The following is a 115,343-nucleotide window of genomic DNA, read 5'->3' on the forward strand; positions in this document are numbered from 1 at the left end:
TCATCTAAGAGCCTTATTCTTCGTATCATTCAAAGTGCTACTTTCATGGGCAATTTGATTTTACTACTTCGCTATTTTTTAATCTAAAAGTGTCAACACACCCTAAAAACATAGAAATAATTTCAACATAGTAAAATGCAGCTTCACGTTCTTTTATCAAACTTTAAATATCCTAATCCCGAGTATGTTCAAGATAAAAAAATACACATTTAAATTTGAAAAATATCACAGATACAACCCACTCAAAGCTTGACCAAACCTAGATCGTTTAGAGATACTGCACTATCTTTACCTATTTAAAAAACTAAAATGAAATCGCATGACCCAATGCAAATAAAACGCATAAATTCAAAAATCTGGATCGTTGTTGCAGTGATTGTTATTGTTTTAGTGGTGATTTTCTTTGCATGGAAATCTTCAAATAAAAAACAAGTTTCTTCACAAAATGTAGATACACCCTCGTCGAATACCAAACCCTCTCTCACCGTTACAGTGGTACAGCCTGAGCTTCAAAATTGGAAACAAAACTTTACCGCCAATGGAAATATTGCTGCTTGGCAAGAAGTCGTCATCGGTAGTGAACTGTCTGGACAGCGCATAACCAAAGTCAATGTCAATGTTGGTGATTCAGTTCAACGTGGGCAAGTACTTGCTGAAATCAATAGCGAAAGTATTCGTGCTGAACTAGCTACAGCAAAAGCCAATTATGCTGAAGCAAAAGCCGTACTTGCAGATGCAATTCTCAATAATCAACGTATCCAACAACTTAAAAATACTGGCGCAATCTCTCAACAGGAAGCTACTCAATATCTGACTTCACGGAATACAGCTCAAGCTCGTCTGGATGCTGCGAAGGCACAAATTGATAGCAATCAACTCCGCTTAACACAAACCCAAGTCATTGCTCCTGATCACGGCGTAATTTCTGCACGTACTGCGACTGTGGGTTCTTTAGCACAAACTGGTCAAGAGTTGTTTCGCTTAATTCGTGATAATCGTTTGGAATGGCGCGCTGAAGTTACCTCCACTGATTTATATAAACTAGCGAAAGGTATGACAGCCCAAATTACTTCGCCTGATCCTTCTCGATCTGCTGTTCAAGGGACAGTAAGAATGATTGCACCAGTGATCGACCCACAAACACGCTATGGTTTGGTTTATGTCGATATTCCAACCACTGATGCAGTTCGTATGGGCATGTTTGTTAAGGGCGAATTTGATTTAGGTCAAAAACCCGCTTTAACTGTACCACAAACCGCAGTCTTGTTACGTGATGGTTTCTCTTATGTATTCATAGTGAATAAAGATAATCGTGTCTCTCAACAAAAAGTCAGCATTGGTAGACGTTTGAATGATCGAGTAGAAATTCTTGATTTACCTGCCAATACTCGAATTGTAGCCTCAGGAACAGGTTTCTTGGCAGATGGGGATTTGGTCAAACTGGGTCAAACCATTCCAGATACCCCGTTAACAAAACAACTTGTGGCTCCACAGGAGAAATAATATGAATTTCTCCGCTTGGTCAATTAAAAATCCAATTCCTGGCATTTTACTTTTCATTATGCTCGGATTGGCGGGTTTAATGTGTTTTCATTGGATGAAAATACAACAATTCCCTGATATTGAGTTGCCGATGGTCACTGTTACGGCGGCTCTACCCGGCGCTGCCCCACCTCAACTTGAAACAGAAGTAGCACGTAAAATTGAAAATTCAATTGCTACTCTACAAGGGCTTAAAAATCAATATACCAATATTCAAGATGGTGTGGTGGTTATTACTGCCGAGTTTCAGCTAGAAAAACCGTTGCAAGAAGCTGTCGATGATGTCCGCAATGCCGTTTCGCAAGTGCGTTCAGACTTACCAGCGGATTTACGTGACCCCATTGTCAGCAAAATCAATTTATCTGGCTCACCGATCCTGACCTACACCATTCAATCTCCTCGAATGGATGAAGAAACACTATCTTGGTTTGTCGATTACGATATTGCCCGTGCCATGTTAAAAGTCAAAGGGGTTGGCGCTGTTTCTCGGGTTGGAGGGGTTACTCGTCAAGTCGAAGTTGAACTCGACCCTGAAAAACTTTTAGCACTTAACGCGACAGCAACAGACATTACCCGTCAATTAAGACTGATTCAGCAAGAAGCTTCAGGTGGTCAAACCAAAATCGGAGGCAGTGAACAGTCCATCCGTACCATTGCAACCGTTAAAACTGCTGCTGAAATTGGTACTATGGATATCGCACTGAGCGATGGCAGACATATCCGTCTTGATCAGGTTGCTACTGTACGTGATGGCATTGCTGAACGACGTTCTGCAGCTTTATTAAATGGTCACCCTGTTATTGGATTCGAAATTACACGGAGTAAAGGTGCAAGCGAGGTTGAGGTTGAAACAGGCGTCAAAGTAGCATTGGATCAATTAAAAAAAGCTCATCCAGATATCAAAATCACCGAAGCATTTAACTTTGTAAATCCTGTGGTCGATAACTATAAAGGCTCGATGTCGCTCTTGTATGAGGGTGCAATTCTCGCCATTTTAGTGGTCTGGCTGTTTTTACGGGATTGGCGAGCAACCATCATTGCCGCAACAGCACTGCCCTTATCGATCTTACCTGCTTTGATCGGGATGTACTATCTCGGTTTCACCTTAAATACTGTCACGCTTTTAGCAATGTCATTGGTCGTCGGTATTTTGGTCGATGATGCTATTGTTGAAATTGAAAATATCATCCGGCATCTCAGGATGGGTAAAACACCCTATGAAGCTGCAATGGAGGCAGCAGATGAAATTGGTTTAGCCGTCATTGCCACAACATTTACTCTGATTGCAGTATTTTTACCGACAGCATTTATGAGTGGTATTGCAGGTAAATTCTTTGTTCAATTTGGTTGGACTGCTTCATTAGCAATTTTTGCCTCACTTTTAGTGGCGCGCTTGCTCACACCAATGATGTCAGCGTATATTCTCAAACCGTGGATCGGTAAAATAGAAACGCCACAGGTACAAGAAAATCAAATACAACATCCCAATGATCATGGGGATCTTGAGTTAGCACATGATCGTGCAAAAGATGGTCGTGTCATGCGAGCGTATATGCGAATGGTCACATGGTGTTTAAACCACCGTTGGATCACATTGGGCAGCGCTATTTTATTTTTTGTCGGCTCAATTATGCTGATTCCACTCTTACCAACGGGTTTTGTGCCACCGCCAGATACTGGACAAACCCAAGTACGAGTAGAGTTACCACCTGGCTCTCAGTTTCCTGATAGTTTGAAAGCAGCTGAATATGCACGCAATTTAATCAAAGATCATCCTGAAATTAAAAGTGTATACACCACAATTGGTGGTGGATCTTCAGGAACCGATCCATTTGCTGGTGGCGCTTCCAGTGAACCGAGAAAAGCCACCTTAACCATTCAAGTCACCGACCGCTCAGACCGCTCTGTCAGCTTACAAAAAATTGAAAATGATATACGCCAACGCTTGGCACCACTTCCAGGCGCACGTATTCAAGTCGGTATTGCAGGTAATAACAGTCAATATCAAATTGCACTTTCAGGGGATGATCCTGATGTTCTCATCAGCACAGCACGTCAAGTCGAACGTGAGATTCGCACCATACCTAATATTGGCAGTATTACGTCAAGTGCTGCATTAGTTCGTCCAGAATTAGTGATTCGTCCTGATTTTGCAAAAGCTGCTGATTTAGGCATCACCACTCAAAATATTGCTGAAACTGTTCGTATTGCCACTGCGGGTGATTTTGATCAGAACTTGGCAAAATTAAATCTGTCACAACGGCAAATTCCCATTGTGATCAAACTGCCTTTATCTGCACGCCAAGATCAAGACTTGATTAAGCGCTTGATGATTACAGGCAGTAAAGGTCCTGTGATGTTAGGTACGATTGCTCAGGTTAATATTGAAAGTGGTCCTTCACAAATCGACCGCTTTAATCGATTGCGCAATATCAATTTTAATATCGAACTCAATGATCAACCTTTAGGTGATGTTGCCAATGCAGTAGATCAACTTCCAACCATTAAAAACTTGCCACCTTCAGTAAAGCGTACCAACCTTGGTGATGCGGATGTGATGCAACAGCTATTTGAGAGCTTTGGTCTCGCCATGTTGACGGGTGTACTCTGTATCTACGTGGTGTTGGTATTATTGTTTAAAGACTTCTTACAACCCATCACCATTTTGGTTGCTTTACCTTTATCTCTGGGGGGTGCATTTGTATTGCTGCTTTTGGCAAAGAGCAGTTTTTCCATGCCAAGTCTGATCGGCTTGATTATGTTGATGGGTATTGCCAGTAAGAACTCAATCTTGTTGGTGGATTATGCCATTATCGCACGGAGTGAACGACAATATTCCCGTATCAATGCACTGCTCGATGCCTGTCATAAACGTGCGCGACCTATTATTATGACGACTTTAGCAATGGGTGCAGGAATGTTGCCAATTGCATTGGGTATTGGTACTGATCCAAGCTTTAGAGCGCCAATGGCAATTTCTGTGATTGGGGGGCTGATCACCAGTACTTTCCTCTCCTTACTGGTTATTCCTGTGGTATATACCTTTATTGATGACATTCACAATATATTGTTTAGACGCAATAAAACCACTAAACCATCAGAAGCTCCACTTTCACAGTGAAGGCTAAATATTAGGAAAAACGGGTAAATCAAAAAATAATGCCGATCTAAAGCAAAATTTAGATCGGCATTTCAATCAGCTAAACAACAACATCCCAGCAAATACGGCAAAACTTAACCCCGACAAATAATATATCGCTTTTATTTTCGATTGAAACCAATCCAACGCCTTTTTTTGGCTCATCAGATGAATCAACCATAAATTCCAAAATAATACGACACAGACCATCCATAAACTCACCAAGCATAATTGCCATGTTGTATAGGGTCGATAGATCACTAAAATGATTGTGCCGTAAAATAGAATATTTTTAGGATTTAAAACACTGGAGTGAATGCCATAAAACAATGATTTTAGTTTTTTAGGGACTTTCTGCACACTACTACTTACTTGAGTATCATGAGTAAAATCAGCATGCCATGCATATGTAAAGCAGCGATAGGATAAATAGCTTAAATAAATTATCCCACCCCATTTCACCACATCTAAAATAGCATGATGAAGTTGTCCCAGTATAAACAGTGAAATAAACACAAAGCCGATCACCATGATATTACCAACGACAATACCAAGACATACACATTTTGCCGCGTGTCGCCCTTCTCTAAATAATGTGGTTAAAATCAGAAAAAAATCAGGTCCGGGAGAAAGTAAAGCAATAAAATGTGTGACTGCAACAATTAAAAACAGGTCCATTAGCCGATTCCAAAAAATATTTAAATCAGCTTAGATATTTTTGGACCCGCTAATCTTGTAAAAAATTGCGCAATTATGCACTCAAAAATTGGGTCTGAAACTGTTTAGGTGTTATACCTGTATGGGATTTAAAAACATGGTGAAAATGGCTTTGATCGTTAAAGCCCAAGGCATGCGCAGTCTGAACGATTGTTTGACCCGACTTTAAAAGATGTCTGGCAGTATTTATTTTCTGATTAAGTTGGTAAGCATGTGGTGTAAGACCAAAATTATTTTTAAATAAGCGAATAATCGCATAACGGCTGATTCCCACCGCTTGACTTAATTCATCCAAAGAAAGAATGTGCTGACTTCGTTCAATTAAAGCAATCATTCTACTCAAATACTTTTGAAAATAATCGGATTGCTTTAAAAGATCCAACTCAAAATGTGACAGTAAAATTTCAGACAAGACTTCAACTAACTTTTGTTGCTTGAATGAAATGGATGAAGATGAATCAAACAATACCTCATTGAGTTGAGTGAACGACTGATAGGCATCTGAATGATGGATAATCTGAGGTTTTAATACCGGAACATGCTGAGGATAAAGTTGCTCAATATCCTCAACCAATTCTGAAAAGAGTTGAACAACCCAATGTGCATCCAAATGCATCATTTGATAACTCCAAACCTCATTTTCCAGTGGGTTACAGGAGTGCTCAATTTCTGCAGGAATAATGACCAAGCTACCTGCTTGTATTTGTTGATCCTGAGCAAAGTAACTGCTAAATCGACTGATACCACAATCCACAGCACCAATTGAAAATGTCGGATGACTATGGGATTTATAACAAATTCGACTCTGACATGCCCTACGTGTTTCAACATAGGGCATTTGTGGATCACTCCAAAATTCAACAGTTGTATCTGAGTACATCATCTTAGCAATTTGACTGAGATACACATGTATGATTATTCAGCCAAGGCTTTTTCAATGTCTTGCTCAATATCTTCAGGTTTGGTTGTAGGCGCGTAACGGTTGATCACTTCTCCTTTTTTGTTGATCAAGAATTTCGTAAAATTCCATTTAATGCCATTCCCCAAAATACCTTTACTGTTATTGGTTAAATAACGGAAAATCACATGTGCTTCTGGTCCTTTGACATTGACTTTGGCAAACATAGGAAATGAAACACCGTAGTTACGCTGGCAGTAGCTGCCAATTTGTTCATTGGTACCCGGATCTTGTCCACCAAATTGGTTGCAAGGAAACCCTAGAACCTCAAGTCCTTGATCTTTATATTTTTCATAAAGTTTTTCTAATCCTGCAAACTGTGGAGTGAAACCACATTTACTCGCAGTATTGACAATCAATAAAACTTTTCCTTGGTAATCTGAAAAAGATTTATTTTCACCCTCTAACAACTCAGCCTCGAACTGATAAATGTTGGTCATGGATACGTTTCCTCGTCGCCTTTTTCTTGTGATTTTAGTTCTAAAGAAGCGGAATTCACGCAATAGCGTAAGCCCGTCGGTTGTGGTCCATCTTCAAACACATGTCCCAAATGTGCGTCGCAATGATGGCATATAATTTCGACACGATCCATCCCATGAGAGTGATCATCTTGTTCTTCTATAACACTATTATTAATCGGTTTAAAAAAACTCGGCCATCCGCAACCACTGTCATATTTGGTGTCAGAGGTGAATAATTCTGTACCACAGCATCGACAAACATAGGTTCCATGCTGTTTAGTATTCCAATATTTACCTGTAAAAGGAGCCTCTGTGCCCTTTTGTCGGGTAATTTTAAATTCCTCTGGTGATAACTCTCTTTGCCATTCTCGGTCTGTTTTATTGAGTTTTCCCATCATTAAACTCCTTTAAATCTTTGACATTCAATGTCATGCTTCAGTACTTCCATATTTACGCTAGAGCTTGGAAAATTTCTAGCTAAATTTCAACATAGATTGTGATATTTCAGTAATCTATATTTTTAACTCAAAATAATTGGATAAGATTATGTCCGTTTTAGGTAACACAACCCCACGCGAAATCAAAAAATCGTCAAAGTTAGAGCATGTTTGCTACGACATTCGTGGACCAGTGTTACGAGCGGCCAATGAGATGGAAGAAGCTGGTCATAAAATTATTAAGCTCAATATTGGGAATCCCGCCCCGTTTGGCTTTGAAGCCCCTCAAGAAATTATCAATGATGTGGCTTTGAATTTACCGAATGCAGTCGGCTATACAGATTCCAAAGGTATTTTCCCGGCACGTAAGGCAATTTGTCAGTATTACCAGCAAAAAGGAATTTTGGATTTACATGTTAAAGATGTGTATATCGGAAATGGCGTATCTGAACTGATTGTTATGGCAATGCAAGGCTTATTGGATGATGGCGACGAAATGCTGGTTCCTATGCCTGATTATCCATTATGGACTGCTGCGGTAAATCTTTCGGGCGGTACTGCGATTCATTATAAGTGTGATGATCAAAACTATTGGTACCCAGACATTGCCGACATGGAAAGTAAAATCACACCAAATACTCGTGGTATTGTGGTCATTAACCCTAATAATCCAACAGGCTCGGTGTATCCACGTCATGTTTTAGAACAGATTGTTGCACTGGCTAAAAAATATGATCTGATTTTATTTGCAGACGAGATTTACGACAAAATCGTCTATGACGGTATCGAACACGTTTCTGTAGCTGCACTTGCAGGTAATCAGTTATGTATTTCTTTCAATGGTCTGTCTAAAGCATACCGTATCGCAGGTTACCGTTCAGGTTGGATGGCGATTACCGGTGATAAATCACGTGCTGCAGATTATATTGAAGGTTTAGACATGCTTGCGTCAATGCGTTTGTGTGCCAACCATCAAGCACAATATGCGATTCAAACAGCGTTAGGAGGTTATCAGTCGATTAATGACTTGATTCGTCCTGGTGGTCGTTTGTACGAACAACGTAATATCGCATGGGAAATGTTGAACGACATTCCAGGGGTATCTTGTGTTAAACCTGAAGGCGCAATGTACTGCTTCCCTAAACTTGATCCAGAAATTTATCCTATCGAAGATGATGAAAAATTCATGTTAGATTTCTTAAAAGCTGAAAAAGTTTTATTGGTACAAGGCACAGGTTTTAACTGGCCTACGCCTGATCATTTCCGCGTAGTTTTCCTGCCAGCTGAAAATGAGCTTCGTGAAGCAATGAACCGTTTAAGCCGTTTCTTGGCAAAAATGCGTTAATTTTCACCGATCCCAAGCATACCGAAAGGCATTCATTTTTGAATGCCTTTTTTACTTCTCAACCTTCAGTATGCCCTCAAACAACACTATTGACGGTATATTGCACAATATATTCATCGAATGCTGAAAAATCATCCTGATCGTGACTTTATCTCATTTTAAGAGTATGTAACTATAAATTTGAATGATTATTTAGAAACTTGCATTTTTAAATAAGTATGGGCAACACTCCAGTATTTATATAGATTTAAAACTGGCATAAAAAATGCTTAAGACCAGAACAAAGACTGAAAAGGAAGACTTATGAAAAAGACGGTTACTGCGCTTGCGCTTGCAATTGGCATGATTTTGCCCTTTAGTAGCTATGCAAAAAACAATGTCGTTGTTGTTGCAACAGGTGGAACAATCGCTGGAGCAGGTGCAAGCTCGACCAACAGTGCAACCTATACTGCGGCAAAGGTTCCTGTGGATGATTTACTCAATGCTGTTCCACAGATCCAAAACCTTGCCAATGTGACTGGTGTACAAGCTTTGCAGGTCGCTTCTGAAAGTATAACCGACAAAGAGCTGTTAACTATTGCGCGTAAAGTCAATGAATTGGTTAAAAAACCTGATGTGAATGGTGTGGTCATTACACATGGTACAGATACATTAGAAGAAACAGCTTATTTTCTTAGTCTCACAGTTCATACAGATAAGCCGATTGTCGTGGTTGGTTCTATGCGTCCACCTTCAGCACTTTCTGCTGATGGACCTTTGAACCTTTATAGTGCTGTCGCATTGGCTGCTTCAGACACTGCCAAAGGAAAAGGCGTCTTTGTGCTGATGAATGATGATATTTTTGCAGCACGCGATGTCACTAAAGCCATCAATATCCATACTGATGCATTTGCAAGCCAATGGGGTGCTTTAGGCACACTGGTTGAAGGAAAGCCATATTGGTTCAGAAATGTTGCTAAGCGTTTTAACAATAGTTCTGAATTTAATATTGAAAATATTCAAGGTGATACACTCCCACTTGTACAGATCGTTTATGGTTCTGGCAATATGCTTCCAGATGCATATTTGGCTTATGCAAAAGCTGGCGCTAAAGCAATTATTCATGCGGGAACAGGAAATGGTTCTGTTGCGAATTATATTGTGCCGACATTGAATCAACTTCAACAACAAGGCGTACAAATCATTCGTTCGTCACGTGTTCCACAAGGCTTTATCTTGCGTAATGCTGAGCAACCTGATGATAAATACGGTTGGGTTGTAGCACATGATTTAAACCCACAAAAAGCCAAACTTCTAGCAGCATTAGCGCTCACAAAAACCAAAGATCCTAAAGAAATCCAGCGTATGTTCTGGGAATATTAATGCTTTAGGGTAAACACTTGCCACATATTGAACTGTATCGATAATATGTGGCATTTTTTATGATGGTCGTTAAAAATAAATATTGAGCAAAAACCACAACATCATTTTGGTGCAAATAATGAAAATACAGCTGATAACACTCCTCATACTTTCAGGTTGTTGCCTTTCTAGCGCTTCTGCCAATGTCCCTTTTAAAAAAGTATCTGAGTGTGATAGTGATTATTTTAATGGCGATTATTGCGCTAAAGCCAATATCGCAAAATATAAAACAGCACTTAAAAACATGAAGGCTAATTTTGATAAAAAATATATTCTATTAAATACTGGAACTTCTGACTCATTAGAAATGATTGCATTAGATACCCAAACTGGTATTGCCTACCCACTCAATTATCAATTTACGGGCTGGGAAGATAACCAAGGCAATATTAAAAAGAAACCATCCTATACATTTTCCTTAAATGATCCAAAATTATGTTTGATGGGCTCGCAGTTTGATGGTGATCATCCTGGTACGCATGAAACCTATAGCAATATTCGAAACTGTTTTAGCATCAAAAAAGAACGCTCATTTACATCTTTTGATTCTACCTATACCGACAAAGTTCAATATCAATATGATGATAAAAAAAAGACATGGATTCCTTATCCAGATTAATCCGCTCTGCTGAGTAATTTAACACGCGCTATACGTTGCTTTGTCCAATTCATACAATTCGCCAAGATCAAGTATTTCTATTACAAGTTCTTGGGTTTTTTGACTCAATAGCTCCACATTATATGTTCCTAATTAAGCGTTAGTTTTGATTAGTTTGGTTTTTATCATCTTTTTATATTGTCTTTGTTCTTTTTTGATTTTGTTGTCATTTTAAATTGTCAGACAAAATAAATCGGTGATGTCCTGTAAAGCATAGAACTTGTCCTAAACTCCAATTCTGAGCCTATGTTATTCCTCCTAGGATAAAAAATGACAGAATTTTAGTGAAATACAATGAACAAAATACTCCCTAAATTTTCATTTTTGAGCAAGTTTTCCGGAAGGAGTTTACTTTTAGGACAAGCTTTGCTTGATCAAGCTGTTAAATATTCAACTTTGCCATTTTCAGCTGCCGACATCATTCACCCACGAGTGGATGATAAATTTTATTCGTGGACGCATTATGGAATTTTCTTTCCGCTATTGCCTGAACCACATCGCTACTTAAATATTATGATTTTTATTGGTACTCCAGGTGTCTTGGCTTTTGATCATGACGCAATTACCCACGGAGATCCTCGACAATCTGCTACATTCTTTTCCAGTACCGCAGCCGTAGAAGATCATTTACTCAAAGCCTATATGATTCCACAAGAAACGCATATTTCGGATTCAGATCATCTGATAACGTTAGGTGAAGAAGTCTCAATTTCTGGTCAATTGCCTTACATTCATTTGAAAGGACATTATTGTGGATTAGATTTTGAATTTGATTTAAATGTTTCCGATCATGCATCATGGTTTGTAAAATCACCAATTTATGATCATTTTAGTCTGTTAAGTCACTTTAAAGGAAAATTAGAATATCAAGGTGAATATACGCTTACTGAAGGCTTATGTACGTATGAATATGCACGTGCAGTTGGTCCTTATAATCTTTCAAAGACATTACTTGAGGAGCACAATAAAATTCCTTTAACATTCTTTACCTACCAAATCATTAATTTGGATAGTGCAACGCAATTATTGTTGACCAAAGTTGATGTGCTTGGAAAACCTGCTGCGTACACCTTACATATACGACATACTGATCGTCCTGCGGAAGTCTATACACAAGTAGAATTTAAAGTAATCGCACATGACGTTGATGATTATGTTGCACCAGACGGACATAAGATGCGTTTACCACGTTTATTTAGTTGGACAGTTCATAATGATACCCATGAACTTATATTAGATATTACCGCTGAAATTGATAGCCCTTATCGCTATGGGCATGGTCGTGGTTATGCCAGTGCCTATAATTTTGCAGGGCAATATTTAGAAACTGCGGTTGAAGGACGTGGCTATATTGAATATATTGATATGGTCGACCAGAATAGTTTTAATGATTGATCTATTAACTTTATATAACCTGAGTTCGATAAAAATCCTTGATGAAAGATGATACAGTCAAACTGCCTGATTATTCATATAAGTGATTTAGATGATTCATTTATTTTGTACTTTTTGAATCATTGATGTTGTTGCTATCGTGAGGCGACATGGATGTCGCCATGTTGAGCGGGGGTAAAGGATGTACCCCTCGCTCAACGAAAGATTTTTGTCACTTTTCATCTCTGAAAAGTGAGGCATCGCCGACGCAAAAGAATTTAAACTTTAGAAGTAAAGCATGGCAGTGCAAGCTTTAGATCATCAAACAATCTATTGATCGCTTTCATTTTATTGATCAAGAGAAATGAAACGCTATTGATGGTTGTGCTTACGGAGCTCCGCTCCTCATCCTCAAATTGGATGAAAATCCAGCAAATATCTGCATAGATTTATTATTTTTCAATGAGTTGAATATTTAATTGCATCGAACTCACGTTATATATTAAGTCTCAATGCTCAAAACAACAGCAATATTGTCACCATAAAAAAGAGGCTTCTGCCTCTTTTCATTAGATCAAATCATTCAATTTAATTAAGCAGGTTGTGTTAATTCTGTCATTGGCCACCGCGGCGTTGTGGTCACAGCTAATCCATCCTGCTGCCCCGCTTTTAGACGCTGATAACCAGCAAATGCAATCATGGCACCATTATCGGTACATAAAGCAGGTTCAGCATAATAAACTGTTGCTTTAATTTTAGCTAAGTCTAACTCTAAACGTTCTCTTAATCGTTTATTTGCACTTACGCCACCTGCGATCACTAAACTTTTTAGACCCGTTTGTTTTAGTGCTTTTACTGATTTCTTTACTAAAGTATCCACCAAAGCTTCTTGGAATGAAGCTGCAATGTCAGCATGATAGTTTTCAGTATTGGCATGTTCAGTTTCAAGTTTTTTCAGTTGTACTGAAACCGCAGTTTTTAAACCACTAAATGAAAAATCCAAGCCTTGATGCAACATAGGACGCGGAAATTCAAATGCTTCTTTACTGCCTTGTTCAGCTAATTTTGAAATATTTGGTCCGCCGGGATAAGGTAATTTCAACATTTTCGCAACTTTATCAAATGCCTCACCTGCAGCGTCGTCAATCGACTCACCTAGAATTTCATACTGACCTATTCCATGCGCAGCCATCAATTGGGTATGTCCACCTGAGACCAATAAAGCAACAAATGGAAATTTTGGAGGAGTTTCTGATAATAATGGTGCCAACATATGCCCTTCCATATGATGCACACCAATCGCAGATTTATTTAAAGCAAAAGCCAAAGTTCGACCAAACAAAGCGCCTGTCATCAATGCACCCATTAAGCCTGGTCCACGTGTATATGCTACTGCATCAATTTCAGACTTGTTAACACCACTCTGCTCAAGCAATTGATTAATCAAAGGAATTAGCTTTCTTACATGATCTCGTGAGGCTAACTCTGGAACCACACCACCATACTCTGCATGCAATTTAATTTGACTATATAGCACTTGTCCTCTTAAGCCGACTTCACTGTCATAAAGTGCCAAACCTGTTTCATCACACGAAGTTTCTAAGCCAAGAACGATCATTAAATTGCCTTTTACCTATTTCAAAATATTGCCAAAGCTATTATAGACTTGTGATATGAGATGTAAATGAGTAAAATACTGACCTTCACTTGTGATCTAGGGTAATTCGACCCTGATCTTATCCATAACTTAATGAGGATTCTTCATGCCACAAGTTAAATTGAAAGAAGGCGAACCAGTTGACGTAGCTATTCGTCGTTTCAAACGTTCATGCGAAAAAGCGGGTGTTTTAGCTGACGTTCGTAAACGTGAATTCTACGAGAAACCAACTCAAGAACGTAAACGTAAAAAAGCTGCTGCTGTTAAACGCTACCAAAAGAAATTGGCGCGTGAATCAGTACGTACAACTCGCCTTTACTAAGATTAATTTGTGATTGATTGACTCAACCTGGACAACATAATGACGACTTTAAAAAACCAAATAACTGATGTTTTGAAAGCAACAATGCGTGCTAAAGAAATGGATAAGTTAACGGTAATACGTGGTCTACAGGCAGCAATCAAGCAAATCGAAGTCGATGAGCGCATAGAGCTTGACGATAATCAAGTTCTTGCGGTCATTGAAAAGCAAATCAAACAACGTAAAGAATCGGTCAAAGCCTTTGAAGGCGCAGGCCGTGAAGATTTAGCTAGTAAAGAACAAGCCGAAATTGAAGTTTTATCTCAATTTCTACCTGAAGCTATGTCAGAGGACGAGCTTGATTCTCTCATTGCGCAAACAATCGAAGCGCAAGGTGCAACTAGCATGAAAGATATGGGTAAGGTGATGAATTCTCTACGTCCGATCATAGCCGGACGTGCCGATCCTGCACAAGTTTCTGCCAAAATTAAAGCAAAACTTGGCTAAGCCCCAGTCATTAATCTACATTTCTGTTTGATTTGGTCTATTTAATCCATTTATTTTGCAATGAAATAATACACCGTTAAATAGTCCAAACAATCATATCAAAAAGCATTTCAATTCTACATTTAATCTGATAATGACAAATGTCTCTCAAACTACCATCAACTGAATCTTTACAGATTGATATTCAAGATTTTCATTAAAAAACCGTCCTTTTCAGACAACTTTCGTGCCAGTACATTTTCAACATCAGCGTTTAAAAACAAGAAAGTTCCATTTAGAAAATAAGGTATGGATAAATAACTTTGATGCTTAAGTTATATCACCTTTTTGCTTGAATTTTGCATTTCCCCAAAACTAATCGATACAGTATTGAGCTACCCATCAATATTATGAATACCCATAACACCTTAAAACCCATTTTAAGCATTTAAACAAATAATAAATTTTTTGGTTTTACAATGCGATCAAACGTGATTGACAAAAAGCCTTTAACACCTACAAATTTGGTTCATCCAATGCCTATGCAAGGTTTTCAGGAAACTCCTCAACACAGTTAGCGTATCTTGTATTGTAGAAAATAAACCATGTGCATCAGAGGGTTGAATAATTTTTAGAGCATGTTTGATTATTTTCAATTTTAAATTGTATCATATCCATAACTCAATGTTTCCTAGATACCCTCTGATCAAGGCAAAGACTATTTCAAATCACATTGAATATTATATTTATGAAGTAACTGCATTTCAGGAGAAAACATTACTTTATCAATCACATTTTGCTTAGTCATCGACTGAACTGACAAAGGTAAATACTGGCGACTTTCATCAGTTGTTTTATACATATCATTCACATATTTCTGAACAATTGAACAAAATTGTGCTTTTTGTTGTTCATTAAATTGAGTCAATTTAGGGTCTAAACTACGCAAAAAAAACTTCATATCAGCATTATATTGAGCAGAGATACGCTCTACTTCACGAACATATTGTTCTGGCACCGCAGCAGATAAACTATATGTAAATAGTAAAACGCTTAAAAAAATTAGAATTTTCTTCATGTGAATCAAATACTTTATTATACATTCTCAGTCATTTAAGATTAACCTGTTCATAGCAGAATAGAAAGTAAATTTTCTTTAATCTGTTTATTTAAAACAAAGAATACGATTAAATTTTCATTTTTCGTTCGTCTTGCATTACTTTAAGCCTTGTTTCGATTCGCGCGCTCATTGCATTATTTTCTTTAGCAAGACGCTTGGCATGTAAAAGTGATTTAATGGCATTTTCTTCATCACCTGTCCAATACTGAGCTTCCGCTCTATTTCTTAGAACATTTACAGTACGCATCGGATTTTGTTTGTCTAAATTCGCAGCCTGTTGCAACAATTGCCAACCAATAATATCTTTATTGTTTTTACTGACAAATCGATTAACCAATTGTTCGGCTTCTTTCGGCTTATTTTGTCTTAAATACACTTCAGCCAATTTATAGCTTAATGCCCGATTTTCAGGCGTAATGCGCTGTTTTGTGATAATGGTTTGGTAAGCATCATCGATTTTGTTTCTACCCAAATAAATATTGGTTTGAATTAGGCTTACCAAAGTATGATCTGGATTGATTTGTTTAGCTAAATTAAGCTGAGATTGAGCATTGTCATAATCACCTTGGAGTAAATAAAACTCACTTAATGCCAACAAACCGGGAAAATTATTTTTTCGCGCAAAAGCCATTAACTGACGATCATTGGCTTGCCCAGAAACCACCAAAGTATACCATTTGATGATATCAAATTCTTGCTGTGAGCTATGTGTAGTGACTTTTGGAAATTGATTTGCCCTTAACCTCGCCTCACTCATCCGCTCTGTTGTTAGCGGGTGCGTAAGCCAAAAATCAGGTAAAAAACTAAGCTGACTGGTTGCTCGATGCATAATTTCAAAGAAGTCAGCCATACTTTCTGGATCATAACCCGCACCATACATAAATTGCATACCAATACGATCAGCTTCGCGCTCTTGGTTACGGCTATAACTCAGTTGTTTGTCCATGAGTGCAGCTTGTGTACCCATCATCACAGCACCGCCAACATCACCATCTGCCTTGGAAGCCAATGCAGCACCGACAATAATACCTGCGAGTGCCAATAAGCCTTGCCCTTTAAATGCTTCTTGCGAGCGACTGTAATGACGCTGGGTAACATGGGCGATTTCATGCCCCATCACACTGGCTACTTCATCGATATTGTTTGATGCTGTGACCATCCCTGTATTGAGCGCAAATAAACCACCCGGAACAGCAAAAGCATTAATTTGTGAATCCTTGATGAGCACCAAGCCGACAGGTTGTCCAAGTTGGGTCTGGCTTAGGATTCTGGAGAAAACCATCATAAACTGGTCTTCTAACCATGGGTCATGGAGTACAGGCATCTGCTGTTGAACTTGACGATAGACTTTTTCACCAATGGTTTTTTCTTTTTGTTGATCAATAAACCCTACCCCACCACCAATTTCAGGAACATCAAATTGCCCCCCATTTTGATGCTGGGTAAATGTCGCTGCTGAGCTGATTGAAATGGTCAAACATAAACATAAGCTGAGTAAGGTCTTGTTCAATAGATCGGCTCAATAATCTTTGTATTTTCAATATAACATTGAATTTAGAACAAATTTGCAATGAAGTGTTATATTGTTTTAACTTTACTTTACATCTTAATTAAAGTCTTGATTCACCAAATATCTTGGCATATGACCTGCTAACGCATCAATCAAATTTTGATAAGCCAATTCCGCCATTTTTTTACGGGTTTCTGCAGTTGCTGAACCAATATGTGGTAATGTCACCACATTTTCAAGCTGAAATAGTGGTGATTCAGCCAAAGGTTCTTTTTGATAAACATCCAATCCTGCAGCAAAAATCTGTTGATTGGTCAAAGCGTCGATCAGTGCTTGTTCATCAACCACAGATCCCCGAGAAATATTGATAAATATCGCATGCTTCTGCATAAGTTTTAGTTCAGCTGCACCGATTAGCGCTTGAGATTGCTGATTTAAATCCACTGCAGTCACTACAAAATCAGATTGCTCAAGTAAATCTTCAAGACTTTTGTACTGTGCATTGAACTGCTGAGCGACTTCTATTTTCTCACGGCGGTTATGATATAAAATATTCATATTAAAACCGTAAAAACCTCGACGGGCAATGGCGGCACCAATATGACCTAAGCCAATGATCCCTAGAGTCTTACCAAAAATGTCTTGACCAAATTGAGCTGGACTGATGGTACGTTTCCATTCACCTTGCTTGGTCCACTGGTCTAAACTTGGGACCTTTCGTGCTGCGCTCATTAATAATGTGAAAGCTAAATCTGCGGTTGTTTCTGTCAGTACATGAGGGGTATTTGCAAGCCATATTTTCTTTTGATTTAAGTAGGCAAGATCATAATTATCATAACCGACACTGACAGAAGATATAATTTTTAACTGCTCTGCCGTTGCTAAATTTGTTTCGTTCAGTAGACGACCTGCACCAATCATTGCATCAGCATCAACCACCGCAGTACGAATCTGTTGATTAATATCACCTTGTTTCGGATCTAAAACCACCACCTTAAATTGATGATTTAAACGTGACAGAATTTCTGAATCGATTTGGCTAAAAACAACAACTTTTTGTTTCATTTAGATCAAACTCCCTTCCAACACGATCATTCAATAAGTTTTCGATATTTATTTTTGCATCATTTGCCACAATCTACGCTTTAGCAGTGGTTCTTTCAGCATTTCATCTAAACTCGGCAACTCCAAAATATCCTGTTGCCCAAGATGAGTGATTTGCCCAAGACTAATTACCTTACGTTCTACGCTCAATGCATCAATAAAACCTTGAATATAAAGGTTTGCTCCTCGACCATCTTGATACTGTGGCAAGGGAAACGGCCATTTCAATTCATGAGTATGTCCGTTGACTGCACGTTGAATATTGCTCCATAAAGTCAATTGTTCAGCATTCAAGTCAGTTGTTTCAACCAATAATAGGCAATGTTCAATCGCATAGGCTTGAATTTCAAATGCAGACAACTCTAGTGCGGATTCTGTCCCAAAATGGGTATGTTGCTGAATATGTTGTGATGTTGAAACTTCTTCAGTCAGCTGTGTTTCTGGATTACGTTCAAGTAATGTGACTTCGGCAACTTGAGTCTTTTCAGCTGTTATATTCGATGGCTTTTGAGTGCGCTCAGCATCGATTTGCGTAGATAAATTTTTAGGCTCAAACGGTTGATGTATTACAGGATGTGATTGTTCAATATCTCGATATAAAGCACTTTGATAATGGCGTGTTTGTACATCGACCTTATTAATCCACAGGTCTACTCCCATCGTAGCCAAAATGCTACGTTGATGTTCTGATACAATCACATTCATTATAGATTCAATATTTTCCATACAGGCTATATTCTAGCGATGTTTGTTTTTTTTGTCGCAACAATCGACACAAAATAGCGGATAAATTAGACTTCAAGAACAGAAACACTACACGTCCAGCTAAAACACTCAATCACATCCATCCACTACAGTGAAGTGACGAGAATGCCGTATTTTGCTGTCAGGTACATCCCTTGACGGATGATGTCAGTGCCATTGGCGTGATGAACTTTTAGCTCCTGAGTAACAACATCAAATTGAAAAGCATCATAACAATCTTGATGCTGACAAAGCCAATATAAGGTATCTGCAAGATGCTCATCAACAATATAGCTTTCAGCCAAGAAATCTTTAGACATAATCAAATTGAAAGTAGGGAGTTGATCCTATTGTAACGCATATAACATAAATATAATCAATGGAGGAAATCAGAGACAGCGCATCTTTGCACGTGACAAAAAAATGTACGAATTGTTGGTACTATCGTTACACTTATTTTTTAATATCACCATACTGATTCCATAAAATCATCATATGGTGATATTTTGCTAAAGTTTAAAGAAAACTAATGATGAGCACCGCATTTACGACACTCTTTAACCACAATATTATGACCAATTTCATATTCAAAACTGTGGATACACAATAATTTTCTGATTTTTTGCAACATCATCAAACTCCTTTTAGAAATCTCACATCATTTAAAGTTTCATCCTGAAACATCACTGTCTTAGAAAGACATGTGATATGTTTATCATATTTAAAAGTCTATGCGTAATAATTTTTTATTCGCCTTTAGTCGAAGACCATTATTTTTCTGTTTAAATTTTCAAATCATGATAATTTATCTAAATCATTGTTTTATATTGCTTTAAAAAATAAAAAATAGTTTAAAAAAAGATGATTTTTAAGCTTGATTTAATCTGACTTTTATATAGGATGAAATCATAGCTTCTTCTATTTGTCTTTACTTTTAATTTAGAAAGCTTTTGAGAAAATCAAAATTTAAGCCGATCAACAAGACTATAAAGGAATTTTTCATGCAAGGACGTATGATGCAACAACCATTGTTAATCAGCAGTTTGATCGAACATGCTGCACGTTATCATGGTGATACCGCAATAATTTCTAAAAATACCGATGGTACAATCACAAAAACAGATTGGACCCATGTCACTGAAAACGCAAAACGATTTGCCAACGCACTTAAAAATCTTGGGCTTCATTCAGGAGATCGAGTGGCAACAATTGCATGGAACAATCATCGTCATCTAGAATCATGGTACGCAATTTCAGGCAGCGGATTAGTCTGCCATACCATCAACCCTCGACTTTTTCCTGAGCAACTGATTTTTATTATCAATGATGCCCAAGATAAAGTGGTGTTATTTGATAAAACCTTTCTTCCCCTTATAAAAGCTGTTAAAGCACACACGCCAAATGTTGAACACTTTGTTTATCTTGGTGCTTTTGATCAAGATGTAGCGGATGCGCTTCCTGATGCTAAATTTTATGATGTACTCATCGCGGAAAATGCGGGAGATTATGAGTGGCCAAGCTTGGAGGAAAATACTGCAAGTTCATTATGCTATACCTCTGGTACGACAGGTAATCCTAAAGGTGCGTTGTATAGCCATCGTTCAACGATTTTGCATACTTATGCAATCTCGCTACCTGATTCTTTGAATTTATCAGCCAAAGACATTATGTTACCTGTCGTACCAATGTTCCATGTCAATGCTTGGGGAACACCGTATGCAGCAGCAATGGTCGGTTGTACCTTGATTTTGCCGGGTCCTGGTTTAGATGGTGCAAGTTTGGTCCAGATGATAGATGATTATAAAGTGAGCATTGCATTGGGTGTGCCTACCATTTGGCAAGGTTTACTTGCTGCTGCAAAACAATCAGGAAGCACACTAGAAAGCCTTAAACGAAATGTTGTAGGCGGTTCAGCATGTCCTCCTGCCATGATGAAAGCTTTTAGAGATAATTATCAGTGTGAAACAATTCATGCCTGGGGAATGACAGAAATGAGCCCTCTTGGCACTGGCAATCAGCTCAAAGCCAAACACCAAAATCTAAGTGCTGAAGAGCAATTTAAAATCCGCTTGTCTCAAGGTCGCCCACCTTTTGGTGTAGATTTACGGATTACCAATGAGGAAAATGGTACTCATGAAGTTGCTCGTGATGGGCATACGACGGGCAACTTGCAAGTAAAGGGACATTGGATCATTGAATCTTATTATGGAAAATCCGAAAACGCATTGAGTGCAGATGGCTGGTTCGACACAGGAGATATTGCGACAATCAATGAGGATGGCTATCTCATCTTGAGTGACCGCGCCAAAGACTTAATCAAATCTGGAGGTGAATGGATTTCTTCGGTTGAACTTGAAAATATTGCCATGAACCATCCTGAGATTGCGATGGCTGCTGTAATTGCTGCCAATCACCCAAAATGGGATGAGCGTCCAGTAGTGATTGCGATCAAACATCAAGGTGCACAAATCTCAGAGCAAGATTTGCTTGATTATTACTCAGATAAAATCGCCAAATGGCAAATCCCAGACAAAGTGGTATTCGTAGAATCTATTCCATTAACTGGCACGGGTAAAATGTTGAAACGTGATTTACGTGAACAATATGGCGATGTGTTATTAACAGATTAACTCAAACATCATGCCGATTTAAAGCATTAACTCAACTTAAAGCAGCCCATCATCAGATGGGCTGTTTATTTTTATCGAAATTTTGAAAACTTTTTAGATCAATAAAGTTAAATGATTTGAGCGGATTGTACTTGTTTAATGTTCTTTTTTATCTTTTGATTTTCATCAATATCAAAACATAGTAGAAATGTCTCACCAGGAAAGATCACATTTTCATGTAATACTTTTGTGGTTTGTATGATTGCCTCAATATCCACTTTGCCGAAGCCTTTCTGCAGACTAAAACCTAAAATATAGCAAGGTATATGTTTAAGATGTTGCACCTGCTTTTGTACCAGCCAAACCTGTTGAATACCCGTATACTTTCTAAGTTGTTGTAATAAATCTTCTAATGCTTCTTGGGTCAATCCATGAGGCATGAAATGATCTCTGAAGCTCACCTCTTGTCGTTCGCTCATTGCCAACTGTTCAAGTGCGATACGATCAAACATAAGTTGTTGATACTTTTCAGCTTCAGCAGCTATGCCTTGCTCTTGATAAAATTGGTAAAGCATTTCATAAACTGTTACTTGATAAAACTCATTCAATTGAGCTGATCTTTCTAAAATAGCACAACCATTTTGATCTTTGCGCTCCAACAAAAGACGACCATAGATATAATTAGCCAAAGCATTTTCTAGATCTTCCTCGTATAGTTTTTTCATCAAATCAAATGCAATATCTGGTTGATGCAAAACTGTATCAGTAAGTTCTACTTGTGCAAATTTTTCATCCGTAGAGAGCGCTTCACCTTGCTCTAACTTTTCATTCAATTGTTTTAAATATTCTTTTTGTTGTTGAATATGCTGATGGTGTTGTTGCCAAACATCCAAAACGTTATTTTGCCATTGATGATCAAAAGTGGTAGTGATTTTTGCAAGCTGATCTCCCAAAAGTAAATCGGCTGTATGCCCTTTTTCAGCAAATATCAACTGTGCTGTTTGACCAATTGATTCTAAACGATCCATTAAGGATGGATGGGTATCTTCCAAATTGGTTTGTAATTTTAGAGACTGATCCAACCATTTCTTGGTTTTATGCGGTTCAGAAAATTCACTCAACTGATTAACGTATCCAAGATATGGGGAAATTGTGGGTTTGGGCATATTTTCGGCATGCTTAAAGATGGTTGGCCAAAATTCCTCGCTTAAATAACATCCTACTACATTTACCGTAGTTAAGGTCTGTGCCACAGTTTCAGCAGATGTCAATTCCACGGAAATTTTATCAGCTTCATATAGCTAAATATATAAAGTTTGCTACACTATAAAAAACCTTACTGACTGCTGTTATGCCTAAGCCATACTCCAATGATCTTCGATACAAAGCTCTAGACTACTACAAAGAATGCCAGAATAAGTCTAAAACATGTACTGTTTTTAAGATTGCAAGAACGACTTTAGATCTCTGGATTCAGCTCGAACATCTCCAAGGAAATGCGAATAGACCACATCCCGAAAAAGCAGGTCGACCCTATAAAATTAAAGACCTAAAGGCTTTCAAAATCTTTGTTGAAACAACATCATTTTCACAGGCTAAAGATCTGGTGCCATTATTTGAGCAAAGATTTGGTTATTCCGTCAGCTATGCCAATATCTTATTTGCTTTAAAAAAGCTGGGATGGAGTTATAAAAAAAGAGTTTTCTCTACAGACAAGCCTGCAAAATAGGACGAGCAGTATTCCAATGGTTCCTGCCACAATGGAAACAGCAATATGGTGAAGAGTATATTTTATACATTGATGAATCAGGTATAAATACCAATGAGGTTGCTGAATATGGTTGGTCTGAGAAAGGAAAACGTTGTCGTGCATTAAGAACAGGTGGGCATGGAAGTAGACTAAATATAATCAGTGCTGTTCGATCAAGTGCAACGTTTAAATTCATTGCTCCCCTAATTTTTAAGGGCTCATGTGATCGCAATACTTTTACTGGCTGGCTTGAATATTTACTCAAAGATCTAACAAGAGATAAAAATGGTCAGCCTCAAAAATATTTACTAATTTTAGATAATGCTTCTATTCACAAAGGTCGAAAAATTGAGGAATTGGCTCGCCAGTACAATGCTAGGCTGATGTATTTGCCTGCTTATAGTCCAGACCTCAATCCAATTGAAAAAGCTTGGTCTATACTAAAAAGAAAAGTCAGACATATTGTTAGCCAACAACAGAAAACTATTCTTGAGGCTTTAGATATTGGGTTTAATCAAATGTAGCATAGTTTATTTAACTAGCTATATTCATTTGCCCGTGCAACAGGGAAAGAAAAAGAAGCAAAATATGGCACAAACTTTTTAAAGAAGGGTCTAAAAATAATATCTATTCGACTGGCATTTTGCTCTACAAGTTGATAAAGCTGAGCCCAACGAATCCTTTGGCGATAAATCCAATTCGCTGTTTTAGCATGATTTTTAGACAAATGCCCAAACTCATGTGCGAGTACTGAAGTTAATTGCTGCACCGATAAAGATTGCATTAATGGTAAACCAATAATCAAATAATTTTCATACCATCCAAAAATCCCAAGTCGAGGTGTTTGAACGACGGCAGCATTAAAATCATCTGTAATGAGTACATGATGAAATGAAGGTGAATTTAATTTTAGACTTAAGTTATTAATGATTTTAAATAACTCAGGCGCATCTTTTTCTTGAATAGCGATCCCTTGAGGTTTTTCTACACTAATCCAAAGTGATTTCACAATGACATATAGAAATATCGCAACTGGAATAATGATCTTAATGGCAAAAGCCTTTAAGACCAAAATAGATAGACAGGCTAAAATCAATAAAATCACCAAAACCATGACACCAAATGCTATATATAAATTTCCCAGCCATGCCAGTATTTTTACTTTACGGTGATACGCTTTGGGATTTTCTCGTAATTCTTGCTCAAGCCGAGCAATCGTTTCTTGGCTGTACATTGTTATTGTCCATATATTCTTTTCATGATTAGATTCTTTTATATCAATGACCCAATTTTGTTTCAATTGATTTAATCGAAAACTCAGACATTAAATTCTAATACTTACTTGCTCTTGTAATGGCAAATATAAGTAAAAAAATTCAACACTCAAATCTTAACACGATTGAGATACTTCATTTCTCTAGACTTTAATCTCCCCTATAGGCTCTATTTATACAAAAGTTAGATTGGCATGATTGTAGTTTGTTATTTTGAAATATCATCATTATTTTGAATCCTATATACCCAATTCACATCAAGGAGTTTATGTAAACCTAGACATGATCGGAAAAATATGAAATCTTGCATCAGGACTCATATCACCTACACATTTTAAACATAAACTTTTAGCCATCCACAACAAAGCTGCTAATGTTATTTTTTATCATTTCCACTGTTAAAATAGAGAATAAAAACTGCAATGACAGATAAGCCAAACAACTCATCAGAATGCTGTATAATTAAAGGACAAAAAAAAAGAGGTGGGTAAAATGATAATCAGAAAAAGTATCTTTATAGCCGTCTCCACACTCGTTATGACTCAATATACAAATGCACAATCAGAAAAAGCAGCCAATGTTCAACTTTCAAAAATACAGCATGGAAGTAATCAATGGACCTCGCAAGTTGACTGTCAGGATGAACAAGACGCGATAAGAAATTTTCGTCATGCGAGCAGCGCAATCCGATGTTTTGATGAAAAAGGAAATAATACTGAGCAATCTATTGCGTTGGCAATTGCACGCCCATGGGAGGAAAGATACAGCAACAACAAACAAGGTACGTTAGTTACTACTGGTGAACTAAATCAAATCGCTTTGCATTATAATCGACTTGCCGATGAGCTAAATACAAGCAAATTCCACACTTATCCGTTTAGTCTAAGTAATCAATGTACAATTGCATTATACAGACTCAGGGCTTGCGCCTACAAAATCGCGGCTGCAAGAAAAGAAGGTATTGCACGAGAGACAGCCAAACCTACTCCATAAAAACCAGCATCGGCTTATCCTCCTCAATCCATAGTAAAAATACATAAAATAATCATCGCTTTGACACAGTTGATCAATTTATTCCAATAAAAAGCCCAAATATCGGATATTTGGGCTTTTAAAGTTATCAGATTAAATTTCTAAAAAATCCGAGTCCTTTTAAAACAACAGCTAAGATTAAATTAGAAACGCCAGTGGTAGAACAAGTCGATGGCTTTTTCCAATGACTGACTTGCTTCTAAGTACAAACGTTTATTCATTTGATAACGTAAAGTCAATTTATTGACTGGGGTAAATACACCAACACCATAACGAATATATAAGTCAGGTGTAATATAGCCCGTTAAACTCACTTGAGTATCATCACCTGTCCCTTGCGCATCAAAAGATAAACCACTTAGACCAAATGTTCGCCCAATCTGATTGGTAAACGCGCGCGTCCCGCCTAAGCCTAAACTGATCCCTGCTGCGGCAATGGTATTGTTCACATCAGACTTAAATCCTTCAGCATTGCTTAATCCGCTTGAACCTTCATTGATACGACCTGTAATCAACGCATTCATGGCTTCTTGGTCTGACAATCCTGCATCGTTATAAACCTGAATATTTGGACTCGAAGCTGTTCCAGTCACACGTAATCCGACTGTACTTCCCGAAATACTCTTATTGGTATCCACATCTAATGTCGGATTTGACAAAGGTCCGTTAAAACGTGCAATCGCTCGGTTTAGATCCAAACGTTGACCATAAGCTTCCACAGTCACTTTTTGACTGACGCCAATCGCACCATTGGCACGCATTGCTGTTTCCAAACCACGTTGTGAAAGATATAAACGTCCGACTAAAGGAATACGACTGTTAAAACCTTGGAAAATAACCTTATTACCCAAATTTACTGAAACATCTGCACGAATCGACCATGGCTGTGCAGCCTTAAGTAAAGCAAGCTGATTTTGTCCTTCTTTCACAATACGTACATCTGGTGAAACATTGACCACTGTCGCACTTGATTCAGGCATTGAAATAAGTGCCTGAGGGACATCAACCTTGCCTTTCACCGTTAACTTCTTACTTAATGGTAATGCATCAAGCTCCATATCCGTATCAACAATTGCAGTGATTAAAGGTGCTTGGCGAATCAATAATTTATCACCTGTCAAACGCATTTGTACATGTGGATCATTTTTCCAGTCGACACTTCCACTAATTTTACCTACACCACGACCACTGTTGAAAGCTCCATTGATTGTGGCAACATCTTGGCGAATTGAAGTATAAAGCTGAATATTGTTTAAGTTTACTGGCAGTGAAATCATACTGATTTCACCATTTTTCAAACGCATTTCGCCATCAAATAACGGCTTTGTCAGCGTTCCATTGATCTTACCTGCCAATGACAAAGTTCCATCTAATTTACGCACATCCGCAATAAATGGTTTTAATATTTTCAGTTGAACTTCATTAAAAGCAACCTCTCCACGCATCGGTTTAGCATCGACATAAGGGTTGATTACAACGCTTGCATATCCCGTTCCCACATTCGGCGCTTTCAAATCAGTACGCAATAACAAACCATCTTTGATACTTTTCGCAATAATACTTGCTTCATCATAATTCATGGATGTTGACGGATCATTTGGATCTTCTGCTGCAATACCAATTTGCCCATTGCGTGTCACCAATTTGGCATCCAATTTAGGCTGTTGCCCTTGCACCCATGATGCTTTTGCATAACCATTTAGCTTACCTGTAAGCGCTAAACCTTCTGGCATAAATGCAGCGAAGTCATTTAAGTCTAAATTTTTAGTGACAAATGAAACATTACCATGCTTCTGACTCGCACGAACTGGCTGGTCAAAACATAATTGGCTTTGTTGACTTAGCCAACAATGTTGTCCGACATACAGTTCTGATTTAGCTGAACTGAAAATAATAGGTGCATGTTGTTGTTGCAATAAATGTGCACGCACAGAGTCAAATTCACCTTTTTGCACTTGACCCAGCCAATCATTTTGGGCATTAAACCCACCCGCAAATTGCACATAGAACTTTGAATAATAGTTCCATGCTTGTAATTGTAGTAGATGAGCTTTACGTGTTCCTGAAAGTGTAATACCTGCGTGTTGAATCTCACGATTACCACTACGCAAAGTTTCCAATTGCGCAACCATTTTAGAAGGCACAGTTTCTGAAGTCGGTAACTCACCTTTTAAGCTCAATTTCTTGATGCTTAAACTGTCATTGAATCTAAAATCATCCACCGCGAGATTGGCTGTCGCACTTAAGCGAGGCTGTGCCTGTAAGTTTAAATAACCATGTGCTGTACCACGCAACCCTGGGTAAAGTTCATATAATGCAGGGGCATTCAATTTTAATCTTAAATTCTGCGCATTACCTGATGCTTGAACCTGATTGCTTGCATAAGACAAAAATAGATTATTTGCTTCAAACTGTTGAGGCATCAAACCTTTAAGGTCAGAGTTCAGCACGACTGCTAAATTACCGCGCCCTCGCAACGGTTTATTGTTAATCATCCCTGCAATATTCAATTGTTGAATATTAATTTTCTTTAAACGATCTGACCAGTTACCTTGTGTTTTGACATTGCCTGAAACTTCTCCACGAACTGATGAAACAAAGTATTGTGGTTTAAAACGGACTAAAGAAGCATTGATGTCCCAACCAATACCATTGCTGATATGCACCAAACCATTAGCTAAAATTTTTCCTGCAACACCATCATGTTGAAGTTCAGAAATTTTGATCAGCTCAGGTGTTCCTGCAACACGAATTTTGAGTAAACCACTGCCTTGCTTCATTTGCGATGCATTTAAAGCACCATCATAATTCACAGCAAAACCTTTAAATGCGCCTCCAGCTTTAGCATCATTGAAAATAATTGCAGCTGTGCTTTTACCCGTCAATTGAATGGTTTCAGCTTTAGCCTGATCAGCAATACGTCCCGTTAAGTTAATCGCATCCAAATTAATCAACTGTTGGTTTGGTTTCGCATAGCCATTGGCTTTGATTTGCCCATTTAACAAATCTACTGGTGCAGTTGCAACCACGCTCTGTGGATTAAAATCTTTTGCATTCAACAATGCATTCCACTTCAATTGACGTTTTTCAGTCGGTAATTCAACCACAGCATTTCCAGACAAGCTGCCTTTTGTTGCCATATATTCAAAGGCTGGAATATGTAAATCATTGCCTTTTAGGTCGACCTGAGCATTATATTTACCTGCTGGCAAACTACCTTTTTCATGCTGACGTACTACAGTTGCAACATGAATATTCTGTTGCCCCTCTACAAGTGCGACATTGACTTGTCCCTGTTCACTGCTCAACCAACCTACATAAGGCACAGCGCGATCAATGTTACTCCAATTTACACCCAGCAACATCGGTTCAGGTTTTTTGCCCTTTTGTTCTGCTTGATCAAGTTTAACTTTCCACGATTCGTATTTATCAAAGTCCAAATTGGCTGTTAAATGCATACCTTGCTTTAACTCACCAACTGAAGCAATTTTTGCATCCAATGAAACTGGCAGAAAATCCTGAATCGCCTGAGGTATCACTTTATCTTTTGGATTGAGTCGATCTAAACGCCCTTGTATATCCCAATGTACAACATCATGCCAGCCGACTAAACCGGTAAGGTTGACCGCCCCACCCATGAGCTGACCATTTAAGTTATTGATATTGAGCTGATTAACCAAATCAGTATGTGCCAAAGCCGTATATTGACCTTGTGGAATATTTTTACCACTAATATCTGTGTTGAGTTCGAGATTTAGACCTTTTACATCCCCTTGAAATTTAGCTAAACCATTTTTAGATAAAAGTTCTTGGTCTAGCATCAATGGCCAATGATAATCTTTAAATATCAAAGCACCATTCATAGGTACATCATGTTGCATTGGATGAATGACTGCCCACCCCGTCAACAAATCTGGGGTTTTAGTCGCAACACCGGCTTTAATAGTGGCTAATGAACCACGGGCATGGACGTAAATATCTTCAACATTTAAACTTTTTAACGAAGGTAGACGAAGAATAGCTTTGGCATTGAGTGGGTAATCCCCTTGCTTAAAATCCATGTTTCCTGTGGCATCTTTGACCGACAAATAGCCCATGTCCATTTTTGAATTTTCAAACTTCAGAGCAGTACCTGACCACAATGCATTTTCCAAATGAATATCATTGATATCTACTTTTGAGGAACTGGTCTGAAATTGCAAATGATCCACATCTGCTTTGTCTAAACGCAAAACAAATGGCAATTTGATTTCACTGAATTTAAAAGGTTCATCACTTGGCGGACTTTTGCTGATAATTCTTAAATTATTGACATCCGCATGACTCAGATGAATTTCTTTTTCTAAAATTGCGCGCCATCCCAAAGAAATATCTGCACGATCAATTTTAACATCCACAGCAGTCAAGGTAACCAAGACATTTTTAAGAATGATTCCTTGCAGCAAATTCCCACTGTCATATTGATAAGTAATGATTTTTTGACTTGCAGCAACGCGATCTAATAAAAACTTACTGCCTTTATCAGTACTGAACATTACAGCCAAAGCAGCAATTAATAAAATAATGACCAAAAGTAAAGACATCAGAATATTACGTAATAAATTACGCTTCTTCGGGGTCATTTCTTGCTTGGGTTGATCATTTTGCTGTTCATTTTGAACATCTTGATGTTCTTCATCAGCCATAATATTTCCAGTAATTCTCTTATATTTTTAGTTAATTAAAGTTGCGAACCAATAAAGAAGTGCAAACGAATTGGTTTTGCTGGATCAGATATTCCAGATGCAACATCAATTCGAATCGGACCAATTGGTGACTTCCAACGTAGACCCACACCTACGCTATATTCAGTATCATTACTAAATGACTTGTCATAAGCATTACCAAAGTCACTAAATACTGCACCACGCCAACCATCTTTAAATTGATAATTGTATTCTAACGAGCCTACAGCTAAACCTTGTCCACCTACTTTATACCCATACTCAACAGGTGATAAACTTTTATAATCAAAACCTCTAAGACTTTGATCTCCACCAGCAAAGTATCTTAAGTTATAAGGTACTTTTTCGAAGTCTTTGGCAAAAATATAGCCCACATTCAGACCACCCACAATTTGATGGTTATCATTTTCGCCAAAAGAATACAAACCTTTCCATTCAGCACTGGTAATTGCCATATCCGTATCAGAGAGTAATGACTGACTACCCAATTGGATTTTATAACTTTGTTTATAGCCACGTGTTGGATTGACACGATTATCACTGATCGTTTTGGTTGCTTCATAACCTAACAATAGTGATTCTTGCTCTTGATCAGAGCCTGGAATCAAAAATGCGTCAGGAATATTGGCTATATCGACAGGTCCATTTTGAGTGACTCGATCTAAACGATAACGCACACCCAGAATATGCTGCCACTCTTTACGTGATCCTTTAATGATGCGGTCAACCCCAGCTACAGCAGATTCAATGACCAAGTCCATGTCATTACCAATGCCATCGCGAGTTTCGCGTTCATAACCGGCAACTAAACTGAAATAATCATTTAAAGGATGTTTATAAGGAATGTTATAACGTGCATCAATTGATTGACGAATCTGTGACAGCTCCATGTTTGCATCAAAGGAATGACCTAAGTGATTGACAATGGCGCGTCTATACTGACCACGCAAACGAACGCCTGTATCTGTTCCATAACCAATACCTGTTTCCAGACTATTTAAACGATCAGCATTTAAAGTCACAATCACTGGGATTTTTTTGGTTTCGCGCGCTTTATCCTTGAGCTGATCCTCATCAGACTCTTTTTCTTTTTGCTGTGCTTGCAGCTGTTTTAAATTTGGGTTGGCTTCTTCGCCCTGAGTCCCGGCAAATTGATTTTCATTAACTACATTCTGGGTAACTTCTTTATCTGACAGATGTGCCTTATCAGCATCTGTTTGTGCTGCAAAAGTTGATTCAGCAACATGCTCCTGATCAACCAAAGCTTGTAAATCTGCTGGCAACTCCAGTGGTTTTACAATCGCATCAGGTTTAATCGCATCTACAAGCGTGTAATTAAAATATCGTGAGTTAGTGAGATTATTTGCCAGACCGTTAACACGCCAAGCAGTATAATCTGCACCATCATTCCACGGTGCTAAAGTTTTTAAGATTTTTAAATCAATCGGTAACGGTTTAGAAGGATCACTCATTCTAAACTCAACATCTTCTAATTTATAACGTTCGCCTGTTTCGTACTTTAAATTAATCTGCGCTTTATTTTGTGGTTGCTCTACTTTGACATCATGCAAACGCCAATAACTATCAAAAAATCCATTATTGGAAGCTGCATCTGCTATTCTGGTTTTGGTGGTTTCATATAAACCATGATTCAGAATATCACCTTCATCCAAGTCAGGTAATACACCAATCACTTGGAACTGAGCAAGATTTGCACCAGGACCTGTGAACTCGATGTTTTGTTCAGTAACTTTTACAGGATCATTTGGAGTAACTTTTACACCTAAATGACTCTCATCAATTTTATTAAATCTAAATTGGGCATTGTAATAACCCACAGCTTGTGCAGCCTGAACTGCAAGTGTTCGCAATTGTGGCACTGAACCATTAAAATCAGAATAAGCTTCTTGAGTAAACGTTCCGAGTTTGGCTTTTAAGTTGTTTGCCAAAACAGGAGGTGCACCTGAAACAGAGACACTGATTTTTGCAATCGGTGCGCCGTTGTCCTGTGGTCCTCGAATTTTATTGACAAGATTTCTAAAGAAACCTTTTTTAGGTTGCTCTTCCTCTGGAAGATTCGCGTTATGATCAACCAGGGTTTTCCCAGCTTCATTTTCCTGAACAGAAATTTGGTTATCTGCACGAATGGTTTGTATCAATTGATCAACATTGACTGGGGCTTGAGTGATCTCGGTTAACTCTTGTTGTGTGGCGTTACTGACTTCAACCTCAGGCGTTTTGCTCATGCCATTACGAAAATTTTGTGCTTCGGTTTTAGCCTGCTCTGCCACACTGTAAATTTCGTTTGCCATAGACTGGTCAACACTGACCGCGGGTAAATCTTCCAAGTCCTCAAATTCAATGGGTTTGAAATCATCCTGAACACCAATATTCTGCTGTTGCTGTTCAAGCATCTTTGCACTATCAAATTGTTCGGGCTGCTGTTGAGCCTGTTTTACTTTCTCATCGAGTTGATCAATTTTCTCGTTCGATAAGCCTTCTTGTCTTGCTGCCGACTCTAATTGTTCTTGATCATGTGTAATATTTACAGTACTTGAGTTTATGTTCTGACTATTCTGTGCTTGCTCTGCGTAACTCACGGGTACTGCAAAAATACTTAAAAAAACACTTGAACATATCAGTTTATTGATATGATAACGATCAAAGTGTAAATGAACACTATGTGAAAGCACAGATTTTTTAAAATTAATTTTTGCTGGCATACCACGCTCGAATGACCTAAATTTATTTGTAGAAAGATCCATGATTAAAAATCTTTCAAATACTCAAACCAATTGGTTTTACACATGATTTAAGGTAAAAACATGATACATGATTTTGAGAGATAGTTACCATTTCAACACATTTCTTATATATAACTAAATGAAGTCTTCTACAATGGAAAAAAATGAGCATATTTTAGGGACCCGACGTTTTTTACCGATGTTCCTCACCCAATTTTTTGGCGCTTTAAACGACAATGTGTATAAACAGTCCTTATTGCTCGTCATTACCTATGGATGGATTCAGCAACAATCAGCAAGTGTAAGTACCTTAAATAACCTTGCCGCACTTCTATTTATTTTACCCTATTTCATCTTTTCTGCGACAGCGGGTCAAATTGCGGATAAGTATGAACGTTCATTTTTAGTTAGAAATATTAAAATTCTTGAAATCATTATTATGCTGATTGCTTCGGCAGGTTTTTTATTGGGTAATTTGTGGATTTTACTGTTTGCTTTGTTTTTAATGGGTACTCACAGCACCTTCTTTGGTCCAATCAAATATGCGATTTTGCCTGAAATTTTAAAACCAAACGAGTTAATGTCAGGAAATGCTTTATTTCAGTCAGGAACATCCATTGCTATTTTGATCGGGATGATTTTGGGTGGCGCGGTTATATCACTCTCTCAAGGGCACATGATTTGGATTTGTCTAACCATTGTCTCAATCGCTGTAGTGGGCTATATAGCGAGCCGCTTTATTCTCAAACAATCAACCTCCAACACTGATTTAAAAATTGACTGGAATTTCTTTAGAACCAGTTTCGAAACCATTCGCTATGCAAAAAGTTTGCCTTTAATCTTTATGGTTCTTTTAGGTAATTCTTGGTATTGGTTCTACGGCGCGACCTACCTGACGCAAATTCCTCAATTGACCCAACAAAACCTGCATGGCAATGAAAACGTGGTGAGTTTACTCCTGACATTTTTCTCTGTGGGAATCGGTGTTGGTTCATTATTATGCCGCAAAATTGGTGGTACTGAAGTGAATATCAAAATGGTGCCATTGGGTGCAATTGGTTTAACTTTATTTGCAATTTACCTTGCAGGCAGTCTGGCTTTTGTTCCTGAACGTACAGGTGATTTGATTTCCGTTACAGATATGTTTAGTTCTGGTGCCCCTTACTATCACGTGATGTTGGCAGTGACTTTACTGGGGATTAGTGGGGGTTTTTATATCGTTCCCCTATATGCCATGATGCAAGCATATGCACCAAAATCACATCGAGCACGCGTTGTTGCTGCAAATAATATCTTTAATGCGATATTCATGGTTTCATCGGCGATTTTTTCTATTATCATCTTAAGTATCTTAAAAATAGATATTAAAATTCTATTTTGTATTACTGCTGTGTTAAGCGCATTGTTTAGCACATGGTTATTAATTCGTTTAAAGCCATTAATCGCAACCACTCAAGTTTCTTTGGAGGACTAATATGCGTCAATATACGGGCATTGATAAATTGATTCATTCTTTTGATCAAGCGTTAAGAAGCTTAGTTCCTGGAGCGACATCTGCACAAAGAGCCAATCCATCCACTGAGACTGAAACTCAACTCGCTGTTAGTGAAGCACGCCATGTAGCAGGTTTAATGCGGGTCAACCACAGTGGCGAAGTCTGTGCACAAGCGCTTTATCATGGACAAGCACTGACTGCAAAACTTCCCAATGTGCGTCGTGAAATGGAGTTTGCTGCCATTGAAGAACAAGACCATTTGGCATGGTGTGAAGATCGTTTAAAAGAGTTGGACAGTCATACCAGTTTACTCAATCCCGTATGGTATGGACTTTCATTTGGTATGGGGGCACTTGCTGGTATCGCGGGCGATAAATACAGTTTAGGCTTTGTGGCTGAAACTGAACGCCAAGTGAGCCTTCACTTGCAACACCATATCAGTCAACTCCCTGCTCAAGATGAACGCTCGCGTAAGATCTTGGTACAAATGAATGAAGATGAATTACATCATCGTGATACAGCATTAACTGCTGGTGGTGTAGAACTTCCAATCCCTGTTAAAATTACCATGACTGCCATTTCAAAACTGATGACCAAAACCAGTTATTATATTTAATGGCAGTATCTAAAAAAATAAGCCCTTGAATTGGGCTTATTTTTTAACTTTATTTTTGAAAATTTTAACTGTTCTAAATATTTAGCTGCTAAACAAAACCACATCTTTATTCTGATTAAATATCACTCTTGACCAAATATCAACTGGGCACTATCAGGCGCCAATTTTGCTGTTTGTACTGGTAATAAAGATGGATTTAAGGGATATTCTTTCCCATCAAATTTTAACATCACTTGCCCATGCTGATGTGTATATACAAACAGTTGCTTCCAGCCGTTGTGCATATAACTGGTCACATATACAGGTGTGTCTACCAAAGTAGTTTTGCTTAAAAACTCAAACTGCTGATTTGCTCCACCTTTAAAGACCAACATAGTACAGCCCCCAGAGCCACACCAATCCTGTCCGCTTAGAAGGACAATCGCATCCTCCACTCCATCTTGATTCAGGTCATTAAATGCAACATTAAATGTAGGCTGACCCTGAGTATAACTTTCTACTTGCTGTTTCAAGTGTATCTCACGCTGTTGCAATGATAACGAACTTGTCGATTTAGCAGGTTGCTTTTGTGGTTTTTCATGACTTGTTGTACAAGCACTTAACAAAAATGCAGCACTCATTAAAATCATAGATCGAATATTCATATGTACTCACCTTATGCGGGTAGATCAATCACAGGAAATTGATGAAGTGGATAGCTGAATCGTACATCTTGCCAAAGATCAAACATTGGGATTTTAACGTCCAAAGCCAGTGGAAGTTTTTTGGGATTAAAATGCATTGTATTTAACTCCGCTCCCCAAGCAATTAAATCAATATCCAAAGAAATATGATGAGATGGTCGGGTACGTCCTGACTCTGCTTCCATCTGTTTTAATTGACAGATCATCTGATCGACTGATAAATGGCTTTTTAATAAACAGGCAGCATTCCAATAATCTGCACCAATTCCATCACGACAAGGAATTAAATAAATTGGAGAAAAAACAGCTTCCCCCAGTTTTTTAATTTGAGTCCATGATTTTTGAAAATGATGTTGTGGTTGATTATTACTGGCTAGCGCTAGAGCGAATATCGTTTCGGTGGCGTTCAAGACGAATTCCTACAGAATTTGCTTGCGGGATAATAGCAGGCTTACGGATGGTAATCATAATCGATTCAATCGCAGGAAAGGTAGAGAAAAGCGCATTTAACACCAATTTCGCCGCATGTTCGATCAATTTTGGGGCAGCATCTTGAATCACTTTGGCTGAAATGTCACAAATCTCAGCATAATTTAACGTATGTTCAAGTTCATCAGAATTTGAAGCTTGCTCTAAACTGGTTTGAATATGCAAATCAAGCATTAAAGGCTGGATAATTTGACGTTCCCAGTTAAAACAGCCAACAACAGTATCGACTTTCAAACCTTCAATAATAATTGCATCCATGATTTTAAAATTTCTCTTATTCAATGAAAAACCCTTGCGAAAATGTATTTATCAAGACTTGTCGTCAATCTTTCAAATACTTTTCACAAGGGGCGCTTCATATTAATGCTTTAATAATGATGCTGGGTCGATATTTTGAATCATCTGCAAACGTTGGTCAGCATAGATATCTGTATAGGGTGCAAGTACTCGCATAAAACGATCAAAATACAGCATTTGCTTAAACAATAAAGCAAAATCACGTGGGAAACGTATACCATGACGCTCCCCGACAGCAACCATATCCATCATGATATCGTTAAGATCAGATGGATTTGAAGTCATGATTTGCTGAGGATCAGCAAGCAATACACCACTAAATAAACGTTCCAAATCGTCTGCTAAAACGTGAGTGTCAATTTGAGTACTGGTCATACCCATTTGCAACATATTTTCAGCCATCAGTTTGTAATCGGTCTTTTGCAATGCATCCATAAATGCCATACATGCTTGCCAAACTTCAGGTTTTAACTGCCCCACAATCCCAAAGTCGATAAAGCCAATTCGTCCATCTTCTAACAACATTAGGTTGCCTGCATGTAAATCTGCATGGAAAGATTGGCACAGCATTAAACTACCAAACCAAGTATTCATTGCTGTAATCAGTACCTGCGAAGGGTCTTTAGCAACTTTTTTGACTACTTCAAAATCTGTCAGCGGTACACCATATAAACGTTGCATTGTAAGAACACGACGAGTAGAAAATTGATGATAAACCTTAGGAGCTGTTGCAGCAGTATTTCGAGAGACATTCAAATAATTGACAAAATCATCTAAATTTTTAGCTTCTTCAATAAAATCAACTTCACGAACCATACGTGTTTTGATTTCTTCAACAATGTCAGCCAAAGAAGCAAATTTAACTTTAGGTATTGCTTTTTCCAAAACCTTGGTTGCCCAATGTAGAACGTTTAAATCAGTATAAAGAATGGTTTCTACACCAGGCTTTTGAACTTTGATTACAACATCTTCGCCAGTGACTAAACGTGCAGCATGCACTTGTGCAATGGATGCTGAAGCTAATGGCTTTTCATCAATAGAAGCAAATATTTCTGACAAATCACGCCCTGCAAACTCTTGTTGCAACACACCTTGTACATAACTAAATGGTAAATAAGGGGTCTGATCCAAACAACCTTGAAACTCTTCAACATATTCACGAGGAAATAATGAGGGTGTACTGGCAATAAATTGACCTAATTTAATATACGTTGAACCTAATGATTCAAAGGTTTCACGCATCAACTTGGCATTACTGGGCTTTTCTGTGGCATATTTAATGCCTGCTTTCGCTGCAATTACAGCCGTTTCCCCAACGCGGGCGACTGAACGCAGACCATCGAGAAAGATATTATTTTTCATAATGTCAACATTAAATTGAGTTTGTTGGAGTTTAACAAATTAATCAGTGTTTGCAGTATGGCTAAGCTGACAGTTTGTACAATCTTGATCTTTTTCAAAGGATAAAATTCGTTGTTTCATTGTTAAACCATCCCACAGCAATAATTTTTGCTTGAGCGGTGTCCTTCCCAGACCGAGGTATAAAAGTGCATGATGTGCCTGTAAACTGGCGATGACATTTGGAGTTGTCGCCAATACGCCAGAGTCCGCACAACGTAAGCTTTCATTTTGCTGCTGCCCTTTGGGAAATAGGCACTCATAACAAGCTGAATCCCCTTCAACCATAAACAGCTGACCTTGAAAACCAATTGCGGAAGCACTAATCAAAGGAGTTTGAGCATGTGTACAGGTTTGATTGACAAGATAACGTGTAGCAAAGTTATCACAACCATCAAGCACCAAGTCTTGTTGTGAGATCAGCATTTGTGCATTTTGTTGATCAAGCCGGCTGGTATAATGTTCTATTTGAATAAAGGGATTAATCTGTTGCAATCGTTTGGCTAATATTTCTGCTTTATAGAAACCAATATCTGGCTCTACATAGGCAATCTGTCTTTGTAAGTTACTTATTTCTATAATATCTGCATCAATCAGGCTAATTTTACCCACACCTGCGCGTGCCAATAGCTCAGCGGTGGTACAGCCAATCCCACCGCAGCCTACAATCAGGATATTGGCAAGCTTTAATTTTTCCTGTGCCTCTAAATCCCAACCATCTAATAAAATCTGGCGCGAATAGAGGTGCATTTCAGATTCGTTCAGTTCTAAATCCATATCCATCATGTACTAAAAATAATTCCGCTGTTCCCATCTGCAATATAACATTTTCAAGGTTTATCACGTAGAACATTGTAAAAATGAATCTGAAATAAGTGCTTGAACAATAGTATTTGCTCAATGACCTATCCAAAGTAGAAAGTTGCTAAATTATTTTATTTATCGCAAATATTTTTCAAGTATTATTTTAATATTGAAAATTTATAAATTTCATTCTACATTAGCTTAGAAAAAAATTTCACACTGAGTATGGCTATGGAACTTGACCGTTACGACAAACAAATAATAGAAATATTAACCCATGAAGATATCAACTTAAATGAATTGTCAGAACGCATTAATCTATCTGTGAGTTCAGTACACCGTCGCATCAAGCATTTGATTGAAACAGATATCATGACCAATCTAAAACGTGATATTAACTTCGAAAAATTAGGCTTTAAGCTACATGTGATTTTACAGATTTCACTCAGTAAACATGACACTGATACTTTTGCAAAATTTTTAGAAGAACTAGAAAATATTCCAGAAGTAATCAATGCCTTTTTAGTCACGGGGCAAACCGCAGATTTCTTGGTTGAAGTGATTGCTAAAGATATGGAAAACTACAGTGAAATTTTACTTAAACGTATTGGTAAAATTGATCATGTGGTCGCGCTACACTCAAGCTTTGTGATCAAAGAATATAATCGAGTATTTAACTGTACTGGCTTACTCAATCGTATTTAGTTGCTGATTCGTGTGCTGACGTTCTATAAGACAAATAAGGGATCTCTCCTTCCCTTATTTAGACAAAAATCAATTTTTTTAATTGAAATGATCTTAATTGTTGTTTGTTAATTTAAGTAGAAATGAATCAAACTGCACTTTATCAAGAAACTTTAAATCAATATTGCTACCGTCGATAAAAAAAATTTTTGCTTGATGAATGTTTCCTTGTATCGTCTCAACTTCCATAAACTTGATGTTTGCTGAATTAATGTATTTATCTCTATATTTTACAAACACTTTTTATCCTTAAGAATGAACCAATTTTACTGATCAACCGATCATTTAAAATTAATCAAAAACGAGACACAAGTCAAATATTTTTAAGTAAATGTTAAATATATAAAATAATAAGCTAAATTTATCTGCCTTTAAAAAGACAATTGATCAGTTGTTTAAACATGATGATTTACTCAGTAAAACGATATTTTAGCTATTTACTGTTCTCATTATTACCATGTCCTTGATCTTTTAAACAACTTCAAACGTGGCGAAAAGCTATTGATTTTATAGAGTGGTGATAACTCAGTTACGGCAGCATTTAACAAATAAAAACCAGCATAAAAAAACGCACTCGAGAGTACGTTTCTTTTACACAAATTAGAATTAATTTTCTAATTCAGCTAAAACTTCGTCGGTAAACTCAACATTGGTATATACGTTTTGAACATCGTCCAAATCTTCAAACATATCAATCATCTTCACGATGAGTTTTGCTTGATCCACATCAGAAATGAGTGCTTTGGTTGATGGACTCATCACCACTTCAGCATTGTCAGATTTCAAGCCTGCTGCAGTTAAAGCATCTTGTACATCACCAAACGTTTCTGGTGTAGTAATTACCAAGATTTCGTCTTCATCGACTTCGATATCTTCAGCACCTGCCTCTAAAGCAATGTCCATGATCTTGTCTTCTAAAGAAACATCTTCAAAAGTAATTTCACCACGCTTGGTAAATAAGTAAGCGACCGAACCTGCTGTACCCAAGTTACCGTTGGTTTTAGAGAAACAATGACGAACGTCTGGTACTGTACGATTGAGGTTATCAGTCATCGTTTCAACAATAACTGCTACACCACCAACACCATAACCTTCATAAGTGACTTCTTTTAAATCATCGTTATCTTCACCACCAGCACCACGCTGAATAGCACGATTAATGGTGTCACGTGTCATATTCACTGAAAGTGCTTTTTCAACAACAGCACGTAGACGAGGGTTACTTCCCACATCAGGACCGCCAAGTCTTGCTGCTGTGGTTAATTCACGAATATATTTGGTAAATACTTTACCGCGACTTGCATCTTGTTTTGCTTTACGATGCTTAATATTGGCCCACTTGGAATGACCCGCCATGCGAAATATGCTCCTGTAGATTGGCCTTATGCCATATCAAATTGCAGCAATTCTACCATAAGCACTTTTTTATGAGAAAGTGCTTATTTTTTAGTTTTGATGCAAATTAAGAGTTTTTTGGCTCAGGAATTACAATATCCAATCCTGTGTGCTCTTTATATAACCGTTTAATTTCTGCGAGATCCTGATCTAAATCATTTGGATAAATTTTTCCAAAAATTCCACCTTGCTTGGTTTTTGAGTTGGCATACATTAAAACAATCGGTACACCTGCAGCTTTGGCTATATGCCAAAAACCTGTACGAATCGGTTTACGTGCTTCTCCGCGTTCAGCACGGGTAGCTTCAGGCGCGATCACCAAATTGAATTCATCCTGACTTTGAAACAATTCAACCATCTGTGAAACAATATCTTTATTTGATTTACGGTCAACAGGAATCCCACCAATTTTTTCTAAAATTGGTTTCATGGGTCCTTTAAATAATTCTTTCTTGATTAAAGTATGAATTTTAATGTTATGAATTTGAAATATAGCAAGTGAAAGCACAGCATCCATCATAGACGTATGCTCAAAGCCAATAATCACTTGTTTTTTTTCAAGTACACTTTGATCCACGTCATAAGACCAACCCGAGAGCTTAAAGGTAAGTTTTCCCAAAAACTTTTTCATATAACATGTATGCCTTAAAAATTTGATTCGAGGATTGTCTGAGCAAAAGCAAAAAAAAACAATCACTATTACGCTTATTTTTCTACACTTGTATATTTTATCTTAGAACAATCGTCTTTTCTTAAAGCAACCAAAACATCAATGGATTTATTTATACAAATTTGAAAAGTATCAGACTTATATCCTGATCATAAGCCGATACACGACATCACAACGCAATAAATTTAAAAATGCAGTAGATTTTAAATTAATAGACCTCTTGCGAAAGTAGGTTTTTGGGTCATTTAGCTATATGCAATACCTTTATATAGTCAAACCGCCTGATTATTCATACAAGGGATTTGGATGATTCTTTTATTTTGTACTTTTGAATCATAAACAGTCTTGCTATCACGACGCGACATGGATGTCGCCATGTTGAGCGGGGGTATGAGGATGTACCCCTCGCTCAACGGAAGATTTTTGTTACTTTTCATCTCTGAAAAGTAGAGTATCGCCTACGCAAAACAATTTAAACTTTAGAGCTAAAGCATGGCAGTGCAAGCTTTATTTCATCAAACAATATATTGATCGCTTTAATTTTATTGATCAAGAGAAATGATATTCTACTGTATGAATTTTTCAACAGATTGACTATATAACAAAGATCATCACAGCTGCTCAAATTTTGACTAACGCAAGAGGTCTAATATAAACCATTGATCGACCTAAAAAATGTCAAATAAAACTGATCGCTTATAAAATATAAATCTAAAGTTTAAAAACAAACACTGTTATATCCGTGCTCATCTCCTTATTCTTCATAATACATTGTTCTACATCCTAATCGTTTTTCAAATAGAGAAATGAGTATCGATTTTAAAATAAACCATGACATATCAGCTTTTTTTTAAGAAACGCTTATATTTAATCCACTCCCCCTTTTATTTTAGTATTTTTGAATATTGCATTAACTCACTCAATTAATTATAAAATTCACCTAAAAAATAATATAACTTAAAAATTAATTTAGCGATACTAATTTGTTTTATGCTTTTTTAACACAATCAAAAAATAATTCAATTTATCAAAAAGTAAAACTACGTCATTATTTTGCAATATTTTATTTGTATAAAAAATAAACTAAAAAATATAATTTTTTTAAATAAATTTCTGATTTTCATTTAGATATAATATTAATACTTTATTTTTCATTACTTTTTAGTCTTAATTGCACTTTTAAATTTGAGTTTTTACTCTACTTGTTGATTGTTTTGTGTAATTTTAAATAACTCATTGTCAAGAAGACAATGATGATCTTTAAAGGATGAATCTAATGAAAACAAAAAAGATGTTTCAAAAAGCCATCGTTACAACTTCTCTATTGTGTCTTACAGGGGTTAGCCAAGCTGAAGATTTTAAACGCTTTTCAGTTTCTACAGGCTGGCTACATATGACGTCTATGGGAAAAGCGCAGCCATTTAGAATCAATACTTCGGTTGGTGCGAATACAAAAGCAGCGGTGGGTGTAATTTCAGGGCAAACAATTTTGGATAATGTGGATCAATCTCGTATTGATGCGATGGACCCAACACTCATCGAGTTACTTAATACGCCCAGTAGTACAGAAGGTCGATATTTATTTGATGATTTACTCGAAGTTATCATGGCTGATGACCCCACTTTGATTGATCAATTAACAGGAATTGCTGAAATCAATGGCATTGCCAATTGGACATCAAATGCAGGTTTAGAAGTTGAAGATGTTGATACACTCGGTTTGATGTTTACCTATAATGTTACAGACAATGTTGCTGTTCAGCTGATTGGCGGTGTCCCACCTAAAGTTGATTTAAAAGGCAAAGGTGCTGTTTATGCACCCTTCACCGCAACATCTCAACCTCTTCAAGGCTTGGTTGGTGATCTATACTTAAAGAACAATCTTTTGATTACAGATTTAGATCGCTATAACACTGCTGCTTCTGCCAGAGCTTGGACACCCGCAATTCAAGCACAGTATTATTTTGGAAAATCTGGTGTCAATAAATTTAGACCTTTTGTTGGCGCAGGTGTTATGTATGCCTATTTCAATGATATTAAAATCAATTCAGGAATTAAAAATGATTTGGTCAATGCGGGGCATATGATCCAAAATATTCATGATGGTCAGGCAGGTGCTTCACTTGAAGGCAAACCATCAAGTGGCAATATGAAAGTTAAGGTCGATGCTACAGATGCACTTGCACCTATCGTCACGGCTGGATTTACCTATGACTTTAAACCAAACTGGTTTGCTACGGCATCTATTTCATATGCTAAATTAGATAATACAGCGACAATCAGTGTGGTGAATACCAATAACAATGCAAAATTAATCCAAGCGAAAACTAAAATCGAGATTGATCCACTGATCTCATACGTTGGTGTTGGTTATCGTTTCTAATTTTTAACATATAAAGTAATAAAAATTGAAGTCATTTTTTATATTCGATAAAGGAATGACTTCAATTAGGATTTAAAAAATTGGACTCGAAAATGAATTTGCATTTATTCGCTAAAAACCTGTAGGTCAAACGCATTGGCTATCGTATTCATCTTCATACAGCGTAAATAAAGCAAAATTGCGCATAACAAATAATTTTTAGGTTTTATTAAAATACTTGAATAGTAAAATTAAATAGAACAACAAAAAACAAGATAATAGGTGAAATTCGGCTTAAACAAAACTATTTAAATCAATAAAACTCGACTACTTATCAAGCAAATAAAAATATTAAGAACAATCATTTTTCTAAATTTGTTGCAATTTCGTGACAATACTTTCATTATATGCAAAATTTTTAAACAGATATTGATCATTAAAAATTTTAACTATACTTAACTAAACTTTGGGAAAAAGATGAAAAAATTACTTTTAGTATCAATTTTGGGTGCTCTATCAGTAACTAGCCATGCAGCGAATACTGAAATTCAACCTTATGTGGGTGCAGGTTATACATATTTAGATAATGATGTTGATATTCACTTTTTGGGACTTAATGCTGGTGTTCAATTCAACCAATATATTGGTGCTGAAGCATTTTGGAACAAATCAGTAAATGACATCAAATTTGATGAAGACTTTGAAGAGCTAGGCGTAAGAACTGATGCAGATGTTCAATATTATGGTGTTGCTTTAACGGGTAAATATCCTTTAGAAAACAATTTTTATGCTAAAGGTATGATTGGATATACACGTGTTGATCTTGATGTAGATGCTCAATTTTTAGGTTATAAAGTATCTGAAAGTGAAGATGATTCAGGTGTGATTATTCAAGCTGGTGGCGGTTATAACTTTACCAAGAATATTGCAGCTGAATTAGCATACACATACATTAGCGCTTTTGATGGCTTTAATGGTGTGAATCTTCAATTAAAATATAACTTCTAAGTTAACAATAAGAAAGAAGGATAAATATCCTTCTTTCTTAAATCACAAAGTAAAATAAAAACGATATACATCATTCATCATACTGATCGTTTGATATGAGTTAGCGATTCAAAACACCAATAATTACTTAAATAAAATTTTTTAGGTAAATTTCGCTCAGTCAATTTATTTTATTCATCTTATAAATAATGACGAATTTAAAAGTAGCGATAGCAAGCATAATAGACATGCTGCTTCAGTATCAAATTTAAACTCGTGTTTTATAAAAAACTTAGATATTGCACAAGATTTAAAACACATCATAATTTTACTTGATCAACAATCCCCGTAATAATAAATCTAAAGCTGCTCGTGCATGTATTGATCTTTGTACATTATCTCCCCCTTCAGCAATCCAAAATGCAGCTTCTGTTAGACTGCCATAAATTAAAGAAGCAATTGCTTGTGGGTCAACGGGTTCAATCACATTCTCTTGGAGAAGTTTTTCAATGAGTTCTTGCATCGAATCAATACAGTCTTTTTGTGACTCTAATGAGCTTCCTCCTAAAACAGCGCGGGCATCACGAAGGACAATACGTTGGAATTCTGGTTCTAAAGCCATATCTAAATAACGATGACAACGTTGACTAAAACCAAGCCAAGCATTTTCAGCATGATCAGAAATAAACTGTAGCTGATGATCCATCTCACTATCAATTTGCTTCACAACCGCTGCTAATAGTCCTTTCTTATCTCCGAAATGATGATAGAGCGCTCCACGAGTAAAGCCTGCTTGAGCAGTCAGGTCATCCATTGAGGTCTCTGCATAACCCTTTTCACTAAATACTATACGTGCCATTGCAATCAAAGCTGCACGGGTTTCTTCCATTTCAGCACGGGTGCGACGAACCATAAAAAACTCCTTACATACATTTCGTATGAATATTTACATACACCTCGTATGAATGTATGCTTTATTCATACGCAGCGTATGTATTTTACAAAATCCTTGTATCTTTACAAGAAATCATTTTTAGGAAGACCGAATGATTGATGCATATCGAGAATTATTTTTAAAACCCCATACGACCACATTCACGATGGCTGGTTTAATTGCCCGTATTGCTTTGCCGATGAGCAGTATTGGAATCATCCTTATGATTTCACAGTTGTATGATAGTTATGCCCTTGCAGGTTTAGTGTCGGCTACATTTGTCCTAACTTATGCGCTTATTTCACCACAAGTATCAAGGCTTGTTGATCGCTATGGACAAAGAGATATACTTCCAATCGTAACGATCATCTGCACAGTTGGCTTTGTTATCTTAATTTATAGTGCTTGGAAGCAAACTGGCAATTGGTGCTTATTTATTGGAGCATTTTTAGCAGGTTTTATGCCAAGCATATCGGCAATGGTGAGAGCCCGTTGGACAGAACTTTATCGTGATCACCCCAGATTACAGTCGGCTTATTCCTTAGAAACAGTACTTGATGAAGTGTCATTTATTATTGGACCTCCCTTATCTGTAGGCTTATCTATCATTTTATTCCCTCAAGCCAGCTTAATCGTTGCAATCTTATTACTGATTATTGGCGTTATTATATTGGTTCTTCAACGTGCAACCGAACCCCAATTGGACGATTTAAATACCCATCTGCCGAATTCTGGGTCGATTATCCAGCTTGCAAATATACGTTTACTGACTTTACTTATGCTGAGTATGGGCGTTATTGTCGGTACAGTAGACATCGTGAGTGTCGCCTTTGCTGAAGCAGTTTCTCAACCCGCTGCTGCGAGTCTAGTCCTCTCTGCTTATGCTCTAGGATCATGTATATCGGGTCTGTGGTTTGGTGCACTTAAGCTGTCAATGCCCTTACATCGACTTTTATTATGTGGCGGTGTAGCTACAGCCATCGCAACCATTCCCTTAGCTTGGATTAACAGTATCGCTATTCTGACTTGTGTTGTATTTGTGGCTGGAATATTTTTCGCACCGACGATGATCGTGGCAATGTCACTGGTAGAACGTCTTGTCCCGAAACACCGCTTAACTGAAGCAATGACATGGTTATTGGCTGGTTTAAATATTGGTGTAGCACTAGGCGCAGCAAGTGCAGGGCAAATGCTTGATCGCTATGGTTTAGAATATGGATTCTTGATCGCCTTGGGTGCGGGTGCAATCATATTCATCCTTGCACTATTTGGAAATTATCGTTTAAGACATCATGAACAATCGTCAGCTTAAAATCATTCTTCCTTAGAGCAATAGTTAAGATAAAGCTTTTTTGCATTGAATGATGGTTTTTTTAAAGCGCTTTTAGACAGCTAACATTCCATTTTACAAAACTGGTGAACTTCAAAATCATTTAAATTGAAGTTCATTTCTCAGTATTACTATTTAAAAAATCTATAGATTCAAATATCTAAAATAAACCACGCTCAAGTTTTTCTTGGTCATTTTTTTGCTTTTAAGCAGTCTGTCTCCTGATCCAATTTAAACAGCTCATAGATCAGTTCATTTTTTTCTGGCATTGTAAAATCAATTTTAACTTTTTCTGGAGAATCAAACTGATGGTAACTTATTGTAAATTTTTTAGAATGGATTAACTCTCCCATCAGTCCACAGGATTCCTGCGGATCAGTCGCAACAAATAAAATTTGTATTGCTTTTAATCCCTCATCCGCAAAGTCTGTTGATTGCAGTTTCTGATTAATACCATTACCCATGCTGATATATATCGGCTTATTGGAATCAATAAATCGAGCAGTTTTACTTACTCCTGAATCATCAGTCAATGCGACGGAAAGAGTTAAAAAAACTGCTTTTTCAGGATAACCCAGTGCTTTCGCAAAATTACCTTCTTTTTGGTATAGCCGAATTGCCTCATGACCAGAGTCACTGTAAAGCCTCAAACTATCAATCGCTTTAAAGTTATCCGAGATAATTTGCTTCTGCCAATCATTTGCATAGCAAAAAGTTACTGCCATTGAAAGTTGGAGTAAATAAACTAATTTAACAAGTGTGGTTATTTTTGTTGGCATCATTGGTAATCCCCCCTCAAAATGATTGAAAATCTACTTCCGTAAGAGATCCATTATATTTAACTAAAAAATTATATTAAATTATTACACTCAAACTGTGTGCTATTTTTAGGATGCGAAAATAAAATATTCCAGCTTTCCTCTAACTGCATACCAATAGCCCCCTTTGTTAAGACATCATTTTTAGCAATTTTTCTAGGAGTAATTATTTCCAATTGATCATTTTTATTACAAAATATATAACTTTGCTTATATTTCTTTAAAAATACCCACCCATTTTTTTTCAAAACAAGCTCTTTATCTTTAATGAAAATATTATAATTAAAATTATTTTCATTAATAGAATAAGATACATCATCAGCACTATAAGATGAAAAACTCATTTTATCTCTTAAAACAATGCCAAAAATTAGCTCGGCTTGGCTTGAAAAATACTGATTTTTTTTTGATTGAGAAATATCATAGTCTTTTTCCTTCGGGTTAGTGCAACTTAGTAAAAAGAAACTCAATATACAAATACACAATCTATTTTTATTCATTTTATTCTCTCGATAATTTACCAGCAATAATAAACTTCAACCTCATTAATATGATCACAAAAGTTTTACTATTCACATTAAATTTGGTTTATTGAAAGTTGCTTGATATAGCTTCCTGATCACCAATGAAAGTTTTATATAATAAAATCTTTTACTCTCAATACAATTTATTTTTTATTTTCTATTTCTTTACTATAAGGATATAAATCGTCATAATCAAATCTCTTCCAATAATCTTTCCAATTAGGATCTATATTCAGTTTATTTAATTTAACAAATTCTTCGTTTTTAATTTTCTCAATGGCATCACGATTTCCTAGTTTAGCTGATTTTTGTAAAAACTCTGAAGCCATTCCGTAATCTTTTATTTTTAAAAAGCCCATAGCCTGACTATATTCAACGCCCCCTCCATCTCTCCCCATGTTTTCACTTTTTTGATACCATATTTTTGCCTTTATTAGATCTCTTTTAATGCCATACTCCTCATGGTATGCATCCCCTATTAATTTCATAGCTTTAGGATCATTTTTTAAAACAAGAGGATACAAGTTTTTGTATGCCTCTAAGTAATCTCCTGATTTAACTAAGGATACAAAATCAGTGTAAGGTTTTTCTTCTATCTTTCTATGCTTATACTGATAATCCTTAATTAAAAAAAACACTATTATTGATATAATAAATAACATAAAGATAAAAAATATCGCTCTATACTTTATATTCATTTGATCACTCACTTTTCAATTATCATTTTAGGGCTTGTACCGTCAAATAATCGTTTCAATTTAAAGAACTTAGATGTACCTGAGTCATTCATTTTATTCACTGTAATACCCCCATGTGAGATACTTCCCTCATGTAAATAAAACTCTCCTCTATTTCTTAACCTTCGGTTTATTACCCCTTCATCAAAGCACCAAGACCCACCATATTTATCGACTCTTTTCATATCATAAGTACCTGGTAACGGAGGCTCAATAACTTTAGTGTTTAAGCATCAGTTGAATAAAACGGGTATAGCCTGTTTATAATAACGGTACAAAGCTATCTGGTTCATATACATAGTGTTTTGTGTAGTCTTGTGTATTGAGTTGATTTTGTATGACTTCTAGATAATGAATCCTTGCCACCAAGACTTTTTATAAAAAATATATTTGACTATGAGTTTCTTCACAGTCAAATACCTTATAATTTTATTTTCATAAACTACAACTCTTGAAAATAATGTTCGTGCTTTAAATATGCACTACTAAATCTAGCTCTAAATTTACTATTTTTCTGTAAATTATTTTTTGGTTGCCAAAATTCTTTTTGAATTACCCAATCATAAACTGTAATATTCACAGGGTATTTAGTAAGGATACATTTTAGTTTATTTTCAAAAATATATTTTTCAGCTTCATTCTTTTGAATAAAACATCCAATAATATTTAAATTTTCACTACTTTGTATAACCCAAATATAATCATCATTCATGTCTTCACCTAATATATGGTTTCCAAACCATATGGATCACAATATTGTTCATAGCTCACCCCTAAAGTTTCTGCCTCCATAACACAAAGATATTTACTTGATAAAGAGCTATCCTTACATTGAGGAATTGTAAAAATATGCATAGCACTTTGAAAAACTCATTATATCTACAGCTTTTAAGGTTGTTCCAGTAGATTTGGGAACTTTGTAATATTGATGTTCTCGGATAAACTTTATATTTTACTTCTATTTATAATTTTGACATTTTACTCTCAATAAAATTATATTTATCCATAAATTTCCCATATATATCTACATCTGCATCAAATTTCTCTTGATTATTAGCTATATGATACAAAATAGGTTTAAGCTCAGGATATACATCTTTAATTACATTTGGTTCTTTTCTTACTCTTTCTTCAATCAAATTAAAAAAAATACTGACAGCACTTGAAGTATCATCATTTAAAGCTGTTACTTCAATATATTTTTTTAATCCTAAGATATAGTAATTAAACACTTTATCAGGCATATATTGTAATTCGAAGGCTCTCTCCATTAAAGATGAATGAAGCATTTCCATCATGTCATTAAGACTTTTATCCATATACTTATCAAAAGTATATTGTGCATCATAGTCTATGGGATCTATCTCCCCCCAATCAGAAATAGTGGGTATAATTTCAACATTCATAAATTCATTCTCCACTTTATACAATTAAAATAATTCTTTTTGCACACTTAGATACTGTCATATTACACTAAAAACAATTAATTATTAAAAATCTGTAATTTAAAAATATCTTCTAGCCATTTCATTAATTCCATAAATTACTTCACTACTTTCATCTAATCTATTTTTTTCAGCCAATTCCTTCATGTCAAAAATATCTTGTGGAGTCATTTTATTTAAAAGAATATCTAAAACCACATATTTTAAAGTTTCTTCTTCCATATTTTTTGAAAAAATTACTATAATTTCTTTTAATTTTTCGATCTGATTTTTTGTCAATTTGTCATAATCATTATAAAGATGAAACATAAAATTATATGCTCCTCTGCTAGACATTAAATCACCATCCATAAATATTTTCTCATACAAATCAAATATTTCATTAGGAAATTCTTTATCTAATAGAATAGAGTATTCAATTTCACGAACCATATTAGAAAAAAATTTACTATTATTTTCTTTCTCTTTACGAGAAAAAATTTCTTTCGTTATTTTACTTAAATCTATCATAATTTTCCTAGCACCCACATCCTTGTAAAATAGTTAAAAATATAATTTTATTCACAATGATATTCTAATCAATCTTCACAACATCAAAAATTTCAACTCAATCACAACCATCCACACCCGAATTACTATACGCATAATAAATCAGCCAATTATTAAAATTACTAATCTTAATAGCGCCACCATCTTTATCAAAATATTCCATTTTTTCTGGGTATAAAACGCCTAATTTATTATAAACACCATAACAATACACATTAAACCCTTGATAATCATATTTCTTAACCCACCCATTTTGTATTATTTTTTTCTCTACATTAATAAAATCAGACTTACTCATAGTAGACTTAGATATGACAATGTTTGACATTTCAGCACTGGATTTTACTATTCCTGGTTTATATTCATATTGATAACCATTGAAAACCAATTTAGAGAATTCCTGAATATCGACCTTATTTTTGAGTGAATTATTATTTACACAAGATACTAAAAAAAAGGATAATCCTAGTATAGAAAATAATGTTTTATACATTTCACATCCATAAATTTCCATCAACTATTATCTAAAGTTGGTTTATTTCAAAATATTTAGTTTTTTCTCAATAAGAAACATTCAAAAATAAGCACTCCTACAATATAATGTCCCTTCTCCTTATAAATAATACCTATATTCCATTGATCCAACAAGATAGATTTCATATATAATTATATATATCTTACATTAATCAAGACTTAAGCAGAAAAAATCTTTGATTTATATGACACCATATAAAATCCAAATAATTTAAAAATCTGTACCAGGAAGAGATTTAATAAAATTCACTCAAAACACAACATCTTTACAATATGATGTTCCTTCTTTTATATACTTTATGCTTACCCCCCACTTATCGAGAGAACTAGATTTCATATATAATTTTTGACCAAATTTATCATAATACTCCATTTTTCTAGGATAAATAATTGTCATTTGATTATATCGATCATAACAAAAAACATATTGATCATCAGATGTATAAACCAACTTCCATTTTTTCTGAATTTTCCTTTTTACTATTTCAAAATCAGATAAGGATAAATCAGACTTAGGAATAAAAACATTATAGTAATTCGCAAAACCTCGTTGCATGCCCTTCTTTAAATCATAATTATAGCCATTAAACAAATAAGAAACCTCTTTCTCAACGTTAATTTCATTTTTTTTTGAATTATCTTTATTTATTCCATTACATGCTTGTAAAAATAAAATTAAAAATATTAAAAAAATAAGTCTAGCCATAATTTATTACCCTATAGATTATTTAATTTTATTTTCTAATTTGATCAACAAAATCAAATAGGCTGAAATTTTCACTCTTTTCACCGTATGAAAAACTAACACCATTGGAACCAAATCCAACTCCACCCTCAATCCCAAAAGTTCCACTAGATGATAATGTACTTGAATTCAAAGGAATTGTTACGCCAACTTTTACTAATTTCCCACTAGAAACGCTTACAGCCCATCCCCCTAAGAAATTATCTGTTTGTTCAGCTATCGGATCGAACTGGTTTTTACCAACAATATGCCCTGCCATACAACTTGCTCCTCCCATCTCTTTAACAATTTTTGAAACTTGACCTAGGGTTCCACCTCCCAGCTTGTATTTGTTATTAATTGATTTCTTCCCAACATCATTCAATGATAATTTATTTTTATAAGATTGAGCCTTATTTATGCTTTTTGCAGCTTCAATAGGATCCATTGTTAGTGATGACCATATTTGTCCATTATGTAGATTTATAACTTCCGTTTTTCCTACGGCACCTATACTACTACTACATACTAAATAGTCAATAAACTGAGAATTTACAGCAGGACAAAGATGTCTATAGGCATTCTTGCCTAATACTGCTTGTGAACGAATACCGCCAGGCTGTCTTGCACTTGGAATATTGTCACAAATCACATCACGATAAAATTCATCGCCCTCCATAATACGCTTTAATTCAGCTTTTTGCTTTTGCTTTTCTATTTGTAGTTTTTGTTGCTCATAATTATTTCGATTTTGCTCATTCGATGATTTTGCCCAATCATTATATTTTTTATTTTCATCATCTATTGCTTTTCTTTGTTGCTTAATTCGCTCTAATATTTCTTGATTTCTTTGCTGATCACTTTTACTAGCCATCAAACCTAGTGGATCTACCCACTGATTTGGGTCATTTACATAAACAGAATTATTTAGACCGCCAATTAGTCCGAATGGGTCTTTACTCACATACCTTGCACTATACGGCTCGTAATAACGATAACGATTATAGTGTAAACCTGTTTCTTGATCCTTGCGCATCAGACCGAGCAATGCTCGATCTTTGCTCATGCCCTTGGAATCTTAGGTTACTTTGCTCAAGTGGATTGTCGTGTTCGGTTGTCTTAAATTCTAAAGCCGTGCCCCATGTGTCCTGTTTAATTTCCCAAATACACTCGCCTAACTCATTGCTTAAGGTTTGTGGCGTGCCCACTTGGTCACAGTGATAAAACGCAACACGTTCCAATTCAGCTTTGTTCTTTCGGGTGTCTGTTTTCCACACTGGGTCTTTATAAATCGAATAAGGTATACTTAGAACTTTTGATAGATCAAACTTAATCTAATCTATCATTATTAATCTTTTACCACACAGCTTATATTATTTTTGGCAACTGTATAATTTAAAGTTATTGAAACTTTTTTATAAAATTGATAAGTGAAATAACCTGCATTGACTCCATCTAATTCTTGTTTATCAGTGGGGAAAGTCACACCAATTGCTTGATTTTTTTTACAGTAAAGTTCACTAAAATTATTCTTATCAACCAATACCCACCCCTTTTGAGCAAGCCTCGGTTTTACCTCTTGTAAATAAGTTTTATTATCGAAAAAACCCACTCTTTCTACAAAGTAGAAAAAATCTGATGATCTAACTGATTGAGTATCATATAAGACCAAATCATAATTTGAGAAAATATATTGTATTTCCTTTAAATACTTAGCTTTATTTACATCTACTTTAGTTTCAAGTTGTTCCAAGCTTTGCCCATGTTCAAATTTTTCTTTTTTACAACCAAATAATATTATTGAGATAATTGATAATACAATAAATTTTTTCATTATAATCCCCCAAATGAACGCATTAGCCCTATTGCATAGGGTTCAGTATCTTTAGTATTACCAATATGTTTACTATGAGAAAAATCAAAGTATGTTGCACCAGGGGTTGAAATTCCGCCTCCTGGATTAACCGCAATTTTACCCCCTTTTGCTATAGGCATATCAGCACCTGCTGCCAAACCAAAAGGTCCACCGTATGATACACCAAATGATTCCCCACTCATTGCCGAATCTGTCAAAGCTGATCTATTTAATTTCGAATCCAACTGTCCTAAAGAAAAACCTAAACAACCTGCGCCAATAGTTGATTTACCAGATAATTTATCATAGCTTGCCTTAGTAAGCCCAATCCCACCATAAATGTTACCATTGTGCACATTCAACCCAACACTTCCACTGCCTACATAGTAACTGCCAGCACAAATTAAATAGTCAATTTCAATATTACATTTTCCACTTGGACACTTTGATTTCATTTCCTTATATTTCGAAGGTATTTTATACCCCCCTAATAAACCACCAGAATAAGGTTCCTTTATATTCTTAGGTAAAGGTTGATTGTAAATTTTTTGTTGCTCAGACCAATAGTCAGATACTTTTGTTACCCCCCATTTACTTTTAGCTTCTTGTGTTCGATTTTCTTGATTCTTTAAAACTGAAGCGTTATTTTTTTCTAACTTATCCTTATCACCTTGAGCCATCAACCCCATCGGATCAATCCACTGATTTGGATCACTTACATAAGCAGAATTATTTAACCCACCAAACAACCCAATCGGGTCTTTACTCACATACCTTGCACTATACGGCTCGTAATAACGATAACGGTTATAGTGTAAACCTGTTTCTTTATCGTAATATTGACCCTGAAAACGGATATTACTATGTCCAAATGGATTGTCTTGTTCGATTGCCTTAATTTCTAAAGCCGTACCCCATGTGTCCTGTTTGATTTCCCAAATACACTCGCCTAACTCGTTGCTTAAAGTTTGCGGAGTACCGACTTGATCACAGTGATAAAACGCAACACGTTCCAATTCAGCTTTGTTCTTTTGGGTATCTGTTTTCCACACTGGATCTTTATAAATCGAATAAGGGACATCTTGGAATTGACGATAATCAGGTGTTTCTATCAGTTGAATAAAACGGGTATAGCCTGTTTGTAATAACGGTACAAAGCTATCTGGTTCATAAACATAGTGTTTGGTGTAGTTTTGTTTGTTGAGTTGATTGGAGTTAGTTTTGTATGACTCCCAGATCATCAAGTCACCATCCCAACCAAATAAAGTAAGTTCTGAGCTATGTGCTGTTTTGGCGTCATTGAGGCTGTGTTTGTATAATCGACGACCAAATACATCATAACCATAGCTTGTAATTTGACCATTGTGATCGCTTTGTATCAGTCGATTGAGGTTATCCCAAGTCAGTTTTAAGGTCTGACCTGATTGACTGGTTTCAATCACATTGCCTTGCGCATCATATTTGTAGTGCTTGCCTTGATATTGGGTGATCAGGTTATTTTTGACTTGTGATGTTTGTGTCGCAATCGGGTCGATTAAGTTCCCCGCAGGATCAAAACTAAAGCTTTCAGAACTATACGGATTTTGTGCTTTAATTAAGCGCCCAATTGGGTCGTATTGATAGCTTAATTTACCTAATCGGCTGTCATCCACCTGAGTCAGTAGGTAGTTGTTATCATAGTGGTAATGTCGTTCTGCTTGATGTTTTGCTTGTTGTAATTGGAGTTGTTGTAACTGATCGAGTGTTTCGTGTTCATGTCGAATGATTTGTGAACTGAGTAAGCCCATATCATTATAGTTTTTGTTTTGCACCAAACCATTGGCAAGCAAGCGTGTGGTTTCTCGGTGTAAATCATCTCGCTGGAATGCCACCATGTCTTGTTGGTTAAAAGCAATGCCATAGATGTGTCCTGAACCATAGCTGAGATTGGCTTGGACTTGTCCATCAGGTCGAATGGTTTGGGTCAAATTGCCCAATTCATCGTATTCGTAACGTAGCACTGCGCTCAGTGCAGGCAGATTCGGGACTTTGTAGTGTTGGTGTTCTCGTACCAATTGCCCAAGTGGATTGCGATAAAAGTCAATTTGGCTTTCTGCATTGCTGGCTTTGCTCAATTGGCTATTTAAGTTGTATTCAAATTCTTCAACTTGACGATGTCGAGTTTGCAGATGGGTATAGGTTTTTGATGCAATCGCTCCACCCTGATGGTAGCTAAATTCAGTCAGAATATTCGGTTGGCGGATTTGCGATAGGAATCCATTCTCATCATAACTAAAGTGTTTTTCTTCTCCATCAAAGGCTTGTTCACGGATCAATTGCCCATAACGGTTGTAGTCAAATAAGTATTCAGCATGGTTTTGGTTGATCAGTTTTTGAATCCGACCTTGTTTGTCCCATTGGTAGCCGATTTGGTGTCTATTGGCATCAATGCGTTGTTCTAATAACCCAACTGGGTTGTATTGGTATTGGGTGATTAAGCCTTTGCTATCGATATGTTTGAGTAGACGCCCTTCTTCATCGTGTTCAAATTGTTCTTTTAATCCATCAGGATAAATGATGGTTTGCAGCTGTCCTTTGTCTTTGCCTTGAGTGCTATATAGATATTGGACTTGTTGTGCATCCGCAGCAGCTTGTGCTGTCAGTGTTCCGTCTTCATCATATTCCCAAGCACTGCTTTTTCCTGAACAGTCGGTATAGGAGATCATTTGCCCAAGGTCGTTATATTGGATTTTCTTTGAGCCACCTTTGGCATCAATAGAGGTGGATCAGGAAATTTGAACAACACTTATAAGTGATATTTTGCTCCCCAAATGATGTTATAAACATCAATATATGGAGTATTTTATGGCACGTAGACCAAGAAGAAATCATTCAAATGATTTTAAAGCTAAGGTAGCACTTGCTGCGATTAAAGCAGAAAAAACACTTGCTGAATTGAGTGCTGAATTTGATGTTCATCAAAACCAAATTATCGACTGGAAAAATCAACTGATTTCAGCTTCCTCGCAAGCTTTCGATCAATCAAAAGCTCCAACAGAACCACCCATCGATCTAAAAAAACTACATGCAAAAATCGGTGAGCAGGCATTAGAAATTGATTTTTTAGAAGGTGTGTTGAAGAAACTGGGCCGCTTCAACCACAAAAGTTAATCGATGACTCACTTCAGATTTCAGTATCTAAGCAAGCTCAGCTGCTGAAAGTCTCCCGTGGTTGTTATTACTATCGCCCAAAACCTGTGAGTGCATCAGATCTGAAGCTGATGCGGTGTATGGATGAGTTACATATGCAATACCCTTTTGCAGGTAGCCGTATGATGCGTGATTTGTTGAATCGTCAAGGACATCATATAGGACGACGTCATACACGTACTTTAATGAAGAAAATGGGCATTAATGCGTTATATTGCAAACCAAATTTAAGCCAGGCTAATCAAGCTCACCGCAAATATCCATATCTGCTCAAAGGATTGGCTATTCAGCGCAGTAATCAAGTGTGGTCTACGGATATAACGTATATCCCTATGGCAAAAGGCTTTGTTTATTTATGTGCTGTGATTGATTGGCATAGCCGCAAGGTACTTGCGCATAGAGTATCGATTAGTATGGAGGTTACATTTTGCATAGAAACATTAAATGAAGCTATTGAAAAATATGGTCGACCTGAAATATTTAATACAGACCAAGGCAGTCAGTTTACCAGTGATGCATTTATTGATGTATTGAAATCAAATGACATCCAAATCAGCATGGATGGTAAAGGTCGATGGGTTGATAATGTGATGGTTGAACGATTATGGCGGAGCGTTAAATATGAAGAGGTGTATCTCAAAGCCTACAGCAATGTTTTGGATGCGAAGAAGCAATTAAACGCATATTTTGAATTTTATAATTTGAAACGACCTCATTCGAGTCTGGACAAAATGACTCCAGATGAGTTTTACTATGACCAGCTACCACAACAAAATAAGGTAGCTTAACTAGAGCAGAGTATCACTTATAAATAAGCTTTTAGTTGTTCAAACATGTGGGACCACCTCTAATCACTTCAACCAATTGGTTGTCATTGTTATATTTATATTGGGTGGTCTGCCCTAATGGGTTAATGTCTTTGCTGATATTGCCATCTGCATCATATTCTTTCTTCCAGATATTGCCTTCAGGATCTTTGGTTTCGGTCAGGTTGCCTGCTTCATCATAGGCAAACAGGATGATGCCACCATTCGGCTGTACTATTTTTACCAATTGATCTTGGTCATTGTACACTTGTTCGGTTTCAAGCCCTGTAAAGTCAATTTGTCGGGTAATGCGTTTTTGACGATCACGGGAAATCCACTTTTCTCGACCATCGGCTAAACGGGTACGGTAGGTAAAACCATCTAAGTCGAAATAGTAATGGGTTGGTACATCATAGGCATCATAGACCGCAACTTGGCGTAGGCGTGGATGCCATTCTAAGCGGGTTTTAAAGCTGCCATCATCTGCCCACTCTGCAATCGCTTTGGCTTTGGGCGAGGTCGATTCATAACGGATGTTTTGTCCACGCCCTGTACGATCGGTATAACGGGTCAATTGATGGGCTTGGTTATATTCATAACTGCGCGTATGCCCATTTTGATCCGTGGCTTTAATCAAGTTGCCCTGTGTATCGTATTCATAGCGTGCTAAGGGTTCCGCTTGTTCATCGACAAATGCAGCAATGATTTTGGCTTGTTCGTTAAAAGCAAATTTAAGTAAATGTTTGGCACGTTTCAATTGGAAATCGATGCCCTGCAAGTAGGCAAATTGTTCGTATAATAAATAGGTCAGTACGACTTTTTCATCGGTCTGTTCATTGAATTGTTGGACCAGATGGTAATGTTTTCCAGCATTAAAACTATGAAAATGGAAGTTCCAGTCTGAACCAAAGTTGAGTAATAAATCTCCCTGTTCATAGGGTGCGACACTAAAACCTTCAAAGGGAACTTGATAGCGTTCATCGACAATCGAGGCTGGTAGTTGGTGTTTGCGCCCATTGCTGTCGATAAATAAGTAGCCCTGTGCGTTGTGTATGATCACATTGGAGAATGGCATCATCCATCGTGCACCGATCATACTGTAGTCAAACTCATTCATCTGTGAGTTATATTGTCGGCTAAAGGCAAAACCCAGTTTAGGTAAATAGAAGTCTGCGTGATTGACCCGTTCAGCACCAATCGCATAGCTGATACTGTGCTCTGTTTTGGAGCTTTGATCTTCAATCAATGTTGCACAAATCGGATCATTTAACGCATCAGGCTGTAAGGTCACAAACTCTAAAATATCACCATTGATATGCTGTTCATGTTCGCCTGTTTGGTTGAGGGGGACGCTGGCTGTGGCTTTTTTTCCCTGTGTTTGAATGGCGTTTAGGGTTTCTTGAATCAGCCAAGCTAGGCTATATCGTGTACCCGCATTGCTTTGTTGTTGGATCGCTGTAGCAAGTAATGGGGCGGCTTTTTGAACTTCCGTTTGCAAAGTTAAATGAGGCGCTGAAATCTTTGCAGTCATGTCTGCTTGTGCGGGTGCGCCCAACAAATCAATCAATGGCTGCGCCCAATTGCTAAATTGTAGGTTGGGGTCTCGCTTTTCAGCTGTTGCACCTGCTGAAGCGATGCTTGGCAATCCACCTGCCACACTGGTGGTAAAGGCTTGCAAGATTGAAGACCCCAGTGTTGTTGCACTGGACAGTAAGCCTGTGAGTTTGGCTTGTGTTTCTTGTAGGAATTTTTCTAAATCACCTGCCATCTGTGCATTTAAGTGCAACTGCATACGGCGTAAGTCAGCTTCTTTGATTTTGCCATTGGCTGGATATAAACACTCAGCCATTAACCCCAACATTGGACGTAATGCCATACGCACATGAGCTTCGGTGTTCGGTTGTAAAAATAAACCGATTAAGTTCATGCTCAACAATGCTGCTTGTTGTACACCGGCATCAGCTTGTTTGGGTTCTGCGGCAAATAGAATCAGATCTAAAACACTACCAGACAATGCAAAAATATTGGCTACTGTCGGGACATTGGCACTGGCTTTAATTTGTTCGAGACTGGTATTTCCGCATGCTTGTAGATATTTCTGAATTTGATGCGCAATAAATTTATGGTCTTCTGTATGCGTCACACTGGCTAAGTTAAATACTGCCAATTCAACTGCTGGCTTTGTATTGTTTGTGCGAGATGTTTCTGTTGTATTGGACCCTGCGGTCTGGTTTTTACTGTCTATAAATGCCATGGGCTTAACCTTAATATAATAAATTGTAATTTTGTGGGTGTTCTACATCTTTGATACTTAAAATTTTATGATCAACAAGTAAATAAAACAGACTATCTCAGCTGAGTTGCACGAATAAAAATTAAAAAACTTTCTAATTCATTATAGTGATGCAGCAGGTAAGAATAAAAAATTAATATTCACTTGCGTTCAATTAAAAATTCTTAAATAAGAATAAATTTTGTTAGTTCATAAGATATGCTTATGCTAAGACATCATATCACCATATTTTTATTATTTACATGATTTTAAACATTAAAAAACCACTTAGGATAAATACACCTAAGCGGTTGTTTTATATGGTGGGCCCGCCCAGACTTGAACTGGGGACCAACGGATTATGAGTCCGTTAACATAAAGATTAAAAATCAAAAAGATATAACTATTAAATTAATAATATCATATACTTATTTAACTTACAAAGTTTACTATTCACTCTTTTTGTTGATTAATATATATTGATTTTGCTTACTACTTGCTTACCAGACGCTTACTAGAATGAAACTAACAAAACCCACAATTGATAAAATTGATTGCTCAAACCAAACTAAACCAACTTTCTTTTGGGATGAGAAAACACCTGGATTTGGTGTTAAAGTTACACCTAAAAATAATAAAAGCTACATTTTCCAAGGTCGTATTGGTCTTCAAAACCGTCGTATCAAAATTGGTGACGTTGATATATGGAAATTAGATGATGCTCGTAAGTATGCACAAGAATTAGCGATTATGTGTCACAAAGGGATTGACCCATTGATCGAGCGTAAGAAAGCTTTAGCTGATAATAAAGAACTGCTAAAACAAGAGAAACGCAAGACGATTAAATTTAAAGATGTATGGTTGGAATATTTAAAAGCAAGACAATCTGATTGGCGACCAAGAAGTTATCAGGACCATATCGAATTATCTAGAGGTGGTTACGATTCTGAAAAAAATAGTGTTTATACCAGTCAACCCATTTTTCAACTGTTTGAGTACAAACTTTCTGAATTAACTGCAGATGTATTTTGCGATTGGCTTGATCACAATGACTTCCGTCCAACAACATCAGCTAAAGCATACAGACTTACACGAGCTTTCCTGAATTGGTGTGAGGAACACGAGGATTATGAAAACTTAGTGCCTCCAAAATCATACAACTCAAAAAAAGTTAAAGATAAAGTCCCTTCCCCAAAAGCCAAGAATGATTGTTTGATGAAACAGCATCTAAAACCATGGTTTGAAGAGGTAAATAAGTTAACTAGTAGAAAAATAGCGATTTTTTTGATATGTAGTTTAATCACTGGTTGCAGAAAAAATGAGCTGCTTTCATTAAAATGGACAGATGTCGATTTTCGTTGGAAAACAGCAAAAGTCAGAGATAAAATTGAAGATGAAGGTCGCCTAATCCCTCTAACTGCATATGTTGAAAGCTTATTATTAGAACTAAAGAAAAATTCTGATTCTAAATTCATATTTAGCAGTAAGGGCGCTGAGTGTGGCCATATTGTTAATCCTTACGATAGCTTAGAGAAAATATGTAAAAAACTAAATATTGTACTTACGCCCCATGGATTGAGAAGATCATATAGAACATTAGCTATTTGGGCTCATATCAATGAAGGATCTTTAGCACAGATATCAGGTCATAAACCAAGTGCATTAGTTGAAAGACACTATATCGTACGACCTATGGATATGCTACGAGAAACGCTACAAGAATATGAGGATTGGATTTTACAACAAGTACAAAATGGCATTAATCGAAATCCCCCCTGAAAATGTGAAACCCATTATTACACAAGTAAATTTCAACCACTTCTTCTGCAAAAGATCGCAACCGTGTCGTAGCACTTCCAGGATCTGTATAAATCACAGCTTCCGCAAGTGCCCCTAAGTCAGATAAAAGTGGAAATTTTTCTCTTAATAACTCAAATTTTTCAGATTGCATAACTACCCTTGTTAATTAGCCATTTTATCTAAATAAAAGGTGTCTACAAAATTAGTGGCTATTCAGATAACAACAGCTCAGTGAACCAGTCAAAGTTTAGATCTATCTATTTCCATCATCATTACACTTTAAAACGTAAATGCCATCGTCCACCCTTCTTCCAATCACCAGATGCCTGTAAATAAAACGCTTTATCTTGGTGAGCATTACTCACCAATTTGTAATTCACCCCACATTCCAAATTGGTACATTCAGCAATAAACGTTTGGTTTGATGGTCGAGGTTTAAAATCTGCCTGAGATAAGCAAATTGGACAGTGCGTAATATGAAGGTAATCATCATGCTGCTTTTTGATCGCTTGATAAATATGCTCAGTGTTGGATGAGATACATACTGACTCTAAAGCACTTAATTGTTGAGGACTAAGGGCATTAACCAATTGTATTTGCTCATCCTCATTCACAATATAAGTATGTAAACTAAGTTCATTTTTGACCGGTTGAGGAATTCTGCCAAGTTGTAATACTTTTGAATAGGATTGCAATATCGGTTTATAGATCCACTCCAATACAATAACAATAAATTTTTCAATGGCCTCAAAATTGAATGGATTCACCCAAACGAATCTATCGGATTGATTAGATGCTTCTTCTGTACCTAATGCAAAAATGACAAGATTTGGATGATGTTCTAATTCTTCTAAACTATGTTCATCAATCTCATTCGCTATTGGGACAATGTTTAAAACATCTCGTTGCGAACTTATTTTCCAAATTTTAAGATCGATCTCTAAGTATAATCTAAAAATTAAACTTCCTCTTCGTAATGTATAGCTAGAACTTTGATATTCTAGTTTATGAATCTGGAAACCTAAGTCAGAAAATGCTTTAAGAATAATGAGTAAACTATACTCTTCAACATAATCATGCTGAAATTTCCAAAAGCTTTCTATTTTTTCCTTAAAACTTGGTGTTTTATTTTTTTGTTCGTACAGCGTTGACCACAAACGATTTAAATGTCGATAGTGTTGATCATAATTCAATATATTGGTTTTATGGAGTTGATCCGCTACTTTACGATGTGGTGGTGGAATCTGTACATACAAACCTGAGGATTGAAGGATCTTTATCGTTGACAATAGTTGCTGATTATAAAGAATCGTTTCATCGAGTTGAGACAAAATACTTTCCGTTTCATCTGCAGTCAGATTTTCTGCCCAAATCTCACATAGCTGATTACGTAGTTTATAGTAGGTATCTGAAGAATCCCCTAAATTTAAAGCTGCTTGTAAATTAGCTTGCTGTTGTAATAAATCATTTAAACGTGATGCAACATAGAATCTTAATTTATCCAATAACTGCGCAAACACCTTATTTTCATAGATCAGCAGCTCATCATCACTCACTTTGGCCAACACTTTTTTCGGCCGAATCCCTACCAGACTACGTTGTTGCCAAGTCTCTGAATGCCCTGCCAAATAACGATGTGCATTATTTGAAATTTTTTTCGCACGGCTAACATCGACAAGTTCTTCGTCATAACGCATATCCATACGAGGATTGTAAGCAATATGATGCAAATGACCTTTTTCGATCACATCTTGAAGCATTTTCTCTAAAGGCTTTGGTTTTGTTTCAGCATTAAAAACACTGTTTGGTACAAGTGGGTTTGGTAAACTTTGGAAAGATGCTTCAAGACAGCAGGCTTTAACAAGTTCACTAATATATTTGATCGATTCAGTAATAGTCAGTGTTATATCAGGTATATACGTATGTAGTGTTTTACTTGAATTCAGTCGAATTGTACCGCCATCAGCAAACAAAAAACTGAATTTTGGTATCATTACAGATTGAATTTGCTCATCTTGCTCTAGAACATATCGTTCTGGAACTATTGCATCAAGATGCAATAGTTCCTCTGCTTGTAAAGATTGTTGCGTAAGTCGATCTATAAGTTTCATAGATTACCTTTTAAACGCTCAACATCTTGATTCAGTAACTCTAAGCTCATCACAGGCTGTTCACCAGTAAAACCTAGATCAGACCAAACGTCTTGTAAACACGAAATAATGTCTTCAATTTTCTCCGCTCGAGTATCATATCGACCTGTAACCTTACCTTTGCGGAACAGTTTAGTCGCAAAGAGATGATCAAGTGCTTCTGATATTGAGCCACCCATCTCGATATATACAGGAATAAAGCTATATGCTTGACGTTCTAAACGATTCCCCCAACTTACACTGACCGCTTTTAAAGCTTCTTCAAGCAAACTATTTTGCAATTGTACAAAGATGTTTTTCACCACAGCTTTATGCTTGTTTTGGGCCTGTTCAAAGCTCTGCATCAATGATGTAAACGAGTACTGTTCAGTATTGGCATTTGTAATATCAATTTCTTCTTCACTACGTTTAACTTCCATGACATGAGCACGATCGTAGGTTTTGTCTGCAAACTCTTTTGTCGTTTCATCATGATTGGCTGTACCAATAAACCAGACATTTTGTGGAATTTTAATGGCGCGTTTATTAACAAATAGTTCTGGTGCTTTTTCATTGGCACTATCTAATAAATTAATTTCTGCACGATCTGGCGTTTCCATTAACGATAGGAAATCTGCAAAATATTGTTCAGGTTGAGATAAATTCATTTCATCTAACAGAATAATCTGTAGTGTATCTTTAAATTTTGGCTGTTGAGCACGGTATAATGCTTGTAACGCCTCCTTGGTATAAAAACGTTTTTCAAATGCATTAAAGTGACCTAATAAATCTTCACGGTCACGCCATCCTGCCTGTACTCGAACAATCTCGCAGTATAATTTTTCCTGATCTTCACCGATAGCATTGTTAATCGCTTTCGCAAATGCTCGTGCTAAGCTGGTTTTACCTGTACCAGAAATACCTTGTAGTAGATGGAGCTTACTCATCGCTAAACCAGCAATGAATAAACGAATATCTTTTAGACTGTAATAAAATTTTTGTTTAGCAATATTCGACTGCATGATTGAAACAAATCGTTGAAGCTCTGGTACAACTTGCAGTCCTCTCGCGTCACTTCTAAAGATTTGATCCATTTCACTAAGGCTTTTAAATGGCAATTCACCTTGCTGTTTTTCGACTAAATCATCAATCTGTGTTCGTAACTGATTAATACTCGTATCCAGAACTCGCTTATGCTCTTCTAAAACTCGTTTTTCTTGTTGTAAATAATGTTTGGCCATTACACTCAGACGTGAATTATTCAGTTCACTTTCCAATTTATTATTTTTTTGACGCAAATCGAAAACTTGTGATTCTAGATCATCACATAATTCTTCAAGGCGTTCATTTTCTTCTTCCAAGCCTTCTTCAGATCGCTCGCTTAATTTGATTCTTAATTCACGGTTTTTTTCACGCAAAGTCGTCAATTCTTCTTGAATTTCAAGTACTCCTAATCCTTCAAGTTGTCTTTCCAAGTCTGCATATTGTTGTAATTTTGCGGTTAAGGCATCAATTTCATCTAAAGCTTGATTATGGCTATGTTCCAAACTTTCATGAGATGATTTTAATTTGGTGATCTGCACACTAAATTCGCGTTGAATACTATTTTTCATCGCTTCAATAGTTGCATCATATTGATTTTTATCATTTTGCAGTTTTTGTTGCGCTTGTTCGATTTCAACCTGTTTAACAACAAGCTGATGCTGTACTCGCCCTAATTCTTGCTTTTGTTGCTCTCTATCTTGAATCCATTCATTTTCTAAGGCTTCAATTTCACTTTGTTGTTGCTCAAGTATTTCCTGTCTCTGATTCACAAAACCAGCAAGTGCTGCGGCCTCTTTCAGGCGGAGATTTTCTTCACGTTCAAGCAATATTTTTTCTTTTTCTGCTATGCGTTGTGCATTAACTGATAATTTATCTAATGCCTCCGCTTGGAGCCGATCTAATTCCTCTCTCTTTTCTTCTAAAGCTTTTTGTTTTTCAATCGCAAAACCTAATTCAGCATTTGCTTTCAGTTCCCCTAACTCCACCAACTGCTCTTGTAATTTCAATTGTGCGGATTTTAGATTCGATCTTTCTAAAGCAACTTTTTTATTCTCTTCTATCAATTCAGCTTTTTTGAAATTGATTTCTTGCTCTGAAATTTTAAGTTCTTGCTCTTGTTTTTGTAGACGAATTTCTTGTGACATTAATCGCTCATCTTCATCAGCAAGTAATTTTACTTTTTCATCGTAATCGATTTTAGTTTTGTGTGTTTCATCTAAAGCAGCTTCTAATTTTTGCAAAGCACCCTGCACCTCATGACGTAAAACTTCATCACGTAACAAGGCATCCTCTTTTTCTTTATCAACAATTACACCTGTAATTTGCTGAAATAAAGGTGAAATAGTAACTTTTTCTTTCGTCTCAACTTGACTCGATGGTATGCCATTACTTTGAAAACGATTTGCTTTTTTTGATGCTTTTGCCATTTAAATATTACGCCTCAATTGCTGTATAAAATGAAATCCAATCTAAAGTAAATTCAGATAGATTTAATGCTGTTGTTATATCTACTTCTTCGCCTGAATCATGACTGCCTTGATTACGCAACTCACATATTTCTATGAGCCGTTGTAGATCTTGCTGATATTGAGTTCGAAGTGTTAATGGATGCTGTTGATGTTCTACGACACACAATAAACTTGAAACAATGAGCGGTTTTAAAGACACATTAACGTGAGGGAATTTCCCAGCAGAATATCCGTTTGCACTAAAGACATGTGATGAGTTAACGGTTTTTATTTTTTCCAAGAGATCTTCAGAAAAATATTCACCCACTTGTAACCTTAAAACTGTATTCAGTTGATCACGGTTTAACTGTTTAGGCGTTGTATTTGCATGTTTATGTTTCCAATTACATAACATATGTTTAAAGCATGCTTCTAATGCTTTTTGACATTGGTTCAAGAGATCATCAATATCGTAATAATTACCCTTTTCTTCCAAATTTTTCTTTCGCGTGAGTAGCCTATTTAAATGCTGTGACAGATTTTCAATACGTTCAGAAAATGGGAAATCTATAGAGAGTTCAAAAGAGATTTCTTCTAACAAGCGAGTTTCAAACTCCTCAATTGTCTCTTCACTATCGATATCCTGTTTTAAATATTTTTTAATTTTTTTAGCAAAACCCTGATGTTTAGTTGCTAAATCGAAATGCAAGCTTTGTATCCATTCATCATATTTAGATACATGACATGGATCTTGAAGCTTGCAAACATGCGAGGAATCTAAACTTTCATCTAAATGCGATAATATGAAAAATGCTTCAGGTTTTTGAGGATAAAACTCGAAGTTTTTAAGATTCTGTCCATCTAAATATTTACCTTTAGGATCATCATCACGTATTAAAGTTCCCCGCAAAGCCATATTATGATTTTTAATCGTTTGATTAATTTTATAAGGTGTCGGTGCTTGGGGTTCCTTGTTTTCTCTAGGCTCAACTAAAAAAACATTAATGGATTTACCTGAATCTCGGCTTCCTTGGATGTAAGTCTTAGAATTAATCTCTTGTACATCGATCAATGCAAGATCATTTGGAATTAGACGATGCCATAATTCTCCTGTAATAGCATCTTGTACTAAATAATATACTTGCAAATCTTCAGTACGCTCAATTTCATCATCTAATGTCTGCACACCCTTAGGAGTAAGCGTAATTTTTTTATCTTTTAGATCCATCTGAATTAAGCCACGAGGTTCCAATTCTGTATCTATAATTAGGTTAACAAGTTCTAGGTCTACACCAATCCAATGTGCTAGCTCTTGACGATCATGCCGACCAATATGCAAAAATTCTAAAAGAGTCTTTTGAAAGACATTAATATCTGTTGTTTTGCTGGCAACAGGTGCCCAAATTCTCCAAATCCATATTGGCAAAAAAACCATATTTTTTTCAGTATTACCTTTTGGCAAAGCATCATAATAAGATAAAAATTGGTTAGAAAATTTTGCCATGCTGACCTCTACATAATTTTAAAAGTGCAGGTAATGCAGGCACTGCTTCCTGAGTTGCAGAATGTTCAACGAGTTCCTTATCCCCTGTAACAATCAATAATGAACGTTGACGACTAAGTGCAACGTTCAAACGGTTATCTACTCGCAGAAATCCATATGCACGTGTCAGTGTTTCATCTTTTTCTCGATCATCTAAACCATCGACATTAAAATTTTTTGGTAAAGTACGCACCAATGAAACAAAAACAACATCAAACTCTTTACCTTGGAAGGCATCGACTGTTCCAATCCGTAAACGTTCGTCTCCAATATTTTTACCAGTCGAAATAATTCGATAGTTTTCAGCTATATTATTACCAACAGTTAATCCAACTTTAGAATTCTCCATCGCTTTAAAGATAGACTGAATTTGCCCACTATAAAAACTAATTACACCGACACTTAATTCAGGTTTTTCATCCAAAATTCTTTTTGCTTCGTGAGCGATCCATTCTGCTTCACTCAGACGATGCCAACTAGTGCCTAGGCGTTGTTGCTTTTGATCCTGAATACATTTGAAGCCACAAACGAGATTTTCATAACCACTAATTGCATGGACAAAATCTGTCTCTGGTCTGCCAGACTTAATCGGCGGTAATTTATGATTTTCGTAAAAATTTTTACTAATAAAATCGCCTAGAATAGGATGCATACGGAATTGGGTGTCTAGCATAATTACCCGCTGAGGCTGTTGTCTTTCTTCTTCTAAACGTTGCATATTTTCAACTAAACGCTGAAACAAACTCTGCTCTAGCATTTCACTTTGTACCGTTTTCCAATCCTCTTGTTGTGATAATTCTTTTTCAATTTTATCATCTAACATATGTGGTAATTGGCGATGGTCCCCTACCAAGATTAATCGACGTTTAGCCATTGCCATCGGAATCATTAAGTCTAAAGGTGTTGCTCTTGCTGCTTCATCAACAATCACGTTTTCAAAAACGATCTTGTTATCCAACAGTTTTAAATCTTGCATTGCATTACCAGCTGCTTGCTGACAGGTTGCCGCAAGAACAGCAGTGTAGTGAGCAATCGTTTCCTTAATATCACCTGTGGACGTCATTAAGCGATAACGGTATTTATCTAAAATCATTAAATGTGCCAATGTCTTAGATTTTTTGGCTTTATCATTAATATCGTTGAGTATGCTGTCTAATTTTAGACAGATATCTTCATCTAATAAACGCTGTAAATGCTTTGGCCTAAAATCAGGTAAACACCGATCTATTAGTTTATTTTTTAATACGGTTAATGCTGTAAAATCAATTTCTTCATTACTATTTAAATCTAAACGGATAAAATGCTCTAAAACTTTTTGTTCCTCAGCCAATAATATTGTTTGATTTTCATTTTGCTGTTGCAAAATTTGTAGAGATGCCAATACTAAACGACAACGCTTGATTCCATCATCGATAAAACTTGAGATTTTTGTTCTTAACGAATAAATGAGTGGATAAAGCTCCATCATTTTTGTTGCAACAGATATCGACTGTTTGGGTTGTTTAAATTCTTCCCACCATTGTTTTAAATCATGAGAGAGATAAATTTTGTATTTTTCAGATAGCTGATCCAAAATTATTTGTATTTCTACAATACTTTTTTGCTTCTGATCTTTATAACCAAAACGCAGTTTAAGAAGATGTTCTTCTAAAGCATGATATAAAGTGATGAAGTCATTGCTTAGAATTAACTCATTTATATCTTTTTGGATGGGTGTCGCCCATTTCTCAATTGTATCCACACCTGTAGGATCATCGTCATCATTTCTAATTTTCCCACCGACTCGTAAACCAGCAATACCCATCACATTACTGCGATCTACCACATTATCAACAGCATCATGCTGATAACTTGTAAGTAAAATGCTACGTTGAATTGATTCGTGAGATAACTCACTAATACGTTGCTGTAATGCAGTAATGACTTGGGTTTTACCAGTACCTGGTGGACCAATAATAATTGTCAAATCTGAACTGTTTAATGCTAATTCTATGGCTTCTTGTTGTTTAGTAGTCGGACGCCCGCCTTTGAAAAGTGATTTGGTTTTAGCACTTTTCCATCTCTCTTTTCGTAGCGATCTAGTAGGTGTTTCAACTTCTATACCTTGCAAGAGAGCGTGCAAACTTGGCATAGGATTACGACGACTACTAATTAAATCCAACGCTGCTTGTTGTCGCTTACGTTGAATTTCTACCGCAAAGATAGACAAGTATAAAAAGCCTCGCTTATTATCTTGATCTAACGGAGGACGTCGATCCCTTTTTTCTGAAAATTTCAGCAAAATACGGTTATTTTGTGGATCAATCTGAATAATTTCTCCACGCCAAGAGTTTTTTTCAATATCTAAACCAGTTGCTTGGACCTCTAACTGATTATCTAACCAATCAGCAATATTCAAACTTAATTGTACTTGCTCATCTTTTTTTCGATCTAATCGATCCCATTTTTTTTCAAAATCTATTAATTTTTCACGATCATCAATATAAATATACCAATAACCTGATTTATTGCCAGCTTCATAAGCATAATATTTCAAGTAGTTGATTTGATTAGCCCGATGAACTGCATCTTCCCATTGAGCATTACTATATTGCTTCCAAACCTCAATATAGTCACCATGTTGAGCGGTATGTTCTTTTAAAGCAAATTCATGGGCAAAATTATCCATTCTCTTTGCGATTGAACGGTCTTTGAATTGCAAATTACCCTGTAATGCAACTAAACGATAATTACCTCTCGGGCGTTTTTTACTAATTTTGTCTACTTGCCAATAACCATGGATTTCATTAATTTCTAATTGATAATTTTGACCGATCAATAAAATTTTACGCTCATTTTGATTCGTATAAAAAATCGAGAAAACCATAGATTTGGAATTATCAAGATCCACTACAAACTCTTCTTTAAACCAATCTATAGCAAGCTGAATATCATTCAGTGCAATTTTTCCATCATCTGCGAGTACATGAGTAATCGCTTCATCGACAGCAATATCTAGATCTAAAAAAGTATGTGCATCTGGAATAAAACCTGATAAATATAGCGTCCAGTTGTGTTTTTTGGAAAAAAACCACACTCCGCTTTGTTTAATTAATTCTTTTGCCGATGATGCCGTAATAGAATTGGTGGAGTTCAACTCTATAGGATAAATGTGATTTTCAAATTCTAAATAACACTGTTCATCTTCTAAAAACAACTGAACTTGATAGTTTTCAGGAATATCTAATTTTTCCAAACACTCAGCTTGAATCACTTGTAGCTGAGCAAGCTTAAACTCATGTAATTTCATAATACTACCAAGTGAATCGCCAAAAGAAAGAATGCATTTTTTCACTATTCATTTGTAAAGCAGAATGTGTAATGAAAAGATCTTTATTACCTTTTTGATGATTTTTTAATGTCTGCACCTTAAGCAAAGTATAAGATTTTGATCCATCTGCATTTTGTAAGATAACGTGATCATCTGGTTCAGGCATAATTTTTAAACCTTCTTCAGTTAGAACAACCCTAAACCAAGGTTTAAGCAGTTCATTGTCAAAATAACTATGAGGCTCATGGTAAATAGCTTTCTCTTGACCTAAACTTAAAAACACTTGCTCAGAAGTCGTAAACCAAGGTTGTTCCGCCATTAACGGATCCTGATCATAGCCCCAATATCTTAAGTGTATATATTCAGTTTTTCCGTGTGGGATATTACAAAATGGACAAGTTAGACGCTGATTGACGATAAAGCTACTGCGACAATCTTCTTGCTGACATGTTAGAAGTAAAGATAAAGTTCTGTTTAATTCATAATGCCACTCAACCATAGTTGGGCGTTCATGTATTTTCTCCGCTAAACGACTTGATCCAAAGCAACGTTGAAATAATTTAAATAGGCGTTTATTCAACATTTCAAATACTGGAAAACCTTGTACAGCTATTTCATTGGAATCATCATCAACATCAAAAACCCAAGGAAAGTCGCCTCTTGCAGCTCTTTCTTCTGCAATATCTGGATCTTCATCCATAACAGCAATACCATGATTAAATGGATGCGTAAGAGGTGGATCAGGAAATTTGAACAACACTTATAAGTGATATTTTGCTCCCCAAATGATGTTATAAACATCAATATATGGAGTATTTTATGGCACGTAGACCAAGAAGAAATCATTCAAATGATTTTAAAGCTAAGGTAGCACTTGCTGCGATTAAAGCAGAAAAAACACTTGCTGAATTGAGTGCTGAATTTGATGTTCATCAAAACCAAATTATCGACTGGAAAAATCAACTGATTTCAGCTTCCTCGCAAGCTTTCGATCAATCAAAAGCTCCAACAGAACCACCCATCGATCTAAAAAAACTACATGCAAAAATCGGTGAGCAGGCATTAGAAATTGATTTTTTAGAAGGTGTGTTGAAGAAACTGGGCCGCTTCAACCACAAAAGTTAATCGATGACTCACTTCAGATTTCAGTATCTAAGCAAGCTCAGCTGCTGAAAGTCTCCCGTGGTTGTTATTACTATCGCCCAAAACCTGTGAGTGCATCAGATCTGAAGCTGATGCGGTGTATGGATGAGTTACATATGCAATACCCTTTTGCAGGTAGCCGTATGATGCGTGATTTGTTGAATCGTCAAGGACATCATATAGGACGACGTCATACACGTACTTTAATGAAGAAAATGGGCATTAATGCGTTATATTGCAAACCAAATTTAAGCCAGGCTAATCAAGCTCACCGCAAATATCCATATCTGCTCAAAGGATTGGCTATTCAGCGCAGTAATCAAGTGTGGTCTACGGATATAACGTATATCCCTATGGCAAAAGGCTTTGTTTATTTATGTGCTGTGATTGATTGGCATAGCCGCAAGGTACTTGCGCATAGAGTATCGATTAGTATGGAGGTTACATTTTGCATAGAAACATTAAATGAAGCTATTGAAAAATATGGTCGACCTGAAATATTTAATACAGACCAAGGCAGTCAGTTTACCAGTGATGCATTTATTGATGTATTGAAATCAAATGACATCCAAATCAGCATGGATGGTAAAGGTCGATGGGTTGATAATGTGATGGTTGAACGATTATGGCGGAGCGTTAAATATGAAGAGGTGTATCTCAAAGCCTACAGCAATGTTTTGGATGCGAAGAAGCAATTAAACGCATATTTTGAATTTTATAATTTGAAACGACCTCATTCGAGTCTGGACAAAATGACTCCAGATGAGTTTTACTATGACCAGCTACCACAACAAAATAAGGTAGCTTAACTAGAGCAGAGTATCACTTATAAATAAGCTTTTAGTTGTTCAAACATGTGGGACCACCTCTGTATGTGTTAATAACTGCAAGGCGATAACAGCAAATGACCAAGCATCTGTTTGTGTATTTGTGCCTGTTTCATTACGAATGAGTTCAGGTGCTGCATAACCTTTAGTAAAAAAATGATGTTGATCACTCTGCTCAGCATAATGAATATTGTCAGCATCAATTAACCAGACTTGATGATGTTCAATTGAAGTTGATACAAAAATATTATTTGGTGATAAATCACCAAATGCTAAGCCTGTACCATGCAATTTCGCCAAGGTTTCCGCTAGCTCTTTTAAAATTAATAAACGACGTGCAAAACCGCCTGTATCTCTATACTTAATGATATCAAGCTGACCATCTAAGCTGTATATACGTTCTATTTGTGCGGAAAGAGGTTCTAGACCATCCATAAGCTCCATGACGTAACCCGCACGACTCTTTAAAGTTAACAAACTTAATGGCAAAGCTATTTTTAAATCTCGTAGTGGTAGACGCATCACATGTTTAAACTGTTTACATACCTCTTTTAATTGAACTTCTGGCATTACATTTGTAATTTTTACTACTAAATTCGCTTGATCTGTTTTTAAAACAGTGCCTTGACCACCTTCTCCAATTTTTTCTATTAGTGTATATGTACCTCCATGGAGGTCTTTCACGATTAATTTTTGCTTTTCATTCGTCATCTTTATTTTTTCCAAAAAACTATTCCAATACTTTTATCATCACTGTGTTGAGGTGTAGGCCAATCGTTTAACTCATGTTCTATATACTTTTTTATTCGTCTTACACTTTGCAAGGTCGCTTTTTGAATTAACATTGAAGTAAATAATTGCTCATTCAATAAATCATCACTGATTCCGTCTGTGAGTAACAGAATGCCGTGTTTCTTATTAGTTAAATGAATTTTTTTATAAGCCCAATCATCCCATTTCTTTGAATAACCCAAAGCATTGGTCTGATTGCTAAATAAATCATCGGATTTCAAACTCACTTGACCAAAACTTTCTGTTTGATAATAGATAGCACCATCCCCCAACTGAAATAGTCTTACCTCACCCTCTCCATTCCCCCATGCAAAGAGACAAGTTGTCGCTGCATCCGCTGGAAAGATATTCTTTTCCTTCAAAAGTCTTAACCAATGTAAATATATGTTCTTCGCAACTTCTTTTTCATCTAAAGAAAAATCCAACTGCTTTAAAACATCACATACTGACTGACAGGCAAGAGCTGATCCAATGTGAGACAATGGTTTAGATCCCATTCCATCACACACAGCAATACACCAGTTTTTCTTCCAAAACCGGTGTATCACAGCATCTTGATTAGATTTTTTTTCACGTAAATTGCGTGGACCAATCACAGAAACTGAACAAAGTGATAGATACACGATTAAAAATCACTTAGGTCCAATTCATCATCTGGAAGTTTCGAAAAATCTACCGTTGGAAGTTGATTAGGTGTATTACTCTGTGAACGACTACTCACGCTCATACTTACCGCTCTAAAGAAGCGATGTATTTCTTTCGCATTGTGTGCTTCAAATACTTCCGATGCTTCCAAATCATTTACAAATGCTTTTAACATATTTTTATCAGCACCCGTGCCTATCGCCATTGCCATACGCGATGCTTTTTGTGCTCTATCAGAATTTTTCAACTTATCAAAAGAGGCTTCCCAATTGTCTGTAGGAATACCATCAGAAATAAGAACAATTGTTGGTTTGTATGCACGACTAGGAATGATTTCTTTATTCTCAATCATCTCCACAGCCAACTCAAACGCCCCTCCCATAGGGGTCCCACCTGAAGCAACTAAATCATTGGTTTGATTAATTTTCCATGCAGGAGTCAAAGGAACATGCACTTCAGCTTTTGAACCACCAAAAGTAATAATAGATACATGGATTTCGGCATTTAAACGACTTTCTTGAGATAATGTACTCAGAAAATCTTTTAAAGCGGCATTAAGTGCTCCAATGTTATTATTTTCTAACATACTACCGCTGACATCAGCCAAAATAATGACTGGTAAAGGTCGTGCTGTTGCCACTGCAAATTGCTGCATTGCCATTTTAATTTCCCCCCTCTCAATTATTTAAAATTAGCTTCACACAAAGCTATTTATCATTTATTTTTTAATATTACGATATTTATCACAAAAAACATATATTTACATATATTTTTTAATCTAAACACCCTAATCTGCCCAATTATATAAACAATATTCTTCAGTGGCTTGAGCCAGCCTCCTTATCCCCTCATCAATTTTATCTGCACTGATTGACCCAAACCCTAAACGAATGAAATGTTTGTGTTTGTTATCATCTAAAAAGAAAGACTGCCCTGATTCAATGAATACCCCTAAATTTGCTGCATAATGAGACAAAACTGCAGTATCAATTTCTGCTGAGGTATCAATCCAACATGCTGAACCGCCATTCAAAGCATAAGGTTTCCATGTTGGAAGATATTGTTTTAATGCCTTATTGAGTATTTCACCCCGTTGTCGGTGTAATTGGTGCTGACGGCGTAACATGCTATGGTAATAGCCTTGATCGATAAACAAAGCAAAGACACGTTGATTGAACACATTTGGATGTCGTAACATCAGACGGCGTAAATGTCGAAGTTCTTGTATTAATTCAGGTGCGGCAACGATATATCCCAGACGTAACCCAGGTGCCAATGGCTTAGATAGACTTCCAAGATAAATGACTCGTCCATGTCGATCTAAACTTTTTAGCGCGGGGATCGTCGTATTTTGCACTAACACTTGAGCATCATATTCATCTTCAATAATAATGCTGTCGTTTTGTTCTGCTAACTGCAATAAATTTTGTCGGCGTTGTGGAGACATGGTTACTCCTGTTGGACATTGTCGCCCTGGTGTAACAAATAAATAATCACACTCATTTGCCCGAGTTAAAGTCACCCCATCATGATCAACGGCTAAAGGCACAATATGCTGTGTCTGTAGCAAAAATATATTACGTGCATCTGGATAACTAGGTTCTTCGACACCAATCACATGATTCTGCCGCATTAATAACGTCGCCAACATATATAATCCATGCTGACTCCCTACGGTTAACAAGATTTCGTTCTCTTGAGCCATGATGCCTCGCGTGGGCAAAATATGCTGACGGATTGCATTTATGAGATAAGCGTCGTCCCTCTGTTGAGTAATATCTTGTGACCATATTGAGGCATCTTTTGCAGATAAGGCACGTAATGCACATTCCCTCCAAGCTGAAGCAGGAAAGCTTTCCGCATCTGGCTGACCATAAATAAAAGGATAGGAATAATTCATCCAATCACTTGGTTTAGTTAAGTGCCTTTGTGCTGAAGGTCGTATACAAAAGCGAGCACCCCAGGTCGTCGCTTTTGATGTAGTCCGAATGGTTTTACCCTCACTACTATCAATCTGGAAATTTAAACAGACAAAATGTCCACTCCGCTGTTTAGATTCCAAAATTCGCTCAGCAACCAATTGTTGATACGCAATGGTGACCGTATTTCTACCGACACCCAGTTGTTCAGCTAAATCTCGGCTAGAAGGTACCGCCATACCTGGTTTTAAATAACCTTGTACTAAAGCAGAAAACATCATACGGCAGATTCTGCCTTGTAAATTCAAACCACTCTGTGCCGTATTAGAAAATAATGCCTGCCAAACTGTAGCTGAAATTGCTGAACTCACTAATTAATCCTTATATCTATGCATTGCTGCGATCCATTTTGATGCTTGCCTACTCAAACTGGTGCAAAGCTCATGGTTTCAGTCCATCTTTAAGCTAAAACTGGACTTACTTGATATAAAGCAAAAGGCATTCCACTACTATCAATTTAAACTATTTATTTAAAAACAACAGCTTAATAATATTAATTACTGGCTCCATCAAAACTCTAAATCTGGTACTACGCCATATTTCAGTATTTCCGTACATTCATTTCATCAGTTTATAAAACCTAATTTTGGAGCAATACAAATGCAGCAAGCACAATTAATCCAACTTCTTACCGATTTTTCAACAGCTTGGAATCAACATGATATTGAACAACTCATGGCATGCATGCATCCAGAATGTCGTTTTGAAACTGTGGCTGGAGATGATGTTTTTGGAACCAGAATTGAGGGCTTAGATGCAGTTCGTCAAGCATTTAGTAATACCTTTCAAAGTTTTCCAGATGCTCAGTGGCGTAACGGTAAACACTGGATCAGTGATAACGCTGAATTTGGTATTTCAGAAACAACCTTTACTGCGACAACTACTGATGGTGGCTGGATTGAAGCCAATATGGTTGATGTCTTTACATTTAAAGATGGAAAAATTCTCGTCAAAAATGCATTCCGTAAAAATAGACCTGTTCAAGCAATCGCGTAAGGAGTCATTCAATGAATCAATCTGTTCAACATGCAAGTTCATTTCGCGAACACTTAGAACTGCATAAATCTATACCGCCACATAGTTTTAAAAGTTACAACGCACAGTTTGACCCATTAACCTCTCCTGTCCTACAGGGAAATGAAAATTATGCGCCAACTTATTGGGTCGGCACAGCAGGTACGCCACCCGAAGATGATGGGCCATTAATGGGTGACACCGTAGCGGACATTGTCATTATTGGTGGAGGCTTCACTGGGCTATCGACAGCATTAACACTGGCTGAACAATTTGGTGCCGCACCTCTTGTGCTTGAAGCAAACCGTACAGCGTGGGGCTGTACTAGCCGTAACGGTGGGCAAGGTCAAAATGCCTCAGGTCGTCTGTACCGATCCCAATGGATTGAAAAATGGGGATTAGACACCGCCAAACGTCTTGATGCTGAAATTCGGGAAGGTTTTGATTACTTCAAAGACCTTGTGAGCGGCATTGAATGTGATGCTCAAAATGGTGGACATCTTTATATTGCTCATCGCGCAAAAAAAATGGCTTTCCTCGAAAATGAAGGCCGAGTCATGAAAGAAGTGTTTGGCTATCAAACTCGTATGTTGAGCCGTGAACAACTACATGAGGAATATGTTGCGGATCAGGAAGCTGCAGGTGCTTTGTTGGAACCCGATGGAGTTGGCGTACACCCATTAAAATTAGCTTTTGGCTATTTAAAACGTGCCCGTGCTGCTGGTGCCAAAGTACACACTTCAAGTCCGGTACTTGGATGGGAAACGCACAATGGCATCCATTATTTACGTACCCCAAATGGTATTGTCAAAGCAAAACGTGTGGCGGTTGCAACAGGTGGTTATACCCCAAATGGCTTACACCCGCATCTTTCTGGAAAAATCATGCCGATTTTATCCAACTCTATTGTGACGCGCCCTTTAACAGAAGCGGAACGTGCTGAGGCGGGCTTACACAGCACCACATTTATTACCGATACTCGAACTTTACGTCACTATTATCGCCTACTCCCTGATGGATCCATGCAATGTGGCAGTAGAAGTTCCTTAACCGGTGCAGATGCAGATAATCCAGTCCATCTCGAACGGTTAAAAGAAGGGCTTTACCGCAAATTTCCAAGTCTACGTGGCATACCTATTGCTTATTCTTGGTGGGGTTGGGTCGATGTGAGTCATGACATGATGCCTCGTATCGTACAACCCAACCCTGAGGAAAGCATTTATTACGCTATTGGTTATGGTGGTAATGGTGTGTCTTTCTCCGCGATGGCAGGACTCCGTCTCGCGGAACGAGTGATGGGAATACACCGCCCTCAATTTGAGCTTCCGATTTATCAATCCCCTTTGCCTTCACATCTGTTTCGACCATTCCGTCGACTCGGGCAAGCATTGTTATATCGCTGGTACCACTTAAGAGATGAAGTGCTTTAAGCACACATTCAGTCATCTGTAATGATTCGGTTATAAAAATATAAGAGGGAATCCATCATGTATGATTCAGATTCAAATCAAAGTTTAAAAAGTGCTTTAAAACCTCGTCATGTCCAAATGATGGCACTTGGCGGTGTTATTGGAATGGGGCTATTTGTAGGTAGTTCAGTAGTGATTCAAGCTGCAGGTCCAGCCGCAATTTTGTCCTTTCTGATTACGGGTGTGTTGATTATTTTAGTGATGCGAATGCTTGGTGAACTTGCAACCGCCTCTCCTGTATCAGGCTCCTTCTATGCATATGCACGCCATGCTTTCCAAGATTCGCCTTATTTATCTAGACTCGCAGGCTTCATGACAGGATGGATGTATTGGTATTTCTGGGTTATCGTGATTGCATTAGAAGCGATTGTCGGTGCAAAACTATTTGCTTATTGGTTACCTGATACACCACAATGGATCGTCAGTCTGGTTTTACTCGCCCTATTAACAGCAACGAACTTATTCTCAGTCAAATCCTTTGGTGAATTCGAGTTTTGGTTCTCATCTATTAAAGTTGCTGCGATTGGTCTTTTCATTTTCCTTTGCACTTTATATATGTTCGGACTTTGGCCAAACCATCAAGCTGCTGGATTTGGTGAATTGTTAAATCATGGTGGTTTTATGCCAAATGGTTGGGGACCAGTTTTATCTGGGGCTGTTGCCGCAACTGGATTTTACTTTGGTGCTGAGATCGTTACGATTGCTGCTGCAGAAACCAAAGACCCTGAAAAATCTGTTGCCAAAGCAACTCAATCTGTAATTTCACGTGTACTTATTTTCTATGTTTGCTCAATTTTATTAGTGGTATGTATCGTCCCTTGGAATAGTCCAGAAATTGCGACGCCTTATGTAAGTGCATTAAAAGTTCTTAATATTCCGTTTGTTGCAGACATTATGAATGTCGTAATTCTCGTAGCGGTGCTTAGTTGCTTAAATTCTGGTGTTTATGCTGCGAGCCGTATGTTGTTTGCGTTAACCCAAAATGGTGATGCACCTCGTAGCTTAACTAAACTTTCAAAAAATGGCGTTCCAATTCGTGCCATCCTATTCAGCACATTGTTTGGTTATCTATCAATTCTAGCTTCATACTTCTCACCAGATGCTGTTTTCCCTTTCTTGGTCGAATCTTATGGAACTGTAGCCTTATTTGTCTATATCGTGATTGCATTCTCGCAAATCCGTTTGCGTCGCCACTTAGAGCGTGTAGCACCCGAACGTTTAAAAGTTCGTATGTGGTGTTTCCCATACCTCAGTTATTTTGCAATCATCGGCATGCTTTCCATCTTTGCTGCCATGGCTTTTATTCCTAGTCTTCAAAAAGCGTTCTGGTTCGGTATCGCAAGTGCAGGCATCCTGTTCAGTATCTTCATTATTCGTGATTACATAGAGCTGATTAGATTACGTCATCAAAGTACACAACTGAGTACGCTCATCCCTGCCAAAGAAACCAAAATTTAATCCTCAAACACAATGACCTGTACCAAGTACAGGTCATCCACGTCTTTAGGAAATTACATATGCTTTTAAAAGATAAACTTGCTGCCTTCGCAGTCGTGTTCATCTGGGGTATTAACTTTTATTTTATGAAAGTTGGGGTCAGTGAGATACACCCTATGCTCCTAGGATGTTTACGCTATCTACTGGTTTTATTACCTGCCCTATTTTTCATCCGTATTCCAAGTGTCGGGTGGAAATGGTTATTACTCTATGGCTTTATTAGTAACTTTTCTCAATTTGCTTTTATGTTCAGTGCAATTGCGACAGGAATGCCTACAGGTTTAGTCGCTTTAGTTGTGCAATCCCAAGCCTTTTTTACTGTCATGATTGCAGCATTTTTTTTACGCGAACAAGCCTTTTGGAACCAGTGGCTGGCTATCGCGATTGCCTTTATGGGCTTAATGCTGATTGCCTTTGGTCAACAACATAGTCATGTTCCATTAATGGGTTTGGTATTGGTATTATGCTCAGCAATTTCATGGGCCTGCGGTAATATCGTAGTCAAAAAAATGGGGCCTGTTCACCCAATTGGTTTAGTCGTATGGGGCAATGTTCTTACCCCTTTATGGTTTTTACTTTTAGCGGTACAGAATATTGGCTGGCAAGGTGTGGTTACGGATTGGCATGCACTGACTTGGAAAGGATTCGGCGCCGCCGCATTTCTCGCCTATTTCGCCACGATTATCGGATATGGCTTATGGATCTACCTACTGACACGTTATCCTGCTGCTAAAATTAGCCCATTGTCACTTTGGGTACCTGTTATAAGTATGATTTTTGCCTCTTTATTTTTAGATGAACAATTAAATACTTTGCAGTGGCTGGGTTCTTGTATTGTTATGCTGGGTTTGATGGTGCATTTATTAGGGAAAAAAATTCAATCATACATCACTTCACGTAAACTTGTCCGAACAACATAAAATAATTAAATAAGGGGCTTAGAAAGTTAAGCATATAAAAAAGTATGGTAACTTCCTTAGGCTTTATTGCATAAATATTTTGGAAGTTACTGATTGTTAATGTGTTTATTAAATTTCAATAAAAATAAACATAATAAAATTATAGTGTTAGGTATTTGTGCAAGAAAGCCATGTAGAGCATTAAATTGAAATGATGTCTATGAATCACACAACTAGAGGGATTTAAACCATATCAGGTTGTATTAGGGATTTGAAAATAATAGACTTCTTGCGTTAGTCAAATTTTAAGCAGCCAAAAGCTATATTTTATGAGGTTTTAGCCAATTCAAAAATTAGATAAAACTATACTTTCGCAGGAGGTCTAATATTCGCCATTATGTTAAAATAGCAATTTAATGATAACTATTCAACTTATAGTTCATTACAAATAATCTGATTAATCTCAATAAAATCAATCCATTCAATTTGATCTGATAGATAGGCTTTATAGTAATCTTCAATACGACAAACAATGGGTCTATTTTCATAGATGCTACATAAATTAGTTTGCTCATTCAAATAACGACATACTGAATCACCTCTATCTAAAAATTGCGTCTGAATACTTAGATTAACCTTGCGGCAACACTTGCCGCAAGCTTTACAAGGAAACTTTATCTCTTGCTGTTTACTCATTTGATCAAGATAACTCTTGTTGAAGATTTAATAGCTGGTCTAAAATTTTACGATTAACTTGATCTTGAGCTCCAAACTCTAAACTGATTTGCTTAACATCATTAATTATTTGATTAAAAAAATCATCGATAACAGAATTGATTGCGATAGCTAAACTACTCGCAAACTGATCCGAAATTTGTAGTGCCGAATCTTCAATTTGCTCATCTCTACGTTCTCTTGCCTTTTGTTCAATTTCCTGATGACGTTTAAGTTGTTCTGTCTCGGGGTCATCACTGAATATATCATGCAAAGCTAACCCTAGCGTCAGTGCCGCCCCTGCAATAGGTACCGCCTTGCCAACTATTTGCCCAGCCCATTTTTCGATAGTTTTTTGCCCTATACCTTTCATCAAATTAGGTAAATACTGCTTCACCAAATTAAGTCCAGCAACGACATGCTCTGTCTTAATATTTTTACTCATCGATGCTGCAAATTGCCCTAATTGTTCTTTACTAATGTTAATCCCTTGATCATTCTCAGAGGCAGTATGTACATAAGTTTCTTGACTAAATGTATCAACTTGCACCTTCTTAAGATCATTAGGCAATCCATCTAGACAAAACGCAGGTATATTTGCTTGTAACTGCTCAATCTCATTCTGAATCTTTATGCTAGATGAGGTTAAACAATCATTTAATTCAGTTTCAATTAATTTAGATTTATCTAGTATCCAGTTTTCAATATTATTTTCTATATTTTCTACTTCATTATAAATCCATGATTTTATATTTACATATAATTCTTTTTTATTTCCATCAATACGTTTTATCAAAACTTGTCGAGTATCTAATTTATCTTTAAATAAACTAGCAACAAGCTGATCATATTGCTTCACAATCTCATCTTTAGATTGCGCTTCAATTCGCTTGATGTTTTCTGTTAAAAATAAATTTAAATTATTTTCTAGTCGAGTATAAATATCTTCTTGAGAAATTCCTTCAATGAATTTATCTAATTGTTTCTCAAATTCAAAATACCCACTCATCTCTACCAATTTTTCTTTATCTTTTAATTTTCCCATCAATGCCATTTGAGCATTGATTTTAATAATTGGAATATCTTTCAAAATATTTTTTAAATGGCGTTCATCGGCTAATTCTTGTAGTCTTGCACGTGTTTGGTTTTTAAGTTGAATAAAATCTGTTTCGTTAAGCTGATTTTTTTCATTAAATACCAGAAAAACCTTTTTTCTATTTTCGAAGAGATCCATTAAAGTCGCTAAGGTTTTGGCTTCTTCCACAACACCTAAAGGATTCACCACAAAAATTACCGCATCGGCCTTTTCTAGTTGCTCTTTCGTCACATTTTCATGTTCTTTCGGCGCATCAATTCCTGGGGTATCCAAAATCATATAATTTCGACATGGATATTCCGTGACTTTGTCGGTTAATGGAATATCGCCCGTGGCTGCGACTTCTTTCCCAACTAAGGCATTAATCAACGTGCTTTTTCCTGCATTATAAACCCCATACACCATAATATTGGCATCGGGTTTATTTCTCTTATCCTCAAACATATTTTGAACTGTAGCAAAACTTTGTTGCATATAAGTATGCTCAGCCACCAACACTTTGCTCTGTTCATACGTTGCAAACAATTGCTTAATTTGAATATTCATTTTGGTGTTCATTATCCATTCAATTTAGTTTCGGTTTCTAAAATCATGCTATTTAATTGCTTTTGAAAACTATTTATTTCATTTTTTAATTGTGTTACTAAATGCTCAGCACTATTTAATGCCATTTCCAGTAAGGTTTTCTGAAATTCAGTCATTTGTACTTGAATTGATTTTTGTAATCGTTCAGAAAACTGCTTTTGAATGTGTATTAAATTATCTCCAACATTTAAAGTAATCTCACGATAATTTACACTGGCATCATCACCTGTCTTCCCCCCCAACCAGCCTCCGAGAGTAGAACCAATACTTGCGCCTGTCGCAACACCCGCAGGTCCTCCTAATATTCCAATCGCCCCACCAAGTATTCCACCACCTAAAGCTCCAAGACCACCATTACGTCTACGTGTCCCAGAAGTTACACTATCTGCAACCTGTTCCGTACGTTGCTCAATTTTAAATTCCGGTAAATCCAATAAAGCATTATGCTGTATAACATTCGTTAACTGACTTCCGAATTCACTCATCACTTGTTGTAAAATCGTTTGTTGCGACGTAATCATGGCTTCATTTTGCTGCTGTGCCAAAGTATCTGCTATTTTCTTAATCGCCTGCTTCATTTGTATCGGATCATCACGATATGGAGTCAAACTTTCAAATTCAGCATCCACCTTTTGGCTCAACTGTTGCTGAATCAAACGTTTGTGTTCGTTAATTTGAATTGGAATACTTTTTTGTATTCTTTCAATTGGCTGCTGAAAATCCACAATAAGTTGCGCATAGTTTTCCAAATCACTCATAAAATCAGTTAGAAAGTTTTTAAAATTCAACATTGGGGTTCGATGTTTCAATTTCACACCATCTTCTCTCGCAATTTTCCCGAGCGCCGCAAACAACTGTCCCATGCCGCTATCAGCAAAATTATCAACCTGACCTTCGTTCTCTTGTGCATAACGCGCAGAGAAAGATAAAATTTCAATATTATTCGTTTTTCCTGCCAACTCTGGAATTTTTTCCAATGCTGAACGAACATATTTTTGTTGATCTAAACGACGTTGTCGATCTTTCATAACGATAGTAGAAATCATTTCATCTTTTTCATCATCCCAATCATGTGCAACATCATCACTTCCAGTTAAAAGTAAGATAATCTTCTTATCTGCACGATAAAGGTTTAGAATTTCATTTAAATCACTTTCTCGCCCAGGTGAATCTGATTTCATTGTGTATAAAATTAAATCAGCATGTTCCACATAATCTTTTGCCAAATCACCATTTTCTTGATTAATAGAATGCAACCCAGGTGAGTCAATCCAAGTTAATCCATCAAGACTAAAGCCCTGAATCGAGCTGGTTGCTTCAGTTGCTCCTACCCGAAATTCTTTTTTTATTTCAGCTTCTTTGGCAACATCACCACCTTTTACTTCTGTTTTTTGACCTGAAAAATAAACAGGCTGTAACTCTTTTTGAATTTCACTTTTTTGTTGCTCTGTTGGATCAGTATGCCCCCAAGCCATATAATTACCCAAAGAACTTTTACCCGACTTTACTTTGCCATACACAAAAACCAATAAAGAATCATTAAATCCTGCTCGAAAATGCACCCCTGTATCTTGTGTGGTTATTTTCTTTTGCCAATTTTGATTAGTTTCTTCGAGAATACTCCTAAATTTTCCAATTTGTTGAGATAATGGATTATTTTTAGAAATATTATGCTCAGATGCTTTTAAATAACTTGCCATATTTTGCTGAAATTGATGGCAGTAGCTTTTAAAAACTTGATCTTGTTCTTGGGAAAAATTAAATTTTTGTTGCAACTCTTTAAAAATATTTAAGAGTTCTGGGCGAGAAATTGACAAAGTCGCTGATTCCATAAAATAATCCAAACTTAATTTAAGTCAAAAAATGTGCAATTCCTTTTATTAAGGAATTACACATAAAAATTTAAGATAATGCTTTAATTACTGATGTTAATTGGTTCAATTCATCTTGAAGTAAATCTATCTGTTTCAGCGTACTTTTCATTTGTTCAGTAGGTTTAACATTAATTCCATAAATTTGCTCAAACAAAGAAATATCTTTAATAAACTGATATTTTGCAGTTTTTACCGAACTCGATTCCAGTTGTGAAAAATTAGAACCATTACTCGACAAGGTTAGATTATTGATCTTCGTTCCATGCACTGTCACCAAATTGGGTAATGAGGCAATAATCTCTTGATATGTCCGTTGGACACCGTGATCGAACTCTTGTTTAATCGATATTTTTCTTTCATTACGCTCACGTTCTTGACGTTCACGTTCAGCGGCTCGGCGACGGCGATCTTCATCATCATTATTGTTGTTTGACGGCTTATCATCTTCTGATAATGCCGCAACTACCGCAGCCCCTGCAGCAACCACTGCTGCTCCTATTAACCAAGGTAATGGCATGATTATTCTCCTAAATATTTTTGTACTGTTGAGCTTTTGTCTCAACAAATTGTTTTAAACTTTTTAAACTTCTTTGAAATGAGACAAAACCATCCATTAATAATGATCGTTGTGCCTGATGTTCCGCTTCAATCTTAGTTTTTTGTTCAGTCAATTTTTTTAACAGTAGTGCCTTCTCTTGATTTAATCGCTCTTGACGAACGACTTGCGTATTCGAGACGATACTATTAATGCATTGCTTTAAATCTTCAATATGACTATGACGAACTAAACCATCTTTATGCTTTTGTATTCCTTGTTGATAAAGTTTATTTGAAATTTGAAAGCACTGTGGTTGAAAACCTAAATATTGCTCACATTGCTCTAATACTCTTTTTTGAATTTGATCAACCTTAGATCGATCTTCCTTATCCACTTTACTCAAGATCAGAATAATATTTTTCTCTGCATATTGACCAAAAGACGTACGAACATCTTTTAAAAATTCAACCTCATTCGCTTCTAATTCACCCTGAAGCTGATGTACAAAAAGTACAATATCTGCCTTTTTAATACCTTTTAGTGCCTCTAAATTATCTGCTGTATTTGCATCTAATCCTGGTGTATCTAAGTAAATATATTGATCCCCTTCATAAGCACTGACTTCTGTGGTCTCACGAAAATCATTGGTTTTAAAAAATTCTTGTTCAATATGTTGAGTCAACATATTTAATAATGAACTTTTACCGGCATTCATCAATCCCCAAGTCACAATCACAGGCTTTTCACTTCGCAAAGATTGATTGAGAAAATCTTGACTATATTTCCTTAAATCTTGGCTTTCTTTTAATAAATATGAAGCTGACATTTTATCTCCTAATACGCTACTTATTTAAACCAATTTTTAGGGTGGATTACCCAATTTAATAATGTGACTTCTCCCACGACTTGCATGATGGTTCCACATTTTTTACATCTTGAAAAACCTAAAATCACATCACTTTTAGGTGTAAAAAATCTTTTTTACATTGAGAGCATTGCACGCTCATTGGCTTAGGCTTCCACATAATTATTTTATTCCTTACCGCTCTAAATATTCTTTCAATCCCACTTCTAACTCATTTTGTAAATGCGCTGGACTAATAATCGCCACATTTGGAATCCAAAATCGTATTAACGGTAACAACTGCATGTCATGATTAATTTTAGAAGAAACCAGCAATCCACCATCATGTAACTCTTTGACAATTTGCTGCTCGGGCAGTATCGGACGTTGCTTAAAATAAAAAGAAACCTGACTATCAATAGACAAAATTATTTCCTGCTTGTCCTGACCAAACCAAATGCTGTCATCATCTTCCAAAAGTTTTACAATATTTGTATCAGGGACAAATTGAGGGTACTCATGTGAAGAGTCCATAAGCCGAATATGGGAAATCCGGTAAGTACGCAATTGGTCTTTTCGTACTGCGGCCAAATACCAACTGCCATGATGATGGATTAGACGATAAGGCTGAACCAGCCTAGATTCCCCTTTATATACAAAACCAATTTGCCTATGTTCTTGAATCGCTTTTCCCACAATCTTAAATAACTCTTTAAACTGACTTGCATCTTCAAAAGAGTAACCTTTAGCACAATAAATCTGTTGTGCTCGACTATCTAAAAGTTCACGCAGAAAAGACATGTCCAATGATGGGTACAAATGACTAATTCCTGAGAGCTGAGCAAAATTACGTATATCTTCCGGAGCAATTTTTCCTAAATAATTTGGCTCCAAGTAATATCTTTTATTTTCAGCATCCTGCAGCAACGGCAAATAAGTATTGAGACGATCAAAATCTCTCGAAATCGTACGAGTACTTACCCCAAACTCTCCAGCGAGTTCTTTTATACTTAACTGATATCCCATATTTAATTTCGTTAAAATATTGGCCAATCTGTCAGCTAAACGCTCATGAATAGAATCATTACGTTGCATGAATTATCTCTAATTATTTAAAAGTGATATCAAAGTTACATTTAATTTATATTGTAAATATATCACATTAAAAATACAAAAAGTTACACCAATTCACAGAAAAATAAGTCCTGTTTTTCTTTAAATAGAGTTTAGTCGATCTAAATAACGCTCCAAATGCAACATGGCTAGATAGTACTTTTTCAAATCAAATTTATTTATTTTTCCAAAAAGAAAGGCTCTGAAAATACGCTTTAATGCCTTCATCTTATGCTTATTGGTAAATATATTAGGACTAATTTTCATGTAAATCTCCTTTCAAATAGCTTTTCAAGTTTGATTAATTAATGCGACGAATCAATTGAAAGATAAAGCATGAAAATGACAGGAGGTGTCATAAGTTTAAAATATTTTTAAACATCCACTTTTAGTGTTGAAATTATTAGACCTCTTGCGAAAGTATAGTTTTATCTAATTTTTGAATTGGCTAAAACCTCATAAAATATAGCTTTTGGCTGCTTAAAATTTGACTAACGCAAGAAGTCTATTATTAATCATAGGTGGTGGAAGTTGAAATCAATGTTAACTTCATCTTTATTTTGATAAAAATAAAGATGTTTAACCCATTTTTCACCCAAGTAAATTTCAGGAACTAAAGATTACTACTGTAATCTTTAGTATCCAATTCCATCTATATTACCTTTATCGCGTCACCCTATGTTAGAGGCCAACGTTATTGCTTTAGACCTAAGCCAATCTTAAAAATATTGGTTGTCATTTTCCGAAATTGTATTTCAACGACTATTTGACATGAATGATAACCAACGGCACCTAATCTTTCTAATAGCAATAACTGAAATCCATTCAGTTATTGATATTCAATTTTTTCATCAACTAGTGGCTATAGGATAACTTTTCCATAGAAGGCTTTTTCAACAATTCACTGTAAAGGCTACTTTCTAGCAATTGTTTAGCAGGTATTTTGATTTGTTCAAAAAAAGGAACTTCCGTATTTTTAATTCGGTACTCTCTTAAACCATTGTTTATTTCATTCAGATAACCACGGTAATTAAGTTGTAAATTTGAATATTGAGTATGACATTCCTCAATTAACACTTGAGAAAATTCTTTCTGATCTAATCTATGTGAAAGAATGAACTCTAAGTGCATACCTACTGGCAATAACTCCATCATTTGTTGAATAAATTGCAATATCTGACCGACATGCTCAGGCGAACTAATTTTTTTGTGCTGCACTTGGAAAAATAGATTTTCCATAAAACAAACCAAGTGATTTCTGAGCAGAATAGAACTTGCCAAGGTATTATTTGCTAGCTCATTTACATCTTTAAGTTCGATATTATTGTTTAACAACAATTTAAAAGTTCTTAACAGGCCAAGATATTCAGTCGTCTTTTCAGTGTAAAAAAGGATATTTTGCTCTTTGATTTGATTCGACACCGCTAATACGCTCTGCTGAACGGCATCAATTTTTTTAGCTAAAATTTGGGTTTGTATTACCATTGCAACCATCAATGACGCTGTAGAAATGGTCTGTGCTATAGCAATTGTACTTTGTAAGGTTGACTGGAGTGAGCCTAGCCCTTGAACAAAGCTCTCCATACTCACAGAACTGACTTCCTTTAATGGAATATGCTGGATGATCCCAACTTTCTCCAAGCCTTTCTTCCAATAAGCAACACCGTCTCTAAATACGACTTGATTATTACGCCAAGCTTCAAAAAGTTCAGGCGAAAACTTATCAAAGTCATAAGTAAACGTTTTCCCTAGCATATCTGACATCTTATGATTTCCTTTCAAAACTCGTCGTGTTGTTGTTTATTTTGCTGATACTTGATACGTAGCATTGCAATAATACACACCACAGGAATAGTTACCCTATATGCCGGTGCTGATATCTCCTTTGCAGTCAATGGCACACTAGCAACTGCTGCTAATGGATTAGCCCTTGTCGCAATAAGTGCTGCCGCATTTAACCCTTTACGTAACTTGCCACCTATATCACCATTATTCCACCCAATACTTGTATTCTTTTTTATAGTATTTAATGGCCTAGCTTTCAAAGAAGTTAAACCTAAATATCCTTTTTCTTTTAAGATATTATTCATTTTTTCAATATCATTGAGTGACATCACTTTACCAAATAACTTGCGATGAATTCTTTCTTCAAGCTGTTCAATAGATGTGGTTTGTTTATGAAAATCCACATCTATTTTATCAGCAACATCTCCCAGAATTTCTTTGTATACTACCCCTTTCCTTCTGACCAAGTTTACGAAAGTATCCCCGCCAAAGAGCTGAATTTCTGCAACAATTGCTTTCCAGCTATTTTTGTAGAGCAGTTCTTCTGTCTCATACATTTTCATATTTGCCAATAACGTTTTTTTTAAGCTTCCAGTCCATTGCTCTGTACCTTCCACATCTTTAATTAATGTATCTGCTAACAATTTTAGATCTTTATAGTCTAAATATTGTAGAAATGCTAAATCAGGGTCTTCAATAAATTTTGCTTCTTTCGCCATTTATTTTCTCTCATCAAAACAGAGTATAATTTTATATAAAACAATTAATCCACACCCAAAGCTTTAAACACAGCATCTACCGGATCTGCATAGAAGCTGGTCTGAAACTTGGTAAACAGTTCCACAGGAATCGTAGGGATATCTGCCGCACTACTCATTGGTAAGGCAACCTTCTTGGCACCAGCATCAAAAGCTACTTGAAGGCATTCAGCAATACTTTCCACTGGTGTCACAGAGCCACCTAGACTCATATCACCTAGTACCACCATCTGACTTTGTACCGATCGTCCTAACAGGCCAGAAGCGAAAGCCACTAAACTTGGTAAGGCAAGATGGCTGAGCGGTCCGGTATTCTGTAATTCAACCACATGTAAGTGGAAGTCATGTTCCAACACCTTACTGCCACCCGATATTCTGGATGCATTGGCCTTGAAGTAGTCAAATGCGATCTTGACCTGCTCCTTGGCACTGCTTGAATTCCATAAGCCAGATGTCGCCAACTTTCCTGAACCTTTAGTGACTTGAAGTTCTAAGCGGTATAAGCCTGGCATGCCCTTATTACTGAGGCCAATGGTATACAGAAAACCTGGCTTGGCTGGACCTTCGGGAATCAGTCCGCCACCACCCTGCTCTTTGACTGAGACAAAATGTTCTTCTAAGGTATCATTATCGATGTAGCTGAAATGAACATCATAGAATTCCATACCACCAATTTTCTTCAGCTGTTCTTTGACCCGACGGCGCACCTGCAGTGCATATTCCAGGCATTGCCGTACATCTTCTTTGTTAAATTGACCATGTGGGTAGAGCAGCTTCATCAATCCAGAAACCGTCTTGCGAACGGCGATCACATCACGCTGATTCAGGTTATTCCCTAGCTTGAAGTACTTCTCAATGGCATCCGCAAAACTACGCTTACGCATTTCCCGGAAGAATTCAGCCAGATAATCAACGATTAGACCATAACGGTTGGTAAAGAATTCCGGACGCATTTTTGGAATTTCCCAACCTGGGATATAGGCATGAAAGCGATCAAAGAATGCTGAATCGATCATTGCTTCAGGGAACGGCGCCAAGAGATGGCTGGTTTTAACCAGAGATTCCACACTTTGGTTGATATTACCCACAAAAACCATCGAAGCTGAGGCTTCCATCTGTTCACGACCACGGGCAAAAGATCCTGAGGCCATATAGTCTTTCATGATCTGAACGCCATCTTTGTCCTTAAAGGAAATACCGGCAACTTCATCAAAGGCCACCACATCCCACAACCCCACCAGACCAATACGGCGGCTACTCATGTTATAGAACAGATTGGCGACAGTGGTTTGCCCACCTGAAACTAGAATACTATTCGGTGAACACTCTTTGTAAATATGGCTTTTCCCGGTACCGCGTGGTCCAAGTTCACAGACGTTATAGTTATTTTCAACGAACGGAACCATACGCGCTAATAGGTGCCATTGCACGTCCTCTTTTAACGAAGCCGGTTCCATGCCGATCGAACGGATTAAACTCTCGCGCCACTGATCAGTGCTTAATGCTGCTCTGCCACTGAAGAGTTCATCCATATTCATATTCGGCATTTGAATCGGCTTGAGTAAGCTCACCCCAAATGGAGAATTGGTTTGTCCTTCTTCAAAATAATAACTGAGCGTAGCAATGACCCAGATACCACCCACCAGTAATTTTTCATACTCTTTGACGATGCCTGCCGAGATTTCGGCATCTTTGATGCCCAGGTTACTAAATGATGCTTCGTATTTGTCCTTACGCTCATTCAGCTTTACGGTCACCCGATCAATAACCTTATAACTGCCACGTTCACGAACCAGGGATTTCACCTTCTCAGCTTCATCAGGTCGTACATAGTTCTCTGCCAGCACGGTCTTTACGTTACGTAGTCCCTGTTCAATGATCTCTGGATCATCCGAGGCACAGTACATTCCCAGCAGGTATTCAAGTACATAGACTGGGACATTGGCCCCTTCTTTGATCAGTTTAGTCAGATCCTTACGTACCACCCGCCCAGCAAAGTGTTCATTCAGCAGCTGATCCAGTTCTTTATCGTTAGCAGATTCCATGTAGGCTACGCTCTATCGTTAATTCGTTATTAGAAGAAGTCATCGGTAAATGCCAAATCAATGGTGACCTTATAGCGCTGCACTTCGATATTTAGGTCTTTGTCCTTCAGTACCAGGAAGTAATCTTTCTTACGGTCAAAATCAGTACCGGACAATGACAGTCTGACCTGTTTTACCCGTTCCGCAACAGAGTCGGTGCTGCTATCAAAGGTTAAGGTTTCTTCACTAGATACTTTGAGATCCCCATCATAAATGGCGATGGATAAAGTCACTGGGATGACCAGCTCACTGACAGCTTCAGTTTGCATCAAATCAAACTTCTGGATGTTATTGACCATCTTCAGCGTGGATTTGGTAGAAATGACCTCAACTTTACGCTTGGTCCGCTGTCCAGCCTTTTCACCACGCAGCTGTTTTACCGTTAGTACAGGCACTACGATTTCCTGAGGCATGATGCCGCCATGCACGAAACGTGAGCCTCCTACAAAATGGAAACGGTTCGCCCCTTTTGGAATCCAGAAATCAGTCGCAGATAGTGTGCCTGCCGTGGCTTGGGTTGAGCCTTTCCATGCTTCCTTGCTCTCTGGTAAACCATGCCCAATCACATAGCGTTTTTTGCTTTTCAATGTATTGGCAGGTTTTTCAGTCAAGCTTGAACGATCCGCAGATTCCAGTTTACTTTGCTGGAACAAGAAGCCATGGTCGGCTGTAATCAATAGGGTGGAAATATTAAAGTGCATTAAAATTTTGCGGCTAAGTTCGGTCAGTTCTTCAATGGCATGTTCCACCGCCATAAAGGTTTCTGATTCTGTCGAGGCGCTGTCACCGCGTGCATCGATCACGTTGTGATAAACGTAAATCAGCTCATGGTCTTTAAGTGCTTCACGGCCTTCATCACGCGACCAGCCTTTTACCGTTTCAGCGGTAACCGCCAATCCATTATAGGCAGCCAGAATTTTGGATCGTGCTGCAGTCCCTTTGCTAGATTGCCCATCCACCCATACATCATCACCTGCAGCCTCTTTGTACTCCAAAGTCTGGTGCGGCAATAACGAGGCCATGCCGAGTGTGGTGTAACTTGGCACAACGCCCAGCTGTGAAGACAAGGTCGCTTCAGAATAACGCTTTTCATTGATACGATCACGCAGCTCTACTGCAGCTTCATAGCGGAAAGCATCACTGATGATCACTACAATACGGCGTTTCGTTGCAGAACCCAGTAAGGGTCTGACATGGATATCATAGAAGTTCTGCTGATTTGGGATATCTGCCATTTTCCAGACATTCAAGCGTTGTTCAGCTTCAATCCGCTCTCCCCAGTTTCGTGCCAAGTGGTCAATAAACCAGTAGGCATAGCAATTTTCGATTTCTTCATCGAGTTTTTTCAGGATATCAACATGAGCTCGCTGAGAGGCTGCACTGTAATGGCGATAGGCCATATCAAAACGATACAGCTCCAGCTCGTAGGCTTTATACAAGGCTTCGCTAGAGTCGAAATAGAAACCGGCATCAAACTGTAGTCGTAAACTGAACAGGTCTATAGCCGCCTGTAAAGCGGTATAGACGGTACGATATCGACGGCGGGTTGCATCATCCTTATGTTTGGAAGCCCAATAACCATCCAGACGGGTAGAAATAATCGTTCTGAAATGTTCCAGTTCAGCTTTGGTTGCTGCAGGGATATGACTGGCCAAATCAACAATGATCTTTTGTTCAATCACTTCAAAGGTCATGACATCCAGCAGCTGTCCCAGATCAAAGGCCCCGACCTTCTCCTGAATCCGCAGTGCATTCGCCACGGTCTGGGAAAGCGTATCGAAGGTTGGGTAGTATTTAGAACTGTCTCTCCAGCGCGACAAAAAGGCTCTGGCTGTTGCACGGGAGCTGACAGATGACATCACCAGTTCTTGAGCCCATAGCGGTATATCACCTAGGCTTTCACAGAAACCTGTAGTCATCAAACGGATAAAGAACGTACCGAGCTTAAATGATGCTTCCCCATTCAATTCTTCAACCGATGCTGGATAACCAATTTCCGCCTGTAATGCTGTGACTAAAGCTGGCATAAGTTGGAATTTTTCCAGTTCAGCAAAGGAGTCTGGATTCACTTCCAGATCCAGATTCTGCTGTACCATTTCATCTGCCAGTGCCAGAACGATATGCATCAGCTCGGCACTGTCAGCCTTGACCACTGCCGCAATCATGGCCATATCCAGATCCTGTACATCTGCATCAGGCTGGATATAGCGTTTCAATGTACTCAGACGAGCTTTAGCTTTAAGGAATTCTTCACGTTTGGCCAGCTGTTCTCTTAGACTCTGCTGCTGTAAACCCAGCTCATTGAAAATAATCGAGAAACGATCGGCATAGAAGCTGCGTGAATACAGCTTGATGTCCAGTAACCAGTCTTTTTCAGTTTCAGGCTCAGCACTTGGGAAATACAGCAAGTATTTGCCCTGCTGATCCTCAAGTTCCAGTTTAAGCTTAATCGCGAGACTAGATTCTTCTGCCATATTCAGAATCTGGACATCCCCCAGATTTAAAGCTTTTACTTCTTCGCTAAAGGACTGTTCCGCATCGTACCAAAAGACGATTCGGTGTTGTTCAGTATAAAAGGCTTGTTCCAGACCTTGTTGTAGTTGACCTAGATTCATGCACTTTCTTCCAATACATTGAAAGTAAGAAAGTCAACATGCAACAACTTAAGTTTGATGCTGTCATCACCTAATTGAATATTCCAACGTTTTTCTAAAAAATTCAGTAGATTTAGACCGCGTTGCTTAATCTGATCTGGGTCCCACACCACTGGAGGCTGACTAATTTCAATTTCACTATAGGAACCATTAAAATAGCCACATCCGTTTCCATCATTGACCTTTAAGTCAAATGCATGATTGAGCAATTTACTATTTTTTGCACGAGACAATGGCAATAAGTTACCTAAAGAATGTGTAAGCCATTTTCGTTGTTGCCCATCAAGATGGCCAAATTTACTAACCCAGTATGGATCTGTATCTTTTTGTGGATAGATATGCTCTAAAGTTACATAACCCTCCAAGCTTTCAGTAAACTCATTCCACATCAATTTGGTTGTAGGATTCTTTCCTTTCTCTTTGAGATAATGTTCATATTCATAAAGGAAATAACGAATACCTTTCCATGAGTAGAATCCATCCCTAAACTTATATTTGTCTTCGATATAAGTGAAATAGTTATGTGGATCAAAGAATCGTGTGATTAATCCCTCTATTGAATTAATCGTTGCATCGATTGAGTTTCTCCCCGTTAAAAGCTCACGTGCTAAACCATAAATTGCTGAGTCTCCTGTATTGGCACGTCGTTGACTCAAACTAAATAAAGTAAAAGCAAACCGCTCTGCAACTTTCAGCAACTCAGCGATCTTGGTTGCAGGAGTATTGGTATTATAAGCAGCTAAGATTAGAGGTCTAAATGCATTAAAACCCAAACGTCCTAGACGATCTAGCCATAATTGCTCATCATCAGAAAGACTATTCCCTACAGGAAAATAAGGGTTATGTAAATAGAACCAGTTCATAACCGACTGTTGAAGACTTGCTACATAGTCCTGAATCTCTTCAATTTTCAAAGCGTCCTGGGCATTTTTTGGATGCGTGATACAACGGGCATTAAATTTTTCATCCAACAGGAATTTTTTATAATCATCCCCTTTTTCCCGACTATACTTGAAATACATAATCCAATGGTTCTTTAAGAACTCATCATCTGGCAAAGGTTTTTCAGGATTTTTACCTAGATACTCATAAATGGTTTTCCACGCATCATTAATATTTTTTCGAAGCTTAGAACGCCCCTGATTGTCACGATATAATGTCGACAGATAAATCAATCGGTTTTTCAGCAATTCCAAATTGGTTAAGGATTTGCCACGATTATTCATGGTTTCAAAAGTAACAAATACATCGATCTCATCATCAATTTCATACAAGTTAAAACGCAGTTTTTGCGTCAATTTTTTATATAAAACCGTGATTTCTTCAAAGCTCAGTTCCGCTAATTTTTCTTTAAAGAATTTCTTTGCATTGAATAAATTGCGTGTATACAGCGTTTCCTGCAATTGATTAGTATGAGACTGCAAACCAAAAATTTTAGTTCTTAAAAACTCATCACTTGGATTATCTTTTTCATAGCCAAAGATATAGCTTTCACGAATCCCATCAGTTGGTTTTCTTTGAACAAATTTGGCTTTTAAATCAGAAACAAACTGATTTGCGATACTTTTTCCTTCAGGAACAGTTTCAATAATCGCCTGTATTAAAATAATCGCTGTCGTTAATCGCTGCTGACCATCTACGACAAAGTAGGGCTTATAATCAAGATCATCAATCAGCCATTCATCGTCTTCCCACTTCGACCAAGTTTTAAGGTCTACTGCTTCTAAGGTAATAACCCCCGTATAATGAACACGATCTGCTTCAAGTAAGGTTAAGTCTTCCCAGAAATCTTTAAGTTGTTGTTTACGCCATGCATATCCCCTTTGATAGTCAGGGATCCGAATCAGTCGATTTTCAAAAATTTCATTTAGGCTTCTTAATTGCATTATTTTTCCCCCGTCACTGCTTTCACTTCAGCTAACAAGTCCCCAAACTTGCCATAATTGACTTTCACCCCATCATCCAGATCTAAAGTAATACGCTGATCGGCATAGTGACGTAGTTTTTCCTCAAAGCTACTCAGTTCTGCCTGTTGCTTATGCAAGTCTTGCAGTTTTTTCTCTATACGTTTGATTTCAGCCGCCGAGTCACTGTTTTCTTTGGCAGTTTCTAGAGAGTTAGCATAGGCTGCCATTTTTGAAATCAGTGGCATCACGTATTCGGTACGCATACGTGCCAAAGTACTCTCGTTATAGCGGTGCAAGTACACCAACGCCTGGAAAGCCCCCTGTTTACCACTACTGAATAACCAGTAGATCGGGCGCTTTTTATAGGTTTGCATGTGGTCTTTATAGAACTTGCTGGCGAGGTAACGGCGAATGGTGTCTTCAGCGGTTTCGTTGGCTTTTTTATCCAAGCTTTCTGCCAGCCACTGCATATTGGCATCCAGCGTTTCTTTGCCCCAAACAGCAGTTAAGAACTCTTGGATACGATGGGTGGCATCGTCTTCAAACCAGTGCATTTCGGTGAGTGGAATAATACCGTCAGCATCGGCTGGGAATTTTTGATAACGACTGGCATCAAAGTCTTGATTGCCTGCATGAGCATAGATCAAACCTGGTTCGTCCAAACTATAACGCCCCATCATGCAACCAAGTGCATAAGAAACTAAGCGCTGGCTGTCTTTTTCACGGTCGGCACGGGTCAGCGTGATTTGCGCATCTGGTACATCTGGAGTGAGCTCATCCTGTAAGCCATAGGCTTCAATAAACAGCTTGTTGTTTTCTTCTTCCAGACGTTTCATCTCAGCCACAGCTTCAGCATTTTGCTGTTGCCATGTATTAAAGGCTTGTTCTAGATTTGGCTGCCCCGTACGGATAATTGGGTTTTGAGTAAAGTCCCATGAGGTTTCATAGGTGTCCCAATTATTTTTTGTATTTTCTATCAATTTATTAACTATTGATTCGGCATTTTCTTCTAAAATTATAGGGAGCTGCTCTATTTGACCTTTTTCATAGTTTAATGTTGGAGAAATTGCCTCCAAAAACTTTCTTGATAAATTAGAGTTGAGTATACCAAGTAAAATAATTAGAGATTTTTTTTCTGCAAATACTGAACAACCAGCTACATCGAAAATAAAACCCGATGGGAAATATCGTACTGCAATATTACCACTAGAGACTTTTGACCAACTAATAGATTCCCTAAAATAGTATTCTTTATTCCAACATTCACTATTTTTCTTTTCAATCAAACCAGATTCTAGTCTTCTAGCTTTATCAGATTCAATATTTTCTCCGTCATTATACCAGTCAACGACAATGTCGTTATTCCCGTACCATTTTTGAAAAGCTCCCCCTTTATTGTAACCAAACCACTTTTGTTTAGTTTTTAAAGCTTCATCTCTTGTTATACACTTGAAATTCACCATTAAACTATTAACTTCAAACCAAGAACGAAGGAAAGTATTATTATCTCCCGTAGCCATACCTTGTTTAGTTATTGCAAACTTATTAAGAGGTTTATTATTAGAAAAAGCAAAGCGAAAATTATCACTTACCCAGTAAGCTACTGGCTTCCCTGGAATTTTCTTAAAATCATCTGGTTTTGCTGTTTTTAGTCGTTCATTTTGTACAGGGAATTGTTTGGGGATGCCAAATTCATTTACATCATCATTTTCACAATAAGAAAAACTACCTTCATAATTATTAACATGGTTATTTAGCATGACAGTAGCAGCCGTACCAAAGGCAATTCCCATTACTCCATTGCCCATATGCACCATACAAGACAAAGTTCTATCTTGTAACAGCTTTTCACGCATCACTTCATATGACGATAAGAACATCCAGCTTTGCATAGTGACCATGCTATTAAAGCCACTGTTCTTACACCATGCAAAACCACGCTCAATAAACATGCTGAATAAATCAGATTTACTATCTGGGAACTTTTTCTTAGCAAAATCTTTAAGTGCTGTATTCATGCCTTTGCTGCCCATATAAGGTGGATTGGCAATCACAGCATCATATTGTTTAGCGAGTAATTTAGCCTGCTGGACTAAAGGTAACAGTTCTTGTGCTGACTGCTGACTAAAGATATCGCCTAAATTTAATGCCGTATTTAGCTTGGTTTCTAAATCAGGCAGCTTTTTAGCGAATGCTTCAGGGATTTGAATCAAAGAACCAAAGGTCGAAGCATGTTCAAACAAGTCCAGCAGTTCTTTTAAATCCGCCTGCGCAATACCAGTGTTTGCCAAATCCTGACTGAATGCTTCTAAACGTTCAGGCTGACTGTCCTGCAACGCAATGATATTCAGCTTCGGTGGATTGCTAAATAAACGGCGGTCATCCTCACGTGCTTTCATCAATAGCGCAAAGCTTGAGAGCTGTGCCGCACGGGTATCAATATCAATGCCGTACAGGTTATTTTCAAGAATCAAACGTGGAATATCTCGGCTACGGTAGCCACGCTCTAAGTAAATTGCTTTTAAGCAATCATAGGCTTCCACCAAAATATGCCCCGAACCACAGGCAGGATCCAGCACAGTTAAGCTTTCAGGGTTTAAGGTATCGCCATCTTCACTAATGCGTACATCTATCAGCTGTTTCAGTTGTGCATTAACTTCATCACTTTGTTCCGCTGGTTGAATATAGTATTCCCACTCACTGGCCAGCGTACTTTCTGGATGCGCCATCAGCCATAAACGACCGACACTGTTCTGTACCAGGTATTTTACAATCCAGTTTGGGGTGAATAGCTGTGTCGCTGCAGGAATGTCTTCACTCTTGACGACTTTACCAATCACCTGATCTTTCTTTTCAGAAATATAGAACTGATACAGCCAGCCAATAATTTGCACATCCGACCAGTCTTCTTCTGGAATGCTGCTGACCAGATCACGAATCAAGGAGTCGGTTTTGGTCAGGTTATCCGGTAATAGCAATTCAGATTCATCAGACACCTGTTCGAACAGGAGTGGCATGACCTGATTCAACGCATGACACTGAGCCAGTAACAGTTCCCGATACAGCTCTTCGTCTTTATTGCCATCCAGCTTCAGTTCAGCCACACGGCTGGCATCTAAACCTGGTAGGTCAATATCCAGACATTCTTCCAAAATCTGTGGCAAGCCTGCACTACCATCGGCACTACTCAATACACGGCGGCCATGATCCAGTAAGCCTTTGCATTCCATGTAGCGAATCGCACAGAGACGGTTAAACCAGCTGTAAGCGATATAATCAATCGTCTGCTCAAAACTGCTGGTTTGAATGCGTTTGATCAGCTTGTCACGAGGTTTCATGACGGATAGCGGAAAAACCTGATCGCCAATCAGCAGCAAGTCGCCTTTCTGTTCAGCCGGTAAAATGCGGTCTGCGGTGATGCCATATTTGACCGCCTGCTTGCGCATCGCTGCGATAAAATCGTTACGTGCTTGCGGTGCGTATTTTTTAATATTACTGGTATTCATCTTTAAACCTTTAATTAATGACTGATGCCGATATCCCTAAGCCCTGTTAGCGGATACGCACACGCTTTTTGTCACTCACGATTTTTTTCAGTTCAGCTTTGAGTGTGTCTACAAACTGATCCACTGATTCTTCTGTTTCCAGATAGACACTGCTGGAGGTTTTGCTGTAAATGCTAGCAACATCAACTTCTACCACTGGTTTCGGTGGCACTACGGCTGTCACAGTCTGTACCGGACTCGCAGCAGGTGTTGATGTAGCTGGGCTGGAGGTGATTGCAGTGTTGGTTACACTATCGGCTTTGCTCTGAGCCAGTTGTGCCGCTTTGGCCTGACGCTGGATTTCCGCCTGAACTTCGCTTTCCAGCTCATACAAGGCTTCATCAAAACGCTCGACGCTGGTTTGGGTTTGCAGCATATAGATGGTAGATAGGCTAGTTTCCACTTCAATATCCGCTTTCAGCAATTGCAGCGGACGTAGTAGCTTGTTACTCAGCTCAGCAGTAGCGATGCCACTGTTTTTAATCTCGGCTTCCAGCTGCTTGATTTTGTCATCAATGTGTTCTATCGCCTGACTGCGCTTTTCTGTCAACAATTGCTCATTGACGCTTTCCACGGTGCGAACTAAATCAGCCACTTTATTTAACAGGCCGTAAGGAGATTCAGTGGTCGAAATGCGATGTAATTCGGAGAGGGCTTTTTTTGCCACATCATCACTGCCCAGCGCCTGTTTGTTTTTCTCAAAATGACGTAAGGCCTGTTGCAGTTGCTGCCAGCTTGGCATCTGATTACTAAAGAATTCATGAATGTCACGATAGTCTTCTTCCAGATCCAGATAGTCGTCCTTGTTCTCGACCACGGCCTTAAAGAAATCAAAGCTGTCGCTATTGGCTAGCAAACGCTCCAAAGTCAGAATCGATTTTTCAATCACTTTCTTGCCCGGGAACTGCCCGACATCAGTTTTACTCTTATACGACTTAAAGTTGGCTAACCAAGTTTTAAAGTTTTGGATATAAAATTCAAATAGCTCTTTCTCTGTCGCTGGTCCCATAGCCGAGAATAGATCTTGGGTCAGTTGGCGTGCCTGTCTCAACACCTGATCATCAGTCTGGCGTTTTTTAATGATCGACACATCACGGCGACGGCGGCTGTTTTGTAAAGGCTCAAAGGCATCTTTTAACTGTAAGCTGCCACCATTTAACTGCAGTGAAATCCGCCCCATCACAGCCAGTTGACCTACCAGCAGTAAAATCTCGGCATCCGGCCAGCCATAAGGGCGTTTAGCAAAACGATCCACCACATCCGACACCAGAATACGTTCGGTACCAGTTGCACGCAGTGAGATGTACTGTTCGACATCCTGCATGGCTTTTGGATTACTCTGCCCTCCATTCAGAGACAATCCGAGCTGTGCCATATCATCTACACTCAGCACGGCGTTCAGTTCACGCCAGGCATCCTGCTGATAGACTTGCAGATAGCTCAGTTTGGTATAGGTATTTTCCAGCAAATAACGACAAGCCTCATCCAGCTTGGTGGTTGGACTTGATGATGAAAGTTGTAGGTGTTGACCCAGTGCATAACTTTCCGCGTCCAGCAACATTTCTTCGACCCGGGCACGCAGGCGTTTTTTACGCTCTTGGTTCTCACGGCCACGGTCTGCCAAGATACGGCTGATATCCGATTGGGTGCCATCATCATTCCAACGAATAAATTTATTGGTTTTCAGCCAGGTGCGCAGCTCATTAAAAAACTGTTTATCGTCTGCCAGTTTAAACAGCACTTGCCCTTCGGCCTCGGCGCTTTTACCAATACAGAAAGCTTCGGTATAGAGGTTATATTCAGTATCCAGTGGAGAAATGATCTCAACTTTTAAATCGCTCTCATACTTGCCATCCAGGCTATGACTATCCAGGAAACGTCCAATCTGATAGTCCATCTTATTGGCCTGATGGCGGTATTTGTTCTGATCCCGCAGTAAATCTTTAAAAACAAACTCGGCTAATGCTTTATTTTCTTCTGAAGCTGCTAAGTCAGTGGCTTTAATTTTGCGGGTAATATCGCGTTCTTCATTGGTCAGGAACAGGAACTCATCACCATTCCTCGTAATCAGGCTCTCTTTTTCCAGACGCATTAGGCTTTCTTCAATCCGCTTGCGTAATGCCAGCTTATCTTCATCAATTTTCTCAATCGACAAAGTCACCAGGTTATCCAAGGTACCTTTGATGATATCGACATAGCGGATCATGAACAGGGTACGCAGCATCTGTACGTCAAAACCATCCAGGGTCTTATTCTGCCCTGCCTGGTCGATGGTACGCTTCACTGCTGTATCCAGAAATCCTTCCACTGAAGTATAGAAACGGTGGAAAGGAACCAGAGCACCGACTTCATCTGTAGCAATCGCATTGGCGGCCATCTGGAACGCATCCAACATGGACCGTTCACCATAGGCCAGGTGTGCACCGGTCGCACCGACCTTACGGATTTCTTCAAATACTTTTTGCACCAGCTGGAAATGGTACGGCGCAAAAGGATAGTTATGGATAAAGCTGTCTGGACCCTCATAGTTCTTGAGGGTTGGGCCTGAACGGTCAAAGGTAATCTGGTTTTTGAGAATATCACCCTTTTGCTCAAACACCGATCTGAGCAATGCTTCAGCTTCTGGGGTTTTACGTAATAAACGTTTCTGGATGACTTCATCGGTATTTGAACTGGACAGCGATAAACGGGTTTTAAAACGTCCAGCAATCTTGGAGAAATCATTGGCTTTGGAAGAAGACATCTCACCTAAAACAGCATCGATGTCTGCCTGTGAGGTGACGATAATCCAGGCCCGGCCTTTACAGATCGTACCCAGGTTTTCAGTAATGGTTTGCAGGGTCAGCATCAAACGGGTATCGCTGCCAATAAACTGCCCCACTTCATCCACCAGAAACAACATCCGTTGCTGTGGTCCTTTGCTGTCTAGGTATTCTTTCACCCACTGACAGAAGTTTTCAACCGAAACACTAAAGGTCTGCTCAGAATCCTCAAACCATTTATGCGCTGCTTCTGCTGATAGGTTGAGTGCCTGAGAAATCGCAGTTTCGACATCATCCTGATAGAACTGATATCCGTCACGTTCTTCTAGCCAAGACATGCCGCTGGATTCTTCAAAAGCCTGTTTAAAGCGTTCATAGACGCCTTTCTGGCTCAGATGACGTTCCATATGGGCAATATGTGGATGGTCAGCACTAAAACCCTGATACTCATTAAACACCCGTAAAAACACATTCAGGATAGGATTGCCATCATCATTGGAGCTGGCTTTACTGTCGATGTTAAACAGGATGACATCGGCATGATGGCTGACGGCCTTGCCAATATCGGCACGGATAAATGCATCGCGGATTTTAGTTTCATCAAAGAATTCTGCAGCACTGCGTTCGTTACCTTGCGCATCACGTGCCACTTTATTGGCCAGAATATACGACAAGGTTTTCAGGAAATGTGATTTACCTGAACCAAAGAAGCCTGAAATCCATACGCCGACCCGGTTGGCAATCGAAGGATCGCTCAGGTCTGTACCATAAGACTGGAAAAAGTCACGAAAATGCTTTTCCAGTTCATTGGTGACCACATACTCATCGAGTTCCTGATAAACCGTGGTATTGTCATTCTGGTCTGCCTTGACCACCCCGTTTATCGCACGATCTAATGGCTTGTAAAAAAGTTCTTTAATGTTCATCTCAATCCATTCCCCCGAATTCTTATTTCTATTTGCCGTGTTTAAGGCACTAATCTGAATGCTCTGTAGTAATTGTTACTTGGAATTTTTCCAAATAAACTCATCGCTTGACCGTCGTAATAGCCTGGGTAAAACAGCACCACTGGCTTATGCCCCAGTAACGAATGCAAACTATTCAATAAGTGATGGGCACGTAACAGTGGCCAAACCGACCCTACCCCAGTCATCAACACAATATCTTGCGCATTGGTAGCATATTTACTCACCAGATAAGGCGCGAACTTATCCATATGCAGTGGGCCCTTTAAGGCTTTGAGCAGCGCTTCATCGCCTTTTGCTTTTTGCATTTGAATGGCTTTATCGATGAAGTTACGCTCAGCCAGATAATCCACCACGGCTTGCAGCAGGTTGATATTCACCACCTTCAGCTGACTGTGTTTTTTCTCCAGCATCCCGTCTAGAAAATGCAGATATTCGCGCACTTTCAACTCATCTTCAGGTGCATAATCAAAAATCCAGAAGCCAATTTCATTGCCCAGTCCTTGCCCGGTGAGAAACTCGGTGGAAAGAATTCGCTCTGGAATCTGGTTCAGACGCTCATGTATTGTTTGACTCATTGCTGCCCCTCTACAACTACCGCGTCCATAGCGACACTTCTATAGATCTTTTAATGCGTTGTTTATAATGTTCTTCCAACAGGCTACGCAGCTCTGCTCTGACGATCACGCGCTGTAACTCCAGCTTACGGGTACTTTTTAAGTAACCGGCTTCTGCCAGCATGCGAAACACCACCTGCCCCATTTTTTTCTTGCTGGACTCTTTCCATTCGCAGATATCCGGATCGCGTTGTGAGCGCTCATCCAGAAAGTCTGACCAGATATAACTGTCCAAGTATTGCGCCTGGGAGATATAGGCATCCCTCATCACCGTTTCCATAAACTCAAGCAGCAACAGGTTGCGTTCCAGTGCCCCACAAAAAGCCACCTGGGTCGCCAGCTCATCATCCCCATCACGCAAAGCTTTCCAGAAATCAGGCTCTAAGCGTTCAAGACGCTTACGAATGGCAGTGGCGTTACGTTGGGCTGAAGCAGGCGTTCTTTTTTGCAGAATATTGTCAACCTGAATGGCCTGATGCCATATTTCTGGAGTCGCTTCTCGTAATAACAGATCCGCGATCAGCCGGCTTTCACGCACCATCAGGGAGCCACCAATCAGGTCACTGTCATAATGAAATTGTTCTAACATGGCCAATCTCCTATGAGGCCTGATCAAACAGGTAAGACGACAGCTTTTCGATATCTGAGCGTTGTAGTACCAAGGGATATTTCAAGGCATCATCCGCCTCAGCCAGCGTGATCGCGGCCTGATAGCGCTGCAAGGTATAGTGAGCCAGGGCTTTTTTCACCGGAATCTGTAATCTGCCATCAGGCATGCCGAAGTCTTTTTCGACCAGCGCTTTTTGAGCTTCATTCAATTTTGGATTAGGGATCAGCGTCAGTACAATTTCTTCATGCCATTGCTGATCCTGAGCAGGGTCTACTGACTCAATCGCTACCACAACAGGTGTGCGATCAATTCTGGAGAGTAAAAAGTCCTTAAACTGCTTGCTCTGATGGCAATAGGCACGGACATGCCAGCGAAAACCGGTATACACCAGGGTATGTGGGGAAATCATGCGTTCATGCCACTGCGGATTCTGCATGGAGGCATAAATCATTTTTAAAGTACTTTGGTTGCGGCAGGCACGCAAAACTTCCCGAATCACTTCAGGACGTACACTGCGATCAGGTAATTGAACTGCTGCAAGATTCGGTTCTGGCATCGCAATCAGGGCATGCGATTCACTAACCAAACCTGACAACATATTGAGATATTCATTGATATGCGCTGTAGTCAGTACAGGCTGGAAACTGGCTTTAGGCACATAACCCTTGACTGAGGGGTCATGAATCAAGGCATCGGAGTTATACAGCGTATTGTAACGCTTGATATCCGCAGAAGCCTGCTGTCGACTGAGCCCAAACCAGCTCATCAAACGATTGGTAACCAAACGACCTTCCCAGTATGCAAGGAGCTCGATCGCCCGCATTCTAAGAAGCACTTCATGCTTATCTGTCGCCATATACCAATCAGTCAATAAATAAGATTTCTAAGACTACCCCACAGCAAATGTACAGTAAACATTTTTTACGGTATTTTCAAAAATAATTTAATTTTTTTAGTCTAATCTTAGGAGATTCATGACTTATTTATTATTTACCCCGTCCACAGTAAATAATTATTTTCTTTCCCTTGAGCATATGCCCACTCTGCCACCCTATGTGACCGCTCTTTATCTGTTAAAAAACCAAGTACAGAAATTCGATCCACAATAATCAAATCCTGTTCTTCGTTACGTTCTTGCCACTTATGCAAAAACTCATTTGATGCCAACAAATTACTTTTCTTAGAATTACAGTTTGAGTCCGCCAACACAAAATTATGACCTGTATCTGATGGATACATAGACCATGGAATGAAATGATCAACGGCGTAATTGCCATTGCGCATCGGTTTATTGCAGTAGAAGCATTTACAGTCCTGTAGATCGACCAATACATTTGCTACCGCATTCAACTGGTTTCTACTCGGCTCAAACATGAATTGTTCAAGATTAGGTAATTGATTCAAGATGGCTGCATTGCTGCTGTTCTTACGGATATAGTCAATCCAACGTTTCTGGCAAAGCTCTTCGATGATTTCACTAAACTGTCGTAAGCAAAACATGACTTGAGGCAAAAGGGTAAGCTGCTTTCCACACCGATCAAGCTGATATAAAAACTCAAAATTTTCACCATTGATGTTTTGCAAGTAGCGGACTGGCATGTCTTTTACAGTGCGAGCGACATCTTTAACTAGCTTCAACCACACCAATGAATCTCGTCTTAATAACCCCAAAGAAGAGTAGCTTTGCCGAAGCTGTATAATGCGATTCACAATGGCAGCTTGTTTACCATTGTTCTGATTTAAAATCAGCTGCCCTTCATCATTAAAGGTATAGGGTACTGCTTGCTTCCAATACAGCTCGATAAACTTCTCAGCGATATCCGTATATTCGAGTGATAGAATCTCACCTGAATCTTCACCTTTTTCAATAGCTAATCGGCTTAGGCTAATCAGCAACGCAAATTTATAGGTGCTACTAAAACTACCCGACTGTAAAATCAGCTGAATATTTTTTAGAAATTTAAGTTGTTCTTGTGCAGTAGGTATATGCACATTAATCCTCTACTAAATAGATAATATAATTTGAATCATTCATTAAACATAGTCAAAGTATTCACCAAGTTTAATTCACGACAAAGCATGAAATTTGTCTGCTCGAACAACCTTTCAAACACTGGATGCCCTGATAATTGCTGAGTACCACGAAATGGATGATCCCGATATTCTGGCATTACCGGAAACTCTGCATTCCTCACTCTCAGCTCAAAGCTCAATGCATCAAACCAGTCTTTATCAAAGCTCTTATCTTTAAGTTTAACCAGCTCGTTTGCCGCTACCGGGTAGGTCACCCAGAGCTTACGCATCATTCCCTGTTGCTCAACTTCCTTTGTATAGCTATCCGTTTCTGACTCAAGAACAGAAGAAATCATATTCGTAATTTCCCGAATGTGCTTTTGAATGTTCTTGTAAACATTCAACTGTGGGAATCTTCTCTGCAGGGCGATTAACTCATTTCGGAATTTCCTTAAAGAATCTTGTGAGAGATTATCATTGGCAATATCGAAAGACTCCTTATTACCAAAGTTCGAGCGATCTTCCATGATCATAGGCCCACAGATATAGATATTTTCAGGAATGGTCAAAGCATCTTCCTGATCGCTAATAGTGAGTAATCTGGACTTAAGCGAATGATTGTCCCGGCACCATTTCTCGTAGAACTGAAGTTCTTTTAACTCAGGTGTTAATGTAGGTGTGTAAAAACTTCGGTATTTGTTGGTCTTAGTGCTATAGGTGGAACTGAGCTTATTTGCTGAGTAAACCGTTTGGGCCTTCTCTACCACAGCCTTAAGCCTACCTACCAACTCACCTTCAGTTGCAACAATTTTATAAAGAACACTATTCACGTCCTTCATAAAATCCCTAATCAAAGAAGCTAAACCCGGTTTATCACTGGCTTTATCCTTCACCTCACCAATTGGGATCATGGCAATCTGAGTTTTTTTGAAGCCAGCATCCCCAGTGATACGAGTGTATAAAGTCCCACGAATAAGCATGAAAATTGAGAGCATATCCAATGAGCTCTTAACTTTATATTCAAGCTCTGTCTGAGTTTCATCATTAGATACCAAGTAGAAATCTTCTACCAGAATCGTCAGCAGACGATCACGTTCATCGCCGTTGACCCACTCATTTTTCTCTTTATCCAAATATCCACCACGTCCCCGGTAAACAAGCTGGGCGATTTCCATTAAAGAGGCTTCAATTGCGAAACGAGGCATGGCAGCAATGATTGAATCACAGTTCGGGAACGAAATACCCCTAGCTGCAGTCGAAGTAATCAGTACGACTTGCAATGTATCTTTGCGCTCAAGCAATTCTGAACGGTGGTATCCCATTAATTGGCTATCAAAAATGCCGATCTTAGAGCGTTCAACCACTCCTTCATCGACTAATGCATCTCTGAGTGCAGCCAATGCATTTTTATCCTGAGCAAAGTAGATAACTTGCTTTTTACCATCTTCAAGATTCTTTTGAATAAGCTCGATAGCAGTCTGTTGAGTCCTTTCCCCAGCTTTCTGGCGAAATAGATGAGTCAGGTTCTTATCCAATCCAAAATCATCTGTTTCAGGGACTACGGCGTATTGCTTGAGCATATATTGGATTTTAAGATCACTTGCCGGGTAACAGTTCGCCATGATATGGATACTAGAACGAACAGAGTTACCATCATCCAGATCTGCAGTCTGCATCTTGAATGGGAAATTACCCAAAGATGGAGAGATGAACATTTTTGCTGGTAACTGATCCTGTTTCTTCATATAGTTCTGGATTGCATTCACATTACTGAGGGATGCATCAGCAAGAATCACAGTCACCGTAAATGGTGAATTACCTTGAAACGGTTCAATGAAGTTTTTGGAAAGGAATTTCAGCATCTCATTGATAAAAGTACGTGTGCCTGAATCCCCTGTAATTTCATCAAACATCACCACAATGTTAGGGAACTTTTTGGCAAACTCTCTCCGTTCGATTTTGGCCTCTGTCGGCTTCTTATCGATTTTGTATTGGAACATTTTTTCCAGCCCATCCAAACTGGAAGCTGCCACAGTTTTATTTTGGTTTTCCCTTGGGTTTCGTGGTCCAGCTGGTGTGGTGTTATATGGCATGAATGCCTGACTTGCTACAGTCATCGTCAGTTTATTGAGCTCTGGATGGAACCCAAGCAATTGCTGGGTCGCTTCCCCTAATGAATCAAACACTCTGGCAAACTTCTTATTGGTTGCCGTAATTTTAGATTCTGAGGTATTGGCATAGCGTCTATTGGCATTTGCATTCTGTTCCAGGTCTTTGATCTTCCGGTATTCATCTTGTTTGAACAATAGAACACTTGAGCCATGATCTATCTTCATATCTTCAACACCACCCACAATAGCGGCACCACGAGCATTCACCTTACAATCCGTATTGTGAATCTTCGAATAGATTTGCTGTGCCTGTGTCACCACATCACTGTTACTGGTAATCGTAGCTGATATTTTAGATAAATCACTGACCACATCATCGTTAATCAACACTCGTGGACTGGCGTAGAAGAAGAAAAACCCTTCCAAATCTACCAACAAGGTCTTAACGCTCGATGTTTTCCCAATCCCCGGCGTACCAGTCAAACAGATGAAATTCACCCGACCTTGTTTACTTTCCTTCAGTGCCAGTACTACGGCGCATTTATGCAAATCACGTAAGGTGAATGAAGTTTTATTCTCAATTTTTCCCTTACGAATTGTTTTAAACTCAGCCTGCACCATCTCTTTAAGTTTTTGGTTATGGTCTTCGTCATCGACTTGCCGATCTATCAAGTCAAAAACCCACTCTAAAGCCAGTGGCTGGTTAGGATTCACAAAATCCTTAAGCCTTTCAGTAATAGTGAAAGTAAGATCCTGACCGTAGGAAATATCGCTAATATTTTTGGACACGATTTCCGAGATGTTTTTGACAGGTTCATTCACCAGATAATTCAGAATCTCAACTTGCAGTTTCGTGCGTTCATCCATATCGTCCAGACTCAGAACGTTATCCTGATACTCCTTGCCCAGCTGATACATAATTTCCAGCTCTGGTGATTTATCTTTATCCGCAAATTCAGCAGAGATGTACTCACTTCCCCGGCTGGTGATCGCCATCACACTCAGACGAATATTTGGCATGTCATCTTGTTCAAACTGCCATTTAAAAGAATCAACAAAAGTGGTTGCATACGAACAGCCTTGCGCCATCTTAAATAGGACTTTTTCCTTACGGACATAGGCTCTCAAGTATTCACGTAGTTTTTTTGAGAACTTAAATGGGATCTCTTGAGCTTCTGCATTCACGTATGAGAAAACACTTTGGGATTCAGAATGTTTGATGTAACGCTTGTACTCTTGCAAATATGTACAAGAATCCTTGGCGTTGAATTGTTCTGGTTCACCTAAAACGTAAAATAATGAATATTCCTGAACCAGCACATGATAGTTGGATTTGACTTTGATTACCGCCAAGAAATCAGCACGACCAAACATACCCTTACCAAACATTTTAGCGTGGGTAAGACTGAATTGTTGATTCCATGTTTCCAACGCCTTCTCCTTGAAGGCTTTAATAGCAATATGTTCTTCCTCAGTTGTGTAGTCATCTACAATGGTCTGGGTTATATCGTTCGGCATTGTCAGCGGACACCAGATGCCAGATAAGCTCCAATTTGGTCTTGCATTCGCCGTTTTAGCCCTTGAAATACCTTTTGGCTTGATCTTTCTTAGAAACTCACGAGTATTGGTATAACCATGCCCGAATCCAGTTTTTATCAATTGCTGAAAATAGCTTTCGATATTTTCATGGATAGCGGCATTAATGACATCGCTATATAGCGCTTCCTTCATTTCCTGAAAGACATCAGCAATCTGTTTACTATTCCATTCTGCTACTACAGGATGGCTGGCTGATAATAGCTTTGCATCAAGCAAAGCCATAATCGAACCACGTTTAACAGCGATCTCATAAACCTCGCCCCAAACTTTGGCTTCATTGTTCACCACGGCGCTTACTCCACATCAGTCGCTAAAATTTCTTCAGCTCCCTCTGGAATCGGCTCGATTGGATCAATCAAGTCTTCATTCTTCAGAATAACGTATTCTTCGAGCTTGCCGATTAAGGCTGGCAGACTCATGACGACTTCGCCTTTATTTAGACGACTCGACACGATGACTTCACCAAGCTCTTGAATGCCAGTGGTGCCACGAATATGGGAAGGCTCAAGTACCGGAGTGAAGTTTTTGCCAGCTGTAGGACGTTCAGACTCAAAGTAATGCAGACCACGCAATACAGAGCGAATTGATTTCATTTCATTGGAATCATTCACATCAATAATTTTACTGTGCAATCTGATTCGCTTATCGTTATGAATCGAATGCTCCTGACTGGTTAGCATATAGAAATACGAACATATACCATTCTGAGTACGAACACCCACAGTACGTTTAGTCGCAAAGCTATATACGGACAAGGATTGTTTATATTCTTTTTGATTGATAATCGCCGTATGGTACTGATGGTGCGGTACCTCATAGACACGACTGTTATCACTGGTTTTTAAGCTCAGTGCTGGGATCGTATCAGACTGGAATGGATAGAAATTCATATTCGGGAACAACTGATCAAGTTGATCCAAAGCACTTTCACTTTCATGAATCAAGTTGCTGGTTTCAGTCTTACCGATCTTACGCTGCGCAAAATGGTGTGAAAGCAATACAACATCTTCAAAACCATCTGACTGCAGTTTTTCGATGATACGGTGCATCGCCTTACTTGTTCTCAGATTATCTTCAGCAACTGGGGCATGACTGACCTTCTGTAGTGATAAGCGACCTTGTTTATCGTTGATACGCTCAAGTGTATAGACGTAGCAGATGTAGCCATAATCTGGTTTAAGAAGTAGCAAATCCTTCTGATGCTGATACTTAAATTCCACATCATTCTCAGGTCGAGAGTTATAGCTAATACAGGCAATTTTATCCTTAGTGCCCTCAAATGGGATGATGATTTCTGAATATCCTGACAGTGCTTCAATTGCAGCCTGAATACGGTAAGTCACTGTTTTATCCATTGCGAGGTTCACCGGGGCACAAACTCGCTCACCATTTTGATTACCATAAGGCATAGGATCTGGTTGATACTTAAGGCCCTGTACCTTCACAATAGCATTATCATTGTTCAGCAACTTCTCAAGGGTATAAGCGGTTGCATACGCTCGTTTACACTCAGGATTAAACCCACCTTTTTGGATCTTTTTTGATTTCCTTTGAAATTGGGCTTTTTCTTCATTCTCATGTTCATCAACTGAGTCAATTCGCATTACAGGTACATATAAGCGCTCTTCAATACCCAGTTGATTTTTTACTTCTTTAATCAGATGTTTAAGGAATAGATGAATCGCAATCGAAAAACATGACGTACTGATGATCAAAGCATTTTCTTTTTCATCCAAACATAATTGAGCATGGCCGCCTTTTAGGTCACTCAATCGAAATAGCTTAGATGAATAATGAATCATGACCTTGTATTTAGATAACAAGTTGTCATAACTTAAGCTATCAGGATGATAAAAATGTGGCAGCCCATTGTCGCTGACCTTCTTGTTGGTCGGCACCATCAATACTGGTAAACAAGGAATATTCAGATTACGAGCGACATCAAATTGATCTAGGTCGGTATTAGGATTCTCAATCGGTACCAACGTTCGAATTTTCAGTGTGGAATTAAACTCAATCTCGCTTAGGGCTTTACGAGCATAATCATTCTTTCGAATGATTTCGTCTTGGCTCATTTTCGCCAATTTTTTACGGCTAGCATCCACCATCGAGATGTAGCTGTAAAAGTTCGATTCTTTACCCTTAAATATACTAAAGAACTGTTCCGAATCTTCACCAATTGAACTCTTGAATACATCTAGATTCACAATACTTGGAAGGATGTAGAGTACGGTTTTAAGACTACTATCCTTTTCCATCTCACTAATGATGGAATCCAGATTCGCTTTTAGCGCCGTAGTGATCGTAGACGTGATCGCCTCCATTCGCTCATGCATTTTTTCGGTATTGAGCTTTTCGTCTAAGATACGAGTAAGGTTAAGTCGGATTTTTTGAGGATTCTTGAATGCATCAACCAGTTTATTGAATGCCCCTTCAAAATCTGAAATCTTCATGTCTGCCCCAGATAGGACGAAGTACATCATAATGAGCTGGAACATCTCTACTTGAGCAACACGATCTGAGCACTCTTTGCTTAATCGTTCTTCAGAAATCGGCTGACCTTTATCATCCACAATATCCTTCAGCAGCAATGCTTTATTGATAGTATGCAGACGAGCTTCATATGCAGTCAGCATGGTATCCGTGTCCGAACGATATCCTTTGCCTGTCTTATAATTGATCCGCAACTTAGAGTTAAAGGAACTTACCTTTTCCTCTTTAACAAACTCACCATTCACCCGAAAGGCATAAGTGACTTCACGTTTTAGAGAGAGCCCTTCCTTATCCTCATGACGACTATCATTTATTTCAATTTTTGGTTTTACCCAAATTGGTAATGCGTCTGTTGCATTTACATAAGCTAGTAATGCATTAAAATCAACTTTA

General features: G+C 37.8%; 86 protein-coding genes and 3 pseudogenes (1 of these 89 cut by a window edge). 25 read left to right on the forward strand and 64 right to left on the reverse strand.

The genetic code is table 11. From position 1 onward, the window contains the following. Window positions 1-327: 327 nt before the first annotated feature. Both TOL5_RS12205 and TOL5_RS12210 read left to right on the forward strand, forming a co-directional pair. Window positions 328-1,503, forward strand: a complete 1,176-nt coding sequence (locus tag TOL5_RS12205; protein WP_151781615.1) for an efflux RND transporter periplasmic adaptor subunit — start codon at window positions 328-330, stop codon at window positions 1,501-1,503. A gap of 1 nt (window position 1,504) precedes the next feature. Then, entirely contained in the window at window positions 1,505-4,663 is a 3,159-nt protein-coding gene (locus TOL5_RS12210) for an efflux RND transporter permease subunit (RefSeq protein ID WP_221260350.1), read from the forward strand. 75 nt (window positions 4,664-4,738) lie between these two features. Here TOL5_RS12210 and TOL5_RS12215 read toward each other — a convergent pair whose 3' ends face one another. From TOL5_RS12215 to msrB, 4 genes are all read right to left on the reverse strand, one after another. Then, window positions 4,739-5,359 carry a LysE family translocator gene (locus tag TOL5_RS12215; protein ID WP_121775538.1) on the reverse strand — a complete coding sequence of 207 codons (621 nt, stop codon included), beginning with the start codon at window positions 5,357-5,359 and terminating at the stop codon, window positions 4,739-4,741. A gap of 73 nt (window positions 5,360-5,432) precedes the next feature. After that, window positions 5,433-6,278: an AraC family transcriptional regulator gene (locus TOL5_RS12220; RefSeq protein WP_198114553.1), complete on the reverse strand. Its 846-nt coding sequence runs from the start codon at window positions 6,276-6,278 to the stop codon at window positions 5,433-5,435. A 35-nt stretch (window positions 6,279-6,313) separates the two neighbouring features. Then, window positions 6,314-6,796 carry a glutathione peroxidase gene (locus TOL5_RS12225; protein WP_004831079.1) on the reverse strand — a complete coding sequence of 161 codons (483 nt, stop codon included), beginning with the start codon at window positions 6,794-6,796 and terminating at the stop codon, window positions 6,314-6,316. Further along, window positions 6,793-7,212: a peptide-methionine (R)-S-oxide reductase MsrB gene (gene msrB / locus TOL5_RS12230; RefSeq protein ID WP_004831080.1), complete on the reverse strand. Its 420-nt coding sequence runs from the start codon at window positions 7,210-7,212 to the stop codon at window positions 6,793-6,795. The genes TOL5_RS12225 and msrB overlap by 4 nt, the downstream gene beginning before the upstream one ends. A 151-nt stretch (window positions 7,213-7,363) precedes the next feature. Between msrB and TOL5_RS12235 the strand changes: the two genes are divergently transcribed. The 4 genes from TOL5_RS12235 (at window position 7,364) to TOL5_RS12250 (ending at window position 12,053) form a co-directional block, all read left to right on the forward strand. Next, the gene (locus TOL5_RS12235) at window positions 7,364-8,599 is read left to right on the forward strand and encodes a pyridoxal phosphate-dependent aminotransferase (protein ID WP_004831081.1); all 1,236 of its coding nucleotides are present in this window, start codon (window positions 7,364-7,366) and stop codon (window positions 8,597-8,599) included. Window positions 8,600-8,902: 303 nt separating this feature from the next. Continuing rightward, window positions 8,903-9,961, forward strand: a complete 1,059-nt coding sequence (locus tag TOL5_RS12240) for an asparaginase (RefSeq protein WP_005029392.1) — start codon at window positions 8,903-8,905, stop codon at window positions 9,959-9,961. Window positions 9,962-10,079: 118 nt separating this feature from the next. Then, window positions 10,080-10,619, forward strand: a complete 540-nt coding sequence (locus TOL5_RS12245) for a hypothetical protein (RefSeq protein ID WP_151781617.1) — start codon at window positions 10,080-10,082, stop codon at window positions 10,617-10,619. Between the two features lie 333 nt (window positions 10,620-10,952). Then, window positions 10,953-12,053 carry a DUF6670 family protein gene (locus TOL5_RS12250; protein ID WP_100885047.1) on the forward strand — a complete coding sequence of 367 codons (1,101 nt, stop codon included), beginning with the start codon at window positions 10,953-10,955 and terminating at the stop codon, window positions 12,051-12,053. Window positions 12,054-12,624: 571 nt separating this feature from the next. Here the strand turns inward: TOL5_RS12250 and tsaD are convergent. Continuing rightward, window positions 12,625-13,650: a tRNA (adenosine(37)-N6)-threonylcarbamoyltransferase complex transferase subunit TsaD gene (tsaD, locus tag TOL5_RS12255; protein ID WP_221260351.1), complete on the reverse strand. Its 1,026-nt coding sequence runs from the start codon at window positions 13,648-13,650 to the stop codon at window positions 12,625-12,627. Window positions 13,651-13,795: 145 nt separating this feature from the next. On the opposite strand from tsaD, the gene rpsU reads away from it, so the two are divergent. Both rpsU and TOL5_RS12265 read left to right on the forward strand, forming a co-directional pair. Then, window positions 13,796-14,011, forward strand: a complete 216-nt coding sequence (rpsU, locus tag TOL5_RS12260; RefSeq protein WP_001136722.1) for a 30S ribosomal protein S21 — start codon at window positions 13,796-13,798, stop codon at window positions 14,009-14,011. 39 nt (window positions 14,012-14,050) lie between these two features. After that, window positions 14,051-14,497: a GatB/YqeY domain-containing protein gene (locus TOL5_RS12265; protein WP_004831087.1), complete on the forward strand. Its 447-nt coding sequence runs from the start codon at window positions 14,051-14,053 to the stop codon at window positions 14,495-14,497. Window positions 14,498-15,194: 697 nt separating this feature from the next. Here the strand turns inward: TOL5_RS12265 and TOL5_RS12270 are convergent. From TOL5_RS12270 to TOL5_RS12290, 5 genes are all read right to left on the reverse strand, one after another. Beyond that, window positions 15,195-15,554 carry a hypothetical protein gene (locus tag TOL5_RS12270; protein WP_199995768.1) on the reverse strand — a complete coding sequence of 120 codons (360 nt, stop codon included), beginning with the start codon at window positions 15,552-15,554 and terminating at the stop codon, window positions 15,195-15,197. Window positions 15,555-15,663: 109 nt separating this feature from the next. Further along, window positions 15,664-17,106 carry a M48 family metalloprotease gene (locus TOL5_RS12275; RefSeq protein ID WP_199995769.1) on the reverse strand — a complete coding sequence of 481 codons (1,443 nt, stop codon included), beginning with the start codon at window positions 17,104-17,106 and terminating at the stop codon, window positions 15,664-15,666. A gap of 96 nt (window positions 17,107-17,202) precedes the next feature. Then, on the reverse strand, window positions 17,203-18,171 hold the full coding sequence (locus tag TOL5_RS12280; RefSeq protein WP_199995770.1) for a 2-hydroxyacid dehydrogenase: 969 nt from the start codon (window positions 18,169-18,171) through the stop codon (window positions 17,203-17,205). 48 nt (window positions 18,172-18,219) lie between these two features. Continuing rightward, window positions 18,220-18,936: a hypothetical protein gene (locus TOL5_RS12285; RefSeq protein ID WP_058971901.1), complete on the reverse strand. Its 717-nt coding sequence runs from the start codon at window positions 18,934-18,936 to the stop codon at window positions 18,220-18,222. Window positions 18,937-19,061: 125 nt separating this feature from the next. Continuing rightward, on the reverse strand, window positions 19,062-19,274 hold the full coding sequence (locus TOL5_RS12290) for a hypothetical protein (protein ID WP_004831094.1): 213 nt from the start codon (window positions 19,272-19,274) through the stop codon (window positions 19,062-19,064). A 681-nt stretch (window positions 19,275-19,955) separates the two neighbouring features. Here TOL5_RS12290 and TOL5_RS12295 point away from each other — a divergent pair. Continuing rightward, window positions 19,956-21,584 (forward strand): long-chain-fatty-acid--CoA ligase, encoded by a 1,629-nt coding sequence (locus TOL5_RS12295; RefSeq protein WP_042085999.1) that lies wholly within the window; start codon window positions 19,956-19,958, stop codon window positions 21,582-21,584. A gap of 107 nt (window positions 21,585-21,691) precedes the next feature. Here the strand turns inward: TOL5_RS12295 and TOL5_RS12300 are convergent, their stop codons facing one another. Continuing rightward, the gene (locus TOL5_RS12300) at window positions 21,692-22,840 is read right to left on the reverse strand and encodes a tetratricopeptide repeat protein (RefSeq protein WP_228740281.1); all 1,149 of its coding nucleotides are present in this window, start codon (window positions 22,838-22,840) and stop codon (window positions 21,692-21,694) included. A gap of 74 nt (window positions 22,841-22,914) precedes the next feature. Between TOL5_RS12300 and TOL5_RS12305 the strand changes: the two genes are divergently transcribed. Both TOL5_RS12305 and TOL5_RS12310 read left to right on the forward strand, forming a co-directional pair. Continuing rightward, window positions 22,915-23,292, forward strand: coding sequence for an IS630 transposase-related protein (locus tag TOL5_RS12305; protein WP_005029849.1), 378 nt, complete (start codon window positions 22,915-22,917; stop codon window positions 23,290-23,292). 23 nt (window positions 23,293-23,315) lie between these two features. Then, window positions 23,316-23,837 (forward strand): IS630 family transposase, encoded by a 522-nt coding sequence (locus tag TOL5_RS12310; RefSeq protein ID WP_227544161.1) that lies wholly within the window; start codon window positions 23,316-23,318, stop codon window positions 23,835-23,837. Between the two features lie 14 nt (window positions 23,838-23,851). Here the strand turns inward: TOL5_RS12310 and TOL5_RS12315 are convergent, their stop codons facing one another. Further along, window positions 23,852-24,547: a M48 family metallopeptidase gene (locus TOL5_RS12315; RefSeq protein WP_228740282.1), complete on the reverse strand. Its 696-nt coding sequence runs from the start codon at window positions 24,545-24,547 to the stop codon at window positions 23,852-23,854. 577 nt (window positions 24,548-25,124) lie between these two features. Between TOL5_RS12315 and TOL5_RS12320 the strand changes: the two genes are divergently transcribed. Beyond that, a complete protein-coding gene (locus TOL5_RS12320) occupies window positions 25,125-25,580 on the forward strand; it encodes a hypothetical protein (RefSeq protein WP_227544114.1) in 456 nt (151 codons plus the stop codon). A gap of 182 nt (window positions 25,581-25,762) precedes the next feature. Here TOL5_RS12320 and TOL5_RS12325 read toward each other — a convergent pair whose 3' ends face one another. Together TOL5_RS12325 and TOL5_RS12330 are read right to left on the reverse strand one after the other, a co-directional pair. Then, window positions 25,763-30,304: a translocation/assembly module TamB domain-containing protein gene (locus TOL5_RS12325; RefSeq protein ID WP_199995772.1), complete on the reverse strand. Its 4,542-nt coding sequence runs from the start codon at window positions 30,302-30,304 to the stop codon at window positions 25,763-25,765. Window positions 30,305-30,339: 35 nt separating this feature from the next. Then, the gene (locus TOL5_RS12330; protein WP_199995777.1) at window positions 30,340-33,066 is read right to left on the reverse strand and encodes an autotransporter assembly complex protein TamA; all 2,727 of its coding nucleotides are present in this window, start codon (window positions 33,064-33,066) and stop codon (window positions 30,340-30,342) included. A 175-nt stretch (window positions 33,067-33,241) separates the two neighbouring features. Between TOL5_RS12330 and TOL5_RS12335 the strand changes: the two genes are divergently transcribed. Together TOL5_RS12335 and coq7 are read left to right on the forward strand one after the other, a co-directional pair. Further along, window positions 33,242-34,561 (forward strand): MFS transporter, encoded by a 1,320-nt coding sequence (locus TOL5_RS12335; RefSeq protein WP_100885040.1) that lies wholly within the window; start codon window positions 33,242-33,244, stop codon window positions 34,559-34,561. Between the two features lies 1 nt (window position 34,562). Continuing rightward, window positions 34,563-35,198, forward strand: coding sequence for a 2-polyprenyl-3-methyl-6-methoxy-1,4-benzoquinone monooxygenase (gene coq7 / locus TOL5_RS12340; RefSeq protein WP_004831102.1), 636 nt, complete (start codon window positions 34,563-34,565; stop codon window positions 35,196-35,198). Between the two features lie 122 nt (window positions 35,199-35,320). On the opposite strand, the gene TOL5_RS12345 is transcribed toward coq7, so the two are convergent. The 5 genes from TOL5_RS12345 to TOL5_RS12365 all read right to left on the reverse strand — a co-directional run bounded on the left by TOL5_RS12345 (window position 35,321) and on the right by TOL5_RS12365 (window position 38,851). Continuing rightward, window positions 35,321-35,842: a hypothetical protein gene (locus TOL5_RS12345; RefSeq protein ID WP_200026481.1), complete on the reverse strand. Its 522-nt coding sequence runs from the start codon at window positions 35,840-35,842 to the stop codon at window positions 35,321-35,323. Between the two features lie 11 nt (window positions 35,843-35,853). Continuing rightward, window positions 35,854-36,291 (reverse strand): 2-amino-4-hydroxy-6-hydroxymethyldihydropteridine diphosphokinase, encoded by a 438-nt coding sequence (locus TOL5_RS12350; protein WP_005029423.1) that lies wholly within the window; start codon window positions 36,289-36,291, stop codon window positions 35,854-35,856. Further along, complete coding sequence (folB, locus tag TOL5_RS12355; protein ID WP_005029425.1) at window positions 36,248-36,628, reverse strand: dihydroneopterin aldolase; 381 nt, start codon at window positions 36,626-36,628, stop codon at window positions 36,248-36,250. Before folB ends, TOL5_RS12350 begins: the two co-directional genes overlap by 44 nt. Before the next feature lie 102 nt (window positions 36,629-36,730). Further along, on the reverse strand, window positions 36,731-38,029 hold the full coding sequence (locus TOL5_RS12360; protein ID WP_005029427.1) for an ABC1 kinase family protein: 1,299 nt from the start codon (window positions 38,027-38,029) through the stop codon (window positions 36,731-36,733). 39 nt (window positions 38,030-38,068) lie between these two features. Continuing rightward, a complete protein-coding gene (locus TOL5_RS12365; RefSeq protein ID WP_221260352.1) occupies window positions 38,069-38,851 on the reverse strand; it encodes a HesA/MoeB/ThiF family protein in 783 nt (260 codons plus the stop codon). A gap of 249 nt (window positions 38,852-39,100) precedes the next feature. Here TOL5_RS12365 and TOL5_RS12370 point away from each other — a divergent pair, with 249 nt between their 5' ends. Beyond that, window positions 39,101-39,574, forward strand: coding sequence for an Lrp/AsnC family transcriptional regulator (locus tag TOL5_RS12370; RefSeq protein ID WP_221260353.1), 474 nt, complete (start codon window positions 39,101-39,103; stop codon window positions 39,572-39,574). Between the two features lie 645 nt (window positions 39,575-40,219). On the opposite strand, the gene TOL5_RS12375 is transcribed toward TOL5_RS12370, so the two are convergent. After that, on the reverse strand, window positions 40,220-40,969 hold the full coding sequence (locus TOL5_RS12375) for a YebC/PmpR family DNA-binding transcriptional regulator (RefSeq protein WP_004831110.1): 750 nt from the start codon (window positions 40,967-40,969) through the stop codon (window positions 40,220-40,222). A 106-nt stretch (window positions 40,970-41,075) separates the two neighbouring features. Then, window positions 41,076-41,639, reverse strand: coding sequence for a 1-acyl-sn-glycerol-3-phosphate acyltransferase (locus tag TOL5_RS12380; protein WP_221260354.1), 564 nt, complete (start codon window positions 41,637-41,639; stop codon window positions 41,076-41,078). Between the two features lie 1,315 nt (window positions 41,640-42,954). On the opposite strand from TOL5_RS12380, the gene TOL5_RS12385 reads away from it, so the two are divergent. Together TOL5_RS12385 and TOL5_RS12390 are read left to right on the forward strand one after the other, a co-directional pair. Next, window positions 42,955-44,061: an OmpW/AlkL family protein gene (locus tag TOL5_RS12385; RefSeq protein WP_042088622.1), complete on the forward strand. Its 1,107-nt coding sequence runs from the start codon at window positions 42,955-42,957 to the stop codon at window positions 44,059-44,061. Window positions 44,062-44,517: 456 nt separating this feature from the next. Next, window positions 44,518-45,048, forward strand: a complete 531-nt coding sequence (locus TOL5_RS12390; RefSeq protein WP_004831114.1) for a porin family protein — start codon at window positions 44,518-44,520, stop codon at window positions 45,046-45,048. 307 nt (window positions 45,049-45,355) lie between these two features. Here TOL5_RS12390 and TOL5_RS12395 read toward each other — a convergent pair whose 3' ends face one another. Further along, window positions 45,356-45,940 carry a TetR/AcrR family transcriptional regulator gene (locus tag TOL5_RS12395; RefSeq protein ID WP_151781743.1) on the reverse strand — a complete coding sequence of 195 codons (585 nt, stop codon included), beginning with the start codon at window positions 45,938-45,940 and terminating at the stop codon, window positions 45,356-45,358. Window positions 45,941-46,073: 133 nt separating this feature from the next. Between TOL5_RS12395 and TOL5_RS12400 the strand changes: the two genes are divergently transcribed. Beyond that, on the forward strand, window positions 46,074-47,273 hold the full coding sequence (locus TOL5_RS12400; RefSeq protein WP_121775830.1) for an MFS transporter: 1,200 nt from the start codon (window positions 46,074-46,076) through the stop codon (window positions 47,271-47,273). 209 nt (window positions 47,274-47,482) lie between these two features. Here TOL5_RS12400 and TOL5_RS12405 read toward each other — a convergent pair whose 3' ends face one another. The 11 genes and pseudogenes from TOL5_RS12405 to TOL5_RS12455 all read right to left on the reverse strand — a co-directional run. Continuing rightward, complete coding sequence (locus TOL5_RS12405) at window positions 47,483-48,073, reverse strand: hypothetical protein (RefSeq protein ID WP_121775831.1); 591 nt, start codon at window positions 48,071-48,073, stop codon at window positions 47,483-47,485. A 68-nt stretch (window positions 48,074-48,141) separates the two neighbouring features. Further along, complete coding sequence (locus TOL5_RS12410) at window positions 48,142-48,609, reverse strand: hypothetical protein (protein WP_042088631.1); 468 nt, start codon at window positions 48,607-48,609, stop codon at window positions 48,142-48,144. A 167-nt stretch (window positions 48,610-48,776) separates the two neighbouring features. Continuing rightward, entirely contained in the window at window positions 48,777-49,331 is a 555-nt protein-coding gene (locus TOL5_RS12415) for a sel1 repeat family protein (RefSeq protein WP_155395011.1), read from the reverse strand. A gap of 481 nt (window positions 49,332-49,812) precedes the next feature. Next, on the reverse strand, window positions 49,813-50,082 hold the full coding sequence (locus TOL5_RS12420) for a DUF7710 domain-containing protein (protein ID WP_121775832.1): 270 nt from the start codon (window positions 50,080-50,082) through the stop codon (window positions 49,813-49,815). Between the two features lie 250 nt (window positions 50,083-50,332). Further along, entirely contained in the window at window positions 50,333-50,776 is a 444-nt protein-coding gene (locus tag TOL5_RS12425) for a hypothetical protein (protein ID WP_121775833.1), read from the reverse strand. A gap of 99 nt (window positions 50,777-50,875) precedes the next feature. Further along, a complete protein-coding gene (locus TOL5_RS12430; protein WP_221260355.1) occupies window positions 50,876-51,325 on the reverse strand; it encodes a hypothetical protein in 450 nt (149 codons plus the stop codon). Window positions 51,326-51,422: 97 nt separating this feature from the next. Then, window positions 51,423-51,857 carry a hypothetical protein gene (locus TOL5_RS12435; RefSeq protein WP_042088610.1) on the reverse strand — a complete coding sequence of 145 codons (435 nt, stop codon included), beginning with the start codon at window positions 51,855-51,857 and terminating at the stop codon, window positions 51,423-51,425. A 291-nt stretch (window positions 51,858-52,148) separates the two neighbouring features. Continuing rightward, a complete protein-coding gene (locus TOL5_RS12440) occupies window positions 52,149-52,604 on the reverse strand; it encodes a hypothetical protein (protein WP_227544220.1) in 456 nt (151 codons plus the stop codon). A gap of 28 nt (window positions 52,605-52,632) precedes the next feature. After that, window positions 52,633-53,947: pseudogene (locus tag TOL5_RS12445) on the reverse strand (RHS repeat domain-containing protein); the annotation flags it as partial. Between the two features lie 23 nt (window positions 53,948-53,970). Then, entirely contained in the window at window positions 53,971-54,456 is a 486-nt protein-coding gene (locus TOL5_RS12450; protein ID WP_227544211.1) for a hypothetical protein, read from the reverse strand. Further along, a pseudogene (locus tag TOL5_RS12455) lies at window positions 54,456-57,233 on the reverse strand (RHS repeat-associated core domain-containing protein); the annotation flags it as partial. The gene TOL5_RS12450 and the pseudogene TOL5_RS12455, both read right to left, overlap by 1 nt. 76 nt (window positions 57,234-57,309) lie before the next feature. Here TOL5_RS12455 and TOL5_RS12460 point away from each other — a divergent pair. Next, a protein-coding gene (locus TOL5_RS12460) for an IS3 family transposase (protein ID WP_085944219.1) occupies window positions 57,310-58,454 on the forward strand; the annotation gives its coding sequence in 2 pieces (ribosomal slippage) (window positions 57,310-57,574 and window positions 57,574-58,454; 1,146 coding nt in all). Between the two features lie 52 nt (window positions 58,455-58,506). Here TOL5_RS12460 and TOL5_RS12465 read toward each other — a convergent pair. Continuing rightward, window positions 58,507-60,726, reverse strand: a pseudogene (locus tag TOL5_RS12465) (DUF6531 domain-containing protein); the annotation flags it as partial. 537 nt (window positions 60,727-61,263) lie between these two features. On the opposite strand from TOL5_RS12465, the gene TOL5_RS12470 reads away from it, so the two are divergent. Next, complete coding sequence (locus tag TOL5_RS12470) at window positions 61,264-62,523, forward strand: tyrosine-type recombinase/integrase (RefSeq protein WP_221260356.1); 1,260 nt, start codon at window positions 61,264-61,266, stop codon at window positions 62,521-62,523. Here TOL5_RS12470 and TOL5_RS12475 read toward each other — a convergent pair. From TOL5_RS12475 to TOL5_RS12500, 6 genes are all read right to left on the reverse strand, one after another. Continuing rightward, the gene (locus TOL5_RS12475) at window positions 62,504-62,695 is read right to left on the reverse strand and encodes a hypothetical protein (RefSeq protein WP_221260357.1); all 192 of its coding nucleotides are present in this window, start codon (window positions 62,693-62,695) and stop codon (window positions 62,504-62,506) included. The two genes, TOL5_RS12470 and TOL5_RS12475, sit on opposite strands and share 20 nt — an antisense overlap. A 121-nt stretch (window positions 62,696-62,816) precedes the next feature. Further along, window positions 62,817-64,655 carry a hypothetical protein gene (locus tag TOL5_RS12480; protein WP_221260358.1) on the reverse strand — a complete coding sequence of 613 codons (1,839 nt, stop codon included), beginning with the start codon at window positions 64,653-64,655 and terminating at the stop codon, window positions 62,817-62,819. Then, the gene (locus TOL5_RS12485) at window positions 64,652-67,144 is read right to left on the reverse strand and encodes an AAA family ATPase (RefSeq protein WP_221260359.1); all 2,493 of its coding nucleotides are present in this window, start codon (window positions 67,142-67,144) and stop codon (window positions 64,652-64,654) included. Before TOL5_RS12485 ends, TOL5_RS12480 begins: the two co-directional genes overlap by 4 nt. Window positions 67,145-67,151: 7 nt before the next feature. Next, on the reverse strand, window positions 67,152-68,669 hold the full coding sequence (locus TOL5_RS12490) for a hypothetical protein (RefSeq protein WP_221260360.1): 1,518 nt from the start codon (window positions 68,667-68,669) through the stop codon (window positions 67,152-67,154). Beyond that, window positions 68,653-71,997 (reverse strand): DEAD/DEAH box helicase, encoded by a 3,345-nt coding sequence (locus TOL5_RS12495; protein WP_221260361.1) that lies wholly within the window; start codon window positions 71,995-71,997, stop codon window positions 68,653-68,655. The genes TOL5_RS12490 and TOL5_RS12495 overlap by 17 nt, the downstream gene beginning before the upstream one ends. A gap of 4 nt (window positions 71,998-72,001) precedes the next feature. Further along, window positions 72,002-72,778 (reverse strand): hypothetical protein, encoded by a 777-nt coding sequence (locus TOL5_RS12500; RefSeq protein WP_221260362.1) that lies wholly within the window; start codon window positions 72,776-72,778, stop codon window positions 72,002-72,004. A gap of 47 nt (window positions 72,779-72,825) precedes the next feature. Here TOL5_RS12500 and TOL5_RS12505 point away from each other — a divergent pair. After that, window positions 72,826-73,970 (forward strand): IS3 family transposase gene (locus tag TOL5_RS12505; RefSeq protein ID WP_085944219.1). Its coding sequence is split into 2 segments (ribosomal slippage): window positions 72,826-73,090 and window positions 73,090-73,970, totalling 1,146 coding nucleotides; the frame shifts between segments, so codons are not numbered across the junction. 39 nt (window positions 73,971-74,009) lie between these two features. On the opposite strand, the gene TOL5_RS12510 is transcribed toward TOL5_RS12505, so the two are convergent. The 4 genes from TOL5_RS12510 to TOL5_RS12525 form a co-directional block, all read right to left on the reverse strand. Next, window positions 74,010-74,699: a protein kinase domain-containing protein gene (locus TOL5_RS12510; protein WP_228740284.1), complete on the reverse strand. Its 690-nt coding sequence runs from the start codon at window positions 74,697-74,699 to the stop codon at window positions 74,010-74,012. Window positions 74,700-74,701: 2 nt separating this feature from the next. Continuing rightward, a complete protein-coding gene (locus TOL5_RS12515) occupies window positions 74,702-75,403 on the reverse strand; it encodes a PP2C family serine/threonine-protein phosphatase (protein WP_228740285.1) in 702 nt (233 codons plus the stop codon). Between the two features lie 2 nt (window positions 75,404-75,405). Beyond that, complete coding sequence (locus tag TOL5_RS12520; RefSeq protein WP_151816882.1) at window positions 75,406-76,086, reverse strand: vWA domain-containing protein; 681 nt, start codon at window positions 76,084-76,086, stop codon at window positions 75,406-75,408. A gap of 126 nt (window positions 76,087-76,212) precedes the next feature. Continuing rightward, window positions 76,213-77,715: a PLP-dependent aminotransferase family protein gene (locus tag TOL5_RS12525; protein ID WP_221260363.1), complete on the reverse strand. Its 1,503-nt coding sequence runs from the start codon at window positions 77,713-77,715 to the stop codon at window positions 76,213-76,215. Between the two features lie 289 nt (window positions 77,716-78,004). On the opposite strand from TOL5_RS12525, the gene TOL5_RS12530 reads away from it, so the two are divergent. The 4 genes from TOL5_RS12530 to TOL5_RS12545 are packed head-to-tail and all read left to right on the forward strand — an operon-like array spanning window position 78,005 to window position 82,304. Further along, entirely contained in the window at window positions 78,005-78,400 is a 396-nt protein-coding gene (locus tag TOL5_RS12530; protein WP_004638707.1) for a nuclear transport factor 2 family protein, read from the forward strand. 11 nt (window positions 78,401-78,411) lie between these two features. Then, window positions 78,412-79,848, forward strand: a complete 1,437-nt coding sequence (locus TOL5_RS12535; RefSeq protein ID WP_221260364.1) for an NAD(P)/FAD-dependent oxidoreductase — start codon at window positions 78,412-78,414, stop codon at window positions 79,846-79,848. Window positions 79,849-79,905: 57 nt separating this feature from the next. Then, window positions 79,906-81,345: an amino acid permease gene (locus tag TOL5_RS12540; RefSeq protein WP_221260365.1), complete on the forward strand. Its 1,440-nt coding sequence runs from the start codon at window positions 79,906-79,908 to the stop codon at window positions 81,343-81,345. A gap of 59 nt (window positions 81,346-81,404) precedes the next feature. After that, window positions 81,405-82,304 (forward strand): EamA family transporter, encoded by a 900-nt coding sequence (locus TOL5_RS12545; RefSeq protein ID WP_221260366.1) that lies wholly within the window; start codon window positions 81,405-81,407, stop codon window positions 82,302-82,304. A 411-nt stretch (window positions 82,305-82,715) separates the two neighbouring features. Here TOL5_RS12545 and TOL5_RS12550 read toward each other — a convergent pair whose 3' ends face one another. The 20 genes from TOL5_RS12550 to TOL5_RS12645 form a co-directional block, all read right to left on the reverse strand. Further along, a complete protein-coding gene (locus tag TOL5_RS12550) occupies window positions 82,716-82,979 on the reverse strand; it encodes a YkgJ family cysteine cluster protein (RefSeq protein WP_221260367.1) in 264 nt (87 codons plus the stop codon). A 4-nt stretch (window positions 82,980-82,983) separates the two neighbouring features. Continuing rightward, a complete protein-coding gene (locus TOL5_RS12555; RefSeq protein ID WP_221260368.1) occupies window positions 82,984-84,639 on the reverse strand; it encodes a GTPase in 1,656 nt (551 codons plus the stop codon). An 11-nt stretch (window positions 84,640-84,650) separates the two neighbouring features. Then, window positions 84,651-86,510 (reverse strand): dynamin family protein, encoded by a 1,860-nt coding sequence (locus TOL5_RS12560; protein WP_221260369.1) that lies wholly within the window; start codon window positions 86,508-86,510, stop codon window positions 84,651-84,653. Between the two features lie 70 nt (window positions 86,511-86,580). Beyond that, window positions 86,581-87,069 (reverse strand): hypothetical protein, encoded by a 489-nt coding sequence (locus TOL5_RS12565; RefSeq protein ID WP_221260370.1) that lies wholly within the window; start codon window positions 87,067-87,069, stop codon window positions 86,581-86,583. A gap of 10 nt (window positions 87,070-87,079) precedes the next feature. After that, complete coding sequence (locus TOL5_RS12570; protein ID WP_221260371.1) at window positions 87,080-87,916, reverse strand: GTPase; 837 nt, start codon at window positions 87,914-87,916, stop codon at window positions 87,080-87,082. A 213-nt stretch (window positions 87,917-88,129) separates the two neighbouring features. Then, a complete protein-coding gene (locus tag TOL5_RS12575) occupies window positions 88,130-89,029 on the reverse strand; it encodes a helix-turn-helix transcriptional regulator (protein ID WP_221260372.1) in 900 nt (299 codons plus the stop codon). A 120-nt stretch (window positions 89,030-89,149) separates the two neighbouring features. Next, on the reverse strand, window positions 89,150-89,314 hold the full coding sequence (locus TOL5_RS12580; RefSeq protein WP_171071759.1) for a hypothetical protein: 165 nt from the start codon (window positions 89,312-89,314) through the stop codon (window positions 89,150-89,152). Window positions 89,315-89,902: 588 nt separating this feature from the next. Continuing rightward, a complete protein-coding gene (locus TOL5_RS12585) occupies window positions 89,903-90,811 on the reverse strand; it encodes a hypothetical protein (RefSeq protein WP_228740286.1) in 909 nt (302 codons plus the stop codon). 14 nt (window positions 90,812-90,825) lie between these two features. Beyond that, window positions 90,826-91,551, reverse strand: coding sequence for a DUF3944 domain-containing protein (locus TOL5_RS12590; protein ID WP_221260373.1), 726 nt, complete (start codon window positions 91,549-91,551; stop codon window positions 90,826-90,828). A gap of 44 nt (window positions 91,552-91,595) precedes the next feature. Then, window positions 91,596-93,635 carry a protease Lon-related BREX system protein BrxL gene (gene brxL, locus TOL5_RS12595; RefSeq protein ID WP_221260374.1) on the reverse strand — a complete coding sequence of 680 codons (2,040 nt, stop codon included), beginning with the start codon at window positions 93,633-93,635 and terminating at the stop codon, window positions 91,596-91,598. 29 nt (window positions 93,636-93,664) lie between these two features. Next, window positions 93,665-96,289 carry a BREX-1 system phosphatase PglZ type A gene (gene pglZ / locus TOL5_RS12600; protein ID WP_221260375.1) on the reverse strand — a complete coding sequence of 875 codons (2,625 nt, stop codon included), beginning with the start codon at window positions 96,287-96,289 and terminating at the stop codon, window positions 93,665-93,667. Continuing rightward, window positions 96,286-98,214: a DUF262 domain-containing protein gene (locus TOL5_RS12605; protein WP_221260376.1), complete on the reverse strand. Its 1,929-nt coding sequence runs from the start codon at window positions 98,212-98,214 to the stop codon at window positions 96,286-96,288. Before TOL5_RS12605 ends, pglZ begins: the two co-directional genes overlap by 4 nt. Continuing rightward, on the reverse strand, window positions 98,214-101,741 hold the full coding sequence (pglX, locus tag TOL5_RS12610) for a BREX-1 system adenine-specific DNA-methyltransferase PglX (protein ID WP_221260377.1): 3,528 nt from the start codon (window positions 101,739-101,741) through the stop codon (window positions 98,214-98,216). Before pglX ends, TOL5_RS12605 begins: the two co-directional genes overlap by 1 nt. A 46-nt stretch (window positions 101,742-101,787) precedes the next feature. After that, window positions 101,788-105,468 carry a BREX system P-loop protein BrxC gene (brxC, locus tag TOL5_RS12615; RefSeq protein ID WP_221260378.1) on the reverse strand — a complete coding sequence of 1,227 codons (3,681 nt, stop codon included), beginning with the start codon at window positions 105,466-105,468 and terminating at the stop codon, window positions 101,788-101,790. 41 nt (window positions 105,469-105,509) lie between these two features. Next, on the reverse strand, window positions 105,510-106,085 hold the full coding sequence (locus TOL5_RS12620) for a DUF1788 domain-containing protein (RefSeq protein WP_002010699.1): 576 nt from the start codon (window positions 106,083-106,085) through the stop codon (window positions 105,510-105,512). 16 nt (window positions 106,086-106,101) lie between these two features. Next, complete coding sequence (locus tag TOL5_RS12625; protein ID WP_221260379.1) at window positions 106,102-106,713, reverse strand: DUF1819 family protein; 612 nt, start codon at window positions 106,711-106,713, stop codon at window positions 106,102-106,104. A gap of 10 nt (window positions 106,714-106,723) precedes the next feature. After that, window positions 106,724-107,590, reverse strand: coding sequence for a WYL domain-containing protein (locus TOL5_RS12630; protein WP_221260380.1), 867 nt, complete (start codon window positions 107,588-107,590; stop codon window positions 106,724-106,726). Window positions 107,591-107,724: 134 nt separating this feature from the next. Beyond that, window positions 107,725-108,726, reverse strand: coding sequence for an HNH endonuclease domain-containing protein (locus TOL5_RS12635; protein ID WP_416378533.1), 1,002 nt, complete (start codon window positions 108,724-108,726; stop codon window positions 107,725-107,727). Window positions 108,727-108,761: 35 nt separating this feature from the next. Beyond that, on the reverse strand, window positions 108,762-112,745 hold the full coding sequence (locus TOL5_RS12640) for a hypothetical protein (RefSeq protein ID WP_221260381.1): 3,984 nt from the start codon (window positions 112,743-112,745) through the stop codon (window positions 108,762-108,764). Between the two features lie 5 nt (window positions 112,746-112,750). Then, window positions 112,751-115,343: the 3' portion of a hypothetical protein gene (locus tag TOL5_RS12645; RefSeq protein ID WP_019384240.1), read on the reverse strand. The gene runs 983 nt beyond the window's last position; the window shows 2,593 of its 3,576 coding nt (coding positions 984-3,576); its start codon lies beyond the right edge, outside the window — the gene reads right to left on this strand; it ends in the stop codon at window positions 112,751-112,753.

Origin of the sequence: Acinetobacter sp. Tol 5 (assembly GCF_019702905.1) — a bacterium.
GTDB classification, from domain to species: domain Bacteria; phylum Pseudomonadota; class Gammaproteobacteria; order Pseudomonadales; family Moraxellaceae; genus Acinetobacter; species Acinetobacter bereziniae.

Excerpts from the sequence above, each read along its gene's own strand:
- TOL5_RS12205 (WP_151781615.1), top strand. The coding sequence starts at position 328 with ATGCAAATAAAACGCATAAATTCAAAAATCTGGATCGTTGTTGCAGTG.
- TOL5_RS12210 (WP_221260350.1), top strand. The coding sequence starts at position 1,505 with ATGAATTTCTCCGCTTGGTCAATTAAAAATCCAATTCCTGGCATTTTA.
- TOL5_RS12215 (WP_121775538.1), bottom strand. The coding sequence starts at position 5,359 with ATGGACCTGTTTTTAATTGTTGCAGTCACACATTTTATTGCTTTACTT.
- TOL5_RS12220 (WP_198114553.1), bottom strand. The coding sequence starts at position 6,278 with ATGTACTCAGATACAACTGTTGAATTTTGGAGTGATCCACAAATGCCC.
- TOL5_RS12225 (WP_004831079.1), bottom strand. The coding sequence starts at position 6,796 with ATGACCAACATTTATCAGTTCGAGGCTGAGTTGTTAGAGGGTGAAAAT.
- msrB (WP_004831080.1), bottom strand. The coding sequence starts at position 7,212 with ATGGGAAAACTCAATAAAACAGACCGAGAATGGCAAAGAGAGTTATCA.
- TOL5_RS12235 (WP_004831081.1), top strand. The coding sequence starts at position 7,364 with ATGTCCGTTTTAGGTAACACAACCCCACGCGAAATCAAAAAATCGTCA.
- TOL5_RS12240 (WP_005029392.1), top strand. The coding sequence starts at position 8,903 with ATGAAAAAGACGGTTACTGCGCTTGCGCTTGCAATTGGCATGATTTTG.
- TOL5_RS12245 (WP_151781617.1), top strand. The coding sequence starts at position 10,080 with ATGAAAATACAGCTGATAACACTCCTCATACTTTCAGGTTGTTGCCTT.
- TOL5_RS12250 (WP_100885047.1), top strand. The coding sequence starts at position 10,953 with ATGAACAAAATACTCCCTAAATTTTCATTTTTGAGCAAGTTTTCCGGA.
- tsaD (WP_221260351.1), bottom strand. The coding sequence starts at position 13,650 with ATGATCGTTCTTGGCTTAGAAACTTCGTGTGATGAAACAGGTTTGGCA.
- rpsU (WP_001136722.1), top strand. The coding sequence starts at position 13,796 with ATGCCACAAGTTAAATTGAAAGAAGGCGAACCAGTTGACGTAGCTATT.
- TOL5_RS12265 (WP_004831087.1), top strand. The coding sequence starts at position 14,051 with ATGACGACTTTAAAAAACCAAATAACTGATGTTTTGAAAGCAACAATG.
- TOL5_RS12270 (WP_199995768.1), bottom strand. The coding sequence starts at position 15,554 with ATGAAGAAAATTCTAATTTTTTTAAGCGTTTTACTATTTACATATAGT.
- TOL5_RS12280 (WP_199995770.1), bottom strand. The coding sequence starts at position 18,171 with ATGAAACAAAAAGTTGTTGTTTTTAGCCAAATCGATTCAGAAATTCTG.
- TOL5_RS12285 (WP_058971901.1), bottom strand. The coding sequence starts at position 18,936 with ATGGAAAATATTGAATCTATAATGAATGTGATTGTATCAGAACATCAA.
- TOL5_RS12290 (WP_004831094.1), bottom strand. The coding sequence starts at position 19,274 with ATGTCTAAAGATTTCTTGGCTGAAAGCTATATTGTTGATGAGCATCTT.
- TOL5_RS12295 (WP_042085999.1), top strand. The coding sequence starts at position 19,956 with ATGCAAGGACGTATGATGCAACAACCATTGTTAATCAGCAGTTTGATC.
- TOL5_RS12305 (WP_005029849.1), top strand. The coding sequence starts at position 22,915 with ATGCCTAAGCCATACTCCAATGATCTTCGATACAAAGCTCTAGACTAC.
- TOL5_RS12315 (WP_228740282.1), bottom strand. The coding sequence starts at position 24,547 with ATGTACAGCCAAGAAACGATTGCTCGGCTTGAGCAAGAATTACGAGAA.
- TOL5_RS12320 (WP_227544114.1), top strand. The coding sequence starts at position 25,125 with ATGACTCAATATACAAATGCACAATCAGAAAAAGCAGCCAATGTTCAA.
- TOL5_RS12325 (WP_199995772.1), bottom strand. The coding sequence starts at position 30,304 with ATGGCTGATGAAGAACATCAAGATGTTCAAAATGAACAGCAAAATGAT.
- TOL5_RS12330 (WP_199995777.1), bottom strand. The coding sequence starts at position 33,066 with ATGCCAGCAAAAATTAATTTTAAAAAATCTGTGCTTTCACATAGTGTT.
- TOL5_RS12335 (WP_100885040.1), top strand. The coding sequence starts at position 33,242 with ATGGAAAAAAATGAGCATATTTTAGGGACCCGACGTTTTTTACCGATG.
- coq7 (WP_004831102.1), top strand. The coding sequence starts at position 34,563 with ATGCGTCAATATACGGGCATTGATAAATTGATTCATTCTTTTGATCAA.
- TOL5_RS12345 (WP_200026481.1), bottom strand. The coding sequence starts at position 35,842 with ATGAATATTCGATCTATGATTTTAATGAGTGCTGCATTTTTGTTAAGT.
- folB (WP_005029425.1), bottom strand. The coding sequence starts at position 36,628 with ATGGATGCAATTATTATTGAAGGTTTGAAAGTCGATACTGTTGTTGGC.
- TOL5_RS12360 (WP_005029427.1), bottom strand. The coding sequence starts at position 38,029 with ATGAAAAATAATATCTTTCTCGATGGTCTGCGTTCAGTCGCCCGCGTT.
- TOL5_RS12365 (WP_221260352.1), bottom strand. The coding sequence starts at position 38,851 with ATGATGGATATGGATTTAGAACTGAACGAATCTGAAATGCACCTCTAT.
- TOL5_RS12370 (WP_221260353.1), top strand. The coding sequence starts at position 39,101 with ATGGAACTTGACCGTTACGACAAACAAATAATAGAAATATTAACCCAT.
- TOL5_RS12375 (WP_004831110.1), bottom strand. The coding sequence starts at position 40,969 with ATGGCGGGTCATTCCAAGTGGGCCAATATTAAGCATCGTAAAGCAAAA.
- TOL5_RS12380 (WP_221260354.1), bottom strand. The coding sequence starts at position 41,639 with ATGAAAAAGTTTTTGGGAAAACTTACCTTTAAGCTCTCGGGTTGGTCT.
- TOL5_RS12385 (WP_042088622.1), top strand. The coding sequence starts at position 42,955 with ATGAAAACAAAAAAGATGTTTCAAAAAGCCATCGTTACAACTTCTCTA.
- TOL5_RS12390 (WP_004831114.1), top strand. The coding sequence starts at position 44,518 with ATGAAAAAATTACTTTTAGTATCAATTTTGGGTGCTCTATCAGTAACT.
- TOL5_RS12395 (WP_151781743.1), bottom strand. The coding sequence starts at position 45,940 with ATGGTTCGTCGCACCCGTGCTGAAATGGAAGAAACCCGTGCAGCTTTG.
- TOL5_RS12400 (WP_121775830.1), top strand. The coding sequence starts at position 46,074 with ATGATTGATGCATATCGAGAATTATTTTTAAAACCCCATACGACCACA.
- TOL5_RS12405 (WP_121775831.1), bottom strand. The coding sequence starts at position 48,073 with ATGATGCCAACAAAAATAACCACACTTGTTAAATTAGTTTATTTACTC.
- TOL5_RS12410 (WP_042088631.1), bottom strand. The coding sequence starts at position 48,609 with ATGAATAAAAATAGATTGTGTATTTGTATATTGAGTTTCTTTTTACTA.
- TOL5_RS12415 (WP_155395011.1), bottom strand. The coding sequence starts at position 49,331 with ATGAATATAAAGTATAGAGCGATATTTTTTATCTTTATGTTATTTATT.
- TOL5_RS12420 (WP_121775832.1), bottom strand. The coding sequence starts at position 50,082 with ATGAATGATGATTATATTTGGGTTATACAAAGTAGTGAAAATTTAAAT.
- TOL5_RS12425 (WP_121775833.1), bottom strand. The coding sequence starts at position 50,776 with ATGAATGTTGAAATTATACCCACTATTTCTGATTGGGGGGAGATAGAT.
- TOL5_RS12430 (WP_221260355.1), bottom strand. The coding sequence starts at position 51,325 with ATGATAGATTTAAGTAAAATAACGAAAGAAATTTTTTCTCGTAAAGAG.
- TOL5_RS12435 (WP_042088610.1), bottom strand. The coding sequence starts at position 51,857 with ATGTATAAAACATTATTTTCTATACTAGGATTATCCTTTTTTTTAGTA.
- TOL5_RS12440 (WP_227544220.1), bottom strand. The coding sequence starts at position 52,604 with ATGGCTAGACTTATTTTTTTAATATTTTTAATTTTATTTTTACAAGCA.
- TOL5_RS12450 (WP_227544211.1), bottom strand. The coding sequence starts at position 54,456 with ATGAAAAAATTTATTGTATTATCAATTATCTCAATAATATTATTTGGT.
- TOL5_RS12470 (WP_221260356.1), top strand. The coding sequence starts at position 61,264 with ATGAAACTAACAAAACCCACAATTGATAAAATTGATTGCTCAAACCAA.
- TOL5_RS12475 (WP_221260357.1), bottom strand. The coding sequence starts at position 62,695 with ATGCAATCTGAAAAATTTGAGTTATTAAGAGAAAAATTTCCACTTTTA.
- TOL5_RS12480 (WP_221260358.1), bottom strand. The coding sequence starts at position 64,655 with ATGAAACTTATAGATCGACTTACGCAACAATCTTTACAAGCAGAGGAA.
- TOL5_RS12485 (WP_221260359.1), bottom strand. The coding sequence starts at position 67,144 with ATGGCAAAAGCATCAAAAAAAGCAAATCGTTTTCAAAGTAATGGCATA.
- TOL5_RS12490 (WP_221260360.1), bottom strand. The coding sequence starts at position 68,669 with ATGGCAAAATTTTCTAACCAATTTTTATCTTATTATGATGCTTTGCCA.
- TOL5_RS12495 (WP_221260361.1), bottom strand. The coding sequence starts at position 71,997 with ATGAAATTACATGAGTTTAAGCTTGCTCAGCTACAAGTGATTCAAGCT.
- TOL5_RS12510 (WP_228740284.1), bottom strand. The coding sequence starts at position 74,699 with ATGACGAATGAAAAGCAAAAATTAATCGTGAAAGACCTCCATGGAGGT.
- TOL5_RS12520 (WP_151816882.1), bottom strand. The coding sequence starts at position 76,086 with ATGGCAATGCAGCAATTTGCAGTGGCAACAGCACGACCTTTACCAGTC.
- TOL5_RS12530 (WP_004638707.1), top strand. The coding sequence starts at position 78,005 with ATGCAGCAAGCACAATTAATCCAACTTCTTACCGATTTTTCAACAGCT.
- TOL5_RS12535 (WP_221260364.1), top strand. The coding sequence starts at position 78,412 with ATGAATCAATCTGTTCAACATGCAAGTTCATTTCGCGAACACTTAGAA.
- TOL5_RS12540 (WP_221260365.1), top strand. The coding sequence starts at position 79,906 with ATGTATGATTCAGATTCAAATCAAAGTTTAAAAAGTGCTTTAAAACCT.
- TOL5_RS12545 (WP_221260366.1), top strand. The coding sequence starts at position 81,405 with ATGCTTTTAAAAGATAAACTTGCTGCCTTCGCAGTCGTGTTCATCTGG.
- TOL5_RS12550 (WP_221260367.1), bottom strand. The coding sequence starts at position 82,979 with ATGAGTAAACAGCAAGAGATAAAGTTTCCTTGTAAAGCTTGCGGCAAG.
- TOL5_RS12555 (WP_221260368.1), bottom strand. The coding sequence starts at position 84,639 with ATGAATATTCAAATTAAGCAATTGTTTGCAACGTATGAACAGAGCAAA.
- TOL5_RS12560 (WP_221260369.1), bottom strand. The coding sequence starts at position 86,510 with ATGGAATCAGCGACTTTGTCAATTTCTCGCCCAGAACTCTTAAATATT.
- TOL5_RS12565 (WP_221260370.1), bottom strand. The coding sequence starts at position 87,069 with ATGCCATTACCTTGGTTAATAGGAGCAGCAGTGGTTGCTGCAGGGGCT.
- TOL5_RS12570 (WP_221260371.1), bottom strand. The coding sequence starts at position 87,916 with ATGTCAGCTTCATATTTATTAAAAGAAAGCCAAGATTTAAGGAAATAT.
- TOL5_RS12575 (WP_221260372.1), bottom strand. The coding sequence starts at position 89,029 with ATGCAACGTAATGATTCTATTCATGAGCGTTTAGCTGACAGATTGGCC.
- TOL5_RS12580 (WP_171071759.1), bottom strand. The coding sequence starts at position 89,314 with ATGAAAATTAGTCCTAATATATTTACCAATAAGCATAAGATGAAGGCA.
- TOL5_RS12585 (WP_228740286.1), bottom strand. The coding sequence starts at position 90,811 with ATGTCAGATATGCTAGGGAAAACGTTTACTTATGACTTTGATAAGTTT.
- TOL5_RS12590 (WP_221260373.1), bottom strand. The coding sequence starts at position 91,551 with ATGGCGAAAGAAGCAAAATTTATTGAAGACCCTGATTTAGCATTTCTA.
- brxL (WP_221260374.1), bottom strand. The coding sequence starts at position 93,635 with ATGGAATCTGCTAACGATAAAGAACTGGATCAGCTGCTGAATGAACAC.
- pglZ (WP_221260375.1), bottom strand. The coding sequence starts at position 96,289 with ATGAATCTAGGTCAACTACAACAAGGTCTGGAACAAGCCTTTTATACT.
- TOL5_RS12605 (WP_221260376.1), bottom strand. The coding sequence starts at position 98,214 with ATGCAATTAAGAAGCCTAAATGAAATTTTTGAAAATCGACTGATTCGG.
- pglX (WP_221260377.1), bottom strand. The coding sequence starts at position 101,741 with ATGAATACCAGTAATATTAAAAAATACGCACCGCAAGCACGTAACGAT.
- brxC (WP_221260378.1), bottom strand. The coding sequence starts at position 105,468 with ATGAACATTAAAGAACTTTTTTACAAGCCATTAGATCGTGCGATAAAC.
- TOL5_RS12620 (WP_002010699.1), bottom strand. The coding sequence starts at position 106,085 with ATGAGTCAAACAATACATGAGCGTCTGAACCAGATTCCAGAGCGAATT.
- TOL5_RS12625 (WP_221260379.1), bottom strand. The coding sequence starts at position 106,713 with ATGTTAGAACAATTTCATTATGACAGTGACCTGATTGGTGGCTCCCTG.
- TOL5_RS12630 (WP_221260380.1), bottom strand. The coding sequence starts at position 107,590 with ATGGCGACAGATAAGCATGAAGTGCTTCTTAGAATGCGGGCGATCGAG.